We start from the raw sequence: 111,172 nt of genomic DNA, 5'->3' as shown, positions 1-111,172 counted from the left end.
CGGTGATGTACTTCGGGGAAACCCGCAGCCAGTCGATGCCCTGCGGGTCAATCGCCTCGGTACGCATATTCGCCTTCCGTCTTGGGTTTACGTTTTTCCTGCAGACCGGCTGCCGTGTCGGCGTCGCCGTCTTCGGGCGGAATCCGGCAGAACCGTTCCACCACCAGCCCGACCACAATCATGGCCAGGCCTCCGCCGGCCATTGCCAGGGCCTGCCAGGTGAGGCTCTGGTCGCTACGGAGGTTCCAGAGCCGTAGCTGGTCAAGGAAGATCCCCGCATGCCAGCCCAGCAGCACGGCGCCGGTGTAGGCGCAGGCCTGGGCAAGGACAAGCGTCCAGGCGGCCAGGATCGGGTTGAGCATTTTCTTCTTCTTGCCGTTGCGCCAGCGGAGCACGCGGACGCCCAGCACGAGGGTAAGCACCACGATCACGCCCATGGTGATCAGCCCGGTCAGCGGCAGCACCGGGGTGTTGAGGCTGTAGCGGGTGGTCAGCAGGGCGGCGAGCCAGCCCAGGACTCCCACGGCCACGCCGATCACGAGCAGCAGCAGGGGGTTGGTCAGCTTCATGACTCCGCCGCTCCGGCCGCACCGTGCAGCTCCTCGAAGCCGTCGAAGGGCACGAGGTCGGCGAAGTCGGCGGCCCTGGCGGCGAGGTCCCCGACGCGTTCGCCGTTCAGTTCAGCCGTGGGATCGATGAGCGACCACGGGTACAGCACGAAGGCCCGCTCCGCGGCACGCGGATGGGGAAGAGCCAGCTCCGGACCGGAACTGGCCAGCTCGCCGTAAGTGATGATGTCCACGTCCAGGGTGCGAGGTCCCCAGTGCACCTCACGTACCCGCAGGTGCTTCTGCTCCACCGCATGGCAGTGCCGCAGCAGCTCCTCCGGCGGAAGGCTGGTTTCGACGGCGATCACCATATTCAGGAAGTCCGGCTGGTCCGGCGGCCCGCCCACCGCCTTCGTCTGCACGATCGGCGAGATCGCCAGGAGCCGGACCTCGGGCGGATCGACGAGGTCCGCGACGGCGGACGAGAGGGTGTCGCTGCGCTCCCCCAGGTTGCTGCCGAGCGCCAGCACGGCCCGGGTGTAGCTCATGCCTGCCCCTGCCGGGTCCGGTGGACGGTTACGGACACATCGCCGAACTCGACCTCGATGGGGGCCTTGGGCTTGTGCACGGTGATGTCGACCGCGGCAACCGGGAACTTCCGCAGCACGTCGTCGGCGATGCGCACGGCCAGCGCCTCGATCAGGTTCAGCGGCTCCCCCGTGATCCAGCCCCGGATGCTTTCGGCCACTTCACCGTAATGCGCGGTGTCCAGGACGTCGTCGGACGCCGCGGCCCGGCTGACGTCCAGGTGCAGCACGGCATCGACTACGAACGGCTGGCCGTTGCGCCGCTCAAAATCAAACACCCCGTGATGGCCGACGGCGGTGACACCGCTCAGCGTGATCTGGTCCATGGTGGGCTGCCGGTTCAGTTGTGGCCGGGGGCGGTGCCCGGGGTCCGGACGGTCATCCGGGCGGCGACCTTGACGGCGTCAAGGGTGGGGCCGACGTCGTGGACGCGGACCGCCCAGGCACCCTGGTAGGCGCTGATGGCGGTGACGGCTGCCGTGGCGGCGTCACGTTCGGCCGGCGGGGCGGCCTTGCCGGCCACGATCAGGAGGCTGCCGAGGAAACGCTTGCGCGAGGCGGCCACGAGGACTTTGTGGCCCATGCCCTGCAGCACGTCCAGATGCTTGAGCAGTTCCCAGTTCTGCACATCGGTCTTGGCGAAGCCCAGTCCGGGGTCCACGATGATCTGCTCCGGGGCGACTCCGGCCGCGTAGAGCTTGTCCCGGACGCCGGCGAGTTCCGCCGCGACGTCCGCGGCGACATTTCCGTAGTCGGTCAGGGAATCCATGGTGCTGGCGTTTCCGCGGCGGTGCGTGAGGATGTAGGGGGCTTTGCTGCGGGCCACGAGCTCCGCCATCTCAGGCTCCATGGTGAGGCCGGAGACGTCGTTGATGATGGTGGCGCCGGCGGCGAGGGCGGCTGCCGCGGTGGCGGCATGGGTCGTGTCGACGCTGATCAGGGCGCCGGCCTTGACGAGGGCTGCGATCACGGGCAGGACCCGCTGCTGCTCTTCTTCGGGGCTGACTTCGGTTGCGCCCGGGCGGGTGGATTCGCCGCCGACGTCGATGATGTCCGCTCCGCTGTAAAACATCCGCAGGCCTGCGGCGATGGCGGCGTCCGCGGTGGCGTAGTTGCCGCCGTCACTGAAGGAATCGGGGGTGACATTCAGGATCCCCATAACGAGCGTCCGGTCCGTGGGCAGATCCTTGAAGCTCGCTGCCGGGCGTGCTTTGCGCACGATGGGCAGGGGCGAGGTCGCGGGACCGGTTCCCGGGGTTGCGGCTAGGGAGTCCATAGTTTTGTGTTCTTACCTTCCGATGATGAGGCTCATGGCTTCGGCACGGGTGGCCGGGTCATGGAGTTGCCCGCGTACCGCACTGGTGACGGTTTTGGCGCCGGGCTTGCGGATGCCGCGCATGGACATGCAGAGGTGTTCGCATTCGACGACGACGATCGCGCCGCGCGGTTTGAGGTGGGTGACGAGTGCTTCGACGATCTGGGTGGTCAGCCGTTCCTGGACCTGCGGGCGGCGGGCGAACATGTCCACCAGCCGCGCCAGCTTGCTCAGGCCGGTGACCTTGCCGTCGTGCGAGGGAATGTAGCCGACATGGGCCACGCCGTGGAACGGCACGAGGTGGTGCTCACAGGTGGAGTAGAACGGGATGTCCTTGACCAGGACCAGTTCCTCGTGGTCAAGGTCAAAGGTGGTCGCGAGGATTTCGGCCGGATCATGGTGCAGCCCGGCGAACATCTCGGCATAGGCCTTGGCGACCCGCTTCGGGGTCTCCAGAAGGCCGCTGCGGTCCGGGTCCTCCCCGATGGCCAGCAGGATCTCCCGGACCGCAGCCTCGATCCGCGGGTGATCCACCACGGCCGTGCCGGAAACCGGACCTCCCGCCGCCAAAGGATCGGTGGCGGGAGCGTCGTCGTCGTCATTGAAGAAAGAAGTCACAGAAGAAGCCTAGCCGGGACGGCCATCAGGCCCGAGATCTGTTACACCGCCGCCCTGGAACGGCTCCTGTCCGGGGACACCCTGGGCGTGCGGCGGGAAGGTGTCCAGCGGCTCGGTAAGGCGGGCCTCAGTGGCTTCTTCCTGCGCTTCGCGTTCGGCCTTCTCGCGGCGTGACTCCACCGGGCCGGCTTCCTGGATCGGACGGGTCTCCTTGGACAACCAGACCTCGCGGAAATCGCGCTTCCGGATATTGATGAAGACCTCCGCGATTTCGGCCTGGTTCAAGGTTTCGCGCTCGAGCAGTTCGAGGGCCAGCTCATCAAGGACATCGCGGTTCTCGATGAGGATGGCATAGGCCTCGTCGTGCGCCCCGTCGATCAGGCGGCGCACTTCCTCATCGACGATGTAGGCGATCTGGTCCGAGTAGTTGCGCTCATGGCCGGCGTCGCGCCCCAGGAAGGGCTCGCCGCCGCCCTGGCCGAGGCGTACCGCGCCGACGCGCTCACTCATGCCGAACTCGGTGACCATCCTGCGGGCAATCCCGGTGGCCTTCTCGATGTCGTTCGACGCACCGGTAGACGGGTCGCGGAAGACGAGTTCCTCGGCTACCCGGCCGCCCATGGCGTAAGCCATCTGGTCGAGGAGTTCGTTGCGGGTCACGGAGTACTTGTCGTTCTCCGGGACCACCATGGTGTAGCCCAGGGCACGGCCGCGGGGCAGGATGGTGATCTTGGTGACCGGAGCCGAGTTCCGCAGCGCCGCGGCGACGAGGGCGTGGCCGCCTTCGTGGTAGGCGGTGACCTTGCGCTCGTGCTCCTTCATGACGCGGCTGCGCTTCTGCGGGCCGGCCATGACACGGTCAATGGCCTCGTCGAGGGCGCGGTCGTCGATCAGGTTGGCGTTGGATCGGGCGGTCAGCAGGGCGGCCTCGTTGAGGACGTTGGCCAGGTCCGCACCGGTGTAGCCCGGAGTCTTCTTCGCCACGGCCCTCAGGTCGACGCCGGGTGCCATCGGCTTGCCCTTCGCATGGACCTTCAGGATCTGGTCGCGGCCGATCAGGTCGGGGGCCTCGACGGAGATCTGGCGGTCGAAGCGGCCCGGACGAAGCAGAGCCGGGTCCAGGACGTCGGGGCGGTTGGTGGCGGCGATCAGGATGACGTTGGTCTTGACGTCAAAGCCGTCCATTTCGACCAGCAACTGGTTGAGGGTCTGCTCGCGTTCGTCGTTGCCGCCGCCGATGCCGGCACCGCGGTGACGGCCGACGGCGTCGATCTCGTCCACGAAGATGATGGCCGGCGCGTTGGCTTTGGCCTGTTCGAACAGGTCGCGGACACGGGAGGCGCCCACACCGACGAACATCTCAACGAAGTCGGAACCGGAGATGGAGAAGAAGGGGACGCCGGATTCGCCGGCGACCGCGCGGGCCAGGAGGGTCTTGCCGGTGCCGGGAGGGCCGTAGAGCAGCACACCCTTGGGGATCTTGGCTCCGACAGCCTGGAACTTGGCCGGTTCCTGGAGGAATTCCTTGATTTCTTCGAGTTCCTCGACGGCCTCGTCGGCTCCGGCCACGTCGCTGAAGGTGACCTGCGGCATGTCCTTATTGACCAGCTTGGCCTTGGACTTGCCGAACTGCATGACCTTGGAGCCGCCGCCCTGCATCCGCGAGAGCAGGAACCAGAAGAGTACGCCGAGCAGCAGTACAGGGATCAGGAGGGAGAACAGCCCGGCGAACCAGTTGTTCTCGACCGGCTGGTCCGTGTAGCCGCTCGGGGGCTTGGACTCGGTGACGGCCTTGACGACGTCGGCAGCGCGGGCATTGACGTAATAGAACTGGATGTTCTTACCCTTGTCCTGCCCGTCGACCTTAAGGCTGTCCTTCAGGACCAGGTCCACACGGTTTTCCGCGTCGAAGATCTTGGCCTGCTCGATCTTGCCGCCCGCCGTCAGCAGCGCGAGGCCCTTGTCGGTGTCGATCCGGGTTGAGCCGCCCGGAGCCAGGGTGGCAAAGGCCAGCAGGAGCATGCCGATAACAGCGACAATCCAGATGCCCGGGCCTTTGAAGAAACTCTTAGCTTTCATCTGATCGGGGCTGGCCCCGTCCCTCCTGGTAGTGCGGCACGGCGACCGATCTGCGCGCGTGTGGTGCTGCATCAGCTTCTAGCTATACACCGTCCCAGTTACTCACGCACGGTGAAGTACAAAAGTTCCCTGTGGGCGTAGCGGGACCCGCTATCTGGCGCGGCGGAGGCGGCGCGACTGCGTTCCGCGGCGGATGCCGGCTACTCGTAGACGTGCGGTGCCAGGGTGCCGACGAAGTCCAGGTTGCGGTACTTCTCGGCATAGTCCAGGCCGTAGCCCACCACAAATTCGTTGGGGATGTCGTAGCCGACGTACTTGACGTCGATCTGGACCTTGGCGGCCGTGGGCTTACGGAAGGCGGTGCAAATTTCCACCGAGGCCGTGCCGCGCGATTCAAGGTTCGTCTTGAGCCAGGACAGGGTGAGGCCGGAGTCTATGATGTCCTCGACGATCAGGACGTCCTTGCCCATCAGGTCGGTGTCGAGGTCCTTGAGGATGCGGACCACACCGGAGGACTGCGTGCCGGACCCGTAGGACGAGACGGCCATCCAGTCCATGGACACGTGGCTGTGCAGGGCCCGGGCCAGGTCGGCCATGACCATGACGGCGCCCTTGAGTACACCGACGATCAGCAGATCGCGGCCTTCGTAGTCTTTGTCGATCTGGGCAGCGAGCTCGGTGATCCGGGTCTGGATCTGTTCTTTGGAATACAGAACGTGCTTGAGGTCTGCCTGGACGTCGTTTGAATCCACCAATAACTCCTGTGTAGATGCGGGGTCGACTATATTCGGGGCGGTTTTTGAGGCCGGAATACAAGCTTCCCACAGCGGGCGCCCTCGCGGGGAACCCCGTCGGGGCCGGACGGGCCTCCGGAGATCAGTTGCGCGAGGGAGAGCCGGTAGACGCTGACGCCGCCGGGGAGCTCCACCGGACCGGCCGATCCGTGCCGGCGCAGCAGTGTTTCCGCGGCAAGCAGGCGCCGGTAACTGGGCTGTTGACCGCCGACGGCGGCGGCGGCCTTGGCGATGACCCGGAACCTCACGGCCGGGGCCAGCTCACGCAGGGCTTGTTCCGGGAGGCTGATGGTGGAACCGGATTGTTCCTGCAGCCGGGCAAAGGTGTCGTTGGCCACGTCCTCGAGGTAGTCGGCGTCGAGCTGCAGGATCGCGGCGGTCCTGGCGAGCGATTCGGCCACCCCGGGGCCGAGCTTTTCCTCCAGCAGCGGCAGCACGTCAACCCGGGTCCGGGACCGCGCAAACGCGGGGTCCGCGTTGCTCGGATCGTGCCAGGGCTCGAGGCCCTCGACGTCGCAGATCGCCAGGGTGTCGGCCCGGCGCAGGCCAAGGAAGGGCCGGAGCAGGCGCCCGCGGGCAGGCCGCATCCCGGCGAGGGAGCGCGTGCCGGAGCCGCGCGCCAGTCCCAGCAGCACCTGTTCGGCCTGGTCATCCAGGGTGTGGCCGAGCAGGATCACGCCGGCGCCTGCCTCGTGGGCGGCGGCCTCGAGGGCTGCGTGGCGGGCGTCCCGGGCCGCCGCCTCGGGACCCATGCCGGTGGAGGCGACCTCGACGGTCCTGATGTCGACGGGTGATAGTCCGAGTTCCCGCAGAGCCGCGGCAGTGGTGGCGGCCACCTCGGCGGAACCGGGCTGCAGTTGATGGTCCACAACGACGGCGCCCACGGATACGGGGTGGCCGTCCACATGTCCGCGCCGGGCAAAGTACGCGGCGACGGCGGCAAGTGCCATCGAATCGGGTCCGCCGCTGCAGGCGACGAGGACCCCTTCGGGATAGCCGGCTGCGGCCAGGGCATCCTGCAGCATCTTCCGTGCGGTGCCGACGACGGGCGCCAGCCGGCCGGGCCGGCGTCGTCCGCTGGAAACGGGACTGGAAGTCACGGGAACTAGTGCCCCATCCGTTCGAGCCAGAGCCTGGAGTCGTGGATTTCCGGCTCGCTGGGCAGGTTGTCCGCGGACTCCCAGACCTTGTTGAACCCTTCCATGCCGGCCACGTCAACCACTTCGCGGACGAATTTGGCGCCGTCGCTGTACTGGCGCATCTTGGCGTCGAGGCCCAGGAGGCTACGGACGAACTTCTCGATCACACCGCGGTCCTTGCCGCGGGAGTTGAAGCGCTGCCGGATCGTCTTCACGGAGGGGACGATGCTGGCGTCGACAGCGTCCATGACCACGTTGGCATGGCCTTCGAGCAGGCTCATCAACGCGGTCAGGCGCGAGAGCGCCGCTTTCTCCTCCGGGTTTTGCAGCAGGTCCAGGATGGCGCCGCGGCTGGGGCCGGTGCCGCCGGCGCTCCGGTCCTTGAGCGACTTCGCGGCGGCCGAGGCCCGTTCCATCAGCGAATCGACATTGCCCAGCAGCTGGCCGCTGAGGTTCTCGATCTCGTCCAGCATGTGATGCCGGAGCCAGGGGGCCGCGGCGAACTGCACGCGGTGGGTCTGTTCGTGAAGGCAGACCCAGAGCCGGAAGTCCTCGGGTTCGACGTTGATTTCCCGCTCGACGGAGATGATGTTCGGCGCCACCAGCAGCAGCCGTCCGGCGGCGGGCGCCGTGGAGTTCTCGGCGAGGGCGGAGAAGGGGTCGTACTGGCCGAGGACCTTGCTGGAGAGGAATGCGAGGATGGCCCCGAGCTGGCTGCCGGTGATGGCACCGCTGACGCTGGCCGCACCGGGACTTACCGTGCCGTTGCGGCCCTCCAGCATTTTTTCCATCGCGGGTTTGAGCATGACAGCAAAGCTTTGCGTGTTGGCCCTGGCCCAGGAGGCCCGGTCCACCACGAGCACCGAGGAATCCCGGAGGTCCCGGGCGGCCTCGAGGCCGGTGATGTCGTGGACATGGGGCACTGAGATATCCGCCATGAGCCGCAGGTTTTCGACCGCCGCGCCGATCTCGGCGGGCTTGAGGACGGGCCCGGCAGGCGTCAGCCGGGCGGCCGTGGAAGCGGCAAGCTCCCAGTTGATGATGGGCTGGGCTTGGGCAGATGTCTCGGCTGCAGAGGACTCCATAAGCTCCATCAGATCACAGGGGCCCAAGGTTGCGCCTTAAATTCGCCGGGCGGCGAACGGCGTTGGCGCCGGGCAACAGGGCCGCCGTCGTCCGGGCCGCAGTCGGCCGGTCAGCGGCAGCCGCAGCCGGCGAGGACGGATGCGGTGCGGTCCAGCGCTGTCTTGTTGGCGGTGCCCGGCGTCAGGCCGTTGCCGATGAAGGAGAACACGAGTAGCCGGCCGTCGGCGTCGACGACATAGCCGCTGAGCGCGATCACGGTGTTGAGGGTTCCTGTTTTGGCCCGGACCAGCCCGGCACCGCGGGCCGTGGACACATCGGTGTAGCGGTCCCCCAGCGTTCCGGTGAGTCCGGCGACCGGGAAGCCGGCCAGGGCAGTCCGCAGCCGGGTGTCCGTGCCGGAGGTGACGGCTCGGACGACTTCGGAGAGCTGTCGGGCGGAGACCCTATTGGCCGGGGCCAGGCCCGACACGTCGGCGGCGCGGAGCGTTTCCGCGGGAATGCCCAGCTCCTCGAGCTGCTGAAGCACGGCGGCGACGGCGCCGTCGTTGCTGGCCTGCTTGCCGCTGGCGAGGGCGGCCATCCGGCCCACCACCTCGGTGAGGTAGTTGTCCGAGGTCCGTAGCATCAGGTCCACCTGCTGGCCGACCGTGGCGGACTGGACCTCGGCGAGGACCCTGGCGGCGGCGGGGCCTGCCGACGCATCCGGTCGACCAGCCTCGTCCGTCCGGGCGGGGATCCGCGCAACGCCGGACGCCACGGTGAGTCCGGTCGCTGCTGCGGCGGCGGAAAGCCTGGCCGCGAACGCCTCGGCGGCGGCCAGGGCGGCATCCTGGGGGCGGGGGCCGGTGGTCTTCGCCGGATCGTACCGCGCCGAGTTCAACGCCAGCGGGAACAGCGGGGCCGTCTCGCCGGCGGCGACATCCTCCGGGCTCCAGGCGGGGTTGAGTGATGGTCCGGTAAAGAGGGAGTCGTCCAGCTGCACCGTCACTGTGCCGGTGACGCCGTCGTTCTGCAATGCGCGGACTGTCGACTGCGCGAGGGTCGCCAGCCCGGCATGGCCCAGGATCTCGCCGGGGGCCGATTCGCCGGCGGCCAGGAGCACATCTCCCCCGCCGGTGAGGACAACGGTGCCGGGCGCGGCGCCGGCCACGACGCGGGTGCTGAAGCGCCGGTCCGGCCCCAGGGTGCGCAATGCCGATGTGGCCGCCAGGAGCTTCATATTGGAGGCCGGGACCCGGGCCTCGTCGCCGGAGCGGTCAAAGAGGATCTTCCCGGTGGCGGCGTCCTGCACCACCCCGCTGAACGTCCCGGCGCCGTCGGTCTTCAGGGTCTCGTTGAGCTGGGCCGCCAGGGAAGCGGGCTCGGGGACGGGGGCTGCATCACTGAGTGGCCGGATGCCCGCGGCGTTGGTGCCGTTGTGGCTGGTCAGCGCGCCTGGGGCCCGCTGCCAGGGCGGGGCGGACCTCGCGGCTTCCGCCGAGCGGTCCGGACCGAGGAAAGCCGGGGCGATGGCGACGCCGGCCGGGACGGCGAGGGCCACTACCAGGAGGGTCTGCAGCAGCAGCGAAAGGACCTGCCGGGGCGGCCCGGACGCCGGGTCCGTGCGCGCGCGGCTCGTTCTGCGTTTCATGCTGCTGTTGGTCCTTTAGTCCTGAAATGTCCCCACAAGTTCCTGAAACCAGGGCCTCCCGCTATATCCTCAATAGTAGTCGGCGGCACCGGCAGCCTTTTGTGTGTGCCGCGCACCCCTGAAACCGCGCACCCCTGAATTCTCAAGGAGCAGTCCATGAAGCATGACGTGACCATCGAGATCCCCAAGGGATCACGCGTTAAGTACGAAGTCGACCACGAGACCGGCCGCGTCCGCCTGGACCGTGTCCTGTTCACCTCCATGCAGTACCCCACCCACTACGGTTTCTTCGAGAACACCCTGGGTGAGGACGGCGATCCGCTGGACGCCCTGGTGCTGCTGCAGGACTTCGACCTGCACCCCGGCGTGATCGTTGAGTCCCGCCCGATCGGCGTGTTCAACATGACGGACGACGGCGGCGGCGATGCCAAGGTGCTGTGCGTTCCGGTCGACGCCCGCTTCGACCACATCAACGAGATCAGCGACGTCAGCGAATTCCTGATCAAGGAGATCGAACACTTCTTCACCCGTTACAAGGACCTGGAGCCGGGCAAATGGGTCAAGGCCGAAGGCTGGGGCGACCGCGCCGCCGCCGAAGCCGAGCTCGAGGCCTCCATCAAGCGCTACGTCCCGCACACGCACTAACGTTCCTTTAACCCCCAACGCGGGGTCACTTACGGCCCATCCGGCCGACGGATATGGGCCGTAAGTGACCCCGCGTTGCTGTTTAAGCAACGACGGCGGTTGTCAGTCGTGTGTCAGGAATGTATGAAATCGTTTGCTCATGAACGCCAAGCCTGCCTTTACCCCTCCCTGCGGTCCGATCACCGGATGGCAGGACGGCGACGTGGTGCGCGCCACGGGTATTCCGTACGCCACCGCGGCACGTTTTCAGCCTCCCGTGGGGGCATCCGACTGGACCGAGGTTCGTGCGGCAACCTCCCTCTCCCCGGCCTGCCCGCAGGCGCCGGTGCCGTTCCTGGACGATATCCTGGGCACCCGTTACGGCGAACTGCCTGGCAGCGAAGACTGCCAGCGTCTCTCGATCACCCTGCCGGCGGACCTCGATGATGGCGAGCGGGTGCCGGTTATGGTCTGGGTGCACGGCGGGTCCTACACGACCGGCTCCGGTGACCTGGCGATCTTCGATCCCAAGGCGCTCGTCGCCGAAAACCGCGTCATCGTGGTGTCCGTAACGTACCGGCTGGGCCTGTTCGGATACCTCGCAACCGGCACGGGCCGGCCGGCCAACCTCGGCCTCCTGGACCAGCTCGAGGCGTTCCGCTGGGTGCAGCGCAACATCGGCGCATTCGGCGGCGATCCGGGACGAGTCACCGCTTTCGGCCAGTCCGCAGGCGGCGACGCCGTAGCCCACCTCATGGCGACGGCCGGGGCTCCGGCACTCTTCCAGCGCGCCATCATTCAAAGTGCACCACTGGGCATTACCCGGGGCCGCAAGAAGATGAGCACCGCCATGGGCATCGCGGCCCAGGCCGTCACAGAGGACACTCCGGCCATGGAGGTTGTGGCCGTAGAAGAGCGCGTTTCGCAGGTGGCCCGGAAATTCGGGCTGATCGCGGCCATGCCGTTCGGCACGCAATACGGGCACTCGCCCCTGCCTGCAGAAACCGGGATCGACGCGGCCTGGATTGCGGCTGCCCCGGACATCGAGGTCCTGATCGGGCACACGACCGGGGAAGCCCGCCTGTTCCTGCCGCGCAACCGCACCGTCAGCCGCCTGGCCACGGTCCCGGTCCTCGGCTCCGCCGTCGTAAAGGCCATCAACTGGGCCGTAACTGAAGCCGTGTATGGCAGGTCAGCCAGGAAGTTTGCCCGGAGGCACGCCCTGGCGGGAGGCAAGGCGCACCGTTACGTGATTTGCTGGGGTGCGCCGGGAAACTTCTACGGGGCCGCGCACACGGTTGATCTGCCACTGCTGTTCGGAGACGAACGGACCTGGGAGGGTGCAGGGCTGCTTGCGGGCGCCACCTGGGAGGAAATCAATGCTCAGGGCCGGGCTCTCCGCGCCGTGTGGGCGCGGTTTGCCTCCGGGGAGGGCCTGGCCAGCCGGGGCGAGATACCCGGCGCACTCCGGTACCGTTCGGTCTGAGCCGGGCCTCCCGTGAGAACCCTGGGCGTGGACCTCGCCGCGGCCACCAAGAAAACCGCAACGGCCGTCATCGAATGGACCGACGGCGGGGCCCGCCTTGAACATCTGGCCCTCGACGTGGCCGACGAGGAGATTGTCCGGCTTTTTAGCACCAACGCGATGACGGGGATCGACTGCCCGGTGGGTTGGCCGGACGCTTTCCTCCCTTTTGTTGCAGGGCACACGGCCTTCGAACCGCATCCGGTGCTGGACCACGACGGGATCGAGGGCCGGCGCCTGTTGGCCTACCGGGACACGGACCGGTTTGTCACCGGCAGGACCGGGCTGATTCCGCTCAGCGTCTCTGCCGACCGTCTGGCCCACCCAGCCATGAGATGCGCCGTCATCCAGGCCAAAATCGCCCGGGACGTGGGGCCGCAGGCCCGGGATGGATCCGGTCATCTGGCCGAGGTTTACCCCGCGGCGTCGCTGAAAGTGTGGGGGATCCCTGCCCGCGGCTACAAGGGCCGGGGTGCTCCTGAAGTGGAGAAGCTGTCCCGGATCCTCGATGCCCTGACTGAGGCTGCACCGTGGCTGGACCTGGCCGGTTACCGCGACCACCTCGCTGCGTCCGATGACATGTTTGACGCCGTCATCGCTTCCCTCACGGCCCGCGCCGTCAGCCTCGGGCAAACGCTGCGCCCCCCGGACGGACAGGCCGCACGGGCCCTGACAGAGGGCTGGATCCACCTGCCGTCCGGCCCGCTCGCCGACCTCACGGCCACGTAGCCGCAGGGGAGTTCCCGGGAAGATTACCCGGCGTTCCCGGCACTTGCCTCGCCCTTACCACCGGGTAGTGTTGTCCCAGAATGTTCACTCTGACCATCAATCAAACCGACAGCAGGCGCGACGGCGACTGCGTGCCGCAGCTCCTCAAGGACCTGCGGCACATCCCGGCGCGCCTCGATTTCGACCGCTCCGTGGAGGACGAGGTCCAGGGCATTGTGGACAGCCCGAGCCAGGCCGTCGAGGCGGCGATGATCGCGTTGCGCACCGGCAGCTGGTACGTCGGAATCGGCGTGGGCCCGGTGAACGAACCCCTGCCGAACCAGATCAAGGATGCCTCCGGCCACGGGCTGATCTACGCGCGCCGGGCCGTTGACCGGCTGCGCAACGGCAAGGACCGCGTCCCGGTGGCGGTGGAAGGCCCGCTCGCGGACCTTGCCGCGGAATCGGAGGCGGTGCTGCGGCTGCTTGGCCACATTGTCCACGATCGCAGCCCCGCCGAATGGCGGGTCCTGGACCTGCTGACCCCCGGCGTGCGCGGGCAGCAGAAGGCCGTCGCGGAGGAACTCGGCATAACCACCCAGGCCGTCAGCAAGGCCGTCGCCCGCGCGCAGTGGAACGAGGAACACGCCGCACGTCCCGCCGCGGCCCGGCTGCTGGGCCTCATCCTCGAGGTCCGCTGACCACTCCTGGCAGCTGCGGCCGCGCGGCCCCCGCCTACTGTAGTGCGCCGATGATGGCGCCCATCGCCGTGAACGTCACCACGTTGTAGCCGGCGTTGATGGCAAACAGCGCCAGGCTCCGCCGTTCAAAGAGGTAATTGATGCCAACCGCAGCGGCCACCCAGCCGGCCCCGACGGCCAGCCCGGCCAGAGCCCCGAACCCGACGCCGGCGGCACCGATGAACGCGGCCAGCACGACGCTCGCCACCGCGGACAGCAGGAACGAGCCGGCAAAGACCCTGACCGAGCCGCGTTTAAGTTGGTCATCGCTGACCCCGGCTTCGCGCTGCCACACTTTAGCGAAAAGGACGGAGTACCAGAGCCCGCCCACCAGGAAACCTGCCAGCGCAGCCAGCAGAACCGCCAGCCAGCTGATGTTGATGTTCATTTCGCCCTCCCGCGTGTGTCGCCTCCGGGTCGGGGCGATCCCTTCACGCTAGCGGCCGGCGATCCCGCGGTCTTGTATAAATCCCGCACCGCCGGGGACACTGCCCTCCCGCGCCCCCGGCGCCATGCCCGGCACGTCTTCAAGCGGCACAAACGTGGCGTGTTCGGGGCCGTAGTCATGCACCACCTTCAGGTATTCCGACGGCGTGTACCCGGCAAAGCGCCGGAACGCCCGGATCAGGTGGGGCTGGTCGTAGTAGTCGGCCAGGGCCAGTAGTTCGCGTCCGGCAGCGGCGCCTTTCGGGAGCGCCGCGGCCGCGGTGGCGAAGCGGTGGAAGCGGCAGACGTCCGAGTATGTTTTGGGGCCGACGCCGCAGTCCCGGAGCATGATCCGCTCCAGTGTCGATTCGCTGACGCCTAGCCGGGCTGCCAGGGCCGCCACCCGCCAGTCCTCCGCGGCCAGGGCAGCCGCCGCCCTGACGGACCGTTGATCGGCGCTGAACCCGGGGCGGAGCCGTGCGGCCAGGAAGGTGCCCAGCGCAGCAAAGGCCTGGTCCGGCGTCGGGTCCGCCAGCTCGGCGCGCAGGGAGCTGAAGCCGGGGAAGATTCGTTCCGCACTGACCACCGTGCCCTGCAGCGCCGACGGCGGCTCCGCGGTGAACGCGGCCAGCCCGAATGGCGCCAGCACTGCGCCGATGTTGAAGATCTGCTCCGGGTTCTCGCTGATCAGGAAGCTCCGCTGCAGCCCGGAGTAGAAACCGTCGGCCACTTCCGCGGCACCGGGGTCCGTTGTGCCGCCTGCGCCGCCGGAATCGGGATCCAGCTGGCCGGGCCCGATCAACCGGTAGGGCTCCGAGAGATTGAGTACGAGGTGCGCGAAGGGGCCGGGCAGGATCTTCTCGTAGCGTGCCGCCGGCCTGCCCCGGACCAGCCAGAACGCAGCCACATAGGGCTGCAGGGCCGGCGGTGCGGGACACTCCTCGTAGAGCACAGCCCCAGTCTAGGGCGGCACGTGTCCGAACGGCATGCCGCGGCCGGGCGCGGGCCGGCTAGAGCAGAATGCTGCGCAGCACGTGGGCGGCGCCGTCCTCGAAGACAGAATGCGTGACCTCGTTGGCGGCGGCGATGACTTCCTGGGGCGCCTGTCCCATCGCCACGCCGCGCGCGGCCCAGGTGAGCATCTCGATGTCGTTGCGTCCGTCACCGACGGCGATGGTGCGGTGGGCCTCGATGCTGAGCCGGCCGCGCAGGTGTTCCAGGGCGCTGGCCTTGTTGACGCCGGCGCCCGCAATATCGAGCCACGCGGTCCAGCCCACCGAGTAGGTCACGCCGGCCAGGCCGATGTGGCGGATGGCGGCGTCAAACTCCTCGGGAGTGTTCTCGGAACTGAACACCACCACGCGCACGGCGGTGGCGTCCAGCATGGTCTGGAAGTCGACGCCGATTGCCTCGACGCCGAAGCTGGCATCCTGGAAGCGCTCCGTGGAGAGGAAGTTGCCGTGCTCGTCCTCCAGGGCATACTTGGCCGATGGCAGCCGCTTCCGCAGGGCACGGAGGGCCGGACCCGGATCGAAGGTTGCCTTATGCAGGATCTCGTAGCCGTCGGACAGGCTCGAATCGAGGCGCAGGGTCACGCCGCCGTTGGAGCACACAGCATAGCCGTTGTCGATGCCGATGTGCTCGATGATGGGCAGCGTCGCGTTCAGTGAGCGGCCCGTCGCGATCATGACATGGTGGCCGGCGGCCACGACGTCCTGGGCGGCTTCGCGGACGGGAACCGACATGTGGCCGTCATGGTCGACGAGGGTTCCATCGACGTCGAGGGCCACCATCATCTTTTCGCCAGCGGTCTTCCGGCCGGCGCCGTTCTGGTTGGTATTTCGCCGGTCATCGTTGCCGGCGACTGAGGTTTCAGTCAATGTTGTCATCTAACAAGTAGAGCAGACACCCCTGACAGCCGCTAGGATCCACGCCACAGCACACCGTTAACACGGAGTGAACATCCCGGCGTCGACACCGAATTTTCCTGGCGCTGCGCGAATGGCCCCTCGACGCGGGAAGTGTTGCGTGTCCCGGACTGGGGGTCAGACGAGCGGGAAAACGGTCATCCCGCCGAGGTACTTCTGCAGGGCTTGGGGGACATTGACGGAGCCGTCCGCGTTCTGATGGTGTTCCAGGATGGCCACGATCCAGCGGGTGGTGGCCAGCGTGCCGTTGAGCGTGGCGACGGCGCGGGTGCCCTTCGGGGCCCCATCCTCGTTCAGCACGCGTTCGCGGATGTTGAGCCGGCGGGCCTGGAACGTAGTGCAGTTGGAGGTGGAGGTCAGCTCGCGGTAGGCGCCCTGGGTGGGGACCCACGCCTCGCAGTCGAACTTGCGGGCCGCGGAGTTGCCGAGGTCGCCCGCGGCGGTGTCAATCACGCGGTAGGGCAGCTCGCACTTGGCCAGCATTTCCTCTTCCCAGGCCAGCAGGCGGGCGTGCTCCGCGGCAGCCTCCTCGACCGTGGTGTAGATGAACATCTCCACCTTGTTGAACTGGTGGACCCGGATAATGCCGCGGGTGTCCTTGCCGTGCGAACCGGCCTCGCGGCGGTAGCAGGAGCTCTGCCCGGCGTAGCGGATCGGGCCGGCGGTGAGGTCCAGGATCTCATCCGCGTGGTAGCCGGCCAGTGCCACTTCCGAGGTGCCCACGAGGTAAAGGTCGTCTTCGGCAAGACGATAGATCTCGGCGTCGTGCTTGACGTCGAAACCGGTGCCCTGCATGGTTTCCGGGCGCACAAGCGTCGGGGTGATCATCGGGACGAAGCCGGCGTCGATCGCCTGCTCCATCGCCATCTGCAGCAGCGCCATTTCCAGCCGGGCACCAACGCCGCGGAGGAAGTAGAACCGTGACCCGGAAACCTTGGCGCCGCGTTCCATGTCGATCGCGCCGATCAGTTCACCGATTTCGAGGTGGTCCTTGGGCTTGAAGTCGGGGAATTCGCGCGGGGTGCCGACGGTTTTGACCACGATGTAGTCGTCTTCGCCGCCTTCCGGGACGCCGTCCTCGATGAGGTTGGGGATGCCGCGCAGCAGTTCCTCGTGGGATGCCTGCGCGACGTCGGCCTCGGCCGAGGCGGCCTTGACCTGGCCGGCGAGGATCTTGACCTCAGCCAGCAGGGCCTGCTTCTCCGCGCCCTTGGCCTGAGCGACCTTCTTGCCGAAGACGTTCTGCTCGGCCCTCAGGTTCTCGAAGCGGATCAGGGCCGCACGCCGGGCGGAGTCTGCGGCGATGATCGAGTCCACCACGGAGTCGTCGGCGCCGCGGGCGCGCTGGCTGGCCCGGAACTTGTCCGGATTTTCGCTGAGGTCTTTTACGTCGATCACCTGACAAGAGTATCCAATCCGGTACCCGTTCCCGGGCAATCAGGCCGCAGGGCACCGGCGGGATAGTGTTGGAGCACAATGCGCGACTGGCTGCTGTACCTCGTCATCGCTGGAGTCCTGGCGTTTGCCGCCTCCAGCTGGTGGGGAGTGCGCAGGCTGAAGGCCAAACACACGCGCAGCGCCGTCTGGGAAGAAACCCATAGTCCGGACCTCGGTCAGCAGAGGGTCGCCGTGGTCATGAACCCGATTAAGGCCAAATCCGCCGAAGCCCGTGAGCTGATCGCGAGCGCCTGCGCCTCGGCCGGCTGGGAACCGCCCCGTTTCTTCGACACCACCGCCGAGGATCCCGGCTTCGCCCAGGCGCGTGCCGCCGTGGAGTACGGGGCCGACGTCGTCCTGGTGGGCGGGGGTGACGGTACGGTGCGCGTGGTGGCCGAGATCCTCGCCGGCACGGACATCGCAATGGGCCTGATTCCACTTGGCACCGGCAACCTGCTGGCCCGCAACATACACCTCGATCTGTACGACCTGCAGGGCTGCGTGCGGACGGCCCTCTTCGGGCACCAACGCTTTATTGACACGGCGCGCATGCGGGTGGAGAACTCCCGGACAGGCCGGTCCGCTGACCACACCTTCCTGGTGATAGCCGGAATCGGCATGGACGCCGAGGTGATCGGCGATACCAGCGACGGGCTCAAGAAGGCCGTTGGCTGGCTGGCCTATACAGAGGCCGGCGTCCGGCACCTGCCGGGGCGCCGCAAGAAAGTCTCGATCGCCCTCGACGACCAGCCCGAGCAGTCCAGGAAGATCCGGAGCGTGCTCTTCGCGAACTGCGGGCTGATCCCCGGCGGCATCGACTTCATCCCCCAGGCCATGATCGACGACGGGATGCTGGACGTGGTGGTGATGAGCCCCCGCAGCGCGATCGGCTGGCTGGCCATGTACTGGAAGATTGTGCTCAAGCACAAGAGAACCCTGCCGGTGATGACGTATTACCGCTCCGGCAAGATCACCATCCGCTGTGCGGAGCCAATGCCCACCCAGGTCGACGGCGATCCGTCCGGTGCGGCAACCAAAGTCACCGTGCAGGTTGCCCCCGGCTCGCTGCTGGTGCGCGTCAAGGACGGCACCACAGGAGGCTAGGGGCCGGCGTCCCTACTTGGCGGCTTCCTTCGCCGCTTCACCGGACTTTTTCGCTTCCGCGGCTGCCCTGGCGGCGCGGGCTTCGGACTGCTCGCGGATCATGGCCTGCTCCTCCTCGAAGCGCAAGCGGTCCGCGCGGTCCGCGTCGTCGCCGTCCCAGTCCTGGTTGTCAGCGGTCGGCTTGGGATTTACGATCATTCCCTGGCCGTCATTTTCAAGGCTGGTACCTGACATGACCTGCTCCCTCCGGTAGGGGACTTCCCCCATATGAATCAGGCAAGCATACGCACAGTTTCAGAGGGGTGGAAGTGCCTGACGTGGCATTTGTCTACGCTCTGGGCGAAGCCTCCGGCGCATATTCCGGCACCACAGATGCTCCTGAGAGTATGTTTTTGACCCATGCATGTGCCGCCCGGAATGCCTGGTCCGACGTGTGCGGGGCCACTTCGGTCCGGTGGCCGTCGGCGCGGCTGTAGGAACCCAGGAACCGCGTGGCAGGGCTGATCCGGTGCAGTCCGGCGAGGGCGTCCGCCACGCGCGCGTCGGCAATGTGGCCGTCGGCGTCGATGCTGAAGAAATAGTGGCCCAGGTACTGGCCGGTGGGCCGGGACTCGATCCGGCTCAGGTTCACTCCGCGGGTGGCGAATTGGTCCAGGATTTCCATCAGCGCGCCGGGCCGGTCTTCCGGGAGCGGCACCACGACGGTTGTCTTGTCCGCGCCGGTCGGTTCGGAGAGTTCGCCGGGGCGGCCCACAAGCACGAAGCGCGTGACGGCGCCCGGATTGTCCCCGATGTTCTCCGCCAGCACCGCGAGTCCGGGCTGCTCGGTGGCCACGATCGGGGCGCAGATCGCCGCGTCGTAGTGGGCACCGTCTTCGAGGAGCCCCATGGCGGCCGCGGCCGTGGAGGATCCAGGGATGTATTCCGCATTAGGAATATTCTCATCCATCCAGAGCCTGCACTGGGCCCAGGCATGGCCGTGGGTGGAGACCCGGCGGATGTCCCCCATCCGCACCCCCGGCCTGGCCACCAGGACGAAGCTGATCGGGACGAGGGCTTCACGGAGGATACGCAGTTCTTGCCCGGTGGCGATGGCGTCAAGGGTTGCCGTGACGCCGCCTTCCACGGAGTTCTCAATGGGCACCATGGCCGCATCCGCGGAGCCGTCCCGGACCTTATCCAACGCCGTGTTCACGTTCGACGCCGGGATGCGGATGGCATCCGCTGCGCCCGGAACCTGCATCAGGGCGGCCTCGGTGAAGGTACCGGAGGGTCCGAGGAACGTGTACGTGACGGGTGATGCGGGCATCGGCGCTACCTTCTTCGTTTACAGGATGACGGGCTTGAGTCCGTTGTCGGACACCAGCGGCATTCCGGTTTCAAGCCATTGGTCCATGCCGCCGGCGACGTTCAGGGCGGAATAGCCGTGCCCCACGAGCCATTGCGTGGCACGGAAGGACCGGGCCCCGGTGCGGCAGATGATGTAGAGGTCCTCGTCCGGATCCACTTCATCGATCCGGTCCGGGAGCTGGTCCAGCGGAATGTGCAGGGCACCTTCCGCGTGGCCCGCGGCCCATTCGTAGTCTTCGCGGACGTCGAGGATCTTGGCGCCCTCAGGGATGCCGGACACGGTGACGGTGTCGAAGTCGCTCATGGTCGTCCTTTCCGCAGAATGCATGGTCTTCCTCCAGCGTATCGCCAGCGGCCTGCGCCGCACGCCCGCAGCCGGCACGTTACGCTTCTGGGATGGCGCACAGGAGACCCATGGCAGCTGACCGGCCCACCATCCCGCCGTGCCCCCGCGGGACATGCCCTCCCCCGGCCGCCAGGACTGGGCACAATGCCACCATGTCCTCCCGCCAGCCCGAAAACTGGACATGTCCCCCGGACCGCTCGGGTGCCCTGGAGCCGCGTTTCCTTGGCTGAAATCCACGAGCTTTCCGCCGTCGAACTGCGCGAGAGCCTGCGCACCGGGGAACTCTCCGCGCGTCAGGCCTCCGGCCACTTCCTGGACCGCATCGCGGCCGGGAACCCGCACCTCGGCGCGTTCATCACCGTCACGGCGGAGCACGCCCTCCGGGACGCGGCCGGCGCCGATGAGCTCCATGCCCGCGCCACCCGCGACAGGACCGGGCTTCCGCTGCTCCACGGCATGCCGGTTGCCTTCAAGGACCTGACGGACGTCGCGGGTGTCATCACGACGCACGGCAGCGCCGCCCTGGAGCACAAGCCCGCATTGCTCGACGGCGCCCTGGCCGCCGCGCTCAGGCATGCCGGCGTCATCTCACTGGGCAAGACGCAGGTTCCGGAGTTTGGACTTACGGCGTACAGCGAGAACCGGATCGCGCCACCGTCGCGCAACCCGCATGCGCCCAGCCGCAGCTCAGGCGGCTCCTCCGGAGGCAGCGCTGCCGCGGTGGCCGCCCGGCTGGTGCCTTTCGCGCCCGGGTCCGACGGCGGCGGTTCGGTCCGCATTCCGGCCGCGGCGTGCGGCCTCGTCGGACTGAAGCCGGGCCGGGGACTCGTCCCCGCGGGGGAAAGCGCCGGTGATCCCGCCGGCCTGGTGGTCACCGGGCCGCTGGCGCGCTCGGCCGCGGATGCCGCGCTGATGCTCGATGCGCTCGTACCCGGCCCGTCGGGGACACCCGGCGATTCCGCGCCAGGCTACCTCGAACTCGCCGCCCGCGAGCCGCGCAGGCTGAGGATCGGCGTGAGCCTGGACAGCCCGTGGCAGGCCATCTTCCCCTTCACGCCGGAGCCCGAGGCCCTCGATGCCCTGGCGGCGGGAATCAGCCTTTTGGAGGCAGCCGGCCACGAAACCAGTGAAGCCGCCGTCCGCTATGACAACCGCTACCCGGGCGCGTTCACCACGGCCTGGACCGCCGCCGTCGGAAGCGCCCGGATTGTCCCGCAGCGCGAGGCGCTCCTGACCCCGCTGACCCGGACGTTCCGGCGCCGCGCCCAGCAGCGTAGCCCGGCCAAGCTCAACGAGTCCCTCGGATTCCTGCGGCAGTTCCAGCGCGACACTATTTCCCAGTACGCCGCCTGGGACCTCATCCTGATGCCGGCGCTGGCCCAGACCCCGCGCCCGGTGGGCTGGTTCACCGGCGCGGCCCACGGAGACGGCTACTGGCCGGCGGCCGAATGGGCGGGCGACGCCGACGGCGACTACCGCAAGCAGTGCGAATACGCGCCCTGGTCCTCGATGGTGAACGTGTGCGGGCTGCCCGCCATCAGCATTCCGGTGCACTGGACCGGCGGGGCCAAGGGCGCCGGGCTGCCGATGGGCATCCAGTTGATCGGGCCGATGGGTTCCGAGGCGCTGCTGCTGCAGCTGTCCGCGCAGCTGGGGTTCTAGCCTCACGACCCGCCGGACGTGGGTGATTTCACCGGCAGGTGCCGATACGGTTTAGCTGAGCAACGCCACCACATGTCCAGTCTGGAAACCCATGAGAGGGATCGATGAAGATCACCGGTGCAGTACTTGAGGAAATCGGCCGCCCCCGCCCGTTCGCTGACTCCAGGCCCATCACCATCTCCGAGCTGGAGCTGGAAGGTCCCGGGCCCACCGAGATTCTGGTCAGGATCGAGGCCGCCGGTATCTGCCACTCGGACCTGAGCGTCGTTGACGGCAACCGGGTGCGCCCGGTTCCGATGCTGCTGGGGCATGAGGCTGCGGGGCGCGTCGTCGAGGTCGGCTCGGATGTCACGGACCTGCAGCCGGGGCAGCGTGTGGTGATGTCCTTCCTGCCGCGTTGCGAACAGTGCGAGAACTGCGCCGAAGACGGCCGGCTCCCCTGCACCACGGGTTCGAAGAGCAACGGTGACGGCACGCTCCTGCACGGCTCGATGCACCTGGACCGCAGCGGCGAGAAGATCTTCCACCATCTGGGCGTCTCGGGCTTCGCCACGCACGCCGTCGTGGACCGCGCCTCGGCCGTGCCGGTCGGCGACGACATCCCCGCAGACATTGCCGCCGTCCTCGGTTGCGCCGTACTCACCGGAGGCGGCGCCGTCCTCAACGCTGCCCGGCCCAGGCCACAAGACAGCATCATGATCGTGGGACTCGGCGGGGTTGGTATGGCGGCCCTGATCACCGCGATCTCCCAGAACGTGTCCCGGATCGTCGCCGTGGACACCCTGGATGAAAAACTCGAGCACGCAAGCCGGCTGGGCGCCCACGAGACCTACACCCCGCAGCAGGTCCTCGAACACGGCATCAAAGCCAGGTACGTGATCGAATGCGCCGGCAACCCGCGCGCCTTCGAAACCGCCTTCGCCGCCACCGCCGTGGGCGGAACCACGATCACTGCAGGCCTGCCGCACCCGGATGCCCGCGCCCAGATCTCGCCGCTGACCATCACGGCCGAGGCCCGGACAATCGTCGGCAGCTACCTCGGCTCCGCGGTACCGGCCCGGGACATCCCCAAGTACGCCCAGCTCTGGCGGGAAGGAAAACTGCCGGTCGAGGAGCTGATCTCGGCGCGCATCGCCCTGGCCGACATCAACCAGGCGATGGACCAGCTCGCCGACGGGAAAGCCGTCCGCCAGGTCATCATGTTCGACGCCGGGGACCCCGCCCAGGCGGTAGCCACGACGGGGGACTCCGTGGAAAAGGGCCGGAAATCCGGCCCCGCGTGACTTGCCCCGGGCGGCCCTGAATGTGACAATCGCGCGTCACACTGTCAGCATTAAGTAAATGAGCACAACTCATTTATCCGAGCCCCCCGCTACAACGCAGGGCGATACCTCCTTTTTTGGCCACCCAAAGATGCTGGCCAGCCTCTTCTCCGTAGAAATGTGGGAGCGCTTCTCCTTCTACGGAATGCAGGGCATTCTCCTCTACTACATGTACTTCACCGCCGCTGAGGGCGGCCTGGAGATTGAGAAGGGCCTGGCCGCCGGCCTTGTCGGCGCCTACGGCGGCGGCGTCTACCTCTCCACCATCCTCGGCGCGTGGCTCGCGGACCGGCTCTTCGGATCCGAGCGCGTCCTGTTCGGCTCCGCCGTCATGATCATGGCCGGCCACATCGCGCTGGCCCTGGTTCCGGGCATCCCCGGCCTGGTCACCGGCCTCGTGCTGGTGGGCGTCGGCTCCGGCGGCCTCAAGGCCAACGCCACGGCGCTGGTCGGCAGCCTGTACCGCGAGAAGGACGAACGCCGCGACGCCGGCTTCTCCATCTTCTACATGGGCATCAACGCCGGTGCCCTGATCGGTCCGCTGGTGACCGGCTGGCTGCAGGAAAGCCAGGGGTTCCACTGGGGCTTCGGTGCCGCCGCCGTCGGCATGGCCCTGGGCCTCGGCATCTATGCCTTCGGCCGCAAGAAGTTGCCCGAGGAAGCGCACCGGGTGCACAACCCGCTGCCCGCCGCCGAGCGCACCAAGTACGGCCTCCGCTTCGCCGGTATCGCCGCTGTGATCGCCGTACTGCTCGCCACCGGCATCGTGAACGTCGAGAACCTGGCCATGTCCATGGCGTACGCCGCCATCGCCGCGTCCGTGCTGTACTTTGCCCTGATTTTCAGCAGCAAGAAGGTCAACGGCACCGAACGCCGCCGCGTGGCAGCCTTCATCCCCCTCTATATCGCTTCCGCAGCGTTCTGGGCCTTGTTCCAGCAGCAGTTCACCTTCATTGCCGTGTACTCGGAGGAAAAGCTGGACCGCAACCTGTTCGGCTGGGAAATGCCGGCCGCCTGGGTGCAGTCCATCAACCCGGTGTTCATCATCATCTTTGCCGGCGTATTGGCCGCTCTGTGGACCCGTCTGGGCCGCAGGCAGCCGGGCTCGGCGCTGAAGTTCTCGATCGGCCTCTTTGTGATGGGCCTGGCGTTCCTGGCCTTCATTCCGCTGGCAGGAGAGGGCAAGACCCCGCTGCTGGCGCTGGTGGGGATCCTGCTCCTGTTCACCCTCGCGGAGCTGTTCCTCTCCCCCATCGGCCTGTCCGTGACCACCAAGCTGGCCCCCAAGGCCTTCCACACCCAGATGGTGGCACTGTTCTTCCTGTCCGTGTCCCTGGGCACCACGCTGGCCGGCATCCTGTCGGGCCTGTACAACCCAAAGGACGAACTGCCGTACTTCATCGGCATCGGCGGAACTGCCATGCTGCTGGCCGTCGGCCTGGCTGCGGCCTCCCCGGCGATCAAGAAGCTCATGGGCGGCGTACGCTGAGCCGATGAGCTCCAGGCACCGAGTACCGGTTGAGTCGCGCGTCTGCGTCCCCGCCCCCGGCGAGGCGTCCGACGTCGAACTCATGCCGGCGGGCGATGTCACCGACGGCGTGGTGCGGGTGGGCGGAACGATCCGCCGCCCACACCAGCCACAGTCCCTGGCCGTCGCGGCGTACCTGGACTGGCTGGAGGATGCCGGGTTCGACGGTTCGCCGCGGTTCCGGGGCCGGGATGACCCGGGCCGCGATGTCCTTTCGTTCCTGCCCGGCGACTGCGCCGGCCCCCGTACCCGAGGCCTGGGTGCAGTCCGAGGAACTCCTGGTTTCCGTGGCCAAACTCTTGCGTCGCCTGCATACGGCCTCGGCTGCCGGACTTCGGCGTCGGGGCCGCGGCGCTCAGCCGGGATCGGATGCGGCACAACGCCGCAACGCTGGGCGGCGGCTGGGCCCGAATGTGGGATGAAGGCGTGGGTGAACTCATCAGCCGCCGCGGCGACTGGCTCGAGGCCAACGCCGGGCGGCTGATAGAGGCCCTGACCGACCGGACGCTGAGCGGCCAGCTGGCGTCTTAGGCCCCGTAGCGGGTGTAGTTCATGCTTCCGGCGGCGATTGCGATGATCACGATGACCAGCACGGCGACCGCGATCCCGACATATCCCATCACCAGGCCGGCGATCGCCATGCCCTTGCCGGACGGCTCCCGCTGGAGGGCCATGTGCCCCAGAATGACGGCGGCAACCTGCGGCAGCAGGAAGAACCCGAATCCGACCAGCGCCGCGATGCCGCAGCACATGCTCGCGATGCTCAGGCCCTTGGGTTCCGGCGGCATGCTGTAGTAGCCCGGCTGGCCGTAGGCGTTGTAAGGGCTCCCCGGCTGGCCGTACTGTGCCGGCGCTCCGTACGGCTGCTGGCCTGGCTGGGCGTACGGCTGCCCGGGGGCACCGTAGGGCTGCTGCCCGTACGGCTGCTTCTCATAGGGCGGCTGCTCATAGGGCGGCTGCTGGGCCGGCGCACCGTAGGCGGTACCGTAGGGACCCGTGGGCTGATGACCGGGCTGCTCCCCTGTCTGGCCCTCTGCCCCATAGGCCTGCTGCTCGTAGTCCGGAGCTGCGGGGGTAGCGGACGGCGCCGGTACCGGGGGTCCCGGGACCTCGGATTCCTGGGACGGAACGTAGGACGGCGGCTGGTAGCCCTCCGGCGTCGCGTCGTTGCCCTGTTTCGGCTGGTCAGTCATGGTTTTTCCCCTTTTGAAGTGCCTGATTTCAGGGTACCGCCGCGCCGCTTCAAAGATCAGGATATTTCTTACGTCATAGGGGCCGGATTCCGTCTAAACCGTGTTGTGGCCGGTCGTCGTCTGGCATGCTGGTGCAATGGCTAGCCGCGCGGGCACTGTTGCCCAACCCCAAGACCTTGTTGATCTCACTGCGCTCCTGGATGCGTACTACGACGTGACCCCGGACCTCACGGACCCCGGCCAACGGGTGGCTTTTGGAACCTCCGGCCACCGGGGCTCCAGCTTGAAAGCCTCCTTCAACGAACCGCACATCCTCGCCATCACGCAGGCGATCGTGGAATACCGGGCGGGCCAGGGCATCACCGGCCCGCTGTACCTGGCCAAGGACACCCACGCTCTGAGCGAACCGGCGCAGAATTCCGCCCTGGAAGTGCTCGCGGCGAACGGCCTGAACGTGCTGATCGATGCCCGCCACGGCTACACGCCCACGCCGTCCCTGAGCCACGCGATCCTCACGCACAACAACAACTCCCCCGCCGGGGCGCCGCAGGCTGACGGCATAGTGGTCACCCCGAGCCACAACCCGCCCGGAGACGGCGGCTTCAAGTACAACCCCCCGCACGGCGGACCCGCGGACTCGGACGCCACGGGCTGGATCGCCAACCGCGCCAACGAACTGCTCGAGAACGGGCTGCGTGGGGTGAAGCGCATCCCCCTCGCCGAGGCCCTCAGCGCCGGCACCACCGGCAAGTTCGACTTCCTCAGCAGCTACGTGGATGACCTCCCCTCGGTCCTGGACCTCAACGCGATCCGCGAAGCCGGCGTCCGGATCGGCGCCGACCCCATGGGCGGCGCCTCGGTGGACTACTGGGGCGAGATCGGCGAACGCCACCACCTGAACCTCACCGTGGTCAACCCCACCGTCGACCCGCAGTGGGCCTTTATGACCCTCGACTGGGACGAGAAGATCCGGATGGACTGCTCCTCCCCGTCGGCGATGGCCTCGCTGATCAACCGGATGTCGGAGGCCGGGCCCGGCAAAACGGCCTTCGACATCGCCACCGGCAACGACGCCGACGCCGACCGCCACGGCATCGTCACACCTTTTGTTGACGGACACGGCGGGCTGATGAACCCCAACCACTACCTCGCCGTCGCGATCGACTACCTGTACCGCCACCGGACCGGCTGGAACCCGCAGTCAGTGATCGGAAAGACCCTGGTCTCCTCCTCGATCATCGACCGCGTAGCCGAAAGCCTGGGCCGGAAACTCGTGGAGGTCCCCGTCGGCTTCAAGTGGTTCGTCCCCGGGCTGCTCTCCGGCGAGGGGGCTTTCGGCGGCGAGGAATCCGCCGGCGCGTCCTTCAACAGAAAAGACGGCAGCGTCTGGACCACGGACAAGGACGGCATCCTACTGGCCCTGCTGGCCTCGGAAATCACCGCCGTGACGGGGAAGTCGCCGTCGCAGCTCTACAAGGGCCTCACCGACCAGTTCGGCGACCCGGTGTACGCCCGGATCGATGCCGCGGCCACGCGTGAGCAAAAAGCCGCGCTGGGAAGGCTCTCGCCGTCGGACGTCACCGCCACGGAACTCGCCGGCGAGACCATCACCGCGAAGCTGACCGAAGCGCCGGGCAACGGCGCGGCGATCGGCGGGCTCAAGGTGGTCACCGAGAACGCCTGGTTCGCGGCCCGCCCCTCCGGCACCGAGGACGTCTACAAGATCTACGCCGAGTCCTTCAAGGGGGCCGAGCACCTCAAGCAGGTCCAGGCCGAGGCGAAGGCACTCGTCGACAGCGTTATTTCCTAAGAGCGTTCCTTCTGCGCAACGTGGCCGCCGGCGGCCGGCAGTCAGGCTGATTTGTCCTCGGGGAGGTTGCCGGCCAGGACCGCGCGGTCCCGGCCCAGCGTCTTGGCCCGGTAGAGGGCGGCGTCCGCGGCGGCGATCATCGCTTCAAGATCCACCCGGCCGGGCGCCGTCGACGCGATCCCGTAGCTGGAGGTGGGCAGGCGGGGGATCAGTTCTGGCGGGGAGGCCTGGAGCCGGCGGCTGATGTTCGACGTGATTTCCCCGGCCCGTTCGGGGGTGACGCCCGGCAGCAGGATGATGAATTCCTCTCCGCCGTACCGCCCCACGAGGTCGGATGAGCGCACAGTGGAGGTGCAGGCATCCGCAAACGCCTGCAGGGCGGTGTCCCCCGCTGAATGCCCAAACTCGTCGTTGATGGCCTTGAAATGATCCAGATCGGCCAGGATCAGCGACGCCGTGGTCCTGGCGCGGTGGAGGCGGCGCAGCTCATTCTCTGCGAGGTCCAGGAACGCCGAGCGATTCAGTAGTCCTGTCAGCCCATCGACGGTGGCGCGGGCACGCAGATCCCGGGTCTGCTGTTCATAGCTGAGTTCGGCCATGGTGAACGACGCCACCACCAGCAGCACGGCGGTGAAGATGGTGGTGACCGCGGATCCGAAAACGGTCATGAACACCGCGCCATTGCGCCCTTCGACCAGGAATGCCAGCAGGCGGCCAAGGTAGTAGACGGACAAAACACCCGTGCCCACGGCCAGGGTGCGGTGCACCCGGGAGTACGTGGAGTCCAGCAGGAAAAGCTCACGGGACGACAGCCCGATCAACACGCTCATGAGCCCGAGGAAGACGGCACCACCCGCCCAGTTGTTGGTGGCGGGGTTTTCCAGCACCGAGGCCACCGCAACCACGACGGGCCCGGCCGCAAGGGACGAAACCCCGGGTACGGCAGTGCGCAGTGACCGGGCACCGGCCCACACACTCCCGGCGCCGGCGACCAGCAGGACGTTTCCCAGCGGGTTGGCCCAGACTTGATGTGCCGTGCCGTCCGGCAGGTACGCGGCGGACCCGGTGAGGAACAGGATCAGCGACACACACCACCAGCCGCTGTAGGCCGCACGCGTCCGGCGAAAACTGAGGAAATAGAACAGCAGCAGCAGGGTCAGGGCCACAACAGCGAACGCCACACGAAGGGTCGAGGTATCCAGCATCATGTCGAGGCCCCCCGGTCCGCACGTAATTGGCACTAGGTCGATCTGACCAGCATCGCAATTGCCATCAGTATTGCACCCCGGTCAATGAACCATGGCTATCGCCCGGGATAATTCCGTAAGACCACGACCGGAAGTTGCCGGGCTCGACGGCGGGCCGCCGAGTTCAGTCTGCCTGTGCGTGCGGCTTGTTCCGACGGTCTAGGCTTTCCAGAGCTTGAGGATCCGCCGGGACGCGTGGCCGCCGTCCGGCGCCATGTCAAGGAGGGCAATCCGGCCCACGGCCAACTCTTCGCCCTCGCTGACCCGTTTTTCGCCGCGGTGGGACACATGCGGGCGGTAGCCCTCCAGGGTGTACCCGGGGGTGGAAATCCGGCCGGACAGCCCCGCCACGACCGCCACAAGCGCCTCATGCAGTTCCTGCAGCGGCAGGCTCGGTTCGATCAGGTTGACCGGGATGAGCCCGGACCGGCCGAATCCTGCTTCGCTGCCGGCCGTGACCCGGCTGCCGAGCAACGCCGCGATCGGTTCCGCCATAAGTCCGGCAATTCGCTCTGCGAGTGGGTCGCCGGCAGCCGGCTCGTGGTCCGCTTCAGCCGCGGCTGCGGGCGACGCGTCGGCGACGTCGAACTTGACCAGCGTGATGTGCAGTGGCCAGTCATCACGGGGAAATTCGAGCCCCTCGGCGACGGGCTCCAGAAAGGCCACGACAATCAGGTTCCGCATGGGGAAAGTCTGCCACGGAGCCGGCAGAGCAGGACCGCTACCCCTGTAGTTAAGGCCCCGCTACGGACTAAACTGGAGAGCGGCCCCGGATGCGGCCTTGCGCTCAACCGCAGAATTGCGTCCCGAGTGCCTCCGGCCTGTCCCCCATGGTGCCGGAGGCACCTCCGCGTACGGGATTAGACCGTGCGGACGACGTCCTCGAAGGCGAACTTTGGCTTCGCCGCGCCCCATGCATCCTCGGCGGGCTGGCCGATGTTGACCACGAGGAAGCTCTTCTGGCCGCCATCGGGGTGGAACGCCGCATCAATCTTGCTGAAGTCCGCGCCCGTCATGGGCCCCGCGGCGAAGCCGAGCGAGCGGACCGCAAGGATGAAGTAGCCGGCCTGCAGGTGCGCGTTGTTGTTGCCCGTGGCCGCGGCCAACTCCGGGGCGGCGTCGTACATGGCCTTGGGCGCGTTGTAGCCGGGGAGGAAGTTGTCCCACTGCTCCTGCCATGCCGTGTCGTAGCTGAGGATCGCGACGAGGGGTGCGGACGCGGTTTTGGCGCGGTTGCCGTTGGCAAGGGTTTCGACCAGGGTGGCGCGCGCCTCCTCGGACCGGACATAGGTCACGCGCAGCGGCTGCGAGTTGAAGGCGGTGGGCCCGAATTTGGTGAGTTCGTAGATGGCGCGGGCCTGATCCTCGGTGACTTCGCCGGTGAAGGTGTTGGCGGTTCGGGCTTCGGCAAAGATGGCGTCCACTGCGGCGGCGTCGATTACTGCTTCGTCATGGGCGATGGTCATGGGCATCCCTTTCGCTGTGCGTGCCCGCCGGGCTCGGCGGCCACTGGTTACTGTCCATAGTTGCAACTTCAACTTGTGTTCCCTGCTTCCCGTAACGCCCCGTGACGTCCGGCACAACCGCGCCGCCGGCGACACCTGCCGTAATCACCCGCGCGGTAAAGTTGCTCCGGAAGATTCCTTCCCGCCCCGCCAAATATTCTCTGAAAGGCTCCGGCAATGAGCATGCTCGGTACCAAATGGAAGCTCCACGGCAACGGCAAGTCCATCCGCCCCGGCGAGGTGGTGAAGCCCGATGAGCGCCTTGCCTGGCCGCTGACCATTGGCGTCGGGATGCAGCACGTTGTCGCCATGTTCGGCGCCACCTTCCTGGTCCCGATCATCACGGGCATGCCGCCGGCCACCACTCTTTTCTTCTCCGGCATCGGCACCCTGCTGTTCCTGGTCATCACCAAGGGCCAGGTGCCCAGCTACCTCGGGTCCAGCTTCGCCTTTATCGCCCCGATCATGGCTTCGCAGCAGCAGTACGGCGTCGCCGGTGCGCTCGGCGGTGTGGTGCTGGCCGGCGTCGGGCTGGCGATCATCGGCGCCCTGGTGCAGAAGTTCGGCGCCGGCTGGATCAACCGCCTGATGCCGCCCATCGTGACGGGTGCCATCGTGGGGCTGATCGGCCTCAACCTAGCCCCGGCCGCGAAGAACAACTTCGACGCCGCCCCAATCACGGCCCTCATCACCCTGGCCACGATCATCGTCGTCAGCGTCTTCTTCCGCGGCATCCTGGGCCGGCTGAGCATCCTGGCCGGCGTGGTGGTGGGCTACTTCGTGGCGATGGTCCGCGGCGAAGTGGACTTCTCGAAGATGGACTCCGCCGCGTGGGTGGGGCTGCCGTTCTTCCAGACCCCCGAATTCCACCTCGGCGTCGTTGGCCTGTTCGTGCCGGTGGTGCTGGTGCTCGTGGCGGAGAACATCGGCCATGTGAAGTCCGTGTCCGCGATGACCGGCCAGAACCTCGACGGCGTCTCCGGGCGGGCGCTGATGGCTGACGGCGCCGCCACCGTGCTTGCCGGCATGGGCGGCGGCTCCGGCACCACCACGTACGCGGAAAACATCGGCGTTATGGCCGCCACCAAGGTCTACTCGACGGCGGCCTATTGGGTGGCCGGTGTCTTTGCCGTGGTGCTGAGCTTCTCGCCGAAGTTCGGCGAACTTATTGCCACCGTCCCGGCCGGCGTGCTGGGCGGCGCGGCGACGATGCTCTATGGCATGATCGGCGTCCTGGGCGTCAAGATCTGGGTGCAGAACAAGGTGAACTTCTCCAACCCGATCAACCTGACCACGGCCGCCGTCGCGCTGATCGTCGGCATCGCCGACTACACCTGGACCATCGGCGACCTGGTGTTCACCGGCATCGCCCTCGGCTCCGCAGCGGCTCTGGTGATCTACCACGGGATGAAAGCCATCGCGAAGGCCCGCGGCACGGTCGCGGAACCGGAAACCGAAGGCGCTTTGGCCGCGGCCACGGCCGCCGTGAAGCGCGCGCCGAAGAAGCGCCGCTAAACAACCGCGGCGCCGGCGCGGCGCAGCCGGAAGGCCGGGGCCCGATCACCGCAGGGTGGACGGATCCCGGCCTTCGCTGTTTGCGCCGGCGTTTTTAGCCGGCGTCGAAGGCTTCCTCATCATCGCTGCCGTGGTCCTTGGCCGGCTTGTCTTCGGGCAGATCAGTTCCGGATCCGTCGGGCAGGCCGGCCGCGTCCTGGCCTGGCTCGGAGGAGAACGGCCGCCTGGCGTCGGGCTCCTCCGTGTTGGACGCATCCATCTCCGCTTCCGAGGAAGGCACGGCCATCTCGGAATTCTCCGGGTCGTCGGCGGGGAATGCGGGGGTTGCGCTGGCGTTTTCTGAATTCATTTGTTCCTCCGTTCCTCCGAAGCGTCCTGCTCCGGGCTCTCCTGCACTGTCCTGGTCTTCGGCGCCGAACTGGCTCAGGTCCGGGGCTCCGGCCGGGTAGGTCTCCCCGTCCGGACTGTCCTGACTGAGTCCTGCGGCGTCGAAAGCCTCTTCCTCGCGGGGTTGGGCAAACTTCTTAGTGTCTCCGCCGGACAGCTCTTGCTCCGCTGTGGGCGTTCCGTAGCCTCCGGCTTCCTCGATCGGCTCCTGCTGTTTCTCCTCGGTCATGCTGTTCCTCCCGTGCTGGAATCTTGAACTGCGTGGATTCTTGGGTCTGCCGGAATTGCTTTGTAGGGGCTCGGGGACCCGTGCCGCCCGTGACGGGCAACACTGCGCCGGACATGTACCAGCCGTGGTCTAAGGCCACGAGCACGTAGGCCGCGGCGAGTTCGGCCGGCTGGCCCGCACGCTGCAGCGGGGTGTCCTGGCCAAAGAATGGCAGTTTGTCCGGCCACTCGGTCGCCGGGATCAGGGGCGTCCAGATGGGGCCCGGAGCCAGGGCCTTGGTGAAGGCGACCTGCGCGGCTGTAGCCGCCCCGGTGGTCGCGGGGTTGGTCCTGCTTTTTGCCTGAACCACTCATAGTCCACCTACCCGGAGTGTCGGTTTTCCAAGGGCTGCTTCCCGGGCCTCGGGTGCTCACCCGGACCTGCGAAGCTGTCCCCACGAAGTAAACAACTCCACCCTACCCGGAAATTCATCAGCACCCTTAGTACTGCCTTGAAATTCGTAAAGCCCAAGCCTAGGTTGAGAGTTAACTGCCACCGCAGCCTGATCCTCATTCACCGGGAGGCGCTCCAGTGTCCGATCCAGAGTCAGCGCCCCCTCCACGAGAATCCGCTCCAACAGAGTCCGCGACGGACCGGCCAAACGAGTCCGCCGTCGAAAAACTGGACCGCAACTGGATGGAACTGCTGCAGGAGCTGCGGGTGTTGCAGACCGGCGTACAGATTCTGGCGGGCTTCCTGCTGACCCTGCCGTTCCAGTCGAGGTTCGAGACGCTGGACGGCTTCCAAACCACTCTCTACCTTGCCAATGTGGCGCTGGCCGCGCTCACCACGGCCCTGATCCTGCTTCCCGTGAGTGTGCACCGCCGCCTGTTCCGCCTGCATCTCAGGGCGGCCCTCGTGTCCAGCGCCGACAGGATCGCCAAGGTTTCCCTGGCCGGCATCGGGCTCCTCAGCGTCGGGACCTCCGCGCTGGTTTTCGACGTCGCGGCGGGCCGGGCGGCGGGGTTGACCGCAGGGGCGGTGTTGTTGGCGTTGCTGCTTATCCTGCTGGTCTATGTGCCGAGCAGGCTCCGCCGGCACGCCGAAAAAGGGATGTGAAATGGCGAACGCCGCAAGCCAACACGCCACGGCCAGCCGCCCGTGACGGTGCTCGGGCACCTCGCAACGAGCCGCTTCTGGTCTGAGTCCGTCCGGAACTGGCAGAGTGAATTTCTGGCCGTCGCCGTATTGATGGGCGCCTCCGTCTACCTCCGTAAGAAGGGCTTCCCCGAGTCCACGCCGGTCGCCGATCCGCGCTGCGAGACCGGCGCATAGGTTCCGGGTCCCGCGGAGTCCCGCTAGCCGCCAGGCCTGTCCTTCGTTTCTGCTGCCTCGCGCGCCGGAGCGGCCGTCTCTGCCGGTTCCGTTTCCGCCGGCTCGTAGGTGTGGTCGAAGGGCATCTCGTTGAGATCCAGGTTTTCGTTGGCGTCCTGTCCCGCGACCAGCTCATGGGCCTCGTCCACCGAATCAACGCTCGGCATGGAACCGAGCAAAGGGCGTCCGGCTGTTTCCCGGATGAAGTAGACCGCCACGGCGCCGATGGCGGAGGTGGCCATCAGGTAGTAAGCCGGCATCATGTCATTTCCGGTGGAGGCGATGAGTGCGGCGATGACAAAGGGGGCCGTGCCGCCGAAAATTGCGACCGCGAAATTGTAGGCAATGCCCATGGCACCGTACCGGCTGGCCGTGGGGAACAGCGCCGGCAGCGCAGAGGCCAGATTCGCCACATAAAACGTCAGCGGAAAAGCGACCAGGGCCAGCCCCAGGAGGGTGGACCAGATCTCCCCGATGCCGATCAGCAGGAAGGCCGGGACCGCCAGCACCACGGTCCCGAGCGAACCGATCCACAGCACGGGGCGGCGGCCGATCCGGTCCGAGAGCCGTCCGGTGAGCGGGATGGCCGCCGACATCGCGACCAGGATGGGAATGGTCAGCAGCGTGCCATGCAGTTCGTCATAGCCCTTGGTCGCGGTCAGATAGGTCGGCATGTAGGACGTCAGCGCGTAGCCGACGATGTTCGCGGCCGCGACCAGGATCATGGCCAGGATGATGCTCTGCCAGTGGGACGCAATGATTGCCACCGGGCCCTTTGCCGCGGCGGCACTCTCGGCGCCCGCCTCGCCCGAGGCCTGGGCGTCAAGGCTGGCCTGGAATGTGGGGGATTCTTCAATCTTCAGGCGGAAGTAGATGGCCACGAGCCCCAGCGGCCCGGCGATCAGGAACGGGATCCGCCAGCCCCAGGCCTCCATGGCGGGCTGGCCGAGCGTCACCTGCAGCACGGACACCAGTGCCGCTCCGAGGGCAAAGCCCATGTAGCTTCCGAGGTCAAGGAAGCTGGCGAAGTAGCCGCGGCGGCTGTCGGGGGCATGTTCACTGACAAACGTCGTGGCGCCCGCGTACTCCCCGCCCGTGGAGAAACCCTGAACGAGTTTGGTCACGACCAGCAGCACGGCTGCCCACACTCCAAGGACCGAGTACCCCGGGAGGAGTCCGACGACGAAGGTGGACGCTGCCATGATCATGAGCGTCATGGCCAGCACCTTCTGCCGGCCAATCTTGTCTCCCAGCCAGCCGAAGAACACGCCGCCCAGTGGGCGGGCGATGAAGGTGGCGGCAAAGGTCCCCAGCAGAAACAGGTTCTGCACGGTCTTGTCGGCCTCCGGCAGGAAGACCGGCCCCATGGTGGTGATGAGGTAGCCGAAGACCCCCACGTCGTACCATTCCATGGTGTTGCCGACGATGGTGCCGCCCAGGGCCTTGCGCATCACGGGGCGATCAACGACGTTGATATGCGAAACTTTCAGCCTGCGCGGGATGAGGGTATCTTCCGGCGGCGGTGTGCCAGCGGCGTCGTGCTTGCCGTGGGTTCTGTTCCGGTCCGGGCTCATGTTCCATCTCCTGCCGGGGCCACATCTGATGATTCGTGGCCCTGGCCGGGAGTCACTCCCCCATGCCCGACAGTTTATCGACATGGCCGGACCCGAGGCCAGAGTCCATGCCGACGGATTGACGGGAACGCCCGGCCGTTTCCCGGACCCGCTTGCGCCGCCGGATTGCCTCAGGCCCCTTCGAGCACCTGGCTGGTGGCCCGGGTGAGGTACTTTGCGGCGTTGGCGACGGCGTCGGCCGGGCTTCCGGCGAGGTCCAGCAGTTGCGCGGCGGCTACCACCCCGTGCCTGGCGAGGTCCTCCGGGGTTACCAGGATCCGTCCGGCGACCACGATCACCGGAATCCCCAGTTTCTGCGCGGCATCGGCCAGCGCAATCGGCGCCTTGCCGGTGAGCGACTGGGAATCCAGCGAACCCTCGCCGGTGATCACCAGGTCCGCCTGGGCGAGCTTCCCGGCGAGGCCGGTGAGTCCGGCGACCAGCTCGAAGCCGCCTTCCAGCGCGGCGTTGCTGAAGGCCAGGAACGACGCCGGGAAGCCGCCGGCCGCACCGGCACCGGGAACGTTGACGTCCCGGCCGGTCCCCTCGCGCAACACCGATGCCCAGTTCCGCAGGCCGGCGTCGAGCAGTTCCACGGCGTCCCCGTCCGCACCCTTTTGCGGGGCGAAGACATGGGCGGTCCCGTCGCTGCCGAACAGCGGGTTCTGCACGTCGACGGCGATCCGGAATTTCACGGCGGCCAGCCGCGGATCGAGGCCGCTGACATCGACCGAGGCCACGTCCGCCAGTGAACCGCCGCCCAGCGGGACCACGTTGCCGGCGGCGTCCAGCGGCTTGAGTCCCAGCGCGCGGAGGGCGCCGCTGCCGCCGTCGCTCATGGCCGAGCCGCCCAGGCCCAGCACAATCTCGGTGGCGCCGGCGTCCAGCGCAGCGGCGATGAGCTGCCCGCAGCCGTAGCTGTGGGCGCGAAGGGCATTGGCCGGAGTCGGGTCCATGTGCGCAAGGCCGGAAGCCTGCGCGGTTTCGATCACGGCGGTACCGCCGCCAAAAGCGTCCAGGCGGAGGGCCCACGCGGCGCCGACCGGCGCCAGTATCGGGCCCACGACGGCGTTGATCCGCTCTTCGTACCCGGCAGCGACGGCCGCCTCAAGCGTCCCTTCGCCGCCGTCGGCCACCGGAAACTGGAGGGCCTCGGCGTCGGGGTAGACGCGCAGGGCACCTTCGGCGATGGCGGCGGCGGCTTCGGCGGCGGTGAGGGAGCCCTTGAACTTGTCCGGGGCGATAAGGATGCGCATGGCTCTATCCTGCCAGCCGCCGCGGACAGCGCTTGCCCGGCTGGCCGGCCGCGCCGTCAGGGCCGCCAACGGCCGCGTTCCTGCAGGACTTCCTTGAGCAGGTCCGCGCGGTCCGTGACGATCCCGTCGACGCCGAGGTCCAGGAGCCGGTGCATTTCGGCCGGATCATTGATGGTCCAGACGTGCACGTGCAGGCCATGCCGGTGGGCCCGCCGGACCAGGCCCGGCGTCACCACGGCCACGGCGCCGTAGCTGACAGGGACCTGCAGGGCATGGACGCCGCGGAGCGCACGCCCCGCCACGAGCCGCAGGAAAGGCTCCGGCAGCACCGGGCCGAGCAGGACAAACAAGGCATTGGACAGGATGCCGGCCGAGCCCGCGGCGGGCCGGCTCAGCTGTTTCAGCACGGCACGGCGCCGGCGGTCCGAGAAGCTGGCGATCAGCACGCGGTCATGCAGTCCGTAGCGTTCGATCGCCGAAGCCAGGGTGTCCACCGAGTTCCAGTCCTTGACGTCGAGGTTGAGCCGGACCTCCGGAAAGGCAGTGACGAGTTCCTCGAAGAGCGGGATGGGTTCGGCGCCGCTGATCCTGGCACGGGCAACGGTTTCTGCGGAAAGCTCCGAGATCCGGCCGCTGCCGTCCGTGACCCGGTCCAGGGTTTCATCGTGGAACAACAACAGGACGCCGTCGGCGGTGGTGTGGACATCCGTTTCCAGATGCCGGTACCCCAGTTCGACGGCGGCACGGAACGCGGCCATGGAGTTTTCCAGGCCGTCCCGGGAGAACCCCCGGTGGGCCATGGCGAGGGGTACTCCCGACGCGGCATCGCCGTCGTCGCCCGGGCCGCCGGAGGCAAAAAAGGGGTGCGGGTGCGTCACACCTGAAGCGTACCGGAGCTGTTCATCGGGGTGCCCGGATCAGGAGGAATGCGGGAGGATTTCGACGCCGTCGCTGCAGTGCAGCAGAGTGCGGCCGCGTCCGCCGTCGAGGTCCACCCAGACGGCGGTGTGATCCGCGGTGACGGCCTGCACGAGGCCGCCCGTTTCATAGCCCGGCGCCAGGCGCACGCGGATGCGGTCCCCCTGCTGCAGGCTCTGCCACCGGGCGTCCGGATCCACCCGGCGCAGGGGCTGTTCATCCAGGTTGTGTGTGCGGTACTTGGCCATGATTTCCCACCATCAGTCAAACAATCCGTCGCGGATCTTCAGGGTAGGAGGCGAAGATGAACGCCAGTTGGCCGAAAGCTGTGAGTCCGGTGATCGAATCGGTGCCGCGGGTGCCGCGGGTGCGGGCGCCGGTCAGGGCAGCCGGACGCCCAGGGCAGCGAGCTTGGCCTCGAGGATCTGGGCGACGCCGTCGTCGTCGAAATGCGGGGCCTGCTGGCCTGCGGCGCGGATGGCCTCCGGGTGGCCGCTGGCCATCGCGTAGCCGTCGCCGGCCCAGCGCAGCATCTCAATGTCGTTGGGCATATCCCCGAATGCCACCACGTCCATGGACTCGATGCCCAGGCTTGCGGCGTATTCGGCGAGGGTGACGGCCTTGTTGACCCCGGGGAGGGAGAGTTCCAGGAGCGCGATGTTCGGCGCAGAGTGGGTGGCCGCGGCCAGATGCGCGACGGCGGGCGTCACCTCGGCCAGGAATTCGTCGGCGCTGCCCTCCCGGACGACGGCGAGGAACTTCACCACCGAGTCGGCCGCGGAGAGGGTGCTGTGCAGCGGCGCGGGGGTGAATTCGGAGAGCAGCCTGCTGGAGCCGTTCTCGATGAAACCCGGCTCGAGGTGGAAGCCGGTGAGCGTTTCGGCCGCGAACAGCGCCGCGGGCCGCAGACGCTGGATGATGCGGCGGGCCTCGAAGACGGCGTCGAGCTGCAGGGCCCGGGCCGAAACCATCCGGTCGGCCTCGAGGTCCCAGACGACCGCGCCGTTGGAGCAGATGACGGTTCCGGTGTGGCCCAGCTGGTCCTGCAGGGGGTGCAGCCAGCGCGGCGGACGTCCGGTGACGAAGACGAGTTCGACCCCGGCATCGCGGCAGGCGTGGAACGCGCGGACGGTCCGGTCACTGATTCTTCCGTCGTGGCCGAGGATCGTTCCGTCAATATCACTTGCTACCAGCCGCATACAGCCAGTCTACGTCGGCGGACCGGGGGCGGTTTCCGGGCCCGGGCAGCCTGGTCCGCGGCATTTCGATGGCCCCATTCACCGCGCCGTGTGCCGGGATCGCCGGAAGCGTGCCCGGTCGCCGGAAGGTTCCGGCGAGTTCGCGGGCTTCCGGCGAATTCGGCGACGACGGCGACGACGGCGACGGCGGCGGCGACGGCGGCGACGGCGGCCGCGCGGTTCCGGTGTAGCGTCCTAGTGCCGCTCGTAGGTGCCGGTGAGAGTCGCCATTGCCAAGGTGTGGGCGCCGAGCTTTGACTCGAGCTTCGCCGGAGACGCGGCGGCGTCCAGCCCGGACCGGGCTATGTCCAGGGCGCGGACCGTGACGACATAGTGATGCGGTCCGTGGCCCTTCGGCGGCGCGGCACCGAGGTATCCGGACGTGCCGCCGTCGTTCTTCAGCTGGAAGGCACCGGGCGGCAGCATTCCGCCGTTCCGGGCGCCCGCTCCGGCCGGCAGGGACGTCACCTCTGCCGGAATGTCCAGCACGGCCCAGTGCCAGAACCCGCCGCGGCCCGGGGCATCGGGATCGAACACAGTGACGGCGTAGCTTCGGGTTCCCGCCGGGGCGCCGCTCCAGCCCAGCTGCGGTGACTCATCGCTGGCGCCGGGCCCGGTCGCGGTTCCGCGCTGAGCCGGCGGCAGCGTCTGGCCGTCCTGGAATGACTCACTGCCGATGCTGAAGCCCGGGACATCGTGGTGTGACATGGCTGCCTTTCAGTTGCTGGTGCGGTCCGGGGCCTGTGCCCTTTGCTCCATCCGCTTCAGTTCCGCGCGGGTGGGCGGGTTGGCGCCGGCCCGGGACACGGTCACGGCTGCCGCGAAGGCGGCGTGGGCCAGGAGTTTTCGGAGGCTGCCGGCAGAAAGTTCACGAAGGTTTTTGCGGTTCTGCGCCCCGTCCAGGCCCAGGTCCACCACTCCGGACAGCAGCGCCGCCATGAAGGAATCCCCGGCCCCGACGGTATCCGCCACGGTCACGGATGGTGCGGGGAAGTGCGCTTCGCCGGCGGCGGTGACGCCCCAGGGACCTGCGGCGCCGCGGGTAACCACCACCATGGCCGGGCCTTCGGAACCGCCAAGTGAGAGCCAGCGGCGGGCCGAATCCAGCGGATCCTCGCCGGGGTACAGCCACTCGAGATCCTCATCGGAAGCCTTGACCACGTCCGCGAGCGCGACGAATCGTTCGGCCTGCCGGCGCGCGTAGTCAACGTCCGTGATGATGCTGGGCCGGCAGTTGGGATCGAAGCTGATCGTCGCGAAGGGATGGGCATGTTCGACGGCGGCGAGCACCTCGGCGGCGCCGGGCGCCAGCATGGTGGCGATCGAGCCGGTGTGCAGCAAGGTGGTGCCCTGCAGCATGAACGGCAGCCGTTCCGCGAGGCCGGGCAGCTCCCAGGCGAGGTCGAAGGTGTAGCTGGCAGCGCCGTCGTCGTCGATCAGGGCAGTGGCCACGGACGTGGGCAGCTCGTCCGGCCCGAGCGGGAGCAACACGGAGCTGCTCTTCAGGTGCGCCGCGACCGATTCACCGTAGGCGTCGCGCCCGTAGCGGCCGATGAACTGCACCGGATGGTCCAGCCTCGCCAGCCCCACCGCCACATTGAGCGGGCTTCCGCCGACGTGGGCTTGGGTGCCGGAGGACCGCTGGACCACGTCTACAAGGCCCTCGCCAATAACTGTGAGCATGCTCATACTCTGCCAGAGAACCCCGCCCGGCGCGCCAGCGTTTCCGGGGCCGGCGTTTCGGCGCCCGGGTGTTCGCTCAGCCCGGCTCTTCCTGCACCGTGTCCACGGGAATCCCGGCGGCCTCAGCCTCGCCAAACGTCGCGTCGATGTGGACCACTTCCCTACCGGCGCGATCCAGCAGGCTGGCGGCGATGCCGGCGCGGTAACCGGTCTGGCAATGGACCCACACCTTACCGGCGGGGACCTCCTCCAGGTGCAGCAGCAGTTCATGCAGCGGCACGTTCACGGCACCGGCCACCCGAGAGGCGGCAAACTCATCACGCCGCCGGACGTCCACGACGGTGTCTGCGGGAGCGCGGCCCGCGAGCACGCCGTCCCAGCCCACCCGGGGATAGGAGACGACGGCGGCCTGGGGCGCCAGCGCGTGCGGGTCGGTTCCGACGGCGGCATCCGGGGAGTCGATGCCGATCCGGGAGAGGTCGCGGATCCCGTCCTCCACATCCTCGCGGGAGCCGACCAGCGTCAGGTGTTCGCCCCACGGCAGCACCCAGCCCAGGTAGGTGCTGAAACTGTTGCCGTATTCAAAACTCACGCTGCCGTTCAGATGGCTGCTGGCAAACGCCACCCGGCGCCGCAGGTCCACAACCCACTCCCCGGCCTCCAGCCGCCGGCTGAGCTCCGCGGCGTCGAGCGATTCGGGGACGGCCAGCTGCGCCGGGCCGGGACCCGCCGCGTTCCTCACGGCCATGTGGGCGTAGTACGACGGGTAGGCCGTGAGGTTGTCGATGAGTTCGTGGACAAAGTGGTCCTCGTCCGGGTCCGTCAGGGCATGGTTGGCGGTGAGCTGCTCTCCGATCGTGGAGGATACTGCTCCGCTGGCCGGGCCCGAGGAGCAGAAGGAGCCGAAGCCGTGCGTCGGGAACAGGGCGGCGTCCGGCGCGGCTTCCCGGACGAGGCGCCGCACCGAGGCGTACTGGTCGCGGCTGAGGCCGGCGGTGTCCTCGGCAGCGACGAGGTCCGTGCGGCCCACCGAGCCATAGAGGAGACTTCCGCCCGAAAAGACGGCCTGCTGCGCGCCGTCGTCCACGATGAAGGACAGGTGCGTGTGGGTGTGGCCGGGGGTGGCGACAGCCTTGACCGTCAGCGAGCCGACCCGGATGGTCTGGCCGTCCGTGACCGGATGGCGCTCGAACGTCACGGGATCCGCGGCGTTCACGAGGTACTCCGCGCCGTGTGCCCTGGCCAGTTCAACGCCGCCGGTGATGTAGTCGTTGTGGATGTGTGTCTCGGCCACATGCGTGATGGTCACCCCGGCTTCGCGGGCGGCCGCTTCGATCCGGTCCGTGTCCCGCTGCGGGTCAATGACCAGCGCCACCGTGCCGTCATGGACGAGGTAGCTGCGGTCGCCGAGTTGCGCGGTCTCGATGACAATGACGTGCACGGTTCGCTCCTGGTGGGTCTACTCAGCCACGATCGACTCAACCACGATCGACCGGAAGGCCGTCGAGCTGCCACTCGTTGATGCCCCCGGTGACGTTCACGGCGTCGTACCCCTGGTCCGCGAGGTAGGCGGTGGCCTGGGCGCTGCGGCCGCCGGCTGCACACATCACGTAGACGGTGCCGCCGGCCGGAACCTCGGCCAGGGACTGCGCAAAACGCGAAAGCGGGACGCTCTTGGCATCGGCCACCCGGACCTCGGCAAATTCGTCATCTTCGCGGACGTCGACGATCGCGGCGGCCTTCCCCAGTGCTGCCAGTTCCTTGACGGAGATGCTCTTCATGCTCGAGTCCTTTCAGGCGATGCCGGCCGGTCCGGCGTGTCTAGTCCACACCATTATACCCCCTAGGGTATGAAGTCGAGCCGGGTTCGTTGCGGATCGACGTCGCCGAATGGGCTATCGGGCGGAGCCGCCCTGCTCGTAGACATCCGGAATGCCGTCATGGTCGGAATCGACTTTCTCGTCCGCTTCGGCCTGCCGGTACTGCCGGTTCCGGGTGCGCAGCACCACGGTGGCCAGCAGGGCCGCCAGCACCGAGGCCGCGAGGATCCCCACCTTGGCGTGGTCATCGTGGATGGTGCCGTGGCCGAAGCTCAGTTCGGCCACCAGCAGGGACACCGTGAAGCCGATCCCGGCCAGGAGCGCGACGCCGAAGATGTCGATCCACTTGAAGGAGCTGTCCAGCGTTGCCCGGGTGGCTTTGGTGAGCAGCCAGGTGGTGCCGAGGATCCCGATTGGTTTGCCCAGGACGAGGGCCAGGATGATGCCGACGGCCACCGGATCAGTCAGGGCCGAGCCGAGTCCCTCCCAGCCCCCCACGGCCACTCCGGCGGAGAAGAACGCGAAGATCGGGACGGCGATTCCGGCGGAGATCGGGCGGGAGCGGTGTTCGAAGATTTCGGCCAGGCCAGGTCCGGCGTCCGGCCCGCCGCTCGCTTTTGACCGCAGCACCGGAATGGCGAACCCGAGCAGGACGCCGGCCACGGTGGCGTGGATCCCGGAGGCGTGCACCAGGGCCCAGGTAGCGATGCCCAGCGGCAGCAGGATGACCCAGGCGGCTCTTGCGTTGGCGCCGAAGAACCGCCGGTACTTCTGTGCCAGGAAGGTGTAGAGGGCCAAGGGAATGAGCGCCCACAGCAGCGGCACTGGCTGGATATCACTGGAGTAGAAGACCGCAATGATGGTAATGGCGATCAGGTCGTCCACCACAGCCAGGGTGAGCAGGAAGATGCGCAGGGCACTGGGCAGATGCGAGCCGATGATGGCCAGCACGGCGACGGCGAACGCGATGTCCGTTGCAGTGGGAATCGCCCAGCCCCGCAGGGTCTCCGGGCTGGTGAGGTTGACGACGGCGTAGATGACCGCCGGGACGATGACGCCGCCCACGGCCGCCGCGACCGGCACGATCGACTTACTCAGCTGCCGCAGGTCCCCCGCGATGAACTCGCGTTTGAGCTCAAGGCCCACCAGGAAGAAGAAGATGGCGAGCAGCCCGTCGGCGGCCCACGCGCCGAGGGTCAGTTCAAGATGCCAGGGTTCGTAGCCGATCTTGAAGTCGCGGAGTGCGAAGTAGCTCCCGGAAACCGGCGAGTTGGCCCAGATGAGGGCGATCACGGCGGCGGCGACGAGCAAGGCGCCGCCGACTGTCTCTTTGCGGAGGATCTCGCCGATCCGGAGGGATTCGGCGTAGCTGCCTCGGCCCAGGACTGTGGAGTGCGGGGGGCCGGGAGGAGGCGGGGTGCTCATGCGGGAGTCCTAAAAGTTGGGTCGACAGAACTATGCCGACCAGACTTCCCGGCGCACCTGCAACCCAGTCTAGGGGGTCAGGGCATGGTGCTGAAGCGTTCGGCTTTGGCCTTACTGCCCTGGACGATGATCTGGTCGTCGTCGTACAGCACCGTTTGCGCGGTGGTATGGCCCCAGATCCCGCCGGGACGTTTGACGGCCACGATTGTGATGCCGTACTTGTCCCGGAGGCCCAGCACTCCCAGCGGCCGGTCGCGGACGCCGGAGGGCGGGCTGGTCCGGATCATGACGAAGTCGTCCTCGAATTCCACATAGTCAAGAATCGAGCCGAGGACCAGGTGCGCGACGCGCCTGCCCATGTCGTGCTCCGGCCGGATGACGTGCTCGACGCCGAGCTGGCCCAGGATCTCGGCGTGCGGTTCGCTGATGGCCTTCGCCCAGATCTGGGGATGCTGGAATTTCAGGATCCGGGAGGTCGTCAGGATGCTGGCTTCGATATCCGAGCCGATCCCGACCACCGCCCGGTCGAATTCATGGACCGAGAGCTGGCGCAGGACCTCCTCTTTGGTGGAGTCGGCCCTGACCACATGGGTAAGGCGTCCGTTGTAGGACTGGACGATTTCTGCGCTGGCGTCGATGCCGAGCACTTCGGTACCCTGCGCCTCCAGTTCCAGGGCCAGCGAGCCGCCAAAGCGGCCGAGGCCGATGACCACCACCGAGGACGCCTTGTCGCTGGCGGCAGCGGCGCGGGACGAGAAGATATTCCTAGCCAATGAGGGGCCTTTCCTTGGGGTACTCGTAGAGCGTGGGTCGTTCGCGCAGGGCGAGGGCCGCGCCGAGCGTCACCGGGCCCAGCCTCCCGACGAACATCAGGAGGATCAGCACGAGCTGGCCCGCGGGAGGGATCGCGGCGGTGATGCCGGTGGACAGCCCCACCGTGGCGAAGGCAGAGATGACCTCGAAGAGGATCCGCTCCTGCCCGAAGTCGGTGATCAGCATCAGGAACATCGTTGACCCGGTGATAAGGGCAATCGCCAGGAGCACCACGGTAATGGCCTGGCGGTGCACCGCGCGGGACAGGCGCTTGCCGAAGATGTTCACGGCCGTTCCACCCTGCAGTTCAGTGCTGAGGATGAAGAAGAGGACGGCGAAGGTGGTGATCTTCAGGCCGCCCGCAGTTCCGGCCGGGCCACCGCCGATGAACATCAGGATGTCCATGCCCAGCCAGGAGACCGGATTCATCTGGGCGATGTCGATGCTGTTGAAGCCCGCGGTGCGGGTAATGACGGACTGGAAGAAGCCGGCCAGTACTCGCTCGGCAGGATGGAGTCCGCCAAGGGTTGCCGGATTCGCCCATTCGACGGCGGTGAGGAACACGGTGCCGCCAACCAGGAGGATGGCTGAGCCGACGAGGACCAGTTTCGTGTTCATGGTCCAGTGGATCGGACGCCGGTATCGCCGGCCCAGTTCGAAGAGGACCGGGAATCCGAGCCCGCCGATGATCACACCGGCGGATATCGGCAGGCAGATCCAGGGGTCGCCGACAAACCCCATCAGGTTGTCCGAATAGAGCGCAAAGCCGGCGTTGTTGAAGGACGAGATCGAGTGGAATACTCCGTGCCAGACCGCCTCGCCCAGCGGATAGCCGTACCCGGCCATGAAGCGGATCGCGAGAATCAGCGCCAGGGCTGCTTCCACGACGACGCTGATGAGCAGAACGCCGATCAGCACGCCGCGGACGTCGCCGAAACCGCTGCTCTTCGTCTCGGCGGCGGCAGAAATCCTGGACTTCAGGCCCAGCCGGCGGGCGGCCAGGACCCCGAGCAGCGTCCCAAAGGACATAACGCCGAAGCCGCCGATCTGGATCAGCACGAGGATGACCACCTGGCCGAATCCGCTCCAGAAAACGGGCGTGTCCACGGTGATCAAGCCGGTTACGCAGACGGAGGACGTGGCGGTGAAAAGCGCCTCCAGCAACGTAGCCCCGCCCCCGCCTGCCTTGGCCACCGGGAGCAGTAGGAGTCCGGTCCCAGCGGCGACGGCACCGGCAAATCCGAGGACGATCACCTGGGCCGGGTGGCGCGGCGCGAACGCCCGGAAGAACTTGGTGAAGCCCGCTGCCAGGGCACGCAGGACCGCAGGAACTTCAACTTGCATAGGGGCCACGCTACCACCGGGCGGCGGCTGCACCGGATGGCGCTCAGCCCAGCAGCTGCTGCACGAGTTCCCGGCACTTCCGGTAGGCGGCGGCCTTTGGGTCAATCAGGGCAAAGTGGTCCCCCGGCACCTTGAGGAGCTGGACCGGGGCGCCGGCAGCCTTGGCCGCTGCGACATAGGACTCCGACTGGCTCACCGGGACCGTGTCGTCTTCCGTGCCGTGGACGGCATACACGGGGATCTTCAGCGGCACCGCGCTCATCGGGTCCGCGTATTTATGCCGTTTGGGGTATTTTTCCGAGGAGCCGCACAGCAGGTTGCTGACGGCGCCGTTGCTGAGGTTCAGCCTTTCGGCCTCGGCCAAGTTCAACACCCCGGACTGGCTGACGACGCCCGTGAGGTTCACCTCGCCGTCGTCGGCCTTGCGCAGCAGCTGGCGGTCCGCGTCCGGGGCGCCGAGCTGCCCGAGCCGGCTGCGCCCGGCCGCCCAGACGGCCAGGTGGCCACCGGCGGAGTGGCCCAGGGCCACGACGCTGCCCAGTCCGAGGCCGTGGTCAGCCGCGACGTCGCGCAGTTTGTCGATTCCGGCGAGCACGTCGGAGAAGGTGTTCGGCCAGCCGCCGCCATTGCCGGCGCGGCGGTACTCCAGGTTCCAGGCGGCCATTCCGTGCGCCGCGAGGTCCTTCGCGAGGGGTTCGCCGAGTTCGGCGCCGTATTGCGAGCGCCAGTAGCCGCCATGGATGACCACCACCACACCCTTCGGCACGGCAACATCCGGCAGGAAGAGCTCGCCCCACTGGCTGGCGTCATCGCCGTAGCTGTACTTGTGCCGCTTCACAGTGTCCTCCTTGGGGCCTGGTGAACAGGCGGCAGAGAGTGCCCCCAGAGTCACCGCCGCTGCGGCCGCGATCAAAGCCCGACGCCGCACATCAGCCATGTGGAGAGCCTACCTTGGGCGCCGCGCGGCGGGGCGTAAGGCGGCGCCGTCGTACCTCCGCCGTAAGCTGGACACATGGCGAGCAATTGGGATCGACTGGACCAGAACCTGCGCGAATCCGTGCAGGAAAACGTGGAACTCTACGAGCGGGTGCGTCCCGCCCTGAAGCTTGTCACCCGCGAGGTCCTCCTGACGCTCCGGAGCATGCTCAAGGGCACCGAAGTGACGCCGCTGTTCGTCACCGGCCGCACCAAGACCGTGGAATCCTTCCGTGAGAAGATCTCCCGCACGGAGGAGCCGCTGGAGCCGGGCGGTCCGCCGGTGCTGAAGTTCCCGGACCCGTTCCGGACCCTGAATGACATGGTGGGCATCCGCGTGATCACCAAGCTGCCGGCGGAAAACGCGGTGGTGGCCAACCTGATCAAGCGCCAGCGCCAGCTCTTCGATTGCCGCGGCGACCGTGAGAAGGACATCGGCTCGATCGAGTCGGGGACCTACGGCTATTCGAGCCGGCACCTGATCCTCCGGACCATCCAGAACGAGGCCGTCAAGGAGTACCAGCAGGCCTTCAACCCTGACGTGCAGCCGAACGGAAGCTACTTCTTCGAATGCCAGATCCGCACCGTGTTCGCGCATGCCTGGAGCGAGATCGAGCACGACATCCGCTTCAAGGCCGAGGACCCGCGCGCCTGGACCCCGCACTTCGACCGCCAGTTCACCGCCACGGCCGCGATGCTCGAAACCGTGGAGGGGGCGTTCGCTGACCTGCACGAGCGCTACGAGGAAGTCCGCAGCTACTGGGACATGGACGGCGAAGGCGCAGCCCAGCTGACGCCGAACCGGATCCGCGACGTGTGGCGGACGCTGCTGCCGCACGTGGACCGGAAGGTCGACGACGACTGGGGCTGGGCCGCCGAGCTCATGGCCGCGCACGGTCTCAACCAGACCATGCAGCTCGCCGGCCTGCTCAGCGCCAACCGGATCACCGAGGTCCGCAAGGCCCTGGACCACCGCTACTCGCCCGGCCCGGACCGGCTGCTTGATGACCTGCTGCTCTGGCAGTACGGCACCAAACACATCGACCTCACCGCGGAACCGGCCGACGCCGTCCCGCACCCGCGGCGCGACAGCCTCCTGCGGCGGCTGAAGCAGATCGAGCGGTATCGGCTGACGCAGGGGTAGGGGGCATGCGAGGTCTAAGCTGACGGAATGAATTCTCCGAGCCCTGCGCCCGAATGGTTCCTTTTCGACTATGGAATGGTCATTTCCGACGCGCCGCGCGAAGCCGACTAGGCCCGCCTGCGGCAGGCCACAGATCTTGATCTGGAACACCACGAGAGTCCGTACTGGCGGTCCAGACTGGATTTCGACGCGGGGAGACTGGATGCGGCGGCTTACTGGAGCGCGGTGATCGGCGGATCCGTTTCGGCCGAGCTGGTGGGGCAGCTCGAGGAACTCGATGCGGCCCAATGGTCGCACTTGAACCCGGGCACCATTTCGGCACTGGAGACGCTTCACTCCCGCAATCTGCGGCTCGCGCTGCTCTCAAACATGCCCGCCGGAATGGCCGCGACCTACAGCTCGGAATCCGGCTGGGTGCAGTATTTCCGCCAGCTGTTCTTCAGTGGGGTCCTTGGCATGGTCAAGCCGGACCGTCGAATCTTCGATCACGTTCTCAGCGTGCTCGGCGCCCGCCCCGAGCACGTCATCCTGATAGATGACAATGACTCCAACATCGCGGCCGCCCGCAGCCTTGGCCTGCAGACAGTTCACTTTCGGCCAGGAATGGATCTTCTAAGCATCCTCGTCACGGAACGATAAGAGGGCTGGCTGGGCGCATCCGACGTCCGGAAGGACGCCGGTCTTTCGCCGGTCGCGGCACCACAGAGTCACCGCCGCGTTAGGGGACCCGCCCGGGCGTTTTCGATGCGCAAATCCCCTGGCGCTACCGGAATCCGGGTCGCGCCAGGTATTTTGCGCGTCGCAAGGCCGATTGCGCGTCCGGATCAGGCGAAGCGGGCCAGCGGGTTCCGCAGCCGGCCGGCCATCTGCAGTCCGCCGGACGGGTCGGCCAGGTCCAGCATCTGCTGGTTGTTGCGCAGCTGCAGCCGGTTCAGGCAGGACAATTCGAAATCCTCCGCGAACAGCTCATGCCGGGCAAACTGCGCCGCGAGCTCGGGGTGATCGCCCTGGTAGTTCCGGAGCACGGCCGCGGCGGTCCGCCAGAATTCTTCGCCGCTGAGCTTACCGTCTTCCTCCAGCAGCGCGCTGAGGAACCGGAAGATGCAGTCGAAGACGTCGGTGAAAATGGCCAGGACCTTCTCCCCGTCAGGGATCTCGACCTTGATCCGTGCCACGTCTTCCGGTAACTCCAGGCGGTCGCCCATGACCACAATCTCCTCGGCGATGTCTTTCATGACGGCACTGACCGGGACGCCGTTCTCCAAGATCAGGATGACGTTCTCGCCGTGCGGCATAAAAGCCAGTTCGTAGGAATAGAGGCAGTGAGCCAGCGGCACGAGGTAGGCCTCGAAGTACCGGCGCAGCCACTCCGCAGGCGCCAGTCCGGAACGCTCCATCAGCGCGGAAACCATCGGTTTGCCCGCGGCGTCAACGTGCAGGAGCGCGGCCATGGTGGTCAGTTGCTGCCCCGGTGCCAGCAGGGGCAGCGGACTTTCCCGCCACAGCGCGGAGAGCATCTTCCGGTACGGCGAATCCTTGGCGGTTGCCGCCTCGTAGGAGCCGTTGTGATAGCCGATGGCAGCCACTTCCCGGATGACTTTCAGCCCGCGCTTCTGCAGGGTTTTGTCGCTGTGGATCAGCTCGTGGAGCCAGTCGTTGATGGCCGGCGTGGCCTTCATGTACTGCGGCGACAGCCCGCGCATGAACCCCATGTTCAGCACCGACATGGCCGTCTTCACATAGCACTTCTCCGGCGAAACCGTGTTGAAGAACGTCCGGATGGACTGCTGGGCCTGGTAGCCGTCCGCCCCAATCCCGAGATGAACGATGTGCTGCCGCGCTATTTCGGCGGCGAACGTCACGGTGAGCTTGTTGTCCCATTGCCACGGATGGACCGGCATCAGGAAGTACTCCGCCGGAGCCAGGCCCCGGGCGCCGAGCTCGGCGTCGAAGTACGCGACGGCGGACGTCCCCAGTTCGGCGTCGAGGTGGTTCCGGTAACCGAGCCCCTCGCCGGCGGTGAACACGGCCTTGCTCCGGTGCACCGCGATCCACTCCAGCTGCACGGGGGCTCCGGCCTCCGGGGCAAAGGCACGGAAGTCGGCAATACCGAAGCCAAGCCGGCCGTTATTGGCCACGAAGCAGGGGTGGCCTTCGGTCATGCTCCGCTCGATGGTTTGGAAGTCGATGGCGGCATCGGCCCCGCCGGTCACGCCGGCCGCCAGCTCCGCGGCCGACGGCTGGCCCCTCCACTGCTTGTACGCGTGGCTGGCGAGGGTGCTGCTGATTTCCTCGAGATACACCGGGAGCATCGCCTCGCGGATTCCCAGGGTGTCCCGGAATTCCGTGATGAAGCGCAGGGCATCCAGCTCAAGCCCCTCCCCCGCGGGACATGTCCCTTCTTCAGCCCCGGGCGTGGGCATGTCGGGATATGCCCCCGCGTCGACGCGGCGGATGGACATGTCCGCAATGGACCAGTGGTCGAGCTCCAGTTTCCGGGCCGCAAAGCGGTACTCCACGGAGCCGTCGTCGCTCCTGACGCGGTAGCGGGCGGGTTCCCTGGCCTCCCCGCCGGCAGCTCCGTCTGACTTGCCGGTGCCCGGCCCCGGCCTGCCCCCAGGCTCTTCAGGCGTGAGGAGTTCCGGCGTGAGAATCCGTTCGTGCGAGAACTCGGCGAGTGCCTTGCGGATGAGGTGCCGGTTGGCGGCGGCCCAGCGTTCGGGCGTCAGGTGGGCTGCGGCGGTACTGGAGGTCAGGACGGATTCAAGATCAGCGGTGGTCATAGCGGTGCTCCCTGGGGGGGGGTCGGGGACGTGTGAAGCCCGGTGCGGGCAGAGTGGAAGGCTTCCCGGGTGCAGAAGCTGAGCAGCGCCTGCTTGTCGGGAAGGTCCACGAATCCCGCCGGTTCGAAGCCCAGCCGTGCGTTAAGGATGTGGATTTTGGTGTTGCGGGCGTCGGGTTCCACCACAATGCGCTCCACCTCCGTGGCGGCAAAAAGCCGTTCCAGGACGGCTTCCATAACGGCCGTGGTGTAGCCGGGCCGGGCCGGGCCGGCCGGCGGGGCGACCAGGAGGTGCATCCCGAGGTCCCCCGGCTGGACGGAGTACACGGGGGCCAGCGGCGACAGCGCCGGACGGTACTCCTCCATCAGGAAGGCGGGAACGCCGTCGTCAAGCCCGAGCAACGCGTGGTGGTGCCCGCCCGCCTGGATTCTCGTGTATTCCGCCACGACGTCGTCGACCGTGCAGCCCTGCATGCCCCAGAAACCGGCGTACTCCCGGGTCACCCAACTGTGGAGGAGCGGCGCGTCGGCCGCTGGGTCCAGGCAGCGGAACGTGAAGCTCATGCCGAAACTTCCGCCGCTTCGCGGAAGCCGACCGGGAATCCTGGCTGCGGCGGCGGTCCGAAGTGCTGGAACGCGATGCGCCGCTCCACCGGATAGACCTCGCGGCCGGTGATCTCGCGCAGGATGCAGGAGTTGCGGTATGCGGCCATGCCCAGGTCCGGAGTGACGAAGCCGTGGGTGTGCAGTTCGGCGTTCTGAACGAAAATCTCGCCGGGTTCGACGCCGGTGCTGTAGTTGCGCTTCACGTCGAACCTGCCGTTGCTGTCCCGCGCGATCCGGTCCTTCACACCCGCCAGGAACGCAGGTTCCCGGTACGCGTAGCCGGTGGCGAGGACCACGGCAGCGGTCTCTATGGTGTAGCCGGCGCCGGTCTCCGTATGACGCAGCCGCAGCGTGTGCAGTCCCGCCGCCGCGTCCCAGGAGGCTCCGGTGAGTTCCGAGTGGGTGAGCAGCCGGGTATCCACCATCCCGGAGAGGCTCTTGGTGTACAGGAGGTCGTAAATGGCGTCGATGAGCTCGGAGTTGATGCCCTTGTAGAGGTTTTTCTGGCTCTTGACGAGGCCATCGCGCTGCTCCTGCGGGAGAGCGTGGAAGTAGTCCACGTACTCCGGCGACGTCATTTCCAGGGTCAGCTTGGTGTATTCGAGCGGGAAGAACCGGCCGGACCGGGTGATCCAGTTCAGCTGGTAGTTATGGACGTCGATCTCCTGCAGCAGCTCGTAGTAGATTTCCGCGGCACTTTGCCCGCTGCCCACGATCGTGATGCTGCGCTGGCCCTGGAGTTCACTCTTCCGGGGCAGGTACTCGGCGTTGTGGAGGACCGGCCCGCCGCCGTCCACAATGCCGTCACAGGCCGCCGGAACAAACGGCGAGGTTCCGGTGCCCAGCACCAGCCGCCGTGCGTGCAGCACCTCCGGGCCGTCCGGGCCGTCCACCGCCAGCCGGTACACGCCGCCGTCGTACGTTATCCCACGGACGTCCGTGCCGAATCGGACGGACTCCAGCTGGCCGGCCACCCACTGGCAGTACTGGTTGTACTCGGCACGCAGGGGGTAGAAGCTCTCGCGGATGTAGAAGCGGTAGAGCCGTCCCGTCTGCTTCAGGAAGTTCAGGAACGAATAGGGCGACGTCGGGTCGGCGAGGGTTACCAGGTCGGCCATAAACGGGACCTGCAGGTGGGACGGCTCCAGCATCATGCCGGGGTGCCAGTCGAAAGACTTCCGTCGTTCCAGGAAGATGCCGTCCAGTCCGTCGACGGGCTCGCTCAGCGCCGCGAGCCCGAGATTGAACGGCCCGACGCCAACGGCGGCGAAATCGTACACGCGCTGCGGCGGCTGTGCGTTGCCGGCGCTCACGCCGTCACCTCCTGGCGGGCGAGCAGTGACGCCCCGGTAGCCCGCAGCAACTCAAGGATGCCGCGGATGTCCTCCACAGTCGCCTCGGCGTTCAGCAAGGTGAACTTCAGGTAGTGCCGGCCCGCCACCTTGGTCCCTGCCACGACGGCCTCGCCGGAGGCAAAGACGGCGGAGCGGATGTCCTGGTTAAGGCCGTCCGCGGCCTCGTCGGACATGTGGCTGCCGTCCGGGTGAAGCGGCCGGAAGCGGAACACCAGGGTGCTCAACTGCGGCGGTGCGGCCAGCTCAAAGTCGGGATCCGAGGCCAGCACCGCCCCCACGCTCGACGCCAGGTCAATGGCCTCGTCAAACAAGGCACCGAGGGCGCCTGCTCCCATGATCCGCAGCGTCAGCCAGAGCTTCAGGGCATCAAAACGGCGGGTGGTCTGAAGGCTCTTGTCCACCTGGTTGGGGCGGTCGACGGCGGCGGCCGGGTTCAGGTAGTCGGCGTGGTATGTCACGTGCCGGAGCGTGGCCGCGTCGCGGACCAGGAGGGCACTGGAACTGACCGGCTGGAAGAACGTTTTGTGGAAATCGACGGTGACCGAATCTGCCCGGTGGATCCCGTCCAGCAGGTGCCGGTGCCGCCCGGACACCATCAGCCCGCCGCCGTACGCCGCATCCACGTGGAACCAGGCGCCGGACTCGCGCGCCGCGTCGGCCAGCTCGGCGAGGGGATCGATCGCCCCGAAGTCTGTGGTGCCGGCCGTGGCCACAACCGCCATCGGCACCAGTCCCTCGTTCCGGGCCCGTGCCAGTTTCCCGGCCAGGGCCCGGTGGTCCATCCGGTGGTCCGGCCCGCACGGTACCTGCACGACGGCGTCGTACCCCAGCCCCAGCATGGACGCAGATTTCTCGATGCTGAAGTGGCTGTCCGCCGAGGTGAAGATGCGCAGCTTCTCCAGGAGCGACGGCAGCCGGAGTCCGTCATTTTCCGGATCCAGCTTCAGCCATTCCACGGCCTGGTTCCGGGCAAGCAGCAGGGCCTGGAAATTGGACTGGCTCCCGCCCGAGGTGAAGACGCCGTCCGCGGCTGCACCCAGCCGAAGCTGCGCTGCGGCCCACTCGATGAGCCGCCGCTCGATCAGTGTGGCGCCGGCGCTTTGATCCCAGGTGTCCATCGAGGAGTTCACTGCCGACAGGACAGCCTCGGCAACGAGGGCGGGGATAACGACGGGACAGTTCAGGTGGGCCGCGTACTTGGCGTCGTGGAAGTAGACGGCATCCCTGAGGTAGACCTCTTCCAGTTCCTCGAGGGCAGCCGCAGTATCCGGCAGCGGAGTGTCGAGATCCACGCCGTCGACCCGGAACTTCATCTCGCCGGGCGTAACACCGGTGAACGGACGCGTGCAGCGCGATACCTTGGCGGCCACTGCCGCGACACCCTGCAGCACCTGGGCCGAATACCCGGCCGCGTTGCGGGCATTGAAGAGGTGGGCGGTGGCCGATTCCACCAGCTCCGTCCGGGGCTCACACAGGATCTCAAGCCCGGGAGAGGACGAGTGATTGTCCACAGGGGTTCTAGGCGTCACAGAGGAATCCTTTGCTTGACGTTGGAAGTACTTAGCTAACCCTTACTTAGGCGAGCCTTAACGTCAAATTAGTGTGACTTAATTCCTCTGGATGCTGCGTTCGGTCCTATCGGTGGGCGTAAGTGAGGCAGTCGGCATTGTCAACGCCGGGGCCAACATGCACTTCAGGGGCCTTGCACATCAGGTGGTCGTTATGGGCGCATTCGGAGCGCTGGCAGGCTCCGACGTCGGCCAGCACCTTGGGCAGGCCGCCATGGACGCCGATATCGATGAAAGTGGCGCAGGAGGCGTGATTTTCAGCGCCGCCGACTGTGATGGCGGCGGCATTACACGAAGAGTGGTCGTTGAAGGAGCAATTGCTTACGCTGCAGTCGGCTACGTGCGTGGTCATTGGAAGGTCCTCCGTCGTTGGGCCGCCGGGGCCGGGCGGCTCCCTTAGTCCACGGTAGGCCGGGCCTGCGCAATCAAAAAGACCCAGTTGTGTGACGTAATGCCGCGGCCGGGACAGCGCTCAGCCGAGCCTGGCCGGCCCGCGGAGGGTGGCGGACCAGCAGCCGGCGCGGCGACATCGCGTCCTCGAGGCGCGAAATTCCTGGCGCTAGCGGAATGCAGGCCGCGTCAGGAATTTCGAGCGTCGAGAGTGGGGTGGCGCGTCGAGAGTGGGGTGGCGCGTCGAGAGTGGGGTGGCGCGTCACGCCGTCGGACCCTGGAACCGCGCGATGTACCGCCGCTGCCAGGGTGTCTCCACGGCACCAGGGCGGTAGCGCCGGCGGACGAAATCCACGGCTTCCACTGGCGGCACTCCGTCCAGGATGGCGATACAGGCCAGGGCGGTACCGGTTCGACCGCGGCCGCCCTGGCACGCGACCTCAACCCGTTCGTCCGCGGCACGGCGCCAGGCGTCTTGCAGCGCAAGGAGGGTGTCGGCGTCGTCGGCCGGCAGCCGAAGATCCCGCCACCGGACCCATCGGGAGTCCCAGAGGAACGGAGTCGGAGCCTTGCCCAGCAGGTAGAGACCAAAGTCAGGGTCCGGCCCGGCCGGAAGCGGCCCGATCAGGCCGTGGCCGCGGATCAGGCGGCCGGACGGGAGGCGCAGGACACCGATCTGGCCCGCTTCCCACGTCTGCGTCATGATTTCGAGGGTAGGCGCTGCCGCTGGTGCACTGAAGCTGGTGCGCCAATACCCGCGCAGCAGCAGTGCCGCGGGAGCGAAAACCCTGCGCTCCTGCCCGGGATACGAGGTCTGGCGGATCCGGTGAGCTGTCTTTAGAGTGGCGGAGGAAAGCCACGCCCGCAGAAAGGGAACCAGAATGTCCTTCCAGGCCTATCTCGACACCATTGAAGACAAAACCGGACTCACCCCTCGCCAGCTCCTCGATGTCGCCCGGGAGAAGGGCCTTGCGGAGCCGTCCGTGAAGGCCGGGGCCATCCTTCAATGGCTCAAGGAGGACTATGGGCTCGGCCGCGGCCACGGCATGGCCCTGGTCCATGTGATCAAGAACGGGCCCCGGATCGATTCCCATCACGTTGGCTCCGCCGGTGTGCACCGGGACGAGTCGGACATGCTCTGGCTCGATGGCCAGGCTGCGAAACCCACGTCCTAGGGAGTTCACTGTCACGGCTACCGTCAAAGTTCCTGAGAGCCGGGGAAGTTCCGTCGGTTTTGGGGGCCATTTGTGGCTGTGTTCAGGCTCAGGATGACGCGCCGCGTAGCCGGGCGAGAAGCAGGGCGACTGCCTGCTCGAAGAGCCGGTCAGTGCCGTCCGCGGCACCGTCCCGGGCGGCAGGACCGGCCAGTCCCGGCGCCAGCACCTCGTACCCATCGGGCTGCAGCGTGTCCGAGAAGACCAGCTGGGCCACGCCGTGCGCCGCGAGCTCGGCCAGGGTCTTGAGGTCATCCGGACTGCGGTCCACCGGGACGGAACCGAGGATGACGCCGTCAGCCCCGCCGGAGAGCATGAATTGCCGCCAGCTGTCGCCCAGCACGATGACCGTCTGGTAGCCCTGCCGCGGCAGAATCCTTGCCGCCGCCGCGGCCAGCGCCCGGTCCCAGGGCTGTTCAAGGTCTGCGATGGCCACAGCCACAAGGTCTGTCCGTCCGCGCCGCATCCCGCGGGCTGACTGGTTGGCGACGTAGCCCAGCTCGCGGACCGCGGCGTGGACACGGTCCTGGGTGGGTCCGCTGATCCGGGTTGTTCCGCCGAGGCGGCCGGAGAGCACGTACGAGACGGTGGTCAGGGACACCCCTGCCGCCTCCGCGACATCGCGGATGGTGGGCTTGGATCCATGCCGCACTGTTGCTCCCGGTTTCCTCGCCGCCGCGAATGCGCGCCGGTCCTGAAAATGCGGTCCGCCTCGAACTCTTACAAGCCGGACTCCAGCTTGAACTCTAGCGGCAGATCATGAACGCCAGCGGGCCGATGCTCTCCGGACCGGCGCCAGGTTCATCCGGGACCGTTGGGAGTTCTCTGGGGCGGCCCAGTGTTACCCCAGATTTCCTGCCGTGACGCAGCGGGACAAAATTCTGCGCGGCCGGGAGCGGCTGGCCTAGCCTGCTTAGAAGGCCCGCAGATCACAGGAGGTGCAGGACTTGTCGCCAACCACGCGCCGGACCACCCACCGGCTCATGATTGATGCCCCGGAGGCGCTCATCTTCACCATGCTGCGGGACTCCTCGCACTGGCCGGACCTGGCGGGACTCACCGATTACGCCGAGCGCGTCAGCGGCGATGATTCGAGCCACGACCTGCGGACCTCCGTCGTGGTCAACGGCTCGCTGAGCTCCAGCCACTGCCACCGCATTTTTGATGCCGACGGCCGACATGCCGGCTTCCGGCAGCTCGGTCTCGAGGCCCCGCCGGTGCACCTCGGCGGGGACTGGGAGATCCGCCCGTCCGACGGCGGGACCGTCGTCACGCTGAACCACGAGTTCGAGGTGGAGGCGGACGATGAGGGGCTCTCAAAAATGATCCACGCGAACATCGTCGACTTCAGCCGGCGCGAGCTTGAAGCCCTCCGCCTCAGCTGCGAACGGCTTGCCCGGCTGCTGCAGCAGCCCTCCACCGGTGCGGCGGCGGCCAACGCTGCCGCGCGGGAAGCGTAGCCGTCCATGACCGGGGACAGCGTCAGCACCGAACGCGACGGCTTCGGGCGGCTCCTGGCGGACCGTCAGATCTGGCGGCAGGCGGGGACGATCCCGGCGGCCGGCGAGCTGACCGCGCGCTGGCTCCAGGGCCGCAGCGAGTACCAGCCGGGAACCTTCAGCCCAGTCATCGACGAGGAAACCGGGGCCATCGCCGGCGAGCTTGCTGAACTCAACCGGAGCGGACTCTTCACCAGGGAATCCCAGCCGGGCATGCTCGCCGCGGAGCATGCCCAGCGCTCCTATGTAACGGGCTTCTGCAGTGCCGAGGCGGCGTCGAAACTGCTGGACCTCTCCGCCCGGACCGGCCTCGTCACCGTGGCCCACGCCCCCGGCGAAGCCGGCCAGGCATCCATCCCCGTGACGCTGCGGGACGACGAGGTGGTGACTGTCCTGGGGAGCGGCGAGGCTCCCATCGGGGACAAGCAGCTCAGCGACTGGGCCGACGAGGCCAATGAGGCCCTGGCCCTGGTGCTTGCCGAGTCCTGGTACGTCGAGGTCTTCGACCCGGTCTGGGGACGGAACGGGGTGCTCCTGCCCGCTGTCCTGAAGGCGCTGGCCGTCTAGGCCGTGTCCCAGCCGACGCTGGCCGCCTCGTCGAGGGTGTGCGGCTCAAAGTGCTCGAGCATCTCCCTGATCGCCGTGATGCTCTGCCCGTACATCGTCGAGCCGCGCCACTGCTCGATCTGTTCAATTGATTCCCAGGGCCCGGTGCTGATAAACCGGTTGGGGACGTCATGGTCGTGCATCAGTACGGCCTTGGTATGGGGGAAGTCTTCCGTTGTTTTTCTGGCCAGGTCCCGCCAGGCCTGGACAAAATCATTCTCCCGGCCCGGTTTCACCAACCAGATTCCAAGCGTATAGACCGACACGTCGACCGCCTCCTAAGTTCTTTCATGGGTGGATTTGCGGGTGGATACCCCGATTGTCGGCCTGTCCTCCCTACGGCGGTAGGGCCGATTTACCCGCTGGCCCTGACCCCGCGTGGGATCGCCGTCCCCGGACTTATGGCCTCAGTCCAATGATCGCTATTGTTCATAAGGCAGACCTGATCAATCCGGAAGGGAAGTCCACGTGCGCCCCGAATCTAGGGCCGGAGTACCCGCACTGCGGGTTCTGGGTAACCGCGACAGCCTTCGCGAGCGGGCCATCGAGTCGTTGCGCGATGCATTGATCGCCGGCGATCTTGTACCCGGCGAGGTCTATTCCGCACCGGCGTTGGCCGAGATGCTCGGCGTCTCCGCGACCCCGGTGCGCGAGGCGATGATCGATCTTGCGCGCGAGGGCCTTGTCGATGTGCTGCGCAACAAGGGTTACCGGGCTGTCGGCTTCAGCGACCGGGACCTTGACGAGCTGACCGAACTGCGAGCCCTCATCGAAGTGCCCACCATGGGCAAGGTAGCCGAGCTGGCCGACCCTGCCGACGTTGAGGCGCTGCGCCCCCTGGCCGACGAGCTAAACGCCACCGCTGCGGCCGGCGAGATACGCGAGTTCGTCCGGATCGATATGGAGTTCCACCTGCGGCTGCTGGCCATGGCCGGAAACCGGCATCTGGTGGAGGAAGTACACCGGCTCCGCACCCGGTCCCGCCTTCGTGGTCTGGCCGAGCTGGCTGCCAGCGGGCAGCTGGTCACCACGGCCAATGAGCATGCCCAGCTGCTGGACCTGCTCATAGCCCGCGACAAAACCGGCGTCGAACAGCTGATGGCCCGGCACATCGGCCACATCCGGGGCATCTGGGCGGGTCAAAGCACGCCCTGAACCCTGCACCTCCTGATCCGGTCCCTCCCCGCGGAGGCCGACTCCGGCCGTGCCTCCCCGCCGTTGAATCCATGGAACGGCTGAAGATTCCGGGTGAACACACCTTGCGTTATGCCATGTAACATTTTACTGTTGGGTCTAACGAAGGCTGTGCCGCGGAACACACCGATGAGAACCGCGAGCAAACGATGGGTCCTGGAATGCACTACTCCAGCGGTCCGCCGCCTCTCATACTCCCAGCAAGGGGCAGAACAATGAGCCAACCCAAGACCCAGACGCTACCCGCCACGAATTTCAAGGTGCTTACCGCGAGCCTGAGTGGCAGCACCATCGAATGGTTCGACTTCTTCCTGTACGCCACCGCTGCAGCGTTCATCTTCGACAAGCAGTTCTTCCCCACCGATGACCCCTACCTCTCGCAGATGCTCTCCTACCTCACGCTCGCGCTCACCTTCTTCATCCGACCCTTCGGCGGCATCATCTTCGCCCACATCGGCGACCGCATCGGCCGAAAAAGGACCCTCGTCGTCACACTCTCGATGATGGGCGGGGCAACGGTGGCCATTGGACTCTTGCCCACCTTTGACCAGGTCGGCATGCTCGCCCCGGCGCTGCTGATTCTCTGCCGCATCATTCAGGGTCTCGCGATCGGCGGTGAATGGGGCGGCGCCCTGCTGCTGGCCTACGAATACGCCCCCAAGAACCGCCGGGGCTTCTTCGGCAGCGTCCCGCAGATGGGCATCACCATCGGCATGCTGCTCGCCACCGTATCGTTTGCGCTCGTGTCCCAACTGCCAGGTGACGCGCTGGAGGCCTGGGGCTGGCGTATCCCCTTCGTGGCCTCGCTGATCCTCATCTTTGTCGGTCTCTGGATCCGCGGCAGTCTGGGCGAGACCCCGCAGTTCCTCAAATCGAAGGAATCCAACGACGTCCCCAAGCTGCCGATCGCCGAGACTCTGCGCCACCACTGGCGCTCGGTCCTCGTGGCGATAGGCGCCAAATTCGTCGAGACCGCTCCGTTCTATATCTTCGCCACGTTCGTGGTCAGCTATGCAACGCGAACCCTGGACTACGAACGGGCCACGGTGCTCAATGCCGTCAGCGCCGGAGCACTTGCCAGCACCATCATGATCCCGGTCATGGGTATGCTCTCGGACCGCTTCAGCCGGCTGCGGGTCTACCTGTGCGGCGCAGTCCTGCTCGCCGTCTTCGCCGCGCCGTTCTTCCTCCTGCTGGACACCGGGGCCAACTGGGCGGTGTTTGTGGCCGTGATCATCGCCCTGGGCGGCGTCTGGCCACCGGTCACCGCAACACTGGGAACTCTCACGTCCGAAATCTTCTCCACCCGGATCCGGTACACCGGCGTCACCCTCGGCTACCAGATCGGTGCCGCCCTGGCCGGCGGGACCGCGCCGCTGCTCTGCACCTTCCTGCTCGCCCGGTTCAACGGGTCCTGGCTGCCCATTGCCGGCTACATCCTGCTCACGGCCACGATTTCCATCATCGCGGTCTCCTTCGCACCCCGGCTCGTCAAGGCCGAAGAACTCAGGACCGCAGCTCTTGACGCCTCGGCCCCCGCCGCCGAACCGGCCCCCGAACCGGCCCCCGAACCCGTCGCTGACCGTGACAACCTGCAACTCAGCACCCGAAAGTAGTTCCATGCCCACCGCAACACCTGCCCTGGATCCCGCCGCCACGTCACCCTTCCCCGTCCCTGCCCCCGTCCCCGAGGCACCCCTGTGGTTTGGGAAGGCCGACGTGGCCGCGAGGATCCACCCGCAACGGGCCCGGGCGCTGATCGAATGGGCCCTGGGCAGCGGCTTTGATCCTGCGCAGGATCCGGACCGCATCAATACCCCGGCGGGGGCGGGTCACTTCCTCCTGATGCCCTCCACCCTGGGTCCCTGGAGCGGCATCAAGGTGCTGTCCGTGGCTCCGGACAACCCGGCGATCGGGTTTCCCCGGGTCCAGGCCACCTACGTGCTGATGGATGCCCTGACGCTGACCACCCGGGCGTTGATGGACGGCTCGCTGCTGACGGAACTGCGGACTCCGGCGGTCTCGGCAGTGGCCGCGGATCGACTCGCCGCTCCGGACGCCTCGCAGCTGCTCGTCTTCGGAACGGGGCCGCAGGCCCTGGCCCACATCGAGGCCATGGCGGCAATCCGTCCGCTCCGGAAGGTGACCGTCGTCGGGCGTTCGCCGGACAAGGTGGCCGCAGCGTTGGCCAAGGCGGCGGAACTCGGCATGGAGGCGGTGAGCGGTGACGCGTCAGCGGCGGCGGATGCGGACATCATCGTCTGCGCCACCAGCGCCAAGGACCCGCTATTCGACGGTTCCCTGGTCAAGGACGGCGCCTGTGTCATTGCCATGGGTTCCCATGAGACGGACCGGCGGGAGCTCGATGCGGGGCTGCTGGGACGTTCCCTCGTTGCCGTCGAGGACACCGCCACGGCGCTGCGTGAAGCGGGTGATGTGACCCTGGCGATCGCCGAGGGAACGCTCGACGGCGGGACACTGGTACCGCTGCTGGAGCTCGTCCGCGGCACGGCGGTGCGCCGCAGTGACGCCCCGAACGTCTTCAAGAGCGTCGGCATGTCCTGGCAGGACCTCGCAGTGGCAATCGGCGTGGTGGATCCGGGCATAGGGTCCTAACCCAAGCAACGCGGGGTCACTTACGGCCCATCCCAAGCCCCGGGATGGGCCGTAAGTGACCCCGCGTTGTTGTTTGCCGGACGACGGCGGCTACTACACTTTCCGGTGGATCGACGTGTAGCTCAGGTACGCGTTGAGGCCTTCGCCGCCGAACGGTGCGGCGTGGTTGGAGGCGAAGGGTGCTGCTCCCGGTCCGGGGGAACTTCGACACGGACACGCCGCCCCATATGCCGCCGACGTCGAATATTGCCCCCAAAGTGCCCCCGGACGGACGCTACCCGGCCGCACAAAAGGGCTCAGTCCGTGCCGGCGACTTGGCTTCCCAACAGCGTTTCCAGCGGGATCCGAGCCGTGGCGCGTTCGATCTGGGCGGCAATGCCCCGCAGGACGGGCAGGTGCCGCGTCATCGTGACGGCCTGGCTGGCGGGCAGCACCAGGCCGATCGAGGCGCCGATCCGGCCGGTGTGGAAAACCGGGACGGCGATGGAACAGGAGCCCAGCCGGACTTCCTCCAGCGTGGTGGCGTAACCCTGCTCGCGGATCCGGGCCAGCTCCGCGGTCAGCTTTTTGGGGTCCACGTAGGTGTGCGCAGTGTGCCGCTGCAGCTGCCGGTTCTGGTAGGCGTCCCGGACCCAGTCTTCCTCGAAGGCGAGGATGACTTTCCCGACGGCGGTCGCGTGCATGGGCAGCCGCCCGCCGACGCGGCTGGCACGCGGGGCGCGCCTGGATCCGTAGACCCGGTCGATGTAGAGCACTTCGTGGCCGGCCCGGACGGCGAGGTGTGCGGTTTCGCCGGTGAGCGAGAACAGGTCCTGAATGTAGGGCCGGGCCGCGTCCCTGAGTTGCCGCCCGGTGTTCTGGACGAGCTCTCAGTGGCGGATGCCCAGCTGGTAGCGGCCGTTGGGCTCGCGGTAGAGCAAGCCCCAGTCCGTGAGTTCGTTGACCAGCCGGTGGGCGGTGCTCAGGGGCAGCACGGATTTTTCCGCGATGTCGGTCAGGCTGAGGACGCCCCGGGACTTTTCGAAGGCGTCAAGGATGGCCAGGACCTTCGAGATCACGGTCCTGCCGGGTTCGCGGCTGCCGCCGGCCATCCTGACCTCCCTATAGTTGGTGCTGGGCCTGTTCCAGGCCGTCAGCTTGGCCATCCGGCCGCCCGGAATCGAGTGAAGTCCGCAAGAGAGCGCACCCTGCCGGGCGGCAGCTGCGCGGGAAGCCGCATCCGGGCGCAGGCGGCACGGCGGAACGAGGCCAGGACGCAGGGCCGTGCGCTCCTTCCCGGTTACCGGCCGAAAACCCGGTCTAGAGCAAAGGACACGCCGGGCTGGGGGCGTGTCGCGCGGAAGCAGCTGGGCAGGAGCGCGGCGCGGCCCGGGCGCGGCCCGGGCAGCCGTGCGGCCGGACAGAAAGCGCCCACTCACGTCGTCGGCATCAGCTCGGCAGCGGGCACGACGACGGTTCCGGTCGCCGTCGAATCCGAGTTCAGCATCCAGCCGACCCGCTTGGCGGTACTGAGCACTACAACGCTTTCCACGAGTTCGATTCCAGGGATCCGCAGCTGGAGTGCTTGTTCGGCGTTCATGACGTCGGCCAGGGAATGCAGCCACATCAGGATCACAAAGTTGGTGCGGCCCGTGGTCGAGGCAGTGAGCCGGACGTTGCGGAAGCTGCGCAGCTCGGCAGCGGCGGCCTCATGCTGGCCGGGCGGTACGTTGGCGAACCACTGGCAGCTGACCGGATATCCGGAGTATTTCTGCGCAATTTCGCACCGGAATGAGAGAACCTGGCTGGCCAGCACACGGTTAAGTTGCCGCTGGACTGTGGCCGGGCTGCGTCCCAGGGCGCGGGCGATGTCCGCGGCCGCCGCACGCCCGTCCCTGGCCAGGAACGGGATCAGCGCCAGGTGGCTCGGCGGCAGTGGCGTCCCCTGGTTTCCGGCCGGTGCCGGGCCCGACGTCTCGGGTCCTGCTAGCGCCTGAAGGGCGGTCTTCTGCGACTTGTCCAGGACGTTCAGCCGCCACGCGTAACCGCCGGAGTGCAGACGCGTGCACAGCGATGTCTGGTACTTGCTGAGGCCCGGGATCTCCCTGAACTGGGGCACTACGATGTCGCTGAAGTGGGCCAGGGTGGGCGTGATGACCGTCAGCATGAGGTCACGGTTGCTGGCCGCTTCCTCCACCGTGACAACTTCCGGGATAGCCGCCAGCGCGGCGGTGACGTCGGCACGCAGCTTCATCTCGCAGTCCACCTCCACGAGCGCCAGGCACATCTGCTTCGGATCGCCCATCAGATGAGCCGTACTCCAGGCGGCGCCGGAGGCCTTCAGCCGCTCCCAGCGGGCGGCCAGGGTGGTGGCATGGGCGCCCAGGATACCGGCGGCATCCGCCCAGCTGATCCGCGGCGCAATCTGCAGCGCGTTGATCAGCTGCAGGTCTTCCTCACTGATCTCCATAAGACCTCCGGCATCCATGCACGATTCCTGTTCCAGCAATCATACTTTTGAATTTATCCAGCCATTCCTGCTGGTGTGACTCCAGTCACTCCACAATGGGTGAGTACTTACCAACCGTTCGGGAAGAGGGAACATATGTCGGTCACCGCCGATGCCAGGGAACTGCACAGCCAGATCACCCGGCTGCGCCATGAGCTGCACCAGGAGCCGGAGATCGGCCTTGCACTCCCGCGCACCCAGGAGAAAGTTCTCAAGGCCCTCGACGGACTGCCGTACGAAATCACCCTCGGCACGACCACGACGTCGGTCACCGCTGTTCTGCGGGGCGGCGCACCGCACGAGTCGGCCGGCAAACCCGTTGTCCTGCTCCGCGCGGACATGGACGGCCTCCCCGTCCAGGAGCGCACCGGCGTCGACTTCTCTTCCAGGATCGACGGCGCCATGCACGCCTGCGGCCACGATCTGCACACCTCGATGCTGGCCGGGGCCGCCACCCTGCTGGCCGAACGCCGCGGGCAGCTGGCCGGCGACGTCGTCCTGATGTTCCAGCCGGGCGAGGAGGGCTACGACGGCGCCGGCCACATGATCCGCGAAGGCGTCCTTGACGCTGCGGGCCGGCGTGCGGACGCCGCCTACGGCATGCACGTCTTCTCGTCCCTGGAGCCGCACGGCCAGTTCGCCACCAAACCGGGCGTGATGTTGAGCGCCTCGGACGGGCTGTTTGTCACGATCCTGGGCGCCGGCGGCCACGGCTCCGCCCCGCACGCGGCCAAGGACCCCGTCACGGCGGCCGCCGAGATGGTGACCGCCCTGCAGGTCATGATCACGCGGCAGTTCAACATGTTCGACCCCGTAGTCCTGACCGTCGGCGTCCTGCAGGCAGGCACCACCCGCAACGTGATCCCCGAATCGGCGCACATCGAAGCGACCGTCCGCACGTTCTCCCACGCCTCCCGCGAACGGATGATGTCCGCCGTCCCCACTCTCCTGAGAGGCATCGCCAGTGCCCACGGCCTCGAGGTGGAGGTCGAATACCGCGCCGAATACCCGCTGAGCATCACGGACGAAAACGAGACCCTCACCGCGGAGAAGACCATCCGGAACCTGTTTGGCGAGTCCAGGTTGACCCGTTGGGCCACCCCCCTCAGCGGGTCCGAGGACTTTTCCAGGGTGATGGCAGAGGTGCCCGGTACCTTCATCGGGCTCAGCGCCGTCGCCCCGGGGGCGGACCACACCTCCACCGCTTTCAACCACTCCCCCTACGCCACGTTCGACGACGGCGTCCTCACCGACGGCGCGGCGCTCTACGCAGAGCTCGCCATTGCCCGCATCGCGGCGCTGGCCGCCGGCAACCCCGTTTCGCTCGCTTCCTAGCCCTACGACTCCGGAGACATCATGACCACCATTACGAACCCGCAACTCGCCAGCCGGGCGGCCACGCGGAAAACCCTCCTCGGTACGGGCATCGGAAACGCCGTCGAATGGTACGACTGGGCCATCTACGCCACGTTCACGCCCTTCATCGCCAGCCAGCTGTTCAGCAAAGCAGATCCTGCCTCGGCGGTGCTGGCAACCCTGGCGATCTTCGCCGTCGGTTTCGTGGCCCGGCCGGTCGGGGGATTCCTGTTCGGCTGGATCGGCGACCGCGTCGGCCGCAAGACCTCCATGACGCTCGCCGTCGGCCTCGCGTCGCTGGGCAGCCTCATGATCGGCGTCGCGCCATCCTTCGCAAGCGTCGGCGTCTGGGCGTCCCTGACTCTCCTGCTGGCCCGGCTGATCCAGGGCCTGGCCCACGGTGGTGAGCTGCCGTCGTCGCAGACGTATCTCTCCGAAGTGGCCCCGAAAGACAAGCGCGGCCTGTGGTCCACCCTGATCTACACCTCGGGCACTGCGGGAATCCTGGCCGGCACCCTGCTGGGCGCCGTCCTCAACATGACCCTGAGCGCCGATTCAATGAACGCCTGGGGCTGGCGCATTCCCTTCCTGGTCGGTGCCGTCATGGGCCTGTACGCCTTGATCATGCGCTCCAAGCTCCACGAGACCGAGGCCTTCGAAGGCGAGTCCACCTCCGAGAAGCGCGCCCCGATCTGGCCGCAGATCCTCAAGCACCGCAAGCAGGCCCTCCAGGTCATCGGGCTGACGGTGGGACTCACGGTGATTTACTACATCTGGGGCGTTGTGGCACCGAGTTACGCCGCCACCGTCTTGAAGATCGATCGCGGTGAAACCCTTTGGGCCAGTGTGGTCGCCAACATCGTGTTCATTGCTGCCCTGCCCTTCTGGGGCAAGCTGTCCGACAAAATCGGCCGCAAAAAGGTGCTGTGGGCCGGGGCGGCCGGAAGCGCCGTAATGCACTTCCCCATGACCTGGCTGCTGAAGGATTCGGCCTGGCAGCTGGCCGTGGGCATGTCCGTCATGCTGATCTTCATCGCCGCCAGCGCCGCGATCGTTCCGGCCGTCTACGCGGAACTGTTCCCCACCAGCATCCGGACAATCGGCGTCGGCGTCCCGTACTCCATCTGCGTGGCCGTTTTCGGCGGGACCGCCCCGTACCTGCAGACCTGGCTCGGCACCATCGGCCAGGCCACCTTGTTCAATGTGTACGCCGTGACGCTCCTGCTCGTCAGCGCACTTTTCGTCTTCACCATCCCGGAGACCAAGGGCAAGGACCTGACGCACTAGGCAAGTCGAAAAGACTCGTCAGATAGTGTCGTTTAGACCTCAACGGAGTGCCCCTCCTGTGCAGCCTGGGGGCACTCCGTTGCTGCGTTTCGAGGCCGGGGCCGGTTCGGGGCGAGCTGCAGTTTCAGCTGTTTCCGGGTGTCTCGCGGTTTCCCACGGCCTCAATCCAGTCGACGGCCTCGTCCGAGAAATAGAAGCCTGAGGGCCCGTTCTCACCCACCCACCAGGCGTCGGAGGCGACAGACCCGCCAGCGTTGGCGATCTCAACAAGTGTCTCCGCCGGCACTGCGTCGCCGTTGTTTTCAATCAGCCATTCCCGCGTCGAAGGCTTCAGCTTCGCCCACCATTGCTCAATACTCATGGCCGCAGTCTGTCATGGCGCGGCGGGTGCCGACAGGCCAGGACGACCGCGCCCTGCGGCACCGCGGCGACGTCGTGTCCGTCGTTGACGGCTTACCACGCCAGCCGTCTCCCTTTCGGACCTCAGCGGCGCCAGCAGTACGGAGTCGTTCTTGACACCCGGAGCAGGCCATAGCGTTCCAGGATCGGTCGTGAATATTCAGTTGAATCGCGGTGGATGAGCCTTTTGCCCAGCGGCAACGCGGCTTGGGCCCGGGCTGCGGTGACGGCGCGGTAAATCCCTCGGCCGCGCCATTCTTCGCGTGTAGCCCCGCCCCAGATGCCGGCGAAGTCCGTGCCCGGAACCGGCTCGAGGCGGCCCGCGCTGACCATCAGCCCCCGATGTTCGGCAACCCAGAGTTCCATCCCGTCGTCACCCCGGTCCCGCCGATGCGGCAGCGGATCGCCCGTGAGCACTCGGGCGAAAAATGAAAATTGAGAAGTGGGAGCGCCCGATAGCCGCCTTCTGGACAGCCTTCGAGGCATCACCGACCGACGGCGACGAAGTCATCGACGAATTGGACGGGCTCGCTGCCGTCTCACCGGCGAGCGACGGCCGAGCCTTGGTTGCCGCCGGCGTATGTGCTGGCCTGCGCCGCCCGCTGCCGTCCCGGCATCCGGTCTGGTGCCTGCAGTTCCGGTCCGGAACCCCTGCGGCTCCGAATCAGTTTCAAAGACCAGGAGCAGAAGGTGGCCATGAGTGTTGAGCAGGAAACCGCCCCCGCGGGAGCGGCCACGCTGCGGCGGCACATCCTTCCCACGGAGCTGGGTCCCTGCACCGTGCGTGTCCAGCAGGGCACCGGAGGGCGGCGTCCCGCGTCGGGCACACCGGAGGTCTACCTTCACGGCGCCGCAGGCTCCTGGACGACCTTCCTCCCGTTGCTTTCCGGGGCGCCAGCCCATGATCGGGTGCTGATTGACCTGCCGGGCTGGGGCGAATCCACGCAAGGTGCCCGGCTGGAACATGTCAGCATCGAGGCGATGGCACGCGCTGTCACAGAGGTACTGAGCTCCCTCGGTTACCGGCGGTGGAGCCTGGTGGGCCACTCCATGGGAGGCTTCCTGGCATTGCACATAGCCGCGTCCTGGCCGGAACAGACAGCCAGCGTAGCCACCATTTCGGCCACCACGTTCGGCGCGGCCGAGGCGGGCCGTCGGCCGCTGCGAAGCCTGTCCAGGTTCCCGGCGTTTGTCGGCATGCTGCTGCTCATGCGCACCCTGACCGCCCTCGGTCCGGCAGGGCCGGCACTGGTCCGCGCAATCGGCACCACACCAGTAATGGAAGCGCTGATGTCCCCGTTCTTCGCAGATCCCGCAGTCATTTCCGCGAGGGTGATCCGCGGGCTCGGCGATGACGCCCGGCCGGCCAGCTTCTCCGCGGCTGCCAGCGCCGCGGCGCATTACGATTTTGGCCAGTGGCGCGGCATCCACTGCCCGGTGCTGGCGACCCGCGGGGACAGCGATGTGTTCACACCACCGTCTGACCTGGTCCGGTTGGCCGATGTAGTCCCGCACGCCCGTCTGGTGACGATCCCGCGTTGCGGCCACTTCGCCAACATCGAGCGGCCGGAGCAGGTGCAACAACTGCTCGATGACCTGTGGTCTCCGTGAGGTGTCCGCCGGCCCGGGCAACCTGACGCTGAGGCCTGCGCCTGCAGGACGGCGCTTCGGCGCACGTCGCTATGGGTAGATTTCGACGGGGTACCTACTCTGCCTAGCTGTCGGAGGAGAGGCGCCGCCGGGCATGGGTGGCTTTCGGTGCGCGTAGAGTGCACACCATGGGGGAAACGAGGATCGCGCAACTTTCCAAGTGGGCACCCGGCGACCGAAGCAGGACTGTCCTCGCGTGGGCAGCCGTGACGGCGATCCTGATCCTTGGATGGGGCGCCTACACCGGTACCGTCCTGTCGATCGCCGGGTTCGATGGCTGGCCCGGGATTGCCTGCGATGGCGAATCACGGCCGGCGTACTGCGCCCCTCAGCCAGGGTGGCGGAAGTTCGAAATGACCATCACCCTCGCTCAGCTTGTCGCCCTCCCCGTCCTCGTCTTCAAGGGGACCAGATCAGCCTCAGGGGTGTGGTTCGACCGCGGGTGGATGCTGTGGCTCTCCGCCGTGCTGCTGATCTGCATCGCAGTGGCACCACTGAACAATCCGCACCTTAGCTACCTCCCGTAGCCTCGGCCGATGCACCCCGTGGCGTCCCCTGTCGAGCCGGGGCACCCGCCGACGAAAGGACCACCTATGACTTTCTTCCAGGACTTCCCGGTACCGCCCACTCCCCCGCGCGGGCGGGCAGTGAGGTACGTGCCGCCGGTCTGGGCCGGCGCACCGCCGTACGAGCTTCCGGCCGTCGTCCATATCGGCCAGTTCCTGCATCACAGCCCGACGATGGTGCTGGCCGTCAAGAGCGCGGACGTCTTCTCAACGGGTTGTTCGTTCGATGTGTCCTGGACCATCCGCCGGGGTGGACAGACCGATGAGGAGTGGGCGGATCTCAACGACGTGTTTTTCCGGCCCGGACCCGGCGGACGCAGGGGCTCCGGAGGAGCTTCGATGCTCCTGTTCGGCGCGGCTTTCCCTGACGGTTCAAAGTCCAGCACCGGCGCGCACCCCCACGAACTTTTCGAAGGCACCGAGGACCCTGCCCCACCGGTCCTCCTGATGAGAAACGGGGGCGGGAACGGCGGCGACGACGAGTTCTCCGGCTCCGGCGCGCTGTGGCTCTGGCCGCTGCCGCCGGAGGGGAATCTTCAGCTCGTCGCAGAGTGGAAAGACTTCGGCCTGGCGGAGTGCGCCATGGTCCTGGACGGGTCCCGGTTGCGTGGCGCCGCTTCCGGCGCGCAGAAATTCTGGTGACCTGCGTTCAGCCATGCGCTGTGGACTGCGCGGCAGACGCACCAGCAGGATAACTGGAAGCAGGAACGCGCTGAAGTTCGGTAGACCCGACGCCGATCCTGACGGCATCGCTCGCTGGAGTTCAGCGGACGGACGGGCGCCGTCATGAGACGGCTACGCTTGCTCTAGCGCACAAGATGGGCGGCTTTGATCGCGCCCATATTGTGCGACGCTGGTTGCATGGATCTGGAGGTGTCGCCCGCGCTCACGATTCCCGCGTCGGAACTCGGCTGGCGGTTCTCGCGTTCGTCCGGGCCGGGCGGTCAACACGTCAACACCTCGGACAGCCGCGTCGAGCTCTCGTGGAACGTCGCCGGCTCGGCGGCGCTGTCGGACGGCCAGCGGCTAATGCTGCTCACGCGTCTCGGCCGGCGCCTCGTCGCCGGGGTGATCACCGTGACCGCCTCCGAGCGGCGCTCACAGCTGCGCAATCGCGAGATCGCCCTGGCCAAGCTCGCCGACCTTGTGGCAGGGGGACTTGCTCCCGAAGCTGCTCTCCGCCGGGCAACCAAACCCACCCGCGGCTCGAACCGTCGGCGCCTCGCCGCAAAGGAACAGCGGGCGGCGACGAAACGGCAAAGAAAGCGGCCGTCCGCCGAGTAGCACGGCCCGCCGCTAGGGAGGGCCGCCGTCGCGCGCTAAGGTGCGGCCCGGCCCGTCGGACCGACCTTAGGCCCGGCTCTTGACGACGTCCGCCAGCCAGGTCATTGCCGCGCTCCTGGAGGTGAAGAACGCGTGCGGGTAGAGGGTGTGCCGGCTCATGGCGGCAGCGATGACGCGGTCCACTGCACTGGATCCGAGGACCGCGATGGCCAGCACGCCTGCCATTTGTGCGAACTCGTACCTGGCCGCGGCACTGATTTCCACGTCGGTCATTTCAGAGAGCATCGGCATCGGGGTGCCGCCGCTGATTCGTTCCACGGCCAGCATGGCGTCCCTGGCGTCGTCGACGTCAACAAACGACCCGGGACGCCAGACGGATTCAATGATCCCCGCGCGGACGCTCAGAGAATTCTTCCCTTCAGCAGCGACAGTTTGAACAGGCATCATTGTGATCATTCTAGGCCTGAGCTGCGGCGACGCCCTGCAGCCTGGTCCCGGTGCGTCCTATCCTCCGCCCGGCAGCGCCCGCCGCTGCGGCCACAGCGTCACCGACTCCAACGCGGACAGCGCCCGGGCCATGGTCTTCGCCTCCGCGGTGAACAGGTGGCCGTGGACACGTTGGCTGCACAGCCGCAGCGCCTGGCCGCGGTCCAGGCCGAACCAGTCCATCACCGTGTCCATGCCGTGCGGGCTGAGCCGCCAGGTCTTGTCCGCGTCCTTGACCATCGCATCCTCGATCGAGATGGCCTCCCGGCGGGAGTCGTGGCCGTCCATGATGGCCACGATGGCCGGCACTAGACCAGCGTGGAGGTGTCAATCACGAAGCGGTACCGCACATCGGAGGCCAGCACACGCTCGTAGGCGTCGTTGATCTTCCCTGCCGGGATGACCTCGATCTCGGCGCCCAGCTTGTGCTCGGCGCAGAAGTCCAGCATTTCCTGGGTCTCCCGGATGCCGCCGATCAGCGAGCCGGCGAAGGACCGGCGGCCGCCGATCAGCGAGAAGACGTTGAGGGAGAGCGGCTCCGCCGGGGCGCCGACGTTGACCATGGCCCCGTCAACGGCCAGCAGGGACAGGTAGGCGTTCAGGTCGATCTTCGCGCTGACTGTGTTCAGGATCAGGTCGAAGGAGCCGGACAGCTGCTCGAACGTGGACTCATCGTTGGTGGCGAAGTAGTGGTCCGCGCCCAGGCGCAGCCCGTCCTCCTGCTTCTTCAGCGACTGGGACAGCACTGTGACCTCGGCGCCCATCGCGTGCGCGATCTTGACGCCGACGTGGCCCAGCCCGCCCAGGCCCACAACCGCGACCTTCTTGCCGGGGCCGGCACCCCAGTGGTTCAGCGGCGAGTAGGTGGTGATTCCGGCGCAAAGCAGCGGCGCCGCGACGTCGAGCTCCAGGCCCTCAGGGATCCGCACCACAAAGTCCTCGGTGACCACAACATGCGTGGAGTAGCCGCCCTGGGTGACGGTCCCGTCGCGGTCCACAACGCCGTAGGTGCCGATGTTGCCCTTGACGCAGAACTGCTCTTCGCCCTTCAGGCAGTTGACGCATTCGCGGCAGGAGTTAACCATGCAACCGACGCCCACCCGGTCGCCGACGGCGTGCCTGGTGACGGCCGCGCCGACCTCGCTGACGATGCCGGCAATTTCGTGGCCCGGGACCAGCGGGTAGCTGGCCGGTCCCCAGTCGCCGCGGGCGGTGTGGATGTCCGAGTGGCAGATGCCGGCGAACTTTATGTCGATCAGGACATCGTGCGGGCCAACTTCCCGGCGCTCGATCGTGGTGGGAACGAGGGGTTCCGTCGCGGAGGTGGCGGCGTAAGCGTTAACGGTCAGCATGGGTCTCCTGCTTGTGGGGGTTCAGGGGGTGGTTGCCCCGGCGTCGGGCACCTTTCAGGTGCGGCCTTTCGGCCCGGACGTCATCGGGGGCACTTTCCATCAAACACCAATCCACTGCCCGTAAGGGAGGCTCTGCTGGTAGGGGTACTGGCAGGGCCTCCCTGACGGCGCCGCACCCTCTAACGTTGAAGGTATGGACAACCAGAGCGAGACCCGTGACTTCCTTGCCACCCGGCGGGCGAAAATCACCCCGGAACAGGCGGGTCTGCCCGTCTATGGCGGCAACCGCCGCGTCCCTGGGCTGCGGCGCGGGGAGGTGGCCATACTGGCCGGGGTAAGTGTGGAGTATTACACCCGGCTGGAACGGGGAAACCTCTCCGGAGTGTCCGAGGGCGTCCTGGAAGCCCTGGCGCGGGCGCTGCAGCTGGACGAGGCGGAGCGGGCGCACCTGTTCGATCTGGCCCGGGCCGCCAGCAGCAGCCGCAAGCCGCAGCGCCGCCGCGCCACGGCCCAGCCCGTCCGCGCGAGCGTGCAGGTTTTGCTCGACGCTATTACCAACGCCCCGGCGTTCGTGCGCAACGGACGCCTCGACATCCTCGCCGCCAACCAGCTCGGCTACGCGCTGTATTCCGAGATGTATGCCAGCCCCGTGCGGCCGGCAAACCACGCCCGCTTCATCTTCCTGGACAAGCGTTCCTTCGGTTTTTATCCGGACTGGGACCGCGCCGCGAATGACACCGTGGCGATTCTCCGCACCGAGGCCGGCCGGGACCCCTACGACCGCGGCCTGACCGATCTGGTCGGGGAACTGTCCACCCGCAGCGAGGAGTTCCGCACCCGGTGGGCGGCCCACAATGTGCGCCAGCACTACACCGGGATCAAGCACCTCCGGCATCCCGTGGTGGGCGACCTCCACCTCATGTATGAGGCCCTGGACCTTTCTGCCGACGCCGGGCTGTCGCTGCTCGTTTATACCGCGGAGCCGGGCTCAGCCGCCGAGGACGCCGTGCGGCTGCTGGCCAGCTGGGCCGCGACCCAACAGTCGGAGACCCAGCAGGCAGGGACCCAGCAATCGGCGACTACCCAATCAGGGCCAGCACCGCACCAGCAGTGACGACGCCACCGGCCTCCGTACGGGGGCCGGTCACGGTGCCGCCGCGGTGCGCCGAGACCTGGGTTTCCATCTTCATCGCCTCCAGCACGACGACGGGGTCCCCCGCCGAGACCTCGGCGCCCGGTTCGACGAGCCACTTCACCACGGTGCCGGCCATGTCGGCGCGCAGCTCCCCCTGACCGGCGGCGGCAGCAACGCCGTCGGACGCTCCGTTCACGGACACGCCGGCAGGCAGCGGACCGCCCGAGCGTGCCCAGCCGTCCAGCAGGTCAGCGGGCAGCCCGACCGCCATCCGGCGGCCGTCCACCTCGACGGTGATGGTACGGCGTTCGCCGTCGGGCTCCGTGGTGCTGTAGCCCGGGTCGGCGGAGATGGAGACAGCGTCGGCGAAGTCGGTTTCGATCCAGCGGGTGTGGATGCCGAGGCCGGTTTCGGAGGTGAAGTCCGGGGATTCGACGACGGCGCGGTGGAACGGCAGCACGGTGGCCACCCCGGTGATGCTCATCTCCGCGAGGGCCCGGCGGGCGCGGCGCAGGGCCTGCTGCCGGTCCGCGCCGGTGACAATCAGCTTCGCCAGCAGCGAGTCGAACTGCGGCGGGACGAAGGAGCCGGAGCGGACCCCGGTGTCAAGCCGGATGCCGGGGCCGGTGGGGCCGTGGAACTCGTCGACGGTGCCGGGCGAGGGCAGGAAGCCCCGCCCCACGTCCTCGGCGTTGAGCCGGAATTCGAAGGAGTGGCAGCGCGGTGCCGGGTCCTCGGTGATGCGCAGCGGCTCCCCGGCGGCGATGCGGAACTGTTCCTGCACGAGGTCGATCCCGGTGGTTTCCTCGGTGATGGGGTGCTCCACCTGCAGGCGGGTGTTGACCTCGAGGAAGGCCACGGTGCCGTCGGCGGCGACCAGGAATTCCACTGTGCCGGCGCCGGAGTAGCCAGCCTCGCGGCAGACGGCCTTCGCGGCGTCGTAAATCAGCTGTGTCTGTTCGGGGCTGAGGAACGGCGCGGGGGCCTCCTCGAGGAGCTTCTGGTGCCTGCGCTGAAGGGAGCAGTCGCGGGTTCCGACGACGACGACGTTGCCGTGCGCGTCCGCCAGGACCTGCGCCTCGACGTGGCGCGGCCGGTCCAGGTAGCGCTCGACGAAGCATTCGCCGCGTCCGAAGGCGGCTACGGCCTCACGGACGGCGGAGTCGAAGGCTTCCTCGATTTCGTCCAGCGCACGGACCACCTTCATGCCGCGCCCGCCGCCGCCGAAAGCTGCCTTGATGGCGATTGGCAGGCCGTGCTGTTCGGCGAACGCGCGGGCCTCCGCGGCGCATTCCACGGGCCCGTCGCTGCCGGCGACGAGCGGGGCACCGGCGCGGACGGCCGCCTCGCGGGCGGTGATCTTGTTGCCGAGCAACCGGATGGCGTCCGGGGTGGGGCCGATCCAGGTCAGCCCGGCGTCGAGGACGGCCTGGGCAAAGTCGGCGTTCTCGGAGAGGAATCCGTAGCCGGGGTGGATGGCGTCGGCGCCGGATTCGGCGGCCGCTGCGAGCAGCTTGGGGATGTTCAGGTAGGTGTCCGCCGGCGAGTTGCCGCCCAGGGCGTAGGCCTCGTCCGCGGCGGAGACGTGCAGGGCGTCAGCGTCGATATCCGCATAGACGGCGACGGAGGCCAGCTGCGCGTCGTCGCAGGCCCGGGCGATCCGGACGGCTATTTCTCCGCGGTTAGCGATCAGGACCTTGCGCATCAGTTACTCGCTTTTCGTTCGGGGGTGACTTGTTCGGGGGCCGCCGCGGCGGACTGTTCGGGGGACATCTGGCCGGGAGCCCAGCGGAATCGGATCGTACCGCCGATCGGGACCTGGGCCGCGGTGTCGAGCTGGTGATCCACCACGACGGCGATCACCGGGTAGCCGCCGGTGACAGGGTGGTCGGCCAGGAAGAGCACTGGCAGCCCTTCCGGCGGAATCTGGATGGCCCCGGCGACGGTGCCCTCACTGGGGAGTTCACCGCTCCGGCTGCGCGCCAGCGGGGTCCCCTGCAGTCGCATTCCCACCCGGTTGGACTGCGGCTTTACCTCCCAGTCCTGGCCGGTGAAGGAATCCAGGGCGGCCTGATCGAACCAGTCGGCGCGGGGGCCGGGGACGACGTCGAGCACAGTCACCCCGGTGCCCGGGAAGTCCGGCTGCAGTTCGGGGTGTCCGACGACGCCGGATTCGGCTTCGCCGCCGGAGGCGAAGAGCTGGCCTGCGGCCAGGGGGGCCGGTCCGATGCCGGACATGGTGTCGGTGGAGCGGCTGCCCAGCACCGGTGCGGCGTCCACGCCGCCGCGGACGGCAACGTAGCCGCGGAAGCCGCTCCCGGGCTGGCCGATGCTCAGGATTTCGCCGTCGAGCAGGGCGAAGGGGGTGGCCATCGGGACGGCCCGCTGCCGGACTTCTCCGGCTTCGCCGTCCAAATCAACCTCCGGCGGCGAGTCGATGGTCAGCTCCGACGGCGCCCCCGCAACGGCGAGGACCTGGTCCCCCACGGCCTGGATCTTCAGGCCGCCGGCGACGGTCTCGATCGCGGCCGCCGAGGGAGCATTGCCGACGAGGCGGTTGGCCCGGCGCAGCGAGGCCCGGTCCAGTGCCCCCGCCGCGGAGACGCCCAGGGCGGAATGGCCGTGCCGGCCGAGGTCCTGGATGAGGCTGTGCAGGCCCGGCGACACGATCCGGAGACCGGACGCAACTTCCGGAGTCGACGCTTTCGCGGACGCAGCGGCAGGTTCCGCCAGTGTCACGGCATCCCGGACGGCCCGGAACTGCACGCGGTGGCCGGGGGCGGCCAGGGCGGGGTGCTCGCGGTCCAGGTCCCACATTTCGGCGCCCGTGCGGCCGATCAGCTGCCAGCCGCCGGGTGAACTGCGCGGGTAGACGGCCGAGTAGTTGCCGGCCAGCGCCACCGAGCCCGCGGGTACGGCGGTGCGCGGCGAGCTGCGCCGCGGGACTTCCAGGTCCCGGTGCTCCCCCACCATGTAGCCGAAACCGGGGGCGAAGCCGGCGAAGGCAACGGTCCAGATCTGGCCGGAATGGGCCGCGATTACACCCTCGGTTCCGAGGCCTGTCAGCTTTCCCACTTCGGCGAGGTCCTCGCCGTCGTACACGGTGTCAATGACCACCAGGCCGCCGTCCCGCTGGACGGGCGCGGTGAGGTCCAGTTGGAGCAGCCGGGCGGCGATCCGTCGGGCCGAGGCCGGCGAGTCCGCCGTGACCAGGACCGTCTCGGCCGCGGCCAGGACGTCCAGCTGGCCCGGCAGCGGGTTTTCGAGAAGCATCGCCTGCAGGGCCAGCACGTCCTGGGTGCCGGCGAGTTCGGCGAGGACCGCACGGGTTCCCACCGCCCGCACGGAACTCACTTTGTGCGCTGCCGTCTGCTGTCCTGCCAGGGTTTCCCCTGCTGTCTCAATCATCAGTTGCCTTCATCGTTGCCTGTTGCCGGTGGAAAGGGATCCGCGCCGCTTAGGCGTGGGCTTCCTGCAGGAGCCGCTCTTCTTCCTGGGTCTGCGGGTTCCGGCCGAGGGCCAGTCCCACGACGGTCACGATCGAGGCGACCGCGAGGTAGCCCGCGATCAGGTACCAGTTGCCGGTCAGGGCGTACAGGGCGGTGAAGATCAGCGGTGCGACGGCGCCGCCGATCACGCCGGCCAGGGTGTAGGCCAGCGAGCTTCCGGCGTAGCGCAGCCGGGCCGGGAACTGCTCGGTGATGTAGGCGGCCTGCGGACCGTACATAAAGGCGTGGAAGGCCAGGCCGATCACGACGCCGATGGTGAGCATGGCGACGGACTTGCCCTGGATCATCCAGAAGAACACCGGAATGTAGAGTGCGGTGCCGATGGCGGCGATGCCGTACACGAGGCGGCGGTTGAAGCGGTCCGTGAGGGCGCCGGCCGCCGGGATCAGGAACAGCTGGAAGGCAGAGCCGATCAGGATCGCGCCGAGGACGTTGCCGGTGGTCATGCCCAGCTGCTTGGTGGCGTAGACGGCCACGAAGACGGTGAAGAGCGCGTAAAGCACGTCGGGGCAGACGCGGGAGAGTGCGGCGGCGACGAGGGCGCGCGGTTCCTTGGTGAAGACCTCCTTGATGGGGGCCTTGGGCTGCTCACCGTGGGCCTGGATGGCCTTGAAGACGGGGGTTTCCTCGAGCTTGAGCCGGATCAGGAGGCCGAAGACCACCAAGAGGGCGGAGGCGAGGAAGGCGACGCGCCAGCCCCATGAGAGGAAGGCTTCGTTGCTGAGGGTCGCGGCGAGCAGGGCCAGGACGCCGTTGGCCATCAGGTTGCCGGCGGGCGGGCCGATCTGCGCGGCGGAGGACCAGAAGCCGCGCTTGTTGGCGTCGCCGAATTCGCTGGAGAGCAGGACGGCACCGCCCCATTCGCCGCCGACGCCGATGCCCTGGGCCAGGCGCAGCAGCACCAGGATGATCGGGGCGGCGACGCCGATGACCGAGTAGTCGGGCAGCGCACCGATCAGGACGGTGGCGATGCCGATCAGCATCAGGGTGACGACGAGGACGTGCTTGCGGCCGATCTTGTCCCCGAGCCGGCCGAAGATCACACCGCCGATGGGGCGGGCGAGGTAGCCCACCGCGAAGGCAGAGAAGGAGAGCAGCAAGCCGACGAATTCGTCGTTGCCCGGGAAGAAGATTTTGGGGAACACAAGGGCCGAGGCCACGGAATAGATCGCGAAGTCGTAGTACTCCAACGAGGTGCCCGTGAGGCTGGCGACGTACGCCTTCAGGGCGCCGGGCGGCAGTTTCTTCTTCTTGATGGCGGCCGGAGTGGCCTGCTGCGGTGCGGTCATGATTTTCCTCCAGGGTGCGGGATGCTTGCGTGCGAGTGCGGATGAAGCCGGCGGAACCGGGGTGATGCCCTACGTGTCTAGACGAAAGCGGCGGTGGTGATGCCCGCGACGCCGAGGGCCTCGCGGACCGCGGCGGCCATGGTGACGGCTCCCGGGGAGTCGCCGTGGACGCAGATACTCTCTGCGCGGATCGTCAGGATGGAGCCGTCGATCGTGCGGACCGCGGAATCGGTGGCCATCCGGAGGACATGCTCAGTGACCTCGGCGTGGTCGTGCAGGACGGCTCCGGGGAGCGTGCGGGACACGAGCGTTCCGTCCGGGTTGTAGGCCCGGTCGGCGAAGGCTTCGGTCACGGCGCGGAGTCCCGCGGCCTCGGCCAGGCGCAGCACTTCCGAACCCGGCAGGCCGAGGATGGGCAGGTTCGGATCAACAGACTTCACGGCGTCGACGACGGCTTGCGCCTGCGCGGTGTGCGCCACGATCGCGTTGTAGAGGCCGCCGTGCGGCTTCACGTACCTGACCCTGCCGCCTTCTGCGGCGGCCAGCGCCTGCAGCGCGCCGATCTGGTAGACGACGTCGTCCGCCAGTTCAATGGGATCGATGTCCAGGAAGCGGCGGCCGAAACCGGCGAGGTCCCGGTAGCCGACGTGGGCGCCGATCACGATGCCCGCCGCCACGGCCTCGCGGCAGGTTTGACGGATGACGCTGGGGTCGCCGGCGTGGAATCCGCAGGCCACGTTGGCGCTGGATACCGAGCGGAACATTGCCGTGTCGTCGCCCAGCGTCCAGCGGCCGTAAGACTCGCCGACGTCGCTGTTAAGGTCGATGGTTGCCATTTTGTGATCCTCGTCTCATGGTAGCCCCCTCTAAGGATGCATCAATTTGGCCGATTGTTCAACAATCTGACGATTCAGCTTTGGAACAATCGTGTAGATTCGGCACTATGACCACTTCCGAGACGGGATCCCGCAGCCAGGCTGCGCAGGCAGCACAGGCGGCGTCAGCGGCGCGGCTGCGCGTCACCGTCCCCTCAGTGGCGGACCGGGTGGCGGCCGAGCTGCGCCTGCAACTGGCCGAAGGGGTGCTGCTGCCCGGCATCCGGCTGACCGAGTCGACCATCGCGGAGGACCTCGGGGTGTCCCGAAACACGGTCCGGGAAGCTTTTGCCGAACTCGCTGCGGAGCGGCTTGTGGTCCGGCTCCCCAACCGCGGCGTGTTCGTGGCAAGCCTGGGACCGGGCGACGTCCACGACGTTTATACGGTCCGCCGCGCCCTCGAGGTCAGCGCCATCCGCGGCGGGGGCAGCCCCGAACGGATTGCCGTGGTCCGGGCCGCGGTCGAGGAAGGCAAGGCAGCGGCGGCTGCCGACGACGAGGAAGCCCTGGGCACCGCCAACCAGCACTTCCACGGCGCCATCGTGGCGCTGGCCGAAAGCCGGCGGCTGGATACGGTTATGTCCCAGATCCTCGCCGAGATGCGCCTGTTCTTCCACAAGGCCACCGTGGACGCGCACTTCTACCGCGGCTACCTTGCCGACAACGAGGCAATCTGCGCGGCCCTGGAAGCCGGGGAACTGGACCGGGCCGGCGACTTGCTGCTGGCCTATCTGAACCGCTCGGAGGAGAAGCAGAGCTCCGTCCACGGGGAGTAGGCACTGGCGCCGCTCGGACCTGACCTGCAGCGTCGACCCCCGTGGGCTTACCCAACGGCCCTGGACTGTACGGGGCAAGCAAACGGCCGCTGCAGCCCTCCGTGAGGCGGAGCTGCAGCGGCCGCGGCCGGCTGCCTTTCTTGGGGGCTACTTGATTGTGGCCGTGGTGGTGAGCCAGGCACCCGTGCCGACGTCGCTGACAGCTGCGATCCGGACCGAATAGTTCGTCTTTCCCAGCAGTCCCGTGATCTTGGCACTCGTCGCGTCGCTGACACCATCGCCGAAAGTCCGCCATTTCAGGCCATCGGTGGACGTCTCAATCAGGTAATCGGTGATGGGAGAACCGCCGTCGGATATCGGGGCCGTCCAGGACACCAGCAGAGATTTCCCCTGCACCTTCGTCACCGCACCGCGCGGAGCGGCGGGCGGGGAGAACGTGCTTGCAGCGACGGGCCGGGAGAACTCCCCCGATGCCGCTCCGGACAAGGCCTGCACCCTCACCTGGTACTCGGTGCCAGGAGTAAGCCCCGTGATCCGGGCTCCCGGCGTGGACGTTACCGCGTCGTAGACGTTCGTCCACTCCAAGGCCCCTGCAGCCCGGCGTTGCAGCCGGTAGTCGGTGATCCGGGTTGCGCCGGTGACCGCCGGGGCCATCCAGGCCACGTCGATTGCTGAGCCGCTGACGGGACTCAGCCTCACTTCGCCGGGGACGCCGGGAGCTGCAGGTGATTCGGGCTCGGGAGCGGGTCCGCCAAGGGTGAGCCCCGCGAAGGGCAGCCTGAGCACCGAGGTGGCGAGGTCGATGGTGGACGGCGAGTTGCCCAGAACATTCCACAGCTCGACTTTCACGGCCCCGTTCACTAGTGCGCCGAGCTCGCCCTCGACGGAAGCAAAGCCGCGCTCGGCCGTGTACCGCTCGTATCCTTCCACCGGATCGGTGGCCAGGTAGTTGTAGGTTTCGATCCGGTCGTAGGTGCCGTCACCGGTCAGGTCGTAAGAGACCCTGAGGCGTGTGCCGTTCCCGACACCAGACGTGTCGACCCCAATATCGAACGCGGTCCGGCTGCCAGCGAAGGACCCGTTCAAGTTCTTTGCGGTTAGCGAAAGTCCGGATGCGGGGTCTCCGACGGCGTCCCCGCCGGTACGCGCCCCGAGCGTTGCCGTCGGTTCCGTCCCGGGTTCGGCGAGGAAAGAGCCGACGGCACTGAGGTAGAACGGCGTCGTTGTGGGCGCCGGTGGATCGGTCGGATCACCGGGAACTTCGGTGCCACTCGGCGCTCCGCCGCCGCTCCAGGTCTGCGCGCCGGACGTTGCCGTCTTACCGGCGGCGACGTCGAGAACGGTGCCGTCGGAGAAGGTCACCTTGAGGGGATCCGGCGTGATGTTGCCCGCCACGTAGGTCCTGGCACCGTCCTTGGTGAATACGGCTGCCATCGGATCGTCGGCGTGGATGCCGCTGTCCAGCGTTCCGAGGGATGCAAGGTTGGCAATCCAGTGGTAGGTGTGGGCCCGGCTCTCCCCTTCCTCCTCGGGGTACTCACGGTCGTTATCCAGTGCGGCAAGCGCTGCCGGCCCGTCACCGAGGGCCAGGTAGGACCACAGGATGTCCTGCCACACGGTCGGGTTGCCATTGTTCACGTCAACCATTTCGGCGAAGTTGGACACAACGTCATCCGGGCGCAGGCCCAGGTACAGGTGACCGCCGGTGATCGGCAGGGTGTTGATGCCCTGGATCATCTCGGCTTCGGCGCTGAACCACGTGGAGTAGGTGCCGCCGTCGCCCCAGATCATGCCGGCGGTGCTGTGCCCGAATGAGTCGGGCATGGCGCCGGATTTGTCGAACCAGTACTGCTGAATTGCGGCTGTCTGCGTGGCGTAGAGATAGATGCCGGCGTCACGGGTGGCGGTGTCGCCTGTGGCCGTTCCCCACTGGATGAGACCGTTGGCGAAGTTCTGCCCCTCGGAGCTGGATTCCTGGTTGTTCCCGGCGCCGAAGGCGCCATGACCTGAAGCCCAGTCGTGGCCCGCATAGATGTCGAAGTCGCGCAGGTACGGGTAGCGCGTGTCGGCGCGATCAAAGTTGTTGGCGTCCGCGATCAGTTCATCCACCATGCTCCCGTAGCCAGCATCCGCCGCCCACTCTGGTTCGAACCGTGCCAGGGTGGCAGCCGCCACCACGAAGTAGCCGTAGTGGAAATGGTGGTCGTTGAGCTCCTTATCGGAGCCGTACGACGCCGGGAACCCGACCAGGGTGCCCCAGTTGGAGTTGTACGCGAACACCTGTTCGGTCTCGCCGGGTGAGGCGGTGAACCAGTTGGTGAGGGTCTCCTTCATCTGGGCCAATGCCGTGTCACGCACGGCCGTGCGGTCGAGCTGGTCGGCGATCTCCACGATGCGGGCGGCGCGGCCGAGGGCCTTGCCGGTCCAGTAGGTGTCGTCCTTGTCGATGCTCATCGGGTCGGCCGCCACTTGGTCCAGAAGGGCGTCCAGGCGGGCGTTGGCGTCACCGGCCCCGGTCGCTACGGCGGGAACTTCTGGCAGCACACCCGTGAAGGGTGTGGCCGTGGTGAAGGAGGTTGCCCCGACCAGCGTGGTCATCGCACCGCGCGGGGACACGTAGGTGCGGTCCAGGGTCGCTCCGGCCGATGGTCCGTCGCCGGTCACGCCATCGAGGTAGGCGCTCTGGTGCGGGTAGAGCGACAGCACGGTGCCGGAGTTGGTTCCCTCCTGAACCTTGGTCTCGGCCGAGTAGGTGGTCTCAACCACGCTACCGGCCTCGTTGTAGACGAAATCAGCCCGGGTTCCGGTGACCTTGGCGTACGCGTACGGCGTGTAGCTGTCGGCGACTGCCGTGCGCGCCGCGTCCGTGTCGGTGGGGCTCGTCGGCAGTGCGGCAATGGAGAGATAACCCTTCCCGTCGAGGGTGCTGCTCAGTTTCGAGCCGGAGGCAGTCCAGGCTGCGCCGGTGGGGGCAAATGCGACGTAGTCACCGCCCCCGGAGCTGAAACCGATGCGCTCACCGTCATTGAGCCAGACGCGCAGGTCGGCTCCTGCGGTGATGACGGCGTCTCCGCCGGCGATGTCGTACCAGCTGAAGGGGAGGCCATGGCCGATGGTTGCGGTCATCGACCGGGTGCCGTCGCTCCACGAGGGGGTGACGGTCCAGTCGGTCCAGTCGGCGACCTCGACGACCGGGGCGGTGAGTCCAGCGACGCCGACCATCACGTCCTGTGCGTAGGCGTAGTGGAATTCACCGATGCCGCCCGGGGTTCCGCTCATGGTCGGCGTCGTAGTGTTTGAGAGTCCCAGGCCGGCGGCCTGGGGAAGGTAGGAAAGGGGGTGGGCGTGCAGTGGCTCACTGCCCACGCAGTTGTACTTTTTGAAGAGGAGCGATGACCACCAGTCATTGGTGGGGACAGCTCCGGCCGGGGCGGTGTCGGTCACATAGGCGCGGGCGTCCGTTGCAAGTGCCGCACACCCTTCCGGCGCCGGGCCGATGGCGTCCGTGGTGTAACTGCCGCTCCCCACGGGCATGGTTTCGGCCCTTGCGGCGCCCGTTGCGGCGAAGCCGCTCAAGAGCATGGCGGCAACCGTGATCAATGAGATCCGGCCGGTCCGCGATCTAGCGATTCCGGTCTTCCCCGGGCTCGCCGCTGCCGCCCCGGATTGGTGGTGGATGCTCATCATGTGCTCTCCCTGTTTTTTCGTGTCGCGTCGTTGCTTCACGGGCAAGCCACCCATGGGTCACCCCTTAGGGGATTGTGGGAGCGCTCTCACACAGGCTAAGCATTGATGACCGAAACCACAAGGATTTTCTTGAAGCCCGCCCCGACACGGTTTTCGGGGCCCCGCTTTAAGGCGCTGCTTTCCGCCGGACTTGCCGCCTCGGGCTCAGGCGGACCTGCCTGCTGTACTGCCTCGGACCACCAGATGGGCCGGGTAGATCACGGGTTCCAGCCGTAATTCCGGGTTCTCAATCCAGGAGATCAGCAGTTGCCCGGCCGTCACGGCCATATCCACCATGGGCTGGTTCACCGTGGTGAGGCTGAGGCCGTTTACCGCCGCAAGCGCGTGGTTGTCGAACCCCACCACCGCCACGTCCCCGGGCACGCCCCGGCCCTGGCGCCGAACAGCCTCGATCACGCCCAGCGCCATGAGGTCCGACGCCGCGAAAACTCCGTCCAACTCCGGCACGTCCGCTAGCAGGCGTCGTGCAGCGTCCGCGCCGCCTGCCGTCGTGAAGTCCCCGTGGATGACGGGACCGGCCTGCAGGCCGGCCTCAAGCAGTCCCTGCTGCCAGCCGTCCAGGCGGTCCGCGGCAGCGGGCATGTCGGCCGGGCCGGCCACGGTTCCGAGCCTGGTGCGTCCAATGGAGGCCAGGTGGCGGGCGGCCAGGCGGCCTCCCTCAAAATTGTCCAGGTCCACAAAAGGGACAGCGAGCTTGTTGTCCCAGGGTCTGCCGATGAAAACAGTGGGAAGGCCCGTCGTGGCAAGGGTCTCCGCCCAGTCGTCGGCACGGTGGTGGGAGACCACGATCGCTCCGTCCACGTGGCCGCCGCGCAGGTACCGGAGGGTCCGGGCCGAGTCGTCACCTGCCCGGGACATCAGGAGCACCAACTGCATGTCGGTGCTACGGAGCGCTTCATTGACGCCGGTTATGACGGCAGCGAAGAAGGGATCCATCATGACGCGCGCGTCCGGCTCGGGAATGACCAGGGCAATTGACGAGGTCCGGCGGGTGACCAGGCTGCGTGCCGCCCGGTTCGGGGTGTAGGCAAGCGCTACGACGGCGGCCTCCACGGCCGCCTGGGCTTCCGGGCTCACCCGGGAGCCACCGTTGATGGCCCGCGAGGCAGTCGAGCGGGATACGCCCGCCGCCTTCGCGAGGTCTTCAAGGGTGGGGCTCGGCCTCGCCGGTTCTGGCCGGACACCCCGGTGGATCTGTTCGCTCATCACCTTGAGAATACGACATCCCCGGTCATCCCACGTGCGAGGACACCTTGCCGGCAGGCAAACCGTTCGACGCCGCCACCTTCGCGTACCAGAGGCCGCTGGCCTTGGGGATCCGCTCCAGGGTCTCGTAGTCCACCCGGACCAGCCCGAAGCGCTGGTGGTACCCGTAGGCCCACTCGAAGTTGTCCAGCAGCGACCAGGCCAAGTAGCCGCGGACGTCCGCACCGGCGTCGATCGCCTCCCGCACCGCGCGCAGGTGGGCGTCAAAATAGGCCAGCCGGTCCTGGTCGTCAACGAAGCCGTCAGCGTCGGGAACGTCCGGATAGGCGGCGCCGTTCTCCGTCATGTAGAGCGGGATGCCGGCCGGACCCGTGTATTCGCTCTGGAGCCGCACCAGCAACCGGTATAGACCCTCGGGCTGGACCTCCCAGCCCATGCCGGTCACCGGCAGCCCGCGCGGCACCGAGTGCACGCCGTCGGCGGCAACAAACGGTGATGCCGCCGGCCGGCCGGCGGACTCCGGCGCGGCCTGCGCCGTCGTCGTCACGGTTTCCGGGCGGTCCGGCTGCGCGGCAGGGGACGCCGCCCTGGTGAGGGCCTCGCCCTGGTAGTAGTTGACACCCAGCAGGTCCACGGCCGCGGAGATGACGGCCAGATCACCGGCTTGCACGACGGTGTCGAAGCCTAGCCCGGCGACATCGTCCAGCACGTCTGCGGGGTAACTGCCGCGGAAGAGCGGATCCAGGAAGATCCGGTTGTGCAGCCCGTCGATGCGGCGGGCCGCATCCCGGTCGTCCGCGGAGCCGGGGTCGGCCGGATCCGCAACCGTGAGATTCAGGGTGATGCCAAGGCTCATGTCCGGGTCTCGCCGGCGCAGTTCGGCGACGGCAAGCCCGTGCCCGAGCAGCAGATGGTGGGCAGCGGCAAGGGCTGCTGCCGGTTCCTGCCGTCCCGGGGCGTGGACACCGGCGGCGTAGCCAAGGAACGCCGAACACCAGGGTTCATTGAGGGTGGTCCAAATCCGGACCCGGCCGCCGAGGGCCTCGTGCATCACGGCGGCGTACTCGGCGAAAAGCCGGGCGGTCTCCCGGTTAGCCCAGCCTCCCAAGTCCTCCAATGCCTGCGGCAGGTCCCAGTGGTAGAGCGTCAACCATGGGGTGATGCCTGCGGCCAGCAGTTCATCCACGAGACGGGAGTAGAACGCGATCCCTTCAGGGTTCGGTGTCCTTCCGTCCGGCATGCAGCGGGCCCATGACACCGAAAACCTGTACGCCTTCAGGTGCAGCGACTTCATCAGGGCCACATCCTGGGCGCACCGGTGGTAGTGGTCGCAGGCGATGTCGCCGTTGTGGCCGTCGGCGACCGCACCGGGAACCCGGCAGAAGGTGTCCCAGATTGAGTCCTTCCTGCCGCCGATGTGGGCGGCCCCTTCAATCTGGTAGGCAGCAGTCGCGGCCCCCCACAGAAAATCTTCGGGGAATGAAAGCGGGGTGGTGTTCATCCTTTTACTGCTCCTTGCATAATTCCGGAAACGAGCTGGCGGCCTGCAGCGACAAACAACAGCAGCAGTGGAACGGTGGCCAGGACCGCACCAGCCAGCACCACCGAGTAGTCCACAAAGTGTGCGGCCTGCAGCAGCTGCAGCGCCACCGGCAGCGTCGGGTTGGAGGGGTCGAGGACGATGAACGGCCAGAAGAAGTTCGTCCACGTGGCTACGAAGGTGAACAGCGCCAGCATCGCGGCAGCGGGCCGGGCGGCCGGAAATCCGATGTACCAGAAGGCCTGGATCATCGAGGCGCCGTCCATCCGCACCGCCTCGATGAGCTCGTCCGGCAGGGCGTCCCGGAGATACTGGGTCATCCAGAACACTCCGAAAGCCGTGACGACCCCGGGAATGATGACGGCCCACAGGGAGCCGGTCCAGCCCAGTTTGGACATCACGATGAACAGCGGGACCACGCCCAGCTGCGTCGGGACCGCCATGGTGGAGACAACGAAAACCAGCAGCCCCTTACTCCCCCGGAACCGGAGCTTCGCGAAGGCGAACCCGGCGAGGGTGGAGAACACCACGACGGATGCCGCCGTCACACTGGAGACGATGAGGCTGTTGCCCATCGCTTTCCAGAACGGGATGCTGTCGAAGACTTTCTCCGCGTTGGCGAGGAAGTTCCCGCCCGGCAGCAGCGGGATGCCGCGGCTCAGGACCGTGTTGTCGTGGCTGCCTACGAGGAAGGACCAGTACAGGGGGAAAAGGGATGCGAGCAGGACGGCGCCGAGGAAGCCATATGTCAGGAGGCCGGGTCGGCGGACGCTGGAGGAGCCCTTTTTGCGCCCGGCGCCGGACCCCCGCCGTGCCGCGGCCCGGGCGGCGCCCTTGCCGGCGCTCTGTTCGATCATGGGGATGGAGCTCATTTGCGGCCTCCCTGGCTGGCGATGCGCTTGGTGATGACGAAGTTGAGCAGGGCAATCAGCACGATCATCACAAAGAGCAGCCACGCCACGGCGGAGGCCCTGCCGAAGTTCCGCTGGCCCCAGCCGAGTTCCCAGATGTACATGGTCAGCGTCTGCCACTGCCTGTCCGCCCCGCCCAGCCCGGACTGGTCGAAGACCCGCGCCTCATCGAAAATCTGCAGCCCGCCGATGGTGGACGTGATGACCACAAAGATCACTGTCGGCCGCAGCATTGGGACGGTGACGGAGAAGAACTGCCGCAGCCGGCCGGCGCCGTCGATCGTGGCAGCTTCAAAGACATCCCGCGGGATCGCCTGCATGGCTGCCAGGAAAATGAGGGCGTTGTAGCCGATCCAGCGGAAGTTCACCATGGTGGCGATCGCGGTGTGGCTGGCGAGCGACTCGGAATGCCATCGGACCGGATCCAGGCCAATCGCTTTCAGCATCTCGTTGACCAGGCCGAACTGGTCCGCGAAGAGGTTGTTGAAAATCAGGCCCACCGCCACCGGCGCGACGACGAACGGAACCAGGACCCCCATCCGCCAGAACGTCCGGGCCCGCAGGTTCGCGTCCAGCACCGCCGCTATCACCAGGGCAATGATGACCTGGGGCACGGAGGAGAGGAGGAAGATGCTGAGGGTGTTGCCGACGGCGTTCCAGAAGTAGGGCTGCGCCAGGACGAACGCATAGTTCTCCAGGCCCGTGAACTTCCCCTGCCCGCCGATGAGGTTCCAGTTGTGCAGCGAAACCCAGCCCGTGTACAGCAGCGGGAAGAGGCCCGTGACGCCAAACAGCAGGAAGAACGGGGAAATGTAGAGGTAGGGGGAGAGTTTCACGTCCCATTTGGAGACCTGCTGGGATAAGGCCAGACGCCGGACACCGCTGCCGCCGCCGTCCGGCGGAGGTGCCTCAGCACCGGCGCTCCCGGGCTTGACCTGGTCCGTAACCGTCATGGCTTACAGGGACTTCACGGCAGTGACGAACTTCTTCCACGATGAGGCTGCATCGTCCGTCTCGTCGACATCCACACGGGTGAGGGCCTGCTGCATGGCGTCGTTGATGGCAAAGAACTTGGTGCCCTTGAACGGCGTCACTTCAACGGCCTTGGCCCGCTCGGCAAAGATCTTGCCGGTGGGGGCACCATTGAAGAACGCATTGGTCTCGCCCAGCAGCTCGCTGCTTTCCAGTGCCGCCTTCTGGCTCGGGAAGGTGCCCTTTGCGGTGAAAGCCTTGACCTGCTGCTCGGGGGCGGTCAGCCAGCCGGCCAGCTTCTTGGCCTCGGCCTGGTTTTTGCTCTGGGTCGGGACCGTCAGGTAGGAGCCGCCCCAGTTTCCGCCGCCGCCGGGGAAGACGTTGGCTACGTCCCAACCTGTAACTCCGGCTGCGTTGCCCTCGATGACCCCGAGCATCCAGCCCGGGCAGAGGGTCGTGGCAAACGCGCCTGTCTGGAAACCGGCGGCCCAGTCATCGCTCCACTGGCCCAGGTGGGCCGAGAGTCCATCATCCGTGGAGGCCTTCAGCACCCGGTTGTATGTGTCTTTTACCTTCTCGTTGTCCGTCGCGATGACGGTGCCGTCTTCCTCCTCATAGGCCTTTTCGAGCTGGTTGCTCATTCCCTGGTAGATGGCTCCTGCGGAGTCGAACCACGCCGCGCCCGGGTTGGCGGCCTTGAATGTCTTGCCGGCCTCGAAGTAGCTGTCCCAGGTCCCGCCCAGCATCTTCGCAACTTCCTCGCGCTCGGTGGGCATGCCCGCCTTCTTGAGCATCCCGGCGTTGTAGCAGACAGCCTCGGGCCCGGAATCCGTGCCGTAGCCCAGCAGCTTACCGTCAGCCGTCTTCGCGGCATCGGTCTTCCAGTCCAGCCAACGTCCTTCGACAGCCGGGTCGCTCAGGTCGGTGAAGCGGTCTGGGTACTGCAGCAGCTCGGGCAGCCAGTCGACCTCAACGCCTTCGATATCGGACAATCCGGACCCGGCTGCCAGCCGGGTGGTGAGGTTGTCGCGGGCCTCGTTGGTGGTGGCCGCCTTCTTGTGCTCGATCGTGACGTTGGGGTTCAACGTTTCGTATTCTTCAAAGAGCTTTTCGTAGCCGAACTCGTTGAACGTGCCAACGGTCAGTGTCACCGGCTTCGAACCGGTGGCTTCCTCGGCGCCGGGCTTCTCGGGAGCGGAGGAACCGCACGCCGTCAGCGACAGGGCCAGGCAGGCGGCCGCGGCCGACAGCGCAGAGAACTTGCTTGGGTTTTTCACAGGGAAGACTCCTTCGTCAAAATCCCATCCGTTTTCACAGTGCCGGAGTACAAGTTCCGTCGTCGGATGGGGGCAGCCGCACGTTCGGCGGGCCGGGCATTCCTTGTGGGAGCGCTCTCACGGACATGGTGTCCCATCTCACATCCGGTTGTCAAGAGCGGACTCCGCCCCAGGAATCGAATCCTTGCCCCAGGCAGGTGGTGGTGTTACGCTCCAGTGCGGGAGCGCTCCCACAGATTCGGTTGTCCAGCTTAGATCGACCGCCGTTTCCCGCTGCACGCGTCGAACCCGCCCCCCAAAGAACAGGACCAGCAATGCCGCTAGCCCAATTCCCCGCCCGACCAGCGGCTGTCCCGGCTGGGATTCCGCAGCCGCGGCGCCTCCGGATCCGGTCCATCGCCGGCACTGCCGTGCTCCTCATCGGCCTAATCGGCAGCGGCGGCGGAGCCGCAGCTGCCGCGGTCGCGGCCAAGCCGCAGCCCTCCTCACCCGCAGCACCCCAGGCCGCCCCGGCCGTCCCACAAGCGGGAGATCCGGGCTTCGGTCCTAACGTCCGGATTTTTGACCCCAGCATGCCGGTGGCCGAGATCCAGGCCACGGTCGACTCCATTGCGGCCGAACAGGTCGACGACGAAATGGGGTCCAAGCGGTACTCCCTGCTGTTCAAGCCCGGCACCTATGGCAGCGCCGAGGAGCCCCTCATCGTCCAGGTCGGCTATTCGACGGAGGTCGCGGGCCTGGGCGCCTCACCCACCGACGTCACCATCAACGGGCACGTTGACGTCTACAACCGGTGCCTGACCGCGGACAACTGCATTGCCCTGAACAACTTCTGGCGCTCGTTGTCCAACCTCACCATCAATGTCACCGGCCTCGAGGGCTGCCGGAGTTCGGCCAACTTCTGGGCTGCCTCGCAGGCCTCCCCCATGCGGAGGGTCAACGTCACCGGCGGCAACCTGTCCCTGATGGACTACTGCACCGCGGGACCGCAGTATGCCAGCGGTGGGTTCATTGCCGACTCGAAGACCGGCCCCGTGATCAACGGTTCACAGCAGCAGTACTTCGTGCGTGACAGCAGCATCGGCGACTGGTCCAACGGTGTCTGGAACCAGGTCTTCTCCGGAGTGGCGGGCGCCCCGGCGCAGTCCTTCCCGAATCCGCCGTACACCAACCTGGCGAGCACCCCGGTGAGCCGGGAGAAGCCATACCTCACCCTCGACGCCGCGGGCCAGTACGGCGTCTTTGTTCCCGCGGTCCGCACCGACTCCGCCGGCACCACGTGGGAAAACGGCCCGACGGCCGGGCGCAGCATCCCGTTGTCCGACTTCTACGTGGCCAGGCCCGGCGATTCAGTCAAGACGATCAACTCCCAGCTGGCTCGCGGCAAGAACCTGCTGCTGACCCCCGGGGTGTACGACATCGACCAGAGCATTGAGGTCAAGCGTGCCAACACTGTTGTGCTCGGGCTCGGCATGGCCACCCTCACCGCTATCAATGGCGCGGTTCCACTGACCGTCGCGGATGTCCCCGGCGTCGATATCGCCGCCGTCACCGTGGATGCCGGCGCGGTGAACTCGCCCGCGCTGATGCGAATTGGAAAGGCTACGAAACCTGAGGCCGGTGGAGCTTCGAACTCATTGAACCGCAGCGATCCGGCCAATCCCACCACCCTCCACGACGTGTTCTTCCGCATCGGCGGCCCGCACGTGGGCAAGGCCTCCGTGAGCCTGGAAGTCAACAGCGACAACGTGCTCCTGGACCACATCTGGGCCTGGCGGGCGGACCACGGCAACGGCGTCGGCTGGACCACCAACACGGGGGACAACGGCGTCATCATCAACGGCGACCACGTCACGGCCACCGGCCTATTCGTGGAGCACTACCAGCAGTACAACGTCATCTGGAACGGCGAACACGGCAAGACGGTGTTCTTCCAGAACGAACTGCCCTACGACGCGCCCAACCAGGCTGCCTGGCAGCATGACGGGGTCCTGGGCTGGGCCGGCTTCAAGATCGCCGATTCGGTCAAGACCCACGAACTCTGGGGCGGCGGAAGCTACGTCTACAACAACGTCGACCCCACGATTCATGCCACCCGGGGCTTCGAAGTGCCGGTCACGCCCGGAGTGAAGCTCCGCAGCCTGCTGAGCGTGAACCTCGGCGCGGGGACCCTGGACCACGTCATCAACGACACCGGAGCACCGGTCTCGACGGACGCCGTCGGGGTGCCCAGCTACGTCGCCAGCTTCGGCGGAGACAACGCCGGCTGACGCCGCCAGGTGTCCGCGCATGAAGCCCACTCCCCAGACGGTCAGCAGGCACGGCGGCGGCGGCGTCCCGGGCTCAGCCGGTCCCAGGGCCGGCAAGGGTCCCGCAAGGGTCCTGCAAGGGTCCTGCAGCAACGGCGCGCGGCCAGCTTCCGCTCAGGAGCGCTTGTTAGGGTGGAGGCATGAAACTCCGCCTCGCCGCCCTGTCCGCCGCTGCCCTCATGATCACCTTGACCGGGTGCGGACAGGTGGAGGATGCCGCCAAGAAGGCCGTGAACGACGGCGCCTCGCAGGTCGCCACGGCAGCCGCCGCCGAGGTGAAGAAACAGGCCTGCACCCTCGTGGAGGACGGCCTCGTCAGCGTGAAGGACAAAGAACTCCTCGGCGGCCTCGTGGCCGGCGCGGAATCCGCCGGGGTCCCGTCCGACATCACCACGCCGCTGAAGCAGATCGCAGCCTCGGGAGATCAGGTCCCGGCCGAGTCCGTGACGGCGCTCAAGGACGCCTGCGCGAAGTAGCGGCAGCGGACAGTAGCGGCTGCGGACCGTAGCGCGTCGGCCCGCAGAATGGAGCCTAGCGCTTGCCCTTTTTGCGTGATCCCTTGCCGCGGCCCTTGTCCGGGTTCGGTGCGTACCGCTGGGCGACCTTCGGCTTCTTGACCCCGGTTCCCCGCCGGTCCGGCTTGGGCTCCTTCTTGGGTTTTTCCTGCTGCGCCGAGGGCTGGCGTGAACTTGCCGCGGTGCGCCCGCGGACGATCCCGATGAACTCCTCCACCACTTCATCGGTGGTGTCCACCGGCCAGGCGAGGGCGATCTCCGTGGCTGGTGCGCCCGTGAGCTTGCGCGCGACAGTGTCCTTGACATTGAAGTGCCGGGCCACGGACATCGGCAGGATTACCAGGCCGGCCCCCGAGGCCACCACCTGCAGCGCCATTTCCGGTCCGCCGAGTTCGGCCACGTCCAGGAAAGTCTCCTTGGCCAGGTCCGCCAGCGCCACTTCCTCGAACACCGAAATCTCGTGGCCCTTGGGCGCCACCACCACCGCCTGTTCCTCGTACAGCGGGATGACGCTCAGGCCCTCGCGCTCCACCGGAAGCCGGACAAAGCTCAGGTCCGCGGAACCGTCGCTTAACACGGTGAGCTGGGCGCCGTCGTCGGACATAAAGGAGTGCAGCGGAACATCTGGCATGCGCTCTTCCCAGCGCCGGATCCACTTGCCCGGGGTCACGCCGGCGACGTACGCGAAGCGCAGTTCCCGTGCTGCTGCTCCGGCCGGGACGGCGGTGGTTACGTCGGAGGTTTCGTCAGGGGCTTGGGGGGATTCATCTTCTGCGGACACATGTTCACAGTACCGTCACTGCTGGAGTAAGGTCCGGCCCGGTGCCTGCCTGGTGCCCTGCGGGCCCCCGGGCCGGATACCCTTGAAGTATGACCTCTGCAAACTCCCAGTCCATGAAGCCGGCCACCGTTGCCAAGAAGCTTGGCATCCACCTGCCCGCAACACCCCAGGAGTTCCAGGATTCGGTTATTACCCGCGCCGATTTCGCCGAGCTCCAGGCCAACCCGCCGGAGTGGCTGGCGGAACTGCGCCGCACCGGCCCGCACCCCCGTCCGGTGGTCGCGCAGAAGCTGAACGTCTCCATCAGCGGCCTCGCCCGCGGCGGGGTTGAGGAAGCCCTCACGACGGCGGAAATCACCGCGCTGCTGCAGGCTCCCCCCGCGTGGCTGGTCGCCGAGCGCTCCACCCACGCCGCCGTCCGCGCCGAAGCCCAGCGGGTCAAGGACGAGGCCGAAAAGAAGGACGCCAAGAAGGCACGCGCCGCGGCCGAGTAACCCGGCTCCGCCCTCCCCGGCGAGCGGACACCGCCTCGGACGGCATCCTGTTTGTCCCGCCGGACCCGGAGCCGGTCAGTCCTGGTGCAGCTGGACGAAGTTCCCGCACCCGTCATCGAGCACCACGGTCGTCCCGCCGGGCCCCTCGGACGGCTCGCCCTGGAACATCACACCCTTGGCGGCCAGGCGCTTGTACTCTGCCCGGACATCGGGCACGCCGAAAACGATCGCGGGAATCCCGGCGTCGTGCAGGCCGTTCATATAGGTGGCCCCGATGGGGTTGTCGCTGGGCTCCAGCAGCAGGCCGACGGCGCCGCCCCCGGCACCGGCCGGGTCCTTCACAATGTAGAGGTTGTGTTCCGGCAGGGCCATCAGGGTTTCAAAACCCAGGGTACCGGTATAGAACTCATGGGCCGCGGCGGGATCCTTGACATGGACGCTGCACATTTTTAGTCGCATGGGCCCTAGGCTACGCGGGGAGGGCCCGCGAGTGAACCGGTCGCGCGGCCGGGCGCGCCGGGGGGCCATTGACGGCCCGGCCGCCAGGGATTCCAATGGAATCAGTGGAACTGCGCCCGCCCCGGGCAGCGTCCCTGGAGGTGTTGGAATGCCAGCTCTATTCGACCCCGCCCCGCTGGCGGCCTGGCACGTGTCAGCCCTGGCCGCCCTCGTCGTGTGCGCGGTTGCAGGCACCGTGTATCTGGCCCGGAAACATCTGGCGTCCGACGCCGGGCTGCCGGATGCGGTGTTCTGGGACGGTTTCGCCGGTCTCGCCGTCGTCGCCCCTGCCGTGATTCTGCCCTCCCTGGTCTCGCCGTGGGCCGGACTGCTGCTGGTTCTTGTGGCCGCGGCCACGGCGGTGGGGACCAACCTGTGGACGCCGCGGCTCTTCAGCCGGCAGGAACTCCGCCGGACCGGCCGGGAGACGGAAGCGGCCAACGCAGCAGCCGCCGTCCGGCACCGCAGCGCCCTGGCCCGATGGCAGCGCTACGAACTCGACCCGGCCCGCTGCATCGATTACCCGGCCATGAGCGACCCCCGCCGGCAGGAAACAGCCACCCTGATCAAGGCCATGAAGGCTGCCGAGCAGCTCCGGGACTCCGCGGATGCCGGCTACGCACCGGCCGTTGCCAGGCTGGAACAGGCACTGTCCGCGGCCGAACGGGCCGCCGGTGTCGGATCCGACGCCGGGCTGCCTACCGCGGATCCCGCGCGCAGCTGAGCCCGCCGGTCCACGCTCAGTCTTCGGTTATCCAGGAAGGAAGCACCATGACAGACATCACCATCATCGGCAGCGGCAACATGGCGCGGGCCATCGGAACCCGGGCCGTTGCCGCCGGGCGCGCGGTCCAGATCCTGGACCGGACCCCGGAGCATGCCGCCACGCTCGCGGCCGAGCTGGGCGGCGGCACCACCTCCGGGAGCCTCGGTGATGTCCCGGAAGGCGACATCGTGGTCCTTGCCCTGTACTTCGGCCCGGCCAAGGAAGTCGCCACGCACTATGGCGACACCCTGAGCGGCAAGATCGTCGTGGAAATCAGCAACCCGGTCAACACGGACACCTTCGATGCCCTGGTCGTCGGGCCCGGCACCTCGGCCGCCGAGGAAATCGCCGCACTGCTGCCCGGCGCCGTCGTCGTGAAAGCCTTCAACACGACCTTCGCCGGATCGCTGACCGCGGGCACCACCGGCGGGCTGCCGCTGGATGTCTTCATCGCTTCCGACTCCGAGAAGGCCCGCAACGAGGTGGCGGCGTTTGCCTCCGCCGCAGGGCTCCGGCCGCTGCAGGTCGGCGGACTGCACCATGCCCGGGAACTGGAGGGATTCCAGCTGCTGGTCATGGCGCTGCAGGCCAATCCCGCCTATGAGACGTTCAACTGGGGCACCGGGCTGAAGATCATCGAATAGGCCGCCCACCCCGTTCTCGTCCGAACGGGGGGGCGACCTTACGTGGTCCGGATCTACAGGGACGGTGCGCTGGCTCCCTTGCCCTTGGCCAGGACCTGCCCCTTGAAGAACTCGGGCCGGATCTTGTACATGACCAGCATAAGCACGACGCCGAGCAGGATCACTCCCATGCCGAGGATGAACACAAGGCCGATTCCGCCCACCGATGACCCGGAGCCGTACGCAGGATCCATCGAGTCGTAGGCGGTTTTGAAGAACATCACCAGCAGGATGACGCCGCCCAGCAGCGGGGAGAGGAACTTGAAGAAGAACGCCTTCGCACCGCTGAAGGCCTCCGCACGGAAGAACCAGACGCAGGCCAGGGCCGTGATGCCGTAGTAGAAGCAGATCATCATACCCAGGGCGGTGATGGTGTCCCAAAGGGCGTTCTCTGAGGTGGTCCGGGTGATGACGTAGAAGGCGGCGGCGGCGATGGCCGCGGCGATCGTGGCGTAGCTCGGGGACTTGTAGCTCGGGCTGATCTTCCCGAAGTTGTGCGGCAGTGCCTTGTAGTGGCCCATGGCCAGCAGCGTCCGCGCCGGTGAGACGAAGGTGGACTGCAGCGATGCGGCCGAGCTGCTCAGGATGGCCAGCGACATCAGGATCGCGAAGGGGCCCATCACGGGTCCGGCAAGGACGGCGAAGATGCTGCCCTGGTTCTCCGGGTTTCCGGCGCCGAGGCCTTCCTCGCCGATGCCTGCGAAGGCCAGGGTGGACAGTGCGACGGTCATGTAGATGACCACGATCACCAGTACGGTGACGGTGGCGGCACGGCCCGGGGTCTTCTCCGGGTTGCGTGTTTCCTCGTTCATGGTCAGGGTGACGTCCCAGCCCCAGTAGATGAAGATCGAGAGCGAGACGCCGGCGGCGAAGGAGGAGAAGGAGCTGACCGCGAACGGGTTGAACCAGTCCGGGGTGATGGCCGTGGCATCGAACGCCGTGCCGCCGGCAACATGGCTGAACGCGGCCACGGCGAACCAGCCCAGCACAATGAGCTGGAAGGCGACCAGCACGTACTGCACACCCTTGGTGGTTTCCATGCCGCGGTAAGAGATCCAGCAGGCCAGGGCGATGAAGATCAGCGTGGTGGCGATGTTCAGCGGAAGGTTCAGCGTGAGGTCTGCCAGTTCAGGGTTTCCGAACAGCTGGGCCAGCATGAGGTAGAAGAAGTCCACCGCCACGGCTGCCAGGTTTGACAGCACGATGATGGTCGCCGCGATCAGCCCCCAGCCGCCCATCCAGCCGATCCACGGCCCGAAGGCCCGCGACGCCCAGGTGAAGGAGGTGCCGGCGTCGGGCATGGCGTTGTTGAGTTCGCGGTAGCCGAACGCGACCAGCAGCATCGGGATGAAGCCCACGAGGAAGATCGCCGGCAGCTGGACCCCGACTTCGGAGACGGTAGGCCCGAGGGCCGCGGTCAGCGTGTACGCGGGGGCAATGCAGGAAACGCCGATGACGACGGCACCGACCAGCCCCACCGACCCGGCCTTGAGTCCCTTGGCGCTCAGTCCTGCGTGTTCATTTTGCGAGGTCTTGGACGTCGCGTGTTCGGTGCTCATTGCTGTGCCTCTCCGGAGGTGTCATTCGACGTTGAATGGGGCTGCTGCTTGAGTTCATAGCCGCTGGGGACCACGAGCATCGGCACGGGCAGGGCCCGCAGGATCCGGTTGGCCGTGCTGCCCAGGAAGATGGAGCGGGCCCTGGCCAGACGGCTGGATCCGATCACCAGGACCTCGCCGTCCTCCCAGTCGAGGCGGTCCACCGCCTCCTCGATGCTGCGGCCCTGCGCGACTACGACCTCCGTTGTGGCCGCCAGCTGGACGCCCGACTGGTTGACCGGCGCGGCTATCGCGACGGTTTTCTCCGCGTATTCCAGCGCGGCTTCGGCCGCAGCGGGCGAGCCGCCGTCGTCGAGCGCCAATAGCGACACCACGCGCAGCGGGACCTTGCGGTTCGCGGCCATGCCGATTGCGAAGTCGAGCAGTTTCTCGGCCCCCGCCCGGTTGCCAAGTCCGCAGCTGATCCGGGTCAGGGCCTCCGTGCGGTGGTAGCCGCGGGGTGCCAGCGCCACGGGCACCGTGGACGCGTGCAGGAGGGCGCCGGCCACGGACCCGATGGTGAACCGCTTGAACAGCCCGTTGCTGGTCGCCCCGATCACGAGGACGTCCGCCCCCAGGTCCTCCGCAGCCTCGATCAGTGTCTGGGCATCGGATTCGCCGCTGCGGATGTGGGCCTCGGCGGGGACATCGGCCGGAACCAGGGCCAGGGCTTCGTCGAGCCATTGGCGTGCCTGCTCGTTCAGCAGGTTCTCGAATCCCGCCTTGGGCGCATGGGCCGCGCCGAACTGGGAGACTTCCGGCACCGCCAGCACAAGGTCCAGTCTGGCGCCGCGGCCGCGTGCCAGCGAGACGGCCAGGTTGACGGCATCATGGCCCCTGGCATTGGCTGAATACCCCACTACGTATCGCATCTGGCCGATCCTTTCTGAGCTGTTGGGCGGGTTCTTAGGAAGTAACTGTCTGGGGAGCGGCCGAGGCCCGGTCAGCGGCGACGATCCGGTCCGCCGTCGCACGTCCCATCCGTACCGCGCCGTCGACGTGCTGGTAGCCCTCGGCGGCGAGGTCGGAGGATGACCAGTAGATCGGTCCCACGGGGGCGTGCTGATCCTTGCCGTAGCGGTGCAGTCCGCCCAGGTCATAACTCGAGGCGTAGGCGCCGCGGGTCCATTCCTCCGAGCCCCAGTCGGACTCGTAATAGACCTCGGGAGACAGTGCCTTGGGACCCAGGAACCCGGCGATCGATCCGAGGATGGCTCCCCGGCGGTCTTTGGCGCTCAGCTCGAACATGGCGTCGGCTTTCTCGTCCGAGACGAATCCCACCAGGGTGCCCCGGGTGTCCTCGTGGTTGGTGTTGTCGTAGACCTCCTGGACCAGGGCGTCGGCGCCAAAGCACGTGCCGGAGAGTCCGTCCTCACGCCAGAAGGGCGTGCTGTAGACGGCGTGCACCTTGATGACCAGACCCAGTGACTGGTGCTGGTGCATCTGGTGCTGGCGGCGCGGCAGCGGCGGGTTGAACGAGACCCGGGAATAGAGGTTCGGCGGCACCGCCATGATCACGAAACGCGCCTTCACGGTGGCCCGCTCCGACACGGCAGTCACGCGGTGGCCTCCGGTATGTTCTCCTGCGGAGGCCCCACCCCAGGTGATGGTGCGCACCGGGCTGTCCAGCACGACGTCGTCACCGAGTTCGGCGGCCACCAGCAGGGACACCTGTTGCATTCCGCCGATGACGCGCTTGTCGAGGATGAAGTCCTCGTCGGTGAGGTGGGTGAAGGATCCGGCCGAGGCTGCCATCAGCACTGCCTGCAGGGCGGAGAAGGCGTGCGCGGGCTTGGTCAGCATGCCGCCGGCGATGAAAAGGCCGATGTTGTTGCACGCTTCCTCGTCGGAGGAGTTTGCGCGCAGCCAGTGGTGGAAGGAGATGGTGTCCAGCTCGCGGGCCTTGGGGTGCGCCCACGGCTCGGTGGGGCCGATCTCGGCGGCGAGGGTGTCCAGCAAGGCGGTGAGCTTGTCCATTTCGGCCGCGGTGGTTTCGCTGACAGGGAAGGTGTCGCCCGTGTAGAGAGTGCGTTTGCCGTCGGCGCCAATGTAGACGGACGTACCTTCCCGGTAACGGGAGTAAGTCTTGAGGCCAAGCTCATCCAGGAGCGCCAACAGTTCGGTCTGGTCCGGCGAGACCCACTGGCCGCCGATTTCGAGCATGGCGCCGTCGATCGTGTCGGTCCAGGTTCGGCCGCCGACGCGGTCGCGGGCCTCCAGCACGGCGACGCTCAGTCCCGCCCTCTTCAGTTCGCGGGCTGCGGTCAGCCCGGCGGGGCCTGCTCCGACGATGACGACGTCGCGGTCAAGTTCCAGCATGATTTCCTTTCTGTGGCCGCGGGAGTGATGCAGGCCACTAAATGAATGCCGTTCATTTAGAATTGACTATAGCCCTTTCCTTTCCGGCGGGGAAGACCCCGGACGAAAAAATCCGCATAGCGAACAGCGCCGCAAAGAAGGGCACAATAGAGTCACCCTGCACACCATCAGTAGAGAGGTCCGGAATGTCGACAGCCGCAAGCGCCCCAGCTGATTCCCACCGGCCCGAGGCCAAGCCGCGCCGCCGGGTCGGCAGGCCTGCAGCGGCCGTTCTGGACCAGGACGGCATCACAGCCGCGGCCCTGCGCCTGATCCGAAAAAGCGGCTACGACGGTTTCACGATGGCCGCCCTCGCCCGCACGCTGAACGTGGCCCCGTCGGCCCTCTACAACCATGTCACGTCCAAACGGGACGTGCTGGTCCTTGTCCAGGACCACCTGACGTCATTCGTGGATGTGTCCGCTTTCGACGCCCAGCCGTGGGGCCAGGCCGTTCGGGACTGGGCGTGGAGCTACCGGGACGTGTTCTCCAAACACACGCCGCTGATCCCGGTGATCGCTGTGCTGCCGGTGACCGACGCGCCGAAGACGCTGGCCATGTATGAGGCCGTCAGTGCGGGGTTTAGCCGGGCCGGCTTCCCCCAGGAGCGGATCATCCCGGCCATCGTGGCCCTGGAGTCCTTCATTTTCGGTTCCGCCTACGACGTCACGGCACCGGCGGACATCTTCGATTCCGGCAGCATGGCGGCGTCGACTCCGAACTTCACGGCCGCCGTCGCCCGGCTGGCAGAGCAGGGCCACGAGAACCAGGCCGACGTCGCCTTTAGCCTGGGCCTCGAGATGCTGATCGCCGGGCTCGGGGCACTGCGGGCCTAGCCGCGGCCAGGGCCCCGGCCGGACCGGCCCGGCTTTGGACTCCCACGCCGGGCAGCACCGGCCTGGTCCGGCAGGACGCGAGTCAAACCCGGGCCGGTTCAGCCACGCCGGGGCGGTTAGCCTGCTTGGGCGGTTGACTTGGGCGGTTAAACCAGAAGAACCCCGGTCCGAAGACCGGGGTTCTCTGTATTTGCGTGCGCGAGGGGGGATTTGAACCCCCACGCCCTTTCGGACACTGGCACCTGAAGCCAGCGCGTCTGCCGTTCCGCCACTCGCGCGCAACTTCCTCTACCGGGAATCGGGTCCGATTTCCGGACCGCCAACCTCGTAAAAGCAGCGAGATCCAGCATAACGGACAACCGCGGGAAAACACCAATCGAGGCCTGTGGGCGCGGTCCGTCCCCGCGGACCCGGCCTCCGAAGCGGGCAGGCCGGCCCTCTTCCGAACCCCCGCAGGGACGCCCGCCCGGGCGGTGTCACCGCATGTCAGGGCCGGTCCGCCGCGACTTTTCGCTACGGAGTGGCGGACCGCATTAAGGCCATTCCCAGCCTTGCCCAGTAGTATCTGATGTAGGAGTGCCCGTCTACGGCGGGCTCCCTCAAATGTTGGAAACCGAGTTCCGGAACGAATACTGCCCTGCAGCCGTCAGGAAAGGAGAAGGACCATGGGATTGCTGGACAAAGTCGAGCGCGGCATCGAAAAGGCCGTCCGCGGGGTCTTCTCCACCGGTTCCCGCGCCCAGGTTGAGCCCGTCGAGATCGCCAGCCACCTCCGCCGCGAGGTGGACAACAAGGCCATCACGATCGCTGCGGGACGCACCCTGGCACCCAACGTTTTCGATGTCCTCCTCAGTGACGATGATTTCCAGCGGGCCCAGGAATGGGGCACGCCGCTCGCCGAGGAACTGTGCGACGTCGTTATCAACCACGTGCGCAGCCAGGGCTATACACTCCAGGGCCCCGTCCGGATCAGCTTCCGCCGGGACGAAGAACGCCGCGCCGGCGATTTCGAAATCAAGTCACGGACTGAGAAAGCCTCCGCCCCGGCACAGCCCGGCATGCAGGGTGCCATGCCGGCCGCCCCGACGCGCCAGCCGTCCCGCATGCAGCCCGTGCTGGACATCGACGGCCAGCGATATTCCCTGAACGCGCCCTCCGTTGTGCTCGGACGATCCTCCGAAGCAGACATTCTTATTGACGACACCGGCGTTTCCCGCCGCCATCTTGAAATCCGCACCGGTCCGGGCACTGCCCAGGCCATCGATCTGGGTTCCACGAACGGCAGCTACGTCAACGGCCACAAGATCGTGGGGAGTTCGGAACTCACGGATGGCTCCACGATCACGATGGGACGGACCAAGATCATCTTCCGCCTTTTGCCCGCCAACCCAGGCGGCCGCCAGTGAGTGAACTGACCATCACCGCCTTGCGCTTCGGATTCCTCCTGCTCCTCTGGGTGCTGATTTTCAGCATCGTCTCCGCCATGCGCCGGGACCTGATGATCGGACGCAAGGCGGCAGCCGGGGCCCCGACGGCCCGCCAGGTCCGCAAGAACCCCGCCCTCGCCGAGCCCGCCGCTGCGCCCGTGAAGCAGCAGGCCCGCCAGCTCGTCGTGACCGAAGGCCCGCTCAAAGGCACCACCATCGCCCTGGCCGCGAGCCCCATCCTCCTCGGCCGCGCCCAGGAAGCCACGCTCGTCCTCGAGGATGACTACGCCTCGGGCCGCCACGCCCGTCTGTTTCCGCAGGGCAGCCGTTGGTTCATTGAGGATCTCGGCTCCACCAACGGCACGTATCTGGCAGATCAGCAGCTGACCCGGGCCCTGCCCGTCGAGCTGGGTGTCCCCGTGAGAATCGGCAAGACGGTCATCGAATTGAGGCCGTAGCCATGGCTGCTCCGGACCGCCCCGCAGACCAGGCAGCAGGAAACGCAACTGCCCCGACGCGGCCGCTCATCATGCGTTACGCCGCGCGTTCCGACGTCGGCCGTGTTCGCGCAAAGAATGACGACTCCGCCTACGTGGGCCGGCACCTCGCTGTGGTCGCCGACGGCATGGGCGGCCATGCCGGCGGCGATGTCGCCTCGGCCGCGACTGTGCTGGACATGATCCATCTGGACCATGACAACTACGACGGCGACGCCGAAACCGTCCTCGCCGACGAGATCCAGACCGCCAACTCGCTGCTCTCCGAGCTGGTCCACATCAATCCCAAGCTCGCGGGCATGGGCACCACGGTCACAGCCCTGCTCCTGGCCGAAGGCAAGCTCCATTTCGCCCACATCGGAGATTCCCGCGCCTACCGGCTGCGCAACGGCGAATTCGAACAAGTCAGTGTGGACCATACCTTCGTCCAGCGCCTCATCGACGAGGGCCGACTGCGCCCCGAAGAGGCGGAAACGCACCCGCACAAGAACGTCCTGATGCGCGTCCTGGGCGACGTCGATGCAAGCCCCGAACTCGACCTCGATACGCTCGAAGTCCATCCCGGTGAACGCTGGCTGCTCTGTTCCGACGGCCTGAACTACGTGGCCGGACACGTCGTGGAGCGCACCGTCCGCGAGACCAGGAGCCTGCGCGAATGCGCCGAACGCCTGGTGGAGCTCACCCTCGAAGCCGGCGCCCCGGACAATGTCACCGTTGTCCTGGTGGACATCGCCGAACAGACGCCCGACGACGTGCGGACCGCCGCCGTCGAAATCGTTCCGGCCCGGGCAGCAGGGGCGACCGTCACGGCCGTGGTCGCAGCGGACAGGGCCGTCACCGCCTCCGGGGATGACGCCGCATCGCAAACCGGCAGCACCTACGGCGCCCCCGTGAAACCCACCGGTTCCCCGGCGGCGGAAGCCGGAAAGCCGGCCGACCAGGCGGCAGGCAAGGGAACGGATACGAACGAACCCGAGACGACCACCGACCCGCACCTCGGCGAGCATCTCTCGGCCGAAGTCCTGCGGGAAGAGCTCTCCGGCCGCCCGCACGAACTCGTGGGTGCCGCCGCCTCGGCAGCGGAATCGGGATCCATCCCGTCCATTGCCGGACGCACCGTGGCCCGGCGGGCGGCGACGGTCCTCACCCACAAATCGGAGCAGGCCCGGGACGAAGCCGAGGAGTACAAGCCGGCCCGGCGGCCGCGCCGCTGGCTCACAGTCTCCGTCGCGGCGGCCATCGTGGCGCTGCTGGCCGTCGGCCTGTGGCTCGGCTACGCCTGGACCCAGACCCGGTATTACATCGGCGAACAAGACCAGCACGTGGCCATCTTCAACGGGGTTTCCCAGCGACTGGGACCCATCCAGCTTTCCACCCTCGAAGCGGTGACCGATATCCGGATGTCAGACCTCCCCGAATTCTCCCAGCAGCGCGTGCGCCAAACGGTCCCCGCCCGGGACCTCTACGACGCGCAGCGGATCGTGAAGAACCTCGAACGGACCGGCACCACGGCACCCTCGGATGAATGCCTCACTCCCTCCCCCGCAGCCACCGCCGCAGGGGTGACCCCCAGCCCCGGGGCAACCGGGACGGCCGCGCCGTCGGCCGCTCCGGCCACGACGGCTCCAGTTTGCGAGGGGGGCAAATGACCACGATCGAGACCGCCCCCAAGCCACGGCGGAACGTCGAGCTTGTCCTGCTGGTGCTGGCCCTCGCCGTCGGCATCGGCGCCCAGGCCCTCGTCGGCGTGGACAAGCAGAAGGCCTTCGATACCGACTTCTGGTTCCAGTCAAGCCTGCTGGCCGCCGCCGCACTCGCCTTCCACGTTGTGCTGCGCCTCAGGGCAAAATATGCCGATCCGGTAATGCTTCCGCTGGTCGTGGCGCTCAACGGTCTCGGCCTCGCCATGATCCACCGCCTGGACCGGGTCGGCGAAGACACCGGTAACAACCAGCTGCGCTGGACCCTGGTGGCGATGGCCGTCTCCATCGCCGTGATCTGGTTCCTCAAGGACCACAGGATCCTCCGCCGCTTCACCTACATCTCCCTGGCTGCCAGCGCCGTGCTGTTGGTCCTGCCGCTGATCCCCGGCATCTCCGCCGGTGAAATCCTGGGCGCGAGGGTCTGGATCAAGTTCGGCTCCATGACCTTCCAGCCGGGCGAAATCGCCAAAATCACGCTCGCTATATTCTTTGCCGGGTATCTTTCCTCGAACCGGGACCTTATCCTGCTGGCCGGGAGGAAGATCGGACCCGTCCAGTTCCCCCGGTTCAAGGACATGGGCCCCATGCTCGCGGCCTGGCTTGTGAGCATCGGCGTGTTGATCTTCCAACGGGACCTGGGCTCCTCGATCCTGTTCTTCGGACTCTTCCTCGTCATGATCTACGTCGCCACGAGCCGAATCAGCTGGGTGATCATCGGCGTCGTCCTGATCGCCGCCGGCGGCTTTGTCGCCTCACGGGTGTTCTCCCACGTGGCGCTGCGGATCGACGGCTGGATCAATGCCTTCACCGACGAAGTCTACGGACGCGAGTTCGGCGGCAGCCTGCAGATCGTCGAGGGCCTCTTTGGGATGGCGAACGGTGGGCTGGTCGGCACCGGCCTCGGCCAGGGCCGTCCCAATCTTGTTCCCTTCGCCAACAGCGACATGATCATCGCTTCCTTCGGCGAGGAGCTCGGACTGATCGGGCTCTTTGCCATCGTCCTGATCTATCTCCTGCTCTTCACGCGCGGCTTCCGCGCCGCCCTGGGAACCCGTGACGCGTTCGGGAAGCTGCTCGCTACCGGGCTCTCCTTCGCCATCGCCTTGCAGTGTTTCGTGGTCATCGGCGGCGTCACCCGGCTCATCCCGCTGACCGGACTCACGACGCCGTTCCTCGCGGCGGGCGGTTCCTCACTGTTGGCCAACTGGATCATCGTCGGGCTGCTCCTGATGATTTCGCACTCGGCACGCGGCCCGGTGGACACAACACCTCTGCCGCCAGGCCAGGTGCCGGAGGCCAAGAAGGACACCCCTGCGCTGCCTTCGAAGCCGGCCGCCTCCCCCGGCGCCGGCCGGGACAACCATGCCAGCCGGAACAGTCCGGAAGCTCCCACCGAGGCGGTGAAAAAGCTGTGAACCAGGCCATTCGAAATTCATGGATAGCCGCTATCGCGATGTTCGCGCTGATCTTCGGCGCGCTCAGCTACGTGCAGGTGATCGGCGCCGACGACCTCCAGGCCAATGCCTGGAACAAGCGCACCCTCCTGCAGAACTACTGCAACGACCGCGGCGCGATCATTGTCGGCGGCACTCCGGTGGCCGAATCCGTGCCTGCCACCGAGAGCTGCCAGTTCCAGCGCACCTATACCCCGCCCGGGCAGTATGCCGGGATCACCGGCTACTTCTCCAGGAGCTACGGTGTGACCGGTCTGGAGAAAGCAATGAACAAAGAGCTCGAGGGCAGTTCGGACCAGCTCTTCCTGGACCGGATCGGCCAGCTCTTCCTCGGCAACCAGCCCAAGGGTGCCTCGGTGGAACTGACGCTCGACCCCAAGATCCAGAAGCTCGCCTACGACCTCATCCCGGACGGCCAGCGCGGATCGATCGTCGTGACCAATCCCAAGACTGGCGCCATCCTGGCCATGGTCTCCAAGCCCTCGTATGACCCCAATCTGATCGCCACCCAGGACCCCGTGGCGGAGGGCGCCAACTTCAACGAGCTGAACAAGGTCCCCGGGATCAACCTGAACCAGAATGTCAGCGGACCCACCGGGGCGTTGCTCGCTCCCGGTTCGGTCTTCAAACTCGTCGACACCGCCGCGGCTCTCAGCTCGGGGAAATACAACAAGGACAGTGTGCTGCCCAACCCGGCGGAGATGTCCTTCCCGGGCATTGCTTACAAGCTCCCCAACTATGCAGGCGGCAACTGCTACACCCGGGACACGGCGTCGTTCGCTTTCGCCCTGCAGCAGTCCTGCAACACCCCGTTCGCCAGCATCGCCCTTGATCTGGGCGAGAAGGCCATTGCGGACCAGTCCGAGAAATTCGGTTTCGGCCAGGATTTTGGCGACCAGCTGAAGCTCGACTTCGCCTCGAAGGATTTCCCAACGGACCTCGACGACGCCTCGCTGGCGCAGTCGGCGATCGGCCAGCGGGATGTCCGTGCCACCCCGCTCCAGATCAACCAGATGACGTCCGCCATCGCCAACGGCGGAATACAGATGCAGCCGAACCTGATCAAGGCCGTGCGCTCCCCGGACCTGCGGGCGATCAGCGAGCCGAAACCCCGGGCCCAGCGGACCTCCACGACGCCGGAGATCGCGCGGCAGATCAATGAGTGGATGGTCAGTGTCGTCACCGATGGCATTGCCCGCGGGGCGGCCGTGCCCGGGACCAAGGTGGCCGGCAAGACCGGTACTGCCGAACTCGGCAACGGCCTGAACAACTCATGGTTTACCGGGTTTGCTCCGGCGAATGACCCGCAAGTGGCTGTCACCATCGTCATGGAAGGCGTAGACATCACCACCGGCGCACAGCTAACCAGTCCGAACGCGAAGAAGATCTTTGAGGCGGTGTTGAACAAGTGAGGCCTACATCAGGAATCACCCTCGGCGGCAGATTCCAGCTGACCACGCGGATTGCGATCGGCGGTATGGGAGAAGTCTGGAAAGCCAAAGACCTGATCCTTGGCCGCATCGTCGCCATCAAGGTACTCAAGGAGGAGTACACCGGCGACCCCGGCTTCCTCCAGCGCTTCCGCGCCGAGGCACGCCACACCGCGCTCCTGAACCATGTGGGCATCGCCAACGTCTTTGACTACGGCGAGGAGGAAGGCTCCGCCTACCTCGTGATGGAACTGGTTCCGGGCCAGCCGCTGAGCAGCATCATCGAACACGAACAGGTGCTCTCCCCGGACCGCACGCTGTCGATGATCGCCCAGACCGCACGGGCCCTCTCGGTCGCCCATAAGCAGGGTCTTGTGCACCGCGACATCAAACCGGGCAACCTGCTGATCACCCCGGACGGCCGCGTCAAGGTCACCGACTTCGGCATCGCCCGCCTGGCGGACCAGGTTCCGCTCACGCAAACGGGACAGGTCATGGGAACGGCCCAGTACCTCGCTCCGGAACAGGCCACCGGCCAGCTCGCGACCGGTGCCTCTGACATCTATGCGCTTGGCGTGATCGGCTACGAGTGCCTCACCGGCCACCGGCCCTTCTCCGGCGAATCCCAGATCGCCATCGCGCTGGCACAGGTCAACGACGCCCCTCCGCCGCTCCCGGAAACCCTGCCCAAGCCCGTCCGTGCCCTGCTCATGTCGATGCTGGCCAAGGATCCGAAGAACCGCCCGGCCGACGCCCTCAAGCTCTCCGAGGCAGCCGAAGCCATTCGCAACGGCGACATCGCCGCAGCCCACGCCGCCGTCCCCGGCATGCTCCTCTACGAGGCGGCACCCGGCGCCGTCACGGCACCGGTCGACATCCCCACCGCCGCTACCGGTGTGATCGGTGACGCGGACCGTTCGACGTCGGCCACCTCAGCACTCCCTGTGGTCGGCGCCGCCGGCGCAGGTGCCGCCGCCGGCCTCGCGGCCGGTGCCGCCGCTGCCAGCGCCTACGGCGCGCGCAACACGCTCTCCCGTGCCGACGCCCTCGCGGCGGAACGCAACTGGGAGCAGGAGGACGACGACTACGACGGGCCGGCCGATGAACCGCAGCGCCGCGGCCGCAGTCCCTGGACGTGGCCGCTGATCGCCCTGATCCTGCTGGTGCTCTTTTCCCTCGTGGGCGTCATCTTGACCCAGGCCGGAATCCTCTTCCCGTCGCAGTCGCCGGCCAGCAGTAGCGCCGTGTCCACGAGCGCCACGCCGAGCACCACCAGCGCCTCGCCCACCTCCAAGAGCCCCAGCCCCACCAGCAGCTCCGCGACGCCCACACAGTCCACCCCGGCGGCCATCAACCTGTTCCCGGACGCCTATCTGGGCCGGCCCTACAACGATGTCCGCAGCGAACTGACCACCATGGGGCTGCAGGTGGACGGGGCTGAAATATTCAACAATGCCACGCCCGGTACGGTCGTCGACATCAACCCGTCCGGGCCCGTGCAGCGCGGTGCAGCCATCAAGGTGACGTACTCCAAGGGTCCGGAGTCCGTCTCGGTCCCCACCATCCCGTCGGGTGCCAGCGAAACTGCAGTTCAGCAGGCCATCCAGAACGCCGGCTTCCGCTGGGCAAAGGGTGATCCCGTCGATCCCACGTCCAAGAAGGAGCCGGCCGGCACATTTGTCAGCTCCGAGCCTGCGTCAGGGGACAAGGCGCCGGCCGGATCCCTGGTGACCTATCATCTGGCCAAGGCCCCGGCCGCCGGAGCCCTGCCTGCCTGCAAGACCGCCGAGGCACCCGGAACCCCGCCCACCTGCAAGGCCACCCCGTAGGTCATGATGACTAATTCACCCCGCACACCGTCGCACAGGGAGGACCGCCGCCCCGTGAACACCCAGCGCGTCCTCAGCGGGCGCTACGAGCTGGGTGAATTGATCGGCCGCGGCGGCATGGCCGATGTGTTCCGCGGTACCGACACGCGCCTGGGACGCACCGTCGCGGTGAAGCTGCTGCGCCCCGACCTGGCCAGGGACCCCCAGTTCCAGGCCCGGTTCAAGCGGGAGGCGCAGGCTGTCGCCGCGCTCAACCACCCCTCCATCGTCGCCATCTACGACACCGGGGACCATGCCGTGCCCGGCGACCACGAGGACACCGTCCGGGTGCCCTACATCGTGATGGAGTTCGTGTCCGGGAAGACCATCCGCGATCTCATCCGGGCCAAGGAAGTCACAATCGATCAGGCGATCGACTTCACCCTGGGTGTCCTCTCGGCGCTCGACTACAGCCACAAGGCCGGAATCGTCCACCGCGACATCAAACCGGCCAACGTGATGTTCTGCCCGGACTCCAACAGCGTCAAAGTCATGGACTTCGGCATCGCCCGCGCCATGGCGGACTCGGGTGCCACCATGACGCAGACCCAGGCGGTGGTGGGGACCGCCCAGTACCTGTCACCGGAGCAGGCCCGCGGCGAGACCGTGGACGCCCGCAGCGATCTCTATTCCGCCGGCTGCCTGCTGTACGAGATGCTGACCGGCCGTCCGCCGTTCGTCGGGGACAGCCCGGTGTCGGTGGCCTACCAGCATGTCCGGGAGATCCCGGAACTCGCCAGCAGCCTGAACCCGGAGATTTCCGAAGCCCTGGACAGCGTCCTGATGAAGGCCCTGCAGAAGAACCGTGCGGACCGTTTCCAGGATGCCGCGGCCTTCCGTCGGGCGCTCCGGGCCGCGCGCAGCGGCGTCGGCGTGGCACCCCTCGCCGCCAGTGAGGCCCCGACCGACCCGAACGACACCGTTCCGTCGTCGGACGGCACACCGACGGCCGCGTTCACCGTGACCGGCGCGAAGTTCCTCGACGAGTCACCGGGCGGCAGGCTCCGGCCCTCCCACGACACGCTGGGTGATGACAATTCCTTGCCGGCCCAAAGCTATGGCGTCTCGGACACGGGCAGCCTGCCCCTTGTCCTCCCGGCCGAACGTGAACCCACCCCGCATCAGAAGTCACGCCGCCGGACCTGGATCACCACCCTGGCCATCCTCACCGTCCTGGTTTTGACCGGCGGCGGCCTGTGGCTCTACAACATGATGAACCAGGCCCCGCCGCCGGTGGCTAAAGTCCTGGTTCCAACGGTGACGTCGCTGACGGAGTCCGAGGCGCTGCAGAAGCTCTACAACGTTGGACTCAGACCCCAGCTCAACCGGATGCAGGATGAGACCATCGCCAAGGGCAGTGCGATCGGCACGGCGCCTTCCGCTGGAAGCTCCCTGGACCCAAATTCGACCATCACGCTCAACATCTCCGAGGGCCCAAGCGTCGTCACCATCCCCGCGGATCTGCCCGGCCGGACCGAGGCGGCCGCGCGCGATGTCCTGCGCCAGAAAGGCCTCACCGGCGCGCCGGGGACCACCATGGCCAACAGCCCTACGGTGCTCGCCGGGATGGTGATCACTACCAACCCCGCTCCGGGCCAGAATGTGGCCGCAGGCAGCACAGTGGAACTTATCGTCTCCACCGGAAAGGTGGCCGTGCCTCAGCTCATTGGTAGGCCACAGGCTGAGGCGGAGGCTGCCCTGAAAGAGCTCGGACTGGTCCTCAAGGCCACGGAAGTCGAGAATTCCCAGGTGGAACCGGGGAAGGTCACAGGCCAGAGCGACGCTGCGGACGCCCAGGTCGAGCAGGGGAAGACCATCACCGTCACGGTGGCCAAGGCCCCGGCGCCCCCGCCGACGCCAACACCGACGCCAACACCGACGCCTTCGCCGACCGCCAGCAAGTAGGACTTGGCCCTGGCGTCAGTGCTTGATCAGCGGGCTCAGTTCCGATGCCCGCTGCGCGGCGCCGGCCATGCCCAGGGACTCGAGCCAGTTGCCGAGCATCTGGTAGCCGCCCTCGGTCAGCACGGACTCCGGGTGGAACTGCACTCCGCAA

General features: G+C 67.3%; 109 protein-coding genes, 1 tRNA gene and 4 pseudogenes (2 of these 114 cut by a window edge). 43 read left to right on the top strand and 71 right to left on the bottom strand.

Going from position 1 to position 111,172, the window contains the following annotated elements; all coding sequences use genetic code 11:
* The 11 genes from ACZYZE_RS01100 to dacB form a co-directional block, all read right to left on the bottom strand.
* Positions 1–67, bottom strand: partial view of a PH domain-containing protein gene (locus ACZYZE_RS01100; RefSeq protein WP_463905741.1) — the start only. The gene continues 446 nt to the left of window position 1, outside the view; only the first 67 of its 513 coding nucleotides appear in the window; its start codon is at positions 65–67; its stop codon lies off the left edge, out of view.
* Positions 48–569, bottom strand: a complete 522-nt coding sequence (locus ACZYZE_RS01095; protein ID WP_459319848.1) for a DUF3180 domain-containing protein — start codon at positions 567–569, stop codon at positions 48–50. The genes ACZYZE_RS01100 and ACZYZE_RS01095 overlap by 20 nt, the downstream gene beginning before the upstream one ends.
* Positions 566–1,096 (bottom strand): 2-amino-4-hydroxy-6-hydroxymethyldihydropteridine diphosphokinase, encoded by a 531-nt coding sequence (gene folK, locus ACZYZE_RS01090; RefSeq protein WP_463905739.1) that lies wholly within the window; start codon positions 1,094–1,096, stop codon positions 566–568. Before folK ends, ACZYZE_RS01095 begins: the two co-directional genes overlap by 4 nt.
* The gene (gene folB / locus ACZYZE_RS01085; RefSeq protein WP_463905737.1) at positions 1,093–1,461 is read right to left on the bottom strand and encodes a dihydroneopterin aldolase; all 369 of its coding nucleotides are present in this window, start codon (positions 1,459–1,461) and stop codon (positions 1,093–1,095) included. The genes folK and folB overlap by 4 nt, the downstream gene beginning before the upstream one ends.
* Positions 1,462–1,475: 14 nt before the next feature.
* Positions 1,476–2,411: a dihydropteroate synthase gene (gene folP, locus ACZYZE_RS01080; RefSeq protein ID WP_463905736.1), complete on the bottom strand. Its 936-nt coding sequence runs from the start codon at positions 2,409–2,411 to the stop codon at positions 1,476–1,478.
* A 12-nt stretch (positions 2,412–2,423) separates the two neighbouring features.
* The gene (gene folE, locus ACZYZE_RS01075; RefSeq protein ID WP_463906153.1) at positions 2,424–3,020 is read right to left on the bottom strand and encodes a GTP cyclohydrolase I FolE; all 597 of its coding nucleotides are present in this window, start codon (positions 3,018–3,020) and stop codon (positions 2,424–2,426) included.
* Positions 3,021–3,077: 57 nt separating this feature from the next.
* Positions 3,078–5,147: an ATP-dependent zinc metalloprotease FtsH gene (gene ftsH, locus ACZYZE_RS01070; RefSeq protein WP_459319844.1), complete on the bottom strand. Its 2,070-nt coding sequence runs from the start codon at positions 5,145–5,147 to the stop codon at positions 3,078–3,080.
* A gap of 200 nt (positions 5,148–5,347) precedes the next feature.
* A complete protein-coding gene (gene hpt, locus ACZYZE_RS01065; RefSeq protein WP_232082480.1) occupies positions 5,348–5,899 on the bottom strand; it encodes a hypoxanthine phosphoribosyltransferase in 552 nt (183 codons plus the stop codon).
* Between the two features lie 29 nt (positions 5,900–5,928).
* On the bottom strand, positions 5,929–6,966 hold the full coding sequence (tilS, locus tag ACZYZE_RS01060) for a tRNA lysidine(34) synthetase TilS (RefSeq protein ID WP_459319860.1): 1,038 nt from the start codon (positions 6,964–6,966) through the stop codon (positions 5,929–5,931).
* 80 nt (positions 6,967–7,046) lie between these two features.
* Positions 7,047–8,165: a zinc-dependent metalloprotease gene (locus ACZYZE_RS01055; protein ID WP_459319843.1), complete on the bottom strand. Its 1,119-nt coding sequence runs from the start codon at positions 8,163–8,165 to the stop codon at positions 7,047–7,049.
* 110 nt (positions 8,166–8,275) lie between these two features.
* Positions 8,276–9,796, bottom strand: a complete 1,521-nt coding sequence (gene dacB / locus ACZYZE_RS01050; protein ID WP_463905734.1) for a D-alanyl-D-alanine carboxypeptidase/D-alanyl-D-alanine endopeptidase — start codon at positions 9,794–9,796, stop codon at positions 8,276–8,278.
* Between the two features lie 156 nt (positions 9,797–9,952).
* Between dacB and ACZYZE_RS01045 the strand changes: the two genes are divergently transcribed.
* The 4 genes from ACZYZE_RS01045 (at position 9,953) to ACZYZE_RS01030 (ending at position 13,354) form a co-directional block, all read left to right on the top strand.
* Entirely contained in the window at positions 9,953–10,441 is a 489-nt protein-coding gene (locus ACZYZE_RS01045; protein WP_282378589.1) for an inorganic diphosphatase, read from the top strand.
* 139 nt (positions 10,442–10,580) lie between these two features.
* The gene (locus ACZYZE_RS01040) at positions 10,581–11,906 is read left to right on the top strand and encodes a carboxylesterase family protein (RefSeq protein WP_463905733.1); all 1,326 of its coding nucleotides are present in this window, start codon (positions 10,581–10,583) and stop codon (positions 11,904–11,906) included.
* Positions 11,907–11,918: 12 nt separating this feature from the next.
* Positions 11,919–12,674 (top strand): DUF429 domain-containing protein, encoded by a 756-nt coding sequence (locus ACZYZE_RS01035; RefSeq protein WP_463905731.1) that lies wholly within the window; start codon positions 11,919–11,921, stop codon positions 12,672–12,674.
* 80 nt (positions 12,675–12,754) lie between these two features.
* On the top strand, positions 12,755–13,354 hold the full coding sequence (locus ACZYZE_RS01030) for a MarR family transcriptional regulator (protein WP_459319839.1): 600 nt from the start codon (positions 12,755–12,757) through the stop codon (positions 13,352–13,354).
* Between the two features lie 34 nt (positions 13,355–13,388).
* Here ACZYZE_RS01030 and ACZYZE_RS01025 read toward each other — a convergent pair whose 3' ends face one another.
* The 4 genes from ACZYZE_RS01025 to serS form a co-directional block, all read right to left on the bottom strand.
* On the bottom strand, positions 13,389–13,781 hold the full coding sequence (locus ACZYZE_RS01025) for a DUF1761 domain-containing protein (protein ID WP_459319838.1): 393 nt from the start codon (positions 13,779–13,781) through the stop codon (positions 13,389–13,391).
* A gap of 48 nt (positions 13,782–13,829) precedes the next feature.
* Positions 13,830–14,771: a helix-turn-helix domain-containing protein gene (locus tag ACZYZE_RS01020; RefSeq protein WP_463905730.1), complete on the bottom strand. Its 942-nt coding sequence runs from the start codon at positions 14,769–14,771 to the stop codon at positions 13,830–13,832.
* A 58-nt stretch (positions 14,772–14,829) separates the two neighbouring features.
* On the bottom strand, positions 14,830–15,708 hold the full coding sequence (locus ACZYZE_RS01015) for an HAD family hydrolase (RefSeq protein ID WP_463905729.1): 879 nt from the start codon (positions 15,706–15,708) through the stop codon (positions 14,830–14,832).
* A 156-nt stretch (positions 15,709–15,864) separates the two neighbouring features.
* Positions 15,865–17,145, bottom strand: a complete 1,281-nt coding sequence (gene serS, locus ACZYZE_RS01010; protein WP_459319835.1) for a serine--tRNA ligase — start codon at positions 17,143–17,145, stop codon at positions 15,865–15,867.
* Positions 17,146–17,223: 78 nt separating this feature from the next.
* On the opposite strand from serS, the gene ACZYZE_RS01005 reads away from it, so the two are divergent.
* On the top strand, positions 17,224–18,288 hold the full coding sequence (locus tag ACZYZE_RS01005) for a diacylglycerol/lipid kinase family protein (protein WP_463905727.1): 1,065 nt from the start codon (positions 17,224–17,226) through the stop codon (positions 18,286–18,288).
* Positions 18,289–18,300: 12 nt separating this feature from the next.
* Here the strand turns inward: ACZYZE_RS01005 and ACZYZE_RS01000 are convergent, their stop codons facing one another.
* The 3 genes from ACZYZE_RS01000 to ACZYZE_RS00990 all read right to left on the bottom strand — a co-directional run bounded on the left by ACZYZE_RS01000 (position 18,301) and on the right by ACZYZE_RS00990 (position 19,942).
* Entirely contained in the window at positions 18,301–18,522 is a 222-nt protein-coding gene (locus tag ACZYZE_RS01000) for a hypothetical protein (protein WP_459319833.1), read from the bottom strand.
* Positions 18,523–18,616: 94 nt separating this feature from the next.
* Entirely contained in the window at positions 18,617–19,597 is a 981-nt protein-coding gene (gene pheA, locus ACZYZE_RS00995) for a prephenate dehydratase (RefSeq protein WP_459319832.1), read from the bottom strand.
* A gap of 18 nt (positions 19,598–19,615) precedes the next feature.
* Positions 19,616–19,942, bottom strand: coding sequence for a rhodanese-like domain-containing protein (locus ACZYZE_RS00990; protein WP_463905725.1), 327 nt, complete (start codon positions 19,940–19,942; stop codon positions 19,616–19,618).
* 264 nt (positions 19,943–20,206) lie between these two features.
* Between ACZYZE_RS00990 and ACZYZE_RS00985 the strand changes: the two genes are divergently transcribed.
* The 3 genes from ACZYZE_RS00985 to ACZYZE_RS00975 all read left to right on the top strand — a co-directional run bounded on the left by ACZYZE_RS00985 (position 20,207) and on the right by ACZYZE_RS00975 (position 24,457).
* Positions 20,207–21,646, top strand: a complete 1,440-nt coding sequence (locus ACZYZE_RS00985) for an amidase (protein ID WP_463905723.1) — start codon at positions 20,207–20,209, stop codon at positions 21,644–21,646.
* 104 nt (positions 21,647–21,750) lie between these two features.
* Positions 21,751–22,929: an alcohol dehydrogenase catalytic domain-containing protein gene (locus ACZYZE_RS00980; RefSeq protein WP_463905722.1), complete on the top strand. Its 1,179-nt coding sequence runs from the start codon at positions 21,751–21,753 to the stop codon at positions 22,927–22,929.
* Positions 22,930–22,987: 58 nt separating this feature from the next.
* Positions 22,988–24,457: a peptide MFS transporter gene (locus ACZYZE_RS00975; protein ID WP_459319827.1), complete on the top strand. Its 1,470-nt coding sequence runs from the start codon at positions 22,988–22,990 to the stop codon at positions 24,455–24,457.
* Here the strand turns inward: ACZYZE_RS00975 and ACZYZE_RS00970 are convergent.
* Complete coding sequence (locus tag ACZYZE_RS00970) at positions 24,438–24,791, bottom strand: hypothetical protein (RefSeq protein WP_463905718.1); 354 nt, start codon at positions 24,789–24,791, stop codon at positions 24,438–24,440. The genes ACZYZE_RS00975 and ACZYZE_RS00970 overlap by 20 nt on opposite strands.
* A 74-nt stretch (positions 24,792–24,865) precedes the next feature.
* On the opposite strand from ACZYZE_RS00970, the gene ACZYZE_RS00965 reads away from it, so the two are divergent.
* Positions 24,866–25,027, top strand: a complete 162-nt coding sequence (locus ACZYZE_RS00965; RefSeq protein WP_463905715.1) for a hypothetical protein — start codon at positions 24,866–24,868, stop codon at positions 25,025–25,027.
* Here the strand turns inward: ACZYZE_RS00965 and ACZYZE_RS00960 are convergent.
* On the bottom strand, positions 25,024–25,689 hold the full coding sequence (locus tag ACZYZE_RS00960) for a DUF4190 domain-containing protein (protein WP_463905713.1): 666 nt from the start codon (positions 25,687–25,689) through the stop codon (positions 25,024–25,026). The genes ACZYZE_RS00965 and ACZYZE_RS00960 overlap by 4 nt on opposite strands.
* A 136-nt stretch (positions 25,690–25,825) precedes the next feature.
* Here ACZYZE_RS00960 and pgm point away from each other — a divergent pair, with 136 nt between their 5' ends.
* Positions 25,826–27,499 (top strand): phosphoglucomutase (alpha-D-glucose-1,6-bisphosphate-dependent), encoded by a 1,674-nt coding sequence (gene pgm / locus ACZYZE_RS00955; RefSeq protein WP_463905711.1) that lies wholly within the window; start codon positions 25,826–25,828, stop codon positions 27,497–27,499.
* A 41-nt stretch (positions 27,500–27,540) separates the two neighbouring features.
* Here pgm and ACZYZE_RS00950 read toward each other — a convergent pair whose 3' ends face one another.
* From ACZYZE_RS00950 to ACZYZE_RS00940, 3 genes are all read right to left on the bottom strand, one after another.
* Positions 27,541–28,707, bottom strand: coding sequence for a GGDEF domain-containing protein (locus tag ACZYZE_RS00950; protein WP_459319822.1), 1,167 nt, complete (start codon positions 28,705–28,707; stop codon positions 27,541–27,543).
* A 198-nt stretch (positions 28,708–28,905) separates the two neighbouring features.
* Positions 28,906–29,430 (bottom strand): 2'-5' RNA ligase family protein, encoded by a 525-nt coding sequence (locus ACZYZE_RS00945; RefSeq protein ID WP_459319821.1) that lies wholly within the window; start codon positions 29,428–29,430, stop codon positions 28,906–28,908.
* 176 nt (positions 29,431–29,606) lie between these two features.
* Positions 29,607–30,212, bottom strand: a complete 606-nt coding sequence (locus tag ACZYZE_RS00940; RefSeq protein ID WP_459318396.1) for a malonic semialdehyde reductase — start codon at positions 30,210–30,212, stop codon at positions 29,607–29,609.
* A gap of 216 nt (positions 30,213–30,428) precedes the next feature.
* Here ACZYZE_RS00940 and ACZYZE_RS00935 point away from each other — a divergent pair, with 216 nt between their 5' ends.
* A complete protein-coding gene (locus ACZYZE_RS00935; protein WP_459318397.1) occupies positions 30,429–31,766 on the top strand; it encodes a uracil-xanthine permease family protein in 1,338 nt (445 codons plus the stop codon).
* 94 nt (positions 31,767–31,860) lie between these two features.
* On the opposite strand, the gene ACZYZE_RS00930 is transcribed toward ACZYZE_RS00935, so the two are convergent.
* Both ACZYZE_RS00930 and ACZYZE_RS00925 read right to left on the bottom strand, forming a co-directional pair.
* Positions 31,861–32,382, bottom strand: a complete 522-nt coding sequence (locus ACZYZE_RS00930) for a hypothetical protein (RefSeq protein WP_463905708.1) — start codon at positions 32,380–32,382, stop codon at positions 31,861–31,863.
* Between the two features lie 76 nt (positions 32,383–32,458).
* Positions 32,459–32,680, bottom strand: a pseudogene (locus tag ACZYZE_RS00925) (SDR family oxidoreductase); the annotation flags it as partial.
* A 272-nt stretch (positions 32,681–32,952) separates the two neighbouring features.
* Between ACZYZE_RS00925 and ACZYZE_RS00920 the strand changes: the two are divergent.
* Entirely contained in the window at positions 32,953–33,480 is a 528-nt protein-coding gene (locus ACZYZE_RS00920; protein ID WP_459318399.1) for a DUF6328 family protein, read from the top strand.
* A gap of 30 nt (positions 33,481–33,510) precedes the next feature.
* Positions 33,511–33,696, top strand: a pseudogene (locus tag ACZYZE_RS00915) (DUF6766 family protein); the annotation flags it as partial.
* 23 nt (positions 33,697–33,719) lie between these two features.
* Here ACZYZE_RS00915 and ACZYZE_RS00910 read toward each other — a convergent pair.
* The 5 genes from ACZYZE_RS00910 to ACZYZE_RS00890 form a co-directional block, all read right to left on the bottom strand.
* Positions 33,720–35,309, bottom strand: a complete 1,590-nt coding sequence (locus ACZYZE_RS00910) for an MFS transporter (protein ID WP_463905705.1) — start codon at positions 35,307–35,309, stop codon at positions 33,720–33,722.
* 170 nt (positions 35,310–35,479) lie between these two features.
* Complete coding sequence (locus tag ACZYZE_RS00905; protein WP_459318401.1) at positions 35,480–36,604, bottom strand: glycerate kinase; 1,125 nt, start codon at positions 36,602–36,604, stop codon at positions 35,480–35,482.
* Positions 36,605–36,660: 56 nt separating this feature from the next.
* Positions 36,661–37,482, bottom strand: coding sequence for a glycerophosphodiester phosphodiesterase family protein (locus ACZYZE_RS00900; RefSeq protein ID WP_459318402.1), 822 nt, complete (start codon positions 37,480–37,482; stop codon positions 36,661–36,663).
* A 39-nt stretch (positions 37,483–37,521) separates the two neighbouring features.
* Entirely contained in the window at positions 37,522–37,770 is a 249-nt protein-coding gene (locus ACZYZE_RS00895; protein ID WP_459318403.1) for a hypothetical protein, read from the bottom strand.
* 132 nt (positions 37,771–37,902) lie between these two features.
* Positions 37,903–38,721 carry an HAD family hydrolase gene (locus ACZYZE_RS00890; protein WP_459318404.1) on the bottom strand — a complete coding sequence of 273 codons (819 nt, stop codon included), beginning with the start codon at positions 38,719–38,721 and terminating at the stop codon, positions 37,903–37,905.
* 68 nt (positions 38,722–38,789) lie between these two features.
* On the opposite strand from ACZYZE_RS00890, the gene ACZYZE_RS00885 reads away from it, so the two are divergent.
* Positions 38,790–38,951 (top strand): hypothetical protein, encoded by a 162-nt coding sequence (locus tag ACZYZE_RS00885; protein ID WP_463905702.1) that lies wholly within the window; start codon positions 38,790–38,792, stop codon positions 38,949–38,951.
* Between the two features lie 4 nt (positions 38,952–38,955).
* Here ACZYZE_RS00885 and ACZYZE_RS00880 read toward each other — a convergent pair whose 3' ends face one another.
* The 8 genes from ACZYZE_RS00880 to ACZYZE_RS00845 all read right to left on the bottom strand — a co-directional run bounded on the left by ACZYZE_RS00880 (position 38,956) and on the right by ACZYZE_RS00845 (position 46,683).
* Positions 38,956–39,468 (bottom strand): YbhB/YbcL family Raf kinase inhibitor-like protein, encoded by a 513-nt coding sequence (locus tag ACZYZE_RS00880; RefSeq protein ID WP_463905701.1) that lies wholly within the window; start codon positions 39,466–39,468, stop codon positions 38,956–38,958.
* Positions 39,469–39,477: 9 nt separating this feature from the next.
* Positions 39,478–40,443 (bottom strand): carbohydrate kinase family protein, encoded by a 966-nt coding sequence (locus tag ACZYZE_RS00875; protein ID WP_463905700.1) that lies wholly within the window; start codon positions 40,441–40,443, stop codon positions 39,478–39,480.
* Between the two features lie 76 nt (positions 40,444–40,519).
* Positions 40,520–41,884: an MBL fold metallo-hydrolase gene (locus ACZYZE_RS00870; protein ID WP_463905699.1), complete on the bottom strand. Its 1,365-nt coding sequence runs from the start codon at positions 41,882–41,884 to the stop codon at positions 40,520–40,522.
* A gap of 37 nt (positions 41,885–41,921) precedes the next feature.
* Positions 41,922–42,224, bottom strand: coding sequence for a rhodanese-like domain-containing protein (locus ACZYZE_RS00865; RefSeq protein WP_463905697.1), 303 nt, complete (start codon positions 42,222–42,224; stop codon positions 41,922–41,924).
* A 114-nt stretch (positions 42,225–42,338) separates the two neighbouring features.
* Positions 42,339–43,688, bottom strand: coding sequence for a Na+/H+ antiporter NhaA (gene nhaA, locus ACZYZE_RS00860; protein WP_463905695.1), 1,350 nt, complete (start codon positions 43,686–43,688; stop codon positions 42,339–42,341).
* Between the two features lie 77 nt (positions 43,689–43,765).
* A complete protein-coding gene (locus ACZYZE_RS00855) occupies positions 43,766–44,461 on the bottom strand; it encodes a potassium channel family protein (RefSeq protein WP_463905694.1) in 696 nt (231 codons plus the stop codon).
* Complete coding sequence (locus ACZYZE_RS00850; RefSeq protein ID WP_459318411.1) at positions 44,454–45,845, bottom strand: TrkH family potassium uptake protein; 1,392 nt, start codon at positions 45,843–45,845, stop codon at positions 44,454–44,456. The genes ACZYZE_RS00855 and ACZYZE_RS00850 overlap by 8 nt, the downstream gene beginning before the upstream one ends.
* Positions 45,846–45,888: 43 nt before the next feature.
* A complete protein-coding gene (locus tag ACZYZE_RS00845; protein ID WP_459318412.1) occupies positions 45,889–46,683 on the bottom strand; it encodes an alpha/beta hydrolase in 795 nt (264 codons plus the stop codon).
* 174 nt (positions 46,684–46,857) lie between these two features.
* Between ACZYZE_RS00845 and ACZYZE_RS00840 the strand changes: the two genes are divergently transcribed.
* Positions 46,858–47,964 carry a GTP pyrophosphokinase gene (locus tag ACZYZE_RS00840; protein WP_459318413.1) on the top strand — a complete coding sequence of 369 codons (1,107 nt, stop codon included), beginning with the start codon at positions 46,858–46,860 and terminating at the stop codon, positions 47,962–47,964.
* Between the two features lie 225 nt (positions 47,965–48,189).
* Complete coding sequence (locus tag ACZYZE_RS00835; protein WP_463905691.1) at positions 48,190–48,603, top strand: HAD-IA family hydrolase; 414 nt, start codon at positions 48,190–48,192, stop codon at positions 48,601–48,603.
* Between the two features lie 185 nt (positions 48,604–48,788).
* Here ACZYZE_RS00835 and ACZYZE_RS00830 read toward each other — a convergent pair whose 3' ends face one another.
* The 6 genes from ACZYZE_RS00830 to ACZYZE_RS00805 all read right to left on the bottom strand — a co-directional run bounded on the left by ACZYZE_RS00830 (position 48,789) and on the right by ACZYZE_RS00805 (position 55,368).
* Positions 48,789–50,747, bottom strand: coding sequence for an IucA/IucC family protein (locus tag ACZYZE_RS00830; protein ID WP_463905690.1), 1,959 nt, complete (start codon positions 50,745–50,747; stop codon positions 48,789–48,791).
* The gene (locus ACZYZE_RS00825) at positions 50,744–51,310 is read right to left on the bottom strand and encodes a GNAT family N-acetyltransferase (RefSeq protein ID WP_463905688.1); all 567 of its coding nucleotides are present in this window, start codon (positions 51,308–51,310) and stop codon (positions 50,744–50,746) included. The genes ACZYZE_RS00830 and ACZYZE_RS00825 overlap by 4 nt, the downstream gene beginning before the upstream one ends.
* Complete coding sequence (locus ACZYZE_RS00820) at positions 51,307–52,665, bottom strand: lysine N(6)-hydroxylase/L-ornithine N(5)-oxygenase family protein (RefSeq protein WP_463905687.1); 1,359 nt, start codon at positions 52,663–52,665, stop codon at positions 51,307–51,309. Before ACZYZE_RS00820 ends, ACZYZE_RS00825 begins: the two co-directional genes overlap by 4 nt.
* Positions 52,662–54,218 carry a pyridoxal phosphate-dependent decarboxylase family protein gene (locus tag ACZYZE_RS00815; protein WP_463906151.1) on the bottom strand — a complete coding sequence of 519 codons (1,557 nt, stop codon included), beginning with the start codon at positions 54,216–54,218 and terminating at the stop codon, positions 52,662–52,664. Before ACZYZE_RS00815 ends, ACZYZE_RS00820 begins: the two co-directional genes overlap by 4 nt.
* 124 nt (positions 54,219–54,342) lie before the next feature.
* On the bottom strand, positions 54,343–54,627 hold the full coding sequence (locus ACZYZE_RS00810; protein ID WP_463905686.1) for a DUF1540 domain-containing protein: 285 nt from the start codon (positions 54,625–54,627) through the stop codon (positions 54,343–54,345).
* 300 nt (positions 54,628–54,927) lie between these two features.
* Entirely contained in the window at positions 54,928–55,368 is a 441-nt protein-coding gene (locus tag ACZYZE_RS00805) for a protein-tyrosine phosphatase family protein (protein WP_463905684.1), read from the bottom strand.
* 178 nt (positions 55,369–55,546) lie between these two features.
* On the opposite strand from ACZYZE_RS00805, the gene ACZYZE_RS00800 reads away from it, so the two are divergent.
* Positions 55,547–55,840, top strand: coding sequence for a DUF4287 domain-containing protein (locus ACZYZE_RS00800; RefSeq protein ID WP_463905682.1), 294 nt, complete (start codon positions 55,547–55,549; stop codon positions 55,838–55,840).
* Positions 55,841–55,928: 88 nt separating this feature from the next.
* Here ACZYZE_RS00800 and ACZYZE_RS00795 read toward each other — a convergent pair whose 3' ends face one another.
* Positions 55,929–56,531: a LacI family DNA-binding transcriptional regulator gene (locus ACZYZE_RS00795; RefSeq protein WP_459318419.1), complete on the bottom strand. Its 603-nt coding sequence runs from the start codon at positions 56,529–56,531 to the stop codon at positions 55,929–55,931.
* 295 nt (positions 56,532–56,826) lie between these two features.
* Between ACZYZE_RS00795 and ACZYZE_RS00790 the strand changes: the two genes are divergently transcribed.
* Positions 56,827–57,339: an SRPBCC family protein gene (locus ACZYZE_RS00790; RefSeq protein ID WP_463905680.1), complete on the top strand. Its 513-nt coding sequence runs from the start codon at positions 56,827–56,829 to the stop codon at positions 57,337–57,339.
* 6 nt (positions 57,340–57,345) lie between these two features.
* Positions 57,346–57,945 (top strand): DUF6919 domain-containing protein, encoded by a 600-nt coding sequence (locus ACZYZE_RS00785; protein WP_463905678.1) that lies wholly within the window; start codon positions 57,346–57,348, stop codon positions 57,943–57,945.
* Here the strand turns inward: ACZYZE_RS00785 and ACZYZE_RS00780 are convergent.
* Positions 57,942–58,220 carry an antibiotic biosynthesis monooxygenase family protein gene (locus ACZYZE_RS00780; RefSeq protein WP_463905676.1) on the bottom strand — a complete coding sequence of 93 codons (279 nt, stop codon included), beginning with the start codon at positions 58,218–58,220 and terminating at the stop codon, positions 57,942–57,944. The two genes, ACZYZE_RS00785 and ACZYZE_RS00780, sit on opposite strands and share 4 nt — an antisense overlap.
* A gap of 232 nt (positions 58,221–58,452) precedes the next feature.
* Here ACZYZE_RS00780 and ACZYZE_RS00775 point away from each other — a divergent pair, with 232 nt between their 5' ends.
* The 3 genes from ACZYZE_RS00775 (at position 58,453) to ACZYZE_RS00765 (ending at position 61,794) form a co-directional block, all read left to right on the top strand.
* Positions 58,453–59,139, top strand: a complete 687-nt coding sequence (locus tag ACZYZE_RS00775; protein ID WP_459318423.1) for a GntR family transcriptional regulator — start codon at positions 58,453–58,455, stop codon at positions 59,137–59,139.
* A 254-nt stretch (positions 59,140–59,393) separates the two neighbouring features.
* A complete protein-coding gene (locus tag ACZYZE_RS00770) occupies positions 59,394–60,794 on the top strand; it encodes an MFS transporter (protein WP_463905673.1) in 1,401 nt (466 codons plus the stop codon).
* A gap of 4 nt (positions 60,795–60,798) precedes the next feature.
* The gene (locus ACZYZE_RS00765; protein ID WP_463905671.1) at positions 60,799–61,794 is read left to right on the top strand and encodes an ornithine cyclodeaminase family protein; all 996 of its coding nucleotides are present in this window, start codon (positions 60,799–60,801) and stop codon (positions 61,792–61,794) included.
* A gap of 296 nt (positions 61,795–62,090) precedes the next feature.
* On the opposite strand, the pseudogene ACZYZE_RS00760 reads toward ACZYZE_RS00765, so the two are convergent.
* From ACZYZE_RS00760 to ACZYZE_RS00750, 3 genes and pseudogenes are all read right to left on the bottom strand, one after another.
* A pseudogene (locus ACZYZE_RS00760) lies at positions 62,091–62,630 on the bottom strand (IclR family transcriptional regulator); the annotation flags it as partial.
* A 33-nt stretch (positions 62,631–62,663) separates the two neighbouring features.
* Positions 62,664–62,885, bottom strand: a complete 222-nt coding sequence (locus ACZYZE_RS00755; RefSeq protein ID WP_463905669.1) for a helix-turn-helix domain-containing protein — start codon at positions 62,883–62,885, stop codon at positions 62,664–62,666.
* Between the two features lie 323 nt (positions 62,886–63,208).
* Entirely contained in the window at positions 63,209–64,243 is a 1,035-nt protein-coding gene (locus tag ACZYZE_RS00750; RefSeq protein ID WP_463906150.1) for an Lrp/AsnC family transcriptional regulator, read from the bottom strand.
* A gap of 135 nt (positions 64,244–64,378) precedes the next feature.
* Between ACZYZE_RS00750 and ACZYZE_RS00745 the strand changes: the two genes are divergently transcribed.
* Entirely contained in the window at positions 64,379–65,617 is a 1,239-nt protein-coding gene (locus ACZYZE_RS00745) for a M20 metallopeptidase family protein (RefSeq protein ID WP_459318427.1), read from the top strand.
* A 21-nt stretch (positions 65,618–65,638) separates the two neighbouring features.
* On the top strand, positions 65,639–66,925 hold the full coding sequence (locus ACZYZE_RS00740) for an MFS transporter (protein WP_459318428.1): 1,287 nt from the start codon (positions 65,639–65,641) through the stop codon (positions 66,923–66,925).
* A gap of 124 nt (positions 66,926–67,049) precedes the next feature.
* Here the strand turns inward: ACZYZE_RS00740 and ACZYZE_RS00735 are convergent, their stop codons facing one another.
* Both ACZYZE_RS00735 and ACZYZE_RS00730 read right to left on the bottom strand, forming a co-directional pair.
* Positions 67,050–67,286, bottom strand: coding sequence for a hypothetical protein (locus ACZYZE_RS00735; RefSeq protein ID WP_459318429.1), 237 nt, complete (start codon positions 67,284–67,286; stop codon positions 67,050–67,052).
* A gap of 122 nt (positions 67,287–67,408) precedes the next feature.
* Positions 67,409–67,714 (bottom strand): annotated as a pseudogene (locus ACZYZE_RS00730) (GNAT family N-acetyltransferase); the annotation flags it as partial.
* 306 nt (positions 67,715–68,020) lie between these two features.
* On the opposite strand from ACZYZE_RS00730, the gene ACZYZE_RS00725 reads away from it, so the two are divergent.
* The 4 genes from ACZYZE_RS00725 to arfB all read left to right on the top strand — a co-directional run bounded on the left by ACZYZE_RS00725 (position 68,021) and on the right by arfB (position 70,824).
* A complete protein-coding gene (locus tag ACZYZE_RS00725) occupies positions 68,021–68,935 on the top strand; it encodes an alpha/beta fold hydrolase (protein WP_463905666.1) in 915 nt (304 codons plus the stop codon).
* Positions 68,936–69,102: 167 nt separating this feature from the next.
* Positions 69,103–69,501, top strand: a complete 399-nt coding sequence (locus ACZYZE_RS00720; RefSeq protein ID WP_463905665.1) for a hypothetical protein — start codon at positions 69,103–69,105, stop codon at positions 69,499–69,501.
* Between the two features lie 66 nt (positions 69,502–69,567).
* Entirely contained in the window at positions 69,568–70,182 is a 615-nt protein-coding gene (locus ACZYZE_RS00715) for a hypothetical protein (protein WP_463905664.1), read from the top strand.
* Between the two features lie 219 nt (positions 70,183–70,401).
* On the top strand, positions 70,402–70,824 hold the full coding sequence (gene arfB / locus ACZYZE_RS00710) for an alternative ribosome rescue aminoacyl-tRNA hydrolase ArfB (protein ID WP_459318433.1): 423 nt from the start codon (positions 70,402–70,404) through the stop codon (positions 70,822–70,824).
* Between the two features lie 66 nt (positions 70,825–70,890).
* Here the strand turns inward: arfB and ACZYZE_RS00705 are convergent, their stop codons facing one another.
* The 3 genes from ACZYZE_RS00705 to ACZYZE_RS00695 are packed head-to-tail and all read right to left on the bottom strand — an operon-like array spanning position 70,891 to position 72,662.
* A complete protein-coding gene (locus tag ACZYZE_RS00705; protein WP_459318434.1) occupies positions 70,891–71,271 on the bottom strand; it encodes a DUF7793 family protein in 381 nt (126 codons plus the stop codon).
* A 57-nt stretch (positions 71,272–71,328) separates the two neighbouring features.
* Positions 71,329–71,619: a hypothetical protein gene (locus tag ACZYZE_RS00700; RefSeq protein ID WP_463905662.1), complete on the bottom strand. Its 291-nt coding sequence runs from the start codon at positions 71,617–71,619 to the stop codon at positions 71,329–71,331.
* Complete coding sequence (locus ACZYZE_RS00695) at positions 71,619–72,662, bottom strand: NAD(P)-dependent alcohol dehydrogenase (RefSeq protein ID WP_459318436.1); 1,044 nt, start codon at positions 72,660–72,662, stop codon at positions 71,619–71,621. Before ACZYZE_RS00695 ends, ACZYZE_RS00700 begins: the two co-directional genes overlap by 1 nt.
* Positions 72,663–72,855: 193 nt before the next feature.
* On the opposite strand from ACZYZE_RS00695, the gene ACZYZE_RS00690 reads away from it, so the two are divergent.
* A complete protein-coding gene (locus ACZYZE_RS00690) occupies positions 72,856–73,776 on the top strand; it encodes a helix-turn-helix transcriptional regulator (protein WP_459318437.1) in 921 nt (306 codons plus the stop codon).
* Here ACZYZE_RS00690 and ACZYZE_RS00685 read toward each other — a convergent pair.
* The 4 genes from ACZYZE_RS00685 to ACZYZE_RS00670 all read right to left on the bottom strand — a co-directional run bounded on the left by ACZYZE_RS00685 (position 73,742) and on the right by ACZYZE_RS00670 (position 79,431).
* Complete coding sequence (locus tag ACZYZE_RS00685) at positions 73,742–75,502, bottom strand: acetyl/propionyl/methylcrotonyl-CoA carboxylase subunit alpha (protein WP_463905660.1); 1,761 nt, start codon at positions 75,500–75,502, stop codon at positions 73,742–73,744. The two genes, ACZYZE_RS00690 and ACZYZE_RS00685, sit on opposite strands and share 35 nt — an antisense overlap.
* Positions 75,502–77,205, bottom strand: coding sequence for a 5-oxoprolinase subunit B/C family protein (locus ACZYZE_RS00680; protein ID WP_463905658.1), 1,704 nt, complete (start codon positions 77,203–77,205; stop codon positions 75,502–75,504). The genes ACZYZE_RS00685 and ACZYZE_RS00680 overlap by 1 nt, the downstream gene beginning before the upstream one ends.
* Before the next feature lie 49 nt (positions 77,206–77,254).
* Positions 77,255–78,595: an MFS transporter gene (locus ACZYZE_RS00675; RefSeq protein ID WP_459318440.1), complete on the bottom strand. Its 1,341-nt coding sequence runs from the start codon at positions 78,593–78,595 to the stop codon at positions 77,255–77,257.
* 77 nt (positions 78,596–78,672) lie between these two features.
* A complete protein-coding gene (locus ACZYZE_RS00670) occupies positions 78,673–79,431 on the bottom strand; it encodes a LamB/YcsF family protein (RefSeq protein ID WP_463905656.1) in 759 nt (252 codons plus the stop codon).
* Between the two features lie 107 nt (positions 79,432–79,538).
* On the opposite strand from ACZYZE_RS00670, the gene ACZYZE_RS00665 reads away from it, so the two are divergent.
* Entirely contained in the window at positions 79,539–80,246 is a 708-nt protein-coding gene (locus ACZYZE_RS00665) for a GntR family transcriptional regulator (protein ID WP_463905654.1), read from the top strand.
* Positions 80,247–80,393: 147 nt separating this feature from the next.
* Here ACZYZE_RS00665 and ACZYZE_RS00660 read toward each other — a convergent pair whose 3' ends face one another.
* The 6 genes from ACZYZE_RS00660 to ACZYZE_RS00635 all read right to left on the bottom strand — a co-directional run bounded on the left by ACZYZE_RS00660 (position 80,394) and on the right by ACZYZE_RS00635 (position 89,899).
* On the bottom strand, positions 80,394–83,933 hold the full coding sequence (locus ACZYZE_RS00660; protein WP_463905653.1) for a glycosyl hydrolase: 3,540 nt from the start codon (positions 83,931–83,933) through the stop codon (positions 80,394–80,396).
* Positions 83,934–84,137: 204 nt separating this feature from the next.
* The gene (locus ACZYZE_RS00655; protein ID WP_459318444.1) at positions 84,138–85,199 is read right to left on the bottom strand and encodes a LacI family DNA-binding transcriptional regulator; all 1,062 of its coding nucleotides are present in this window, start codon (positions 85,197–85,199) and stop codon (positions 84,138–84,140) included.
* 25 nt (positions 85,200–85,224) lie between these two features.
* Positions 85,225–86,700, bottom strand: a complete 1,476-nt coding sequence (locus ACZYZE_RS00650; protein ID WP_459318445.1) for a glycoside hydrolase family 1 protein — start codon at positions 86,698–86,700, stop codon at positions 85,225–85,227.
* Positions 86,697–87,611 carry a carbohydrate ABC transporter permease gene (locus ACZYZE_RS00645; protein WP_463905652.1) on the bottom strand — a complete coding sequence of 305 codons (915 nt, stop codon included), beginning with the start codon at positions 87,609–87,611 and terminating at the stop codon, positions 86,697–86,699. The genes ACZYZE_RS00650 and ACZYZE_RS00645 overlap by 4 nt, the downstream gene beginning before the upstream one ends.
* A complete protein-coding gene (locus tag ACZYZE_RS00640; RefSeq protein ID WP_459318446.1) occupies positions 87,608–88,603 on the bottom strand; it encodes a carbohydrate ABC transporter permease in 996 nt (331 codons plus the stop codon). Before ACZYZE_RS00640 ends, ACZYZE_RS00645 begins: the two co-directional genes overlap by 4 nt.
* Positions 88,604–88,606: 3 nt before the next feature.
* The gene (locus ACZYZE_RS00635; RefSeq protein ID WP_463905650.1) at positions 88,607–89,899 is read right to left on the bottom strand and encodes an ABC transporter substrate-binding protein; all 1,293 of its coding nucleotides are present in this window, start codon (positions 89,897–89,899) and stop codon (positions 88,607–88,609) included.
* 314 nt (positions 89,900–90,213) lie between these two features.
* On the opposite strand from ACZYZE_RS00635, the gene ACZYZE_RS00630 reads away from it, so the two are divergent.
* Together ACZYZE_RS00630 and ACZYZE_RS00625 are read left to right on the top strand one after the other, a co-directional pair.
* Entirely contained in the window at positions 90,214–92,169 is a 1,956-nt protein-coding gene (locus ACZYZE_RS00630) for a pectate lyase-like domain-containing protein (protein WP_459318448.1), read from the top strand.
* Positions 92,170–92,348: 179 nt separating this feature from the next.
* Positions 92,349–92,684 carry a hypothetical protein gene (locus ACZYZE_RS00625; protein ID WP_459318449.1) on the top strand — a complete coding sequence of 112 codons (336 nt, stop codon included), beginning with the start codon at positions 92,349–92,351 and terminating at the stop codon, positions 92,682–92,684.
* Between the two features lie 55 nt (positions 92,685–92,739).
* Here ACZYZE_RS00625 and ACZYZE_RS00620 read toward each other — a convergent pair whose 3' ends face one another.
* On the bottom strand, positions 92,740–93,504 hold the full coding sequence (locus tag ACZYZE_RS00620; RefSeq protein WP_463905648.1) for a LysR family substrate-binding domain-containing protein: 765 nt from the start codon (positions 93,502–93,504) through the stop codon (positions 92,740–92,742).
* Between the two features lie 89 nt (positions 93,505–93,593).
* On the opposite strand from ACZYZE_RS00620, the gene ACZYZE_RS00615 reads away from it, so the two are divergent.
* Positions 93,594–93,998, top strand: coding sequence for a DUF5997 family protein (locus tag ACZYZE_RS00615; protein WP_459318451.1), 405 nt, complete (start codon positions 93,594–93,596; stop codon positions 93,996–93,998).
* Between the two features lie 75 nt (positions 93,999–94,073).
* On the opposite strand, the gene ACZYZE_RS00610 is transcribed toward ACZYZE_RS00615, so the two are convergent.
* Positions 94,074–94,457 carry a VOC family protein gene (locus ACZYZE_RS00610; RefSeq protein WP_459318452.1) on the bottom strand — a complete coding sequence of 128 codons (384 nt, stop codon included), beginning with the start codon at positions 94,455–94,457 and terminating at the stop codon, positions 94,074–94,076.
* A 148-nt stretch (positions 94,458–94,605) separates the two neighbouring features.
* On the opposite strand from ACZYZE_RS00610, the gene ACZYZE_RS00605 reads away from it, so the two are divergent.
* Positions 94,606–95,220: a hypothetical protein gene (locus ACZYZE_RS00605; protein ID WP_459318453.1), complete on the top strand. Its 615-nt coding sequence runs from the start codon at positions 94,606–94,608 to the stop codon at positions 95,218–95,220.
* Positions 95,221–95,267: 47 nt separating this feature from the next.
* Positions 95,268–95,906, top strand: coding sequence for an NADPH-dependent F420 reductase (locus ACZYZE_RS00600; RefSeq protein WP_459318454.1), 639 nt, complete (start codon positions 95,268–95,270; stop codon positions 95,904–95,906).
* Positions 95,907–95,959: 53 nt separating this feature from the next.
* Here ACZYZE_RS00600 and ACZYZE_RS00595 read toward each other — a convergent pair whose 3' ends face one another.
* From ACZYZE_RS00595 to ACZYZE_RS00585, 3 genes are read right to left on the bottom strand one after another with little or no spacing between them, the layout of a single operon-like run.
* Positions 95,960–97,504 carry an APC family permease gene (locus ACZYZE_RS00595; RefSeq protein ID WP_459318455.1) on the bottom strand — a complete coding sequence of 515 codons (1,545 nt, stop codon included), beginning with the start codon at positions 97,502–97,504 and terminating at the stop codon, positions 95,960–95,962.
* Positions 97,501–98,415: a universal stress protein gene (locus tag ACZYZE_RS00590; RefSeq protein WP_459318456.1), complete on the bottom strand. Its 915-nt coding sequence runs from the start codon at positions 98,413–98,415 to the stop codon at positions 97,501–97,503. The genes ACZYZE_RS00595 and ACZYZE_RS00590 overlap by 4 nt, the downstream gene beginning before the upstream one ends.
* 34 nt (positions 98,416–98,449) lie before the next feature.
* Positions 98,450–99,862: a flavin monoamine oxidase family protein gene (locus tag ACZYZE_RS00585; protein ID WP_459318457.1), complete on the bottom strand. Its 1,413-nt coding sequence runs from the start codon at positions 99,860–99,862 to the stop codon at positions 98,450–98,452.
* 185 nt (positions 99,863–100,047) lie between these two features.
* Between ACZYZE_RS00585 and ACZYZE_RS00580 the strand changes: the two genes are divergently transcribed.
* A complete protein-coding gene (locus ACZYZE_RS00580) occupies positions 100,048–100,737 on the top strand; it encodes a TetR/AcrR family transcriptional regulator (protein WP_463905645.1) in 690 nt (229 codons plus the stop codon).
* A gap of 195 nt (positions 100,738–100,932) precedes the next feature.
* Here the strand turns inward: ACZYZE_RS00580 and ACZYZE_RS00575 are convergent.
* Positions 100,933–101,015 (bottom strand) — tRNA-Leu (locus tag ACZYZE_RS00575).
* Positions 101,016–101,402: 387 nt separating this feature from the next.
* Here ACZYZE_RS00575 and ACZYZE_RS00570 point away from each other — a divergent pair.
* The 7 genes from ACZYZE_RS00570 to pknB are packed head-to-tail and all read left to right on the top strand — an operon-like array spanning position 101,403 to position 111,021.
* A complete protein-coding gene (locus ACZYZE_RS00570; protein WP_459318459.1) occupies positions 101,403–102,143 on the top strand; it encodes an FHA domain-containing protein in 741 nt (246 codons plus the stop codon).
* Positions 102,140–102,622: an FHA domain-containing protein FhaB/FipA gene (locus ACZYZE_RS00565; protein WP_459318460.1), complete on the top strand. Its 483-nt coding sequence runs from the start codon at positions 102,140–102,142 to the stop codon at positions 102,620–102,622. The genes ACZYZE_RS00570 and ACZYZE_RS00565 overlap by 4 nt, the downstream gene beginning before the upstream one ends.
* A gap of 2 nt (positions 102,623–102,624) precedes the next feature.
* A complete protein-coding gene (locus ACZYZE_RS00560; RefSeq protein WP_459318461.1) occupies positions 102,625–104,310 on the top strand; it encodes a PP2C family protein-serine/threonine phosphatase in 1,686 nt (561 codons plus the stop codon).
* The gene (locus ACZYZE_RS00555; RefSeq protein WP_459318462.1) at positions 104,307–105,779 is read left to right on the top strand and encodes an FtsW/RodA/SpoVE family cell cycle protein; all 1,473 of its coding nucleotides are present in this window, start codon (positions 104,307–104,309) and stop codon (positions 105,777–105,779) included. The genes ACZYZE_RS00560 and ACZYZE_RS00555 overlap by 4 nt, the downstream gene beginning before the upstream one ends.
* Positions 105,776–107,230, top strand: a complete 1,455-nt coding sequence (locus tag ACZYZE_RS00550; RefSeq protein WP_463905643.1) for a peptidoglycan D,D-transpeptidase FtsI family protein — start codon at positions 105,776–105,778, stop codon at positions 107,228–107,230. The genes ACZYZE_RS00555 and ACZYZE_RS00550 overlap by 4 nt, the downstream gene beginning before the upstream one ends.
* On the top strand, positions 107,227–109,077 hold the full coding sequence (locus ACZYZE_RS00545) for a protein kinase domain-containing protein (RefSeq protein ID WP_459318464.1): 1,851 nt from the start codon (positions 107,227–107,229) through the stop codon (positions 109,075–109,077). The genes ACZYZE_RS00550 and ACZYZE_RS00545 overlap by 4 nt, the downstream gene beginning before the upstream one ends.
* Before the next feature lie 6 nt (positions 109,078–109,083).
* Positions 109,084–111,021: a Stk1 family PASTA domain-containing Ser/Thr kinase gene (gene pknB / locus ACZYZE_RS00540; RefSeq protein WP_459318465.1), complete on the top strand. Its 1,938-nt coding sequence runs from the start codon at positions 109,084–109,086 to the stop codon at positions 111,019–111,021.
* A 15-nt stretch (positions 111,022–111,036) separates the two neighbouring features.
* Here the strand turns inward: pknB and ACZYZE_RS00535 are convergent, their stop codons facing one another.
* A protein-coding gene (locus ACZYZE_RS00535; RefSeq protein ID WP_459318467.1) for an aminodeoxychorismate/anthranilate synthase component II crosses the window boundary here: on the bottom strand, positions 111,037–111,172 show its end. The gene runs 506 nt beyond the window's last position; 136 of the gene's 642 nt are visible here — the last part of the coding sequence; its start codon lies beyond the right edge, outside the window — the gene reads right to left on this strand; the stop codon is at positions 111,037–111,039.

The organism is Pseudarthrobacter woesei (assembly GCF_055412745.1).
This window is presented reverse-complemented; position numbering and strand designations above follow the sequence as displayed.

Bases quoted from the DNA above. Each gene is read 5' to 3' on its own strand.
- ACZYZE_RS00945 (WP_459319821.1), bottom strand. From the start codon at position 29,430: ATGCGGAACCTGATTGTCGTGGCCTTTCTGGAGCCCGTCGCCGAGGGG.
- ACZYZE_RS00580 (WP_463905645.1), top strand. From the start codon at position 100,048: ATGTCGACAGCCGCAAGCGCCCCAGCTGATTCCCACCGGCCCGAGGCC.
- ACZYZE_RS00655 (WP_459318444.1), bottom strand. From the start codon at position 85,199: ATGAGCGAACAGATCCACCGGGGTGTCCGGCCAGAACCGGCGAGGCCG.
- ACZYZE_RS00840 (WP_459318413.1), top strand. From the start codon at position 46,858: ATGGCGAGCAATTGGGATCGACTGGACCAGAACCTGCGCGAATCCGTG.
- ACZYZE_RS00595 (WP_459318455.1), bottom strand. From the start codon at position 97,504: ATGAGCACCGAACACGCGACGTCCAAGACCTCGCAAAATGAACACGCA.
- folB (WP_463905737.1), bottom strand. From the start codon at position 1,461: ATGGACCAGATCACGCTGAGCGGTGTCACCGCCGTCGGCCATCACGGG.
- ACZYZE_RS00615 (WP_459318451.1), top strand. From the start codon at position 93,594: ATGACCTCTGCAAACTCCCAGTCCATGAAGCCGGCCACCGTTGCCAAG.
- ACZYZE_RS00875 (WP_463905700.1), bottom strand. From the start codon at position 40,443: ATGCTCACAGTTATTGGCGAGGGCCTTGTAGACGTGGTCCAGCGGTCC.
- ACZYZE_RS00980 (WP_463905722.1), top strand. From the start codon at position 21,751: ATGAAGATCACCGGTGCAGTACTTGAGGAAATCGGCCGCCCCCGCCCG.
- ACZYZE_RS00645 (WP_463905652.1), bottom strand. From the start codon at position 87,611: ATGAGCTCCATCCCCATGATCGAACAGAGCGCCGGCAAGGGCGCCGCC.
- ACZYZE_RS00935 (WP_459318397.1), top strand. From the start codon at position 30,429: ATGAGCATGCTCGGTACCAAATGGAAGCTCCACGGCAACGGCAAGTCC.
- pgm (WP_463905711.1), top strand. From the start codon at position 25,826: ATGGCTAGCCGCGCGGGCACTGTTGCCCAACCCCAAGACCTTGTTGAT.
- ACZYZE_RS01005 (WP_463905727.1), top strand. From the start codon at position 17,224: ATGCGCGACTGGCTGCTGTACCTCGTCATCGCTGGAGTCCTGGCGTTT.
- ACZYZE_RS00895 (WP_459318403.1), bottom strand. From the start codon at position 37,770: ATGGCCAAGTACCGCACACACAACCTGGATGAACAGCCCCTGCGCCGG.
- ACZYZE_RS00705 (WP_459318434.1), bottom strand. From the start codon at position 71,271: ATGATGCCTGTTCAAACTGTCGCTGCTGAAGGGAAGAATTCTCTGAGC.
- ACZYZE_RS00735 (WP_459318429.1), bottom strand. From the start codon at position 67,286: ATGAGTATTGAGCAATGGTGGGCGAAGCTGAAGCCTTCGACGCGGGAA.
- ACZYZE_RS00830 (WP_463905690.1), bottom strand. From the start codon at position 50,747: ATGACCACCGCTGATCTTGAATCCGTCCTGACCTCCAGTACCGCCGCA.
- pknB (WP_459318465.1), top strand. From the start codon at position 109,084: ATGACTAATTCACCCCGCACACCGTCGCACAGGGAGGACCGCCGCCCC.
- ACZYZE_RS00745 (WP_459318427.1), top strand. From the start codon at position 64,379: ATGTCGGTCACCGCCGATGCCAGGGAACTGCACAGCCAGATCACCCGG.
- ACZYZE_RS00975 (WP_459319827.1), top strand. From the start codon at position 22,988: ATGAGCACAACTCATTTATCCGAGCCCCCCGCTACAACGCAGGGCGAT.
- folK (WP_463905739.1), bottom strand. From the start codon at position 1,096: ATGAGCTACACCCGGGCCGTGCTGGCGCTCGGCAGCAACCTGGGGGAG.
- ACZYZE_RS00665 (WP_463905654.1), top strand. From the start codon at position 79,539: ATGACCACTTCCGAGACGGGATCCCGCAGCCAGGCTGCGCAGGCAGCA.
- ACZYZE_RS00890 (WP_459318404.1), bottom strand. From the start codon at position 38,721: ATGCGGCTGGTAGCAAGTGATATTGACGGAACGATCCTCGGCCACGAC.
- ftsH (WP_459319844.1), bottom strand. From the start codon at position 5,147: ATGAAAGCTAAGAGTTTCTTCAAAGGCCCGGGCATCTGGATTGTCGCT.
- ACZYZE_RS01030 (WP_459319839.1), top strand. From the start codon at position 12,755: ATGTTCACTCTGACCATCAATCAAACCGACAGCAGGCGCGACGGCGAC.
- ACZYZE_RS00600 (WP_459318454.1), top strand. From the start codon at position 95,268: ATGACAGACATCACCATCATCGGCAGCGGCAACATGGCGCGGGCCATC.
- ACZYZE_RS00960 (WP_463905713.1), bottom strand. From the start codon at position 25,689: ATGACTGACCAGCCGAAACAGGGCAACGACGCGACGCCGGAGGGCTAC.
- ACZYZE_RS01000 (WP_459319833.1), bottom strand. From the start codon at position 18,522: ATGTCAGGTACCAGCCTTGAAAATGACGGCCAGGGAATGATCGTAAAT.
- ACZYZE_RS00765 (WP_463905671.1), top strand. From the start codon at position 60,799: ATGCCCACCGCAACACCTGCCCTGGATCCCGCCGCCACGTCACCCTTC.
- ACZYZE_RS00610 (WP_459318452.1), bottom strand. From the start codon at position 94,457: ATGCGACTAAAAATGTGCAGCGTCCATGTCAAGGATCCCGCCGCGGCC.
- ACZYZE_RS00885 (WP_463905702.1), top strand. From the start codon at position 38,790: ATGGCCCCATTCACCGCGCCGTGTGCCGGGATCGCCGGAAGCGTGCCC.
- ACZYZE_RS00690 (WP_459318437.1), top strand. From the start codon at position 72,856: ATGGACAACCAGAGCGAGACCCGTGACTTCCTTGCCACCCGGCGGGCG.
- ACZYZE_RS01040 (WP_463905733.1), top strand. From the start codon at position 10,581: ATGAACGCCAAGCCTGCCTTTACCCCTCCCTGCGGTCCGATCACCGGA.
- ACZYZE_RS00680 (WP_463905658.1), bottom strand. From the start codon at position 77,205: ATGATTGAGACAGCAGGGGAAACCCTGGCAGGACAGCAGACGGCAGCG.
- nhaA (WP_463905695.1), bottom strand. From the start codon at position 43,688: ATGAGCACCCCGCCTCCTCCCGGCCCCCCGCACTCCACAGTCCTGGGC.
- ACZYZE_RS01045 (WP_282378589.1), top strand. From the start codon at position 9,953: ATGAAGCATGACGTGACCATCGAGATCCCCAAGGGATCACGCGTTAAG.
- ACZYZE_RS00905 (WP_459318401.1), bottom strand. From the start codon at position 36,604: ATGCGCATCCTTATCGCCCCGGACAAGTTCAAGGGCTCCCTCACCGCC.
- ACZYZE_RS00965 (WP_463905715.1), top strand. From the start codon at position 24,866: ATGCGGCACAACGCCGCAACGCTGGGCGGCGGCTGGGCCCGAATGTGG.
- ACZYZE_RS00785 (WP_463905678.1), top strand. From the start codon at position 57,346: ATGACCGGGGACAGCGTCAGCACCGAACGCGACGGCTTCGGGCGGCTC.
- ACZYZE_RS00670 (WP_463905656.1), bottom strand. From the start codon at position 79,431: ATGGCAACCATCGACCTTAACAGCGACGTCGGCGAGTCTTACGGCCGC.
- ACZYZE_RS00675 (WP_459318440.1), bottom strand. From the start codon at position 78,595: ATGACCGCACCGCAGCAGGCCACTCCGGCCGCCATCAAGAAGAAGAAA.
- ACZYZE_RS01095 (WP_459319848.1), bottom strand. From the start codon at position 569: ATGAAGCTGACCAACCCCCTGCTGCTGCTCGTGATCGGCGTGGCCGTG.
- pheA (WP_459319832.1), bottom strand. From the start codon at position 19,597: ATGCCCGCATCACCCGTCACGTACACGTTCCTCGGACCCTCCGGTACC.
- ACZYZE_RS00990 (WP_463905725.1), bottom strand. From the start codon at position 19,942: ATGAGCGACTTCGACACCGTCACCGTGTCCGGCATCCCTGAGGGCGCC.
- ACZYZE_RS00685 (WP_463905660.1), bottom strand. From the start codon at position 75,502: ATGCGCAAGGTCCTGATCGCTAACCGCGGAGAAATAGCCGTCCGGATC.
- ACZYZE_RS00650 (WP_459318445.1), bottom strand. From the start codon at position 86,700: ATGAACACCACCCCGCTTTCATTCCCCGAAGATTTTCTGTGGGGGGCC.
- ACZYZE_RS00570 (WP_459318459.1), top strand. From the start codon at position 101,403: ATGGGATTGCTGGACAAAGTCGAGCGCGGCATCGAAAAGGCCGTCCGC.
- ACZYZE_RS00770 (WP_463905673.1), top strand. From the start codon at position 59,394: ATGAGCCAACCCAAGACCCAGACGCTACCCGCCACGAATTTCAAGGTG.
- ACZYZE_RS00625 (WP_459318449.1), top strand. From the start codon at position 92,349: ATGAAACTCCGCCTCGCCGCCCTGTCCGCCGCTGCCCTCATGATCACC.
- dacB (WP_463905734.1), bottom strand. From the start codon at position 9,796: ATGAAACGCAGAACGAGCCGCGCGCGCACGGACCCGGCGTCCGGGCCG.
- ACZYZE_RS00585 (WP_459318457.1), bottom strand. From the start codon at position 99,862: ATGCTGGAACTTGACCGCGACGTCGTCATCGTCGGAGCAGGCCCCGCC.
- ACZYZE_RS01055 (WP_459319843.1), bottom strand. From the start codon at position 8,165: ATGGAGTCCTCTGCAGCCGAGACATCTGCCCAAGCCCAGCCCATCATC.
- folP (WP_463905736.1), bottom strand. From the start codon at position 2,411: ATGGACTCCCTAGCCGCAACCCCGGGAACCGGTCCCGCGACCTCGCCC.
- ACZYZE_RS00750 (WP_463906150.1), bottom strand. From the start codon at position 64,243: ATGGAGATCAGTGAGGAAGACCTGCAGCTGATCAACGCGCTGCAGATT.
- ACZYZE_RS00850 (WP_459318411.1), bottom strand. From the start codon at position 45,845: ATGCAAGTTGAAGTTCCTGCGGTCCTGCGTGCCCTGGCAGCGGGCTTC.
- ACZYZE_RS00800 (WP_463905682.1), top strand. From the start codon at position 55,547: ATGTCCTTCCAGGCCTATCTCGACACCATTGAAGACAAAACCGGACTC.
- ACZYZE_RS00590 (WP_459318456.1), bottom strand. From the start codon at position 98,415: ATGCGATACGTAGTGGGGTATTCAGCCAATGCCAGGGGCCATGATGCC.
- ACZYZE_RS00880 (WP_463905701.1), bottom strand. From the start codon at position 39,468: ATGTCACACCACGATGTCCCGGGCTTCAGCATCGGCAGTGAGTCATTC.
- ACZYZE_RS00940 (WP_459318396.1), bottom strand. From the start codon at position 30,212: ATGACCATCGCCCATGACGAAGCAGTAATCGACGCCGCCGCAGTGGAC.
- ACZYZE_RS00555 (WP_459318462.1), top strand. From the start codon at position 104,307: ATGACCACGATCGAGACCGCCCCCAAGCCACGGCGGAACGTCGAGCTT.
- ACZYZE_RS00805 (WP_463905684.1), bottom strand. From the start codon at position 55,368: ATGACGCAGACGTGGGAAGCGGGCCAGATCGGTGTCCTGCGCCTCCCG.
- ACZYZE_RS00715 (WP_463905664.1), top strand. From the start codon at position 69,568: ATGACTTTCTTCCAGGACTTCCCGGTACCGCCCACTCCCCCGCGCGGG.
- ACZYZE_RS00825 (WP_463905688.1), bottom strand. From the start codon at position 51,310: ATGAGCTTCACGTTCCGCTGCCTGGACCCAGCGGCCGACGCGCCGCTC.
- ACZYZE_RS00660 (WP_463905653.1), bottom strand. From the start codon at position 83,933: ATGATGAGCATCCACCACCAATCCGGGGCGGCAGCGGCGAGCCCGGGG.
- ACZYZE_RS00725 (WP_463905666.1), top strand. From the start codon at position 68,021: ATGAGTGTTGAGCAGGAAACCGCCCCCGCGGGAGCGGCCACGCTGCGG.
- ACZYZE_RS00640 (WP_459318446.1), bottom strand. From the start codon at position 88,603: ATGACGGTTACGGACCAGGTCAAGCCCGGGAGCGCCGGTGCTGAGGCA.
- arfB (WP_459318433.1), top strand. From the start codon at position 70,402: ATGGATCTGGAGGTGTCGCCCGCGCTCACGATTCCCGCGTCGGAACTC.
- ACZYZE_RS00865 (WP_463905697.1), bottom strand. From the start codon at position 42,224: ATGAAGAGCATCTCCGTCAAGGAACTGGCAGCACTGGGGAAGGCCGCC.
- ACZYZE_RS00740 (WP_459318428.1), top strand. From the start codon at position 65,639: ATGACCACCATTACGAACCCGCAACTCGCCAGCCGGGCGGCCACGCGG.
- ACZYZE_RS00560 (WP_459318461.1), top strand. From the start codon at position 102,625: ATGGCTGCTCCGGACCGCCCCGCAGACCAGGCAGCAGGAAACGCAACT.
- ACZYZE_RS00930 (WP_463905708.1), bottom strand. From the start codon at position 32,382: ATGACCGAGGAGAAACAGCAGGAGCCGATCGAGGAAGCCGGAGGCTAC.
- ACZYZE_RS00910 (WP_463905705.1), bottom strand. From the start codon at position 35,309: ATGAGCCCGGACCGGAACAGAACCCACGGCAAGCACGACGCCGCTGGC.
- ACZYZE_RS00720 (WP_463905665.1), top strand. From the start codon at position 69,103: ATGGGGGAAACGAGGATCGCGCAACTTTCCAAGTGGGCACCCGGCGAC.
- ACZYZE_RS00950 (WP_459319822.1), bottom strand. From the start codon at position 28,707: ATGATGCTGGATACCTCGACCCTTCGTGTGGCGTTCGCTGTTGTGGCC.
- ACZYZE_RS00695 (WP_459318436.1), bottom strand. From the start codon at position 72,662: ATGCTGACCGTTAACGCTTACGCCGCCACCTCCGCGACGGAACCCCTC.
- ACZYZE_RS00810 (WP_463905686.1), bottom strand. From the start codon at position 54,627: ATGACCACGCACGTAGCCGACTGCAGCGTAAGCAATTGCTCCTTCAAC.
- ACZYZE_RS00755 (WP_463905669.1), bottom strand. From the start codon at position 62,885: ATGGCCGGCGGCAGCCGCGAACCCGGCAGGACCGTGATCTCGAAGGTC.
- ACZYZE_RS00630 (WP_459318448.1), top strand. From the start codon at position 90,214: ATGCCGCTAGCCCAATTCCCCGCCCGACCAGCGGCTGTCCCGGCTGGG.
- tilS (WP_459319860.1), bottom strand. From the start codon at position 6,966: ATGCTGCAGGATGCCCTGGCCGCAGCCGGCTATCCCGAAGGGGTCCTC.
- ACZYZE_RS00605 (WP_459318453.1), top strand. From the start codon at position 94,606: ATGCCAGCTCTATTCGACCCCGCCCCGCTGGCGGCCTGGCACGTGTCA.
- ACZYZE_RS01025 (WP_459319838.1), bottom strand. From the start codon at position 13,781: ATGAACATCAACATCAGCTGGCTGGCGGTTCTGCTGGCTGCGCTGGCA.
- ACZYZE_RS01015 (WP_463905729.1), bottom strand. From the start codon at position 15,708: ATGACAACATTGACTGAAACCTCAGTCGCCGGCAACGATGACCGGCGA.